Origin of the sequence: Streptococcus troglodytae, from assembly GCF_002355215.1 — a bacterium.
Taxonomy (GTDB): domain Bacteria; phylum Bacillota; class Bacilli; order Lactobacillales; family Streptococcaceae; genus Streptococcus; species Streptococcus troglodytae.
The window spans coordinates 922,741-1,038,083 of the sequence record NZ_AP014612.1 but is presented as its reverse complement, the minus strand read 5'-3'; the positions used below and the strand labels follow the sequence as shown (position 1 = coordinate 1,038,083).

The following is a 115,343-nucleotide window of genomic DNA, read 5'->3' as shown; positions in this document are numbered from 1 at the left end:
TTAAACTTAAAAAGCTGGTCTAACAAATCTGAATATCTTGAATATTATTGATTATGAAGAAAGGACGCAAAAATCCTTGTCTCTTCGTGATATGGCTGTTGTTTCCAAAAATAAAAAGCCTTTAGTTTTTATGGAACATTACAAGAATCTTGATAACAAGGCATTACGCAAAGAATTTAATCGTTTTCCTTCTTTATCCATTTTGGATAAAGACTATCCCTTGGAACTTAAAAATATTTATAATCCGCCTGTTCTTCTATTTTATCAAGGAGACTTAGATTTGCTAGATCGGCCTAAATTAGCAGTAGTAGGCTCTCGCAACGCCAGTCAAATGGGAGTAGCTGCTGTTAAAAAGATCATACAAGACTTAAATAAACAATTTGTTATTATTAGCGGTTTGGCGCGTGGTATTGATACTGCAGCACATTTAGCAAGTCTTAAAAACGGGGGAGCAACAATCGCGGTCATCGGTACTGGACTAGATGTTCATTATCCTAAAGAAAATCGAAGACTGCAGGATTATATTGCAAAGAATCATTTGCTCTTATCAGAATATGAACCACAGAGTCAACCTCTTAAGTATCATTTTCCTGAGCGGAACCGCATTATTGCTGGTTTATCTCAGGGTGTTATGGTAGCAGAAGCAAAAATTCGTTCGGGTAGTCTGATTACTTGTGAACGTGCTATGGAAGAAGGACGCGATGTTTTTGTTGTACCAGGCAATATTTTAGACGGTCAGTCGGAAGGATGCCATCACCTGATTCAAGAAGGAGCGAAATGCATTACATCAGGTTTTGATATTTTAAATGAGTTTAATTTTTAAATAAAGTTTTCCTATAGTAGAAGTTTGTTCTTGACAGTATTCTAAAAATGATATATTATTCTAGAAGTTTATAACTTATAGGAAGTGTAGAATATTGACAAGTAAAACAACGACAACAGTAAAAAAGACTAGTAAAAAACGAGCGACTCCTAAGAAAAATTTAGTCATTGTCGAGTCACCTGCTAAGGCGAAAACCATTGAGAAGTATCTAGGACGTTCATATAAGGTGGTGGCTTCTGTAGGGCATATTCGTGACTTAAAAAAGTCAAGCATGTCCATTGATTTTGATAATAATTATGAGCCGCAGTATATTAATATTCGCGGCAAGGGTCCCTTAATCAATTCTCTAAAAAAAGAAGCTAAGAATGCCAAGCAAATCTTTTTAGCAAGTGACCCGGATCGTGAAGGAGAAGCAATTTCTTGGCATTTAGCTCATATTTTGGATTTAGATCCTAAAGGTAAAAATCGCGTTGTCTTTAATGAAATCACTAAAGATGCTGTCAAAAATGCCTTTGTCGAGCCGCGTCAAATTGACATGGATCTTGTTGATGCCCAACAAGCTCGTCGTGTTTTGGATAGAATTGTCGGTTATTCTATTTCTCCTATTCTTTGGAAAAAAGTTAAAAAAGGTCTTTCAGCTGGTCGCGTGCAGTCTGTTGCTCTTAAGCTTATTATTGATCGCGAAAATGAAATCAAAGCTTTTAAACCAGAGGAGTATTGGAGTATTAATGGTTTCTTTAAAAAAGGAAATAAGAAATTCCAAGCTAATTTTTATGGACTTGATGGCAAAAAAACAAAGTTAAAAATAAATGATGATGTTAAAGAAGTATTGGCTCGTATCAAGAGTGATGACTTTCTTGTTGACAAAGTAGAAAAGAAAGAACGCAAACGCAATGCACCGCTTCCTTATACGACATCTTCCTTACAACAAGACGCGGCCAATAAGATTAATTTCAGAACACGAAAAACCATGATGGTTGCTCAGCAGCTTTATGAAGGAATAAGACTTGGTTCTAGTGGCCAGCAGGGTCTGATTACCTATATGCGTACAGATTCAACTAGAATCAGCCCTGTGGCTCAAAATGACGCTGCTAATTACATCACTGAACATTTTGGTGCTAAATATTCTAAGCATGGAAATCGTGTTCGCAATGCCTCTGGTGCTCAAGATGCCCATGAAGCTATTCGTCCGTCTAATGTTAATCATACGCCTGAATCTATTGCTAAATATCTTGATAAGGATCAATTAAAGCTTTATACTCTCATCTGGAATCGTTTTGTTGCTAGTCAAATGACAGCAGCAGTTTTTGATACTGTTAAGGTTAATTTAACGCAAAACGGTGTCTTATTTATCGCTAACGGCAGTCAGATTAAGTTCAAGGGTTATATGGCTGTTTACAACGATTCTGATAAGACCAAAGTACTTCCTGAAATGGCAGAAGGAGAAACAGTTAAAAAGGTTTCAACCAATCCTGAACAGCATTTCACGCAGCCGCCTGCTCGTTATTCAGAAGCAAGTCTTATTAAGACTTTGGAAGAAAATGGTGTTGGTCGTCCATCAACCTATGCGCCAACTCTTGAAACGATCCAAAAGCGTTACTATGTACGTTTAGTATCTAAGCGTTTTGAGCCTACAGAACTTGGTGAAATTGTTAACTCCTTAATTGTGGAATTTTTCCCTGATATTGTTGATGTGAAATTCACTGCTGAAATGGAAAGCAAGTTGGATGAAGTTGAGGTTGGCAAAGAAGAGTGGCAAAAAGTTATTGATCGTTTCTATAAACCATTTGAAAAAGAGGTTGGTAAAGCAGAGAATCAGATGGAGAAGATCCAAATTAAGGATGAACCTGCTGGTTTTGATTGTGATGTTTGTGGGCATCCTATGGTCATTAAATTAGGTCGTTATGGTAAGTTTTATGCCTGCAGTAATTTTCCAGATTGCCGCAATACCAAGGCTATTACCAAGGAAATCGGAGTGACCTGTCCGATTTGTCACAAAGGTCAAGTCATTGAACGAAAAACGAAGCGTAATCGTATTTTCTATGGCTGTGATCGCTATCCTGATTGTGATTTTACGTCATGGAATAAACCTATAGGTCGCGATTGTCCAAAATCTGGAGATTTTCTTGTTGAGAAAAAAGTTCGTGGCGGCGGCAAACAAGTTGTTTGTAGTAATGAGGAGTGTGACTATAAGGAAAAAGCTGTTAAATAAAGAAAGTGATGAAGTTGATGTATTTGTGCTGCGCTTTTAAGTTGGATTAATAAAATTCTAACTTAAAAAGGAATCAGCTGTATTTCTGTTCACCTTTTTGTTTTAAGCTTATTATATTTGTACATATAAAAAACTCTAAAAAGAAAACTTTAAGAGGCTTTATAAGTCTGTAATGCTTCAGTTTATTCAAGATATTTATGAAAAAGACGATAATAGCTGTAGATAAAATGATTTTTATTTTGCATTAAAAGACAGTGCTAATATTTTAAAGAGCTTAATTGGAGAATTCGATGAATTAAGATATAATAAGCAAGTAATAAAAAGAAAGATTTTAGGGAGCTGTTTCTCCATCCCCAAAAGAGGTATTGGCTTTATGTCTCAATCTTATATTAATGTTGTTGGGGCTGGTCTTGCTGGCTCTGAAGCTGCTTATCAGATCGCTAAACGCGGTATTCCTGTCAAGCTTTATGAAATGCGTGGAGTTAAAAAAACACCTCAGCATAAAACAAGTCATTTTGCGGAATTAGTTTGTTCGAATTCTTTTCGTGGTGACAGTTTAACGAATGCTGTTGGTCTTCTCAAAGAAGAAATGCGCCGTCTGGACTCTATTATCATGCGAATTGGTGAAGCCCATCGTGTTCCTGCAGGTGGTGCTATGGCAGTTGATCGTCACGGCTATGCTCAAGCCGTTACAGCAGAAATTGAAAACAACCCTCTTATTCAGGTTATTCGAAACGAAATAACTGAAATTCCTGATGATGCTGTTACAGTGATTGCGACTGGTCCACTGACAAGTGACAGTCTGGCTGAAAAAATTTACAAACTAAACGGCGGTGAAGGGTTTTATTTTTATGACGCGGCGGCACCAATTGTCGATCAAGCTTCCGTGAATATGGGTAAGGTTTATCTCAAGTCACGTTACGATAAGGGAGAGGCTGCCTATCTCAATTGCCCTATGACTAAGGAGGAGTTTATGCGTTTTTATGAAGCTTTGATCAATGCTGAAGAAGCTCCGTTTAACTCCTTTGAAAAGGAAAAATACTTTGAAGGTTGCATGCCTATTGAGATTATGGCCAAGCGGGGCATAAAAACACTGCTTTACGGCCCCATGAAACCAGTTGGTCTGGAATACCCAAATGACTACAAGGGTCCCCGAGACGGTGATTATAAAGCTCCCTATGCTGTTGTACAGCTTCGACAAGATGATGCAGCTGGCAGTCTTTACAATATTGTTGGTTTTCAGACCCATCTTAAGTGGAGTGAGCAAAAACGTGTCTTTTCCATGATTCCAGGTCTAGAGCAAGCACATTTTGTCCGTTATGGCGTCATGCATCGCAACTCTTACATTGACTCCCCTAATCTTCTCACTCCCACCTTTGCAACGTGTAAAAATCCAAATCTATTTTTTGCTGGACAAATGACAGGTGTAGAAGGTTATGTTGAATCTGCAGCTTCTGGGCTTGTTGCTGGAATCAATGCTGTACGTCGTTTTAAAGATGAAGAAGCAGTAATCTTTCCGCAAACAACAGCGATTGGTGCTTTACCGTATTATATTACACATGCAAAAAGTAAGCATTTTCAACCAATGAATATTAATTTTGGTATCATCAAAGATCTGGGTGGATCACGTATTCGTGATAAGAAGGAACGTTATGAGAAGATTGCTGAGCGATCGCTTAAAGATCTACAAAAATTCTTAACTGTTTAAATAAGTTTTTTACAATATTGATCTTATTAAATATTGACTGAGATAGAAAATAACTATATTAGATTTGTTTGAAAACCTATTCTCATCTATTAATTGGCTTTTTTTGCTCGTTAGTTTTAGGGGGTTCGGCACGTAAGTAACTGATTTTATCGTTTCATTGCTAAAATTGGAGTTTGTAATCTCCAACTTTGCCAGATGCTGTAACCGCAGCAGCAACTGGAGGGTATTCTCTGTGTAAATGATGGACAATGGGCCTAGGGCGATTTTGTCGCCCTAAATAATTGCCTTGCGCTGTATAGTGAAAGTGATAGAACTATTTATAAGTTCTATCACGAGAAGTTAGTGAGACCTAGGATCGCCAAAAAGGGATGGAACGCCCTTGAATTTCTAAAATAGTTTGCTGGACTATTCACTTTTCGCTCTCACTGCTTAAGGAAAGCAATAGATAGAAATAATGAGTCGCCAAACAAGTCTATTTAAAAAGTGTCATTTTATAAAAGCAGCAATCAAAGTCTGGAAATAATGCATTCTTAGTGTTTCAAAAAACAACAAGTTCACATCTGAAGTTTAAATGTAAAAAACGACAGCAATTAGACTGTTGTTTTTTGTGGGATAGTTTTGGTTTTAGGTATTTTTATAATGTTATCATAATAAATAAAAGGAAAAATTTGAATATTCTTTTTTAGTTTTAAAGAAAAAAGAATTTTTGTTGCAAAAACATTGTTTTATTATTAGAAAGGTGTTACAATTATAACGTTTTGAATAAAACAGTTTAAAATTTGGAGGTTCCTAATGGACAAGAAAGTGCGTTATAAACTGCGCAAAGTTAAGAAAAGATGGGTGACAGTATCTGTTGCATCTGCTGTAATGACTTTAACTACACTTTCGGGTGGTTTGGTTAAAGCAGATTCTAATGAAGCAAAATCCCAAGTTTCTAATGATTCTAATACTAGTGTTGTTACTACTAATGAAGAATCTAATGTAACAACCGAGTCGACATCTAAGCAAGAAACTGCTAGTAGTCAAACTGATCATACAGTAACGACAAGCAGTGGCTCTACTTCAGTAGTTAATCCCAAAGAGACTGTAAGTAATCCTTACACGGTTGAAAAAACGGCTTCTGATGATGAAAAGCCCCAAAATCAAACAACTACAGTTGATAAAACTTCTGAAGCTGTTGCTAATAATATTGGCAACCAAACAACAGAAGCAGATACAGATGTTGTTGATGATAGTAATACAGCCAATCTACAAATATTGGAAAAACTCCCCAATGTAAAAGAAATTGATGGTAAGTATTATTATTATGACAACAACGGCAAAGTTCGTACTAATTTTACGTTGATTGCTGACGGCAAAATTTTACATTTTGATGAAACTGGTGCTTATACTGATACATCAATTGACACTGTAAATAAAGATATCGTCACAACAAGAAGTAATCTATACAAAAAATATAATCAAGTTTATGATCGCTCTGCACAGAGCTTCGAACATGTTGATCATTATTTGACAGCTGAGAGTTGGTATCGTCCTAAGTACATCTTGAAAGATGGTAAAACATGGACAAAATCAACAGAAAAAGATTTCCGTCCTTTATTGATGACATGGTGGCCGAGTCAAGAAACACAGCGTCAATATGTCAACTACATGAATGCACAACTTGGCATTAACAAGACTTATGATGATACAAGCAATCAATTGCAATTAAATATTGCAGCTGCAACTATTCAAGCAAAAATTGAGGCCAAAATTACAACTTTAAAGAATACTGATTGGCTGCGTCAGACTATTTCAGCATTTGTTAAGACACAGTCAGCTTGGAACAGTGAGAGCGAAAAACCGTTTGATGATCACTTACAAAATGGAGCAGTACTTTATGATAATGAAGGCAAATTAACGCCGCATGCTAATTCCAACTACCGTATTTTAAATCGCACCCCAACCAATCAAACCGGAAAGAAAGATCCACGGTATACAGCTGATAACACTATCGGCGGTTATGAATTCCTTTTGGCCAACGATGTGGATAATTCCAATCCTGTTGTTCAGGCAGAACAGCTGAACTGGCTGCATTTTCTCATGAACTTTGGTAACATTTATGCCAACGATCCTGATGCTAACTTTGATTCCATTCGTGTTGATGCGGTGGACAATGTGGATGCTGACTTACTTCAAATCGCTGGTGATTACCTCAAAGCTGCTAAAGGGATTCATAAAAATGACAAGGCTGCCAATGATCATTTGTCTATTCTCGAAGCCTGGAGTGACAATGATACCCCTTATCTTCATGATGATGGCGATAACATGATTAACATGGACAACAAATTGCGTCTGTCTCTCTTATTCTCACTAGCTAAACCCTTGAATCAACGTTCAGGCATGAATCCTCTCATCACTAACAGTCTGGTGAATCGAACAGATGATAACGCTGAAACTGCCGCAGTCCCTTCTTATTCCTTCATTCGTGCCCATGACAGTGAAGTGCAGGATTTGATTCGTGATATTATCAAGGCAGAAATCAATCCTAATGTTGTTGGTTATTCTTTCACCATGGAGGAAATCAAGAAAGCTTTCGAGATTTACAACAAAGATTTATTGGCTACAGAGAAGAAATACACACACTATAATACGGCGCTTTCTTATGCCCTGCTCTTGACCAACAAATCCAGTGTGCCGCGTGTCTATTACGGCGATATGTTCACAGATGACGGTCAGTACATGGCTCATAAGACCATTAATTACGAAGCCATCGAAACTCTGCTTAAAGCACGGATTAAGTATGTTTCAGGCGGTCAGGCCATGCGCAATCAGCGGGTTGGCAATTCTGAAATTATTACATCTGTTCGTTATGGTAAGGGAGCTCTGAAGGCAACGGATACAGGGGATCAGACGACACGCACTTCTGGAGTGGCCGTGATTGAAGGCAATAACCCTTCTTTACGTTTGAATGATACTGATCGCGTTGTTATCAATATGGGAGCTGCCCATAAGAATCAAGCTTACCGACCTTTACTCTTGACCACAGATAACGGTATCAAAGCTTATCATTCTGATCAAGAAGCAGCTGGTTTGGTGCGCTACACCAATGACAGAGGGGAATTGATCTTCACAGCGGCTGATATCAAAGGCTATGCCAATCCTCAAGTTTCTGGCTATTTAGGTGTTTGGGTGCCAGTAGGAGCTGCAGCTGATCAAGATGTCCGTGTGGCAGCCAGCACTGCCCCATCGACAGACGGCAAATCAGTGCATCAAAATGCAGCCCTTGATTCCCGTGTCATGTTTGAAGGCTTCTCAAATTTCCAAGCTTTTGCGACTACAAAAGAAGAGTATACGAATGTGGTCATTGCTAAGAATGTGGATAAGTTTGCGGAATGGGGTGTTACAGACTTTGAGATGGCACCGCAATATGTGTCTTCAACAGATGGTTCCTTCTTGGATTCTGTAATTCAAAATGGCTATGCCTTTACGGATCGTTATGATCTGGGAATTTCCAAACCTAATAAATACGGGACAGCCGATGATTTGGTTAAGGCCATCAAGGCATTGCACAGCAAGGGCATTAAGGTTATGGCTGACTGGGTGCCTGATCAAATGTATGCTTTCCCTGAAAAAGAAGTGGTTACAGCAACACGCGTTGATAAGTTTGGAAAACCTGTTGAAGGCTCACAAATTAAGAGTGTTCTTTATGTTGCTGACAGCAAGAGTTCCGGAAAGGACCAGCAGGCTAAGTATGGGGGAGCTTTCTTAGAAGAGCTGCAAGCTAAATATCCAGAGCTCTTTGCCAGAAAGCAAATTTCAACAGGGGTTCCGATGGATCCAACTGTTAAGATTAAGCAATGGTCTGCCAAGTACTTTAATGGAACAAACATTTTAGGACGGGGAGCAGGCTATGTCCTAAAAGATCAGGCAACTAATACTTACTTTAATATTTCAGATAATAAGGAAATAAACTTCCTTCCTAAAACGTTATTAAACCAAGATAGTCAAGTTGGTTTCTCTTATGACGGTAAAGGTTATGTTTATTATTCAACGAGTGGTTACCAAGCCAAAAATACTTTCATCAGCGAAGGTGACAAATGGTATTATTTCGATAATAGCGGCTATATGGTCACTGGTGCTAGAACTATTAACGGTGCTAATTATTACTTCTTATCAAATGGTCTACAGCTCAGAGATGCTATTCTCAAGAATGAAGATGGAACTTACGCTTATTATGGAAATGACGGTCGCCGTTATGAAAATGGTTATTATCAATTCATGAGTGGTGTATGGCGTCACTTCAATAATGGTGAAATGAGTGTTGGCTTAACTGTTGTTGATGGTCAGGTTCAATACTTTGATGAAATGGGTTACCAAGCTAAAGGGAAATTTGTAACAACTGCTAATGGTAAAATAAGATATTTTGATAAGCATTCTGGGAACATGCATCGTAATCGTTTTATTGAAAATGAAGAAGGTAAATGGCTGTATCTTGGTGAAGATGGTGCAGCAGTGATAGGCTCTCAAACGATTAACGGTCAGCACCTATACTTTAGAGCAAACGGTGTTCAGGTCAAGGGTGAATTTGTCACTGACCGCCACGGCCGCATCAGCTATTACGACGGCAATTCAGGGGATCAAATCCGTAACCGCTTTGTCCGCAATGCTCAGGGTCAATGGTTCTACTTTGATAACAATGGCTATGCCGTAACAGGTGCCAGAACTATCAATGGTCAGCACCTATACTTTAGAGCAAACGGTGTTCAGGTCAAGGGTGAATTTGTTACCGACCGCTACGGCCGCATCAGTTATTACGACGGCAATTCAGGGGATCAAATCCGTAACCGCTTTGTCCGCAATGCTCAGGGTCAATGGTTCTACTTTGATAACAATGGCTATGCCGTAACAGGTGCCAGAACTATCAATGGTCAGCACCTATACTTTAGAGCAAACGGTGTTCAAGTCAAGGGTGAATTTGTTACTGATCGCCACGGCCGCATCAGCTATTACGATGCTAACTCTGGAGAACGAGTTTGGATTAACTAGTTGAAAAAACGCTCTCTTAAATAATTTAAGAGAGCGTTTCTAGGGTAATAAGTTTTAAATATTATTTATTATTTTTCTAAAAAAAGAAGAATTTTATTATAAATTAATTACGACACATTGTACTTTTGTTATAAAAGTGTTACAATGATAGTGTTTTATATCAAAACACTATCTCTAACTATTTTTGGAGGAAATATGGAAAAGAAAGTACGTTTTAAATTACGTAAAGTGAAGAAAAGATGGGTGACAGTATCTGTTGCTTCAGCTGTAGTGACTTTGACCTCTCTTTCAGGAAGTCTAGTAAAAGCAGATTCAAGCGACGACAGCCAACAGGCGGTTACAGAATCTCAGGCTAGTCTTGTGACGACAAGTGAAGCAGCAAAAGGAAATTTGACTGCTACTGATACAAGTACAATAACTTCAGCAACAACTCAAACAGCCGCAACTGTTACTGATAATGCTTCTACAACAAACCAGTCCACAAATACTGCTGCTAATACAGCTAATTTTGACGTTAAACCAACAACAACTTCAGAACAGTCTAAAACTGTTAATAGCGATAAAATAATTGCTACATCAAAAGCGGTAAACCGTTTAACTGCGACTGGCAAATTTGTTCCTGCTAACAATAATACTGCACGTCCAAGAACTGTTACTGATAAAATAGTTCCAGTAAAACCAAAGATTGGTAAAGTAGAACAGCAGCCGTCATCACTTAGTCAAGATGATATTGCAGCCTTAGGTAATGTTAAAAATATCAAAAAAGTGAACGGTAAATATTATTATTATAAAGAAGATGGAACTCTTCAAAAGAACTATGCTTTAAACATTAATGGGAAAACTTTCTTCTTTGATGAAACGGGAGCATTATCAAATAATACTTTACCTAGTAAAAAGGGTAATATCACTAATAATGATAACACTAATAGCTTTGCTCAATATAATCAGGTCTATAGTACAGATGCTGCAAACTTCGAACATGTTGATCATTATTTGACAGCTGAGAGTTGGTATCGTCCTAAGTACATCTTGAAAGATGGTAAAACATGGACACAGTCAACAGAAAAAGATTTCCGTCCTTTATTGATGACATGGTGGCCTGACCAAGAAACACAGCGTCAATATGTCAACTATATGAATGCACAGCTTGGGATCAAGCAAACATACAATACAGCAACCAGTCCGCTTCAATTAAATTTAGCGGCTCAGACAATACAAACTAAGATCGAAGAAAAGATCACTGCAGAAAAGAATACCAATTGGCTGCGTCAGACTATTTCAGCATTTGTTAAGACACAGTCAGCTTGGAACAGTGAGAGCGAAAAACCGTTTGATGATCACTTACAAAAAGGGGCATTGCTTTATAGTAACAATAGCAAGCTAACTTCACAGGCTAATTCCAACTACCGTATTTTAAATCGCACCCCGACCAATCAAACCGGAAAGAAAGATCCGCGGTATACAGCCGATCGCACCATCGGTGGTTACGAGTTCTTGCTAGCTAATGATGTGGATAATTCCAATCCTGTTGTTCAGGCAGAACAGCTGAACTGGCTGCATTTTCTCATGAACTTTGGTAACATTTATGCCAACGATCCTGATGCTAACTTTGATTCCATTCGTGTTGATGCGGTGGATAATGTGGATGCTGACTTAATCCAAATCGCTGGTGATTACCTCAAAGCTGCTAAAGGGATTCATAAAAATGATAAGGCTGCCAATGATCATTTGTCTATTTTAGAGGCATGGAGCTATAACGACACTCCTTACCTTCATGATGATGGCGATAACATGATTAACATGGACAATAGATTACGTCTTTCCTTGCTTTATTCATTAGCTAAACCCTTGAATCAACGTTCAGGCATGAATCCTCTCATCACTAACAGTCTGGTGAATCGAACAGATGATAACGCTGAAACTGCCGCAGTCCCTTCTTATTCCTTCATTCGTGCCCATGACAGTGAAGTGCAGGATTTGATTCGCAATATTATTAGAGCAGAAATCAATCCTAATGTTGTTGGTTATTCTTTCACCATGGAGGAAATCAAGAAAGCTTTCGAGATTTACAACAAAGACTTACTGGCTACAGAGAAGAAATACACACACTATAATACGGCGCTTTCTTATGCCCTGCTTTTAACTAACAAATCTAGTGTGCCGCGTGTCTATTACGGCGATATGTTCACAGATGATGGTCAGTACATGGCTCATAAGACCATTAATTACGAAGCCATCGAAACCCTGCTTAAAGCACGGATTAAGTATGTTTCAGGCGGTCAAGCCATGCGAAACCAAAGTGTTGGCAATTCTGAAATCATTACGTCTGTTCGCTATGGTAAGGGAGCCCTGAAGGCAACGGATACAGGGGATCAGACGACACGCACTTCTGGAGTGGCCGTGATTGAAGGCAATAACCCTTCTTTACGTTTGCGTTCTTATGATCGTGTTGTTGTCAATATGGGAGCTGCCCATAAGAATCAAGCTTACCGACCTTTACTCTTGACCACAGATAACGGTATCAAGGCTTATCATTCTGATCAAGAAGCGGCTGGTTTGGTGCGCTACACCAATGACAGAGGGGAATTGATCTTCACAGCGGCTGATATCAAAGGCTATGCCAATCCTCAAGTTTCTGGCTATTTAGGTGTTTGGGTGCCAGTAGGAGCTGCAGCTGATCAAGATGTCCGTGTGGCAGCCAGCACTGCCCCATCGACAGACGGCAAATCAGTGCATCAAAATGCAGCCCTTGATTCTCGTGTCATGTTTGAAGGCTTCTCAAATTTCCAAGCTTTTGCGACTACAAAAGAAGAGTATACGAATGTGGTCATTGCTAAGAATGTGGATAAGTTTGCGGAATGGGGTGTTACAGACTTTGAGATGGCACCGCAGTATGTGTCTTCAACAGATGGTTCTTTCTTGGATTCTGTAATTCAAAATGGCTATGCCTTTACGGATCGTTATGATTTGGGGATTTCCAAACCTAATAAATACGGGACAGCCGATGATTTGGTTAAGGCCATCAAGGCATTGCACAGCAAGGGCATCAAGGTTATGGCTGACTGGGTGCCTGATCAAATGTATGCTTTCCCTGAAAAAGAAGTTGTTGAAGTCACTCGTGTGGACAAGTATGGCCATCCTGTTGCAGGCAGTCAAATCAAAAACACACTTTATGTAGTTGATGGTAAGAGTTCCGGAAAGGACCAGCAGGCTAAGTATGGGGGAGCTTTCTTAGAGGAGCTGCAAGCTAAATATCCAGAGCTTTTTGCCAGAAAGCAAATTTCAACAGGGGTTCCGATGGATCCAACTGTTAAGATTAAGCAATGGTCTGCCAAGTACTTTAATGGAACAAACATTTTAGGACGGGGAGCAGGTTATGTCTTGAAGGATCAGGCAACCAATACTTATTTCAGTCTTGCTGCAGATAATACCTTCCTTCCGAAATCATTAGTTAATCCGGATCATGGAACGAGCAGTTCTGTAATAGGATTAGTGTATGATGGTAAAGGCTATACTTATCATTCAACAAGCGGCAACCAAGCTAAAAATGCTTTCATTAGCTTAGGAAATAATTGGTATTATTTCGATAACAACGGCTATATGGTCACTGGTGCTAGAACTATTAACGGTGCTAATTATTATTTCTTATCAAATGGTATTCAATTGAGAAATGCTATTTATGATAATGGTAATAAAATATTGTCTTATTATGGAAATGACGGTCGCCGTTATGAAAATGGTTATTATCTCTTTGGTCAACAATGGCGTTATTTCCAAAATGGTGTTATGGCTGTCGGCTTAACACGTGTTCATGGTGCTGTTCAATACTTTGATGCTTCTGGGTTCCAAGCTAAAGGACAGTTTATTACAACTGCTGATGGAAAGCTGCATTATTTTGATAGAGACTCAGGAAATCAAATTTCAAATCGCTTTGTTAGAAATTCCAAGGGAGAATGGTTCTTGTTTGATCACAATGGTGTTGCTGTAACTGGTACGATAACGTTCAATGGACAACGTCTTTACTTTAAACCTAATGGTGTTCAAGCTAAAGGAGAATTTATCAGAGATGCAAATGGATATCTAAGATATTATGATCCTAATTCCGGAAATGAAGTTCGTAATCGCTTTGTTAGAAATTCTAAGGGAGAATGGTTCTTATTTGATCACAATGGTATCGCTGCAACTGGTGCCAGAGTTGTTAACGGACAACGCCTCTACTTTAAGTCTAATGGTGTTCAAGCTAAGGGTGAGCTCATTACAGAGCGTAAAGGTCGTATTAAATATTATGATCCTAATTCTGGAAATGAAGTTCGTAATCGTTATGTAAGAACATCATCAGGAAACTGGTACTATTTTGGTAATGATGGTTATGCCTTAATTGGTTGGCATGTTGTTGAAGGAAGACGTGTTTACTTTGATGAAAATGGTATTTATCGTTATGCCAGTCATGATCAAAGAAACCACTGGGATTATGATTACAGAAGAGACTTTGGTCGTGGCAGCAGCAGTGCTGTTCGTTTTAGACACCCTCGTAATGGATTCTTTGACAATTTCTTTAGATTTTAATACTTATCTTAGAAGAACAGTATTTTAATTATTTCATCTTCTAACGTTAAAAAGAAGTCTGAGCTGTAAATTTCTCAGGCTTCTTTTTGGTTGTTATCAAAAAAGGCAGAGTCAAACTAAAATATTGTTTGGTTTCGGTTAAATTAATGTCAATGCTTACAATTTTGTAAGCTACGATTCTTTAAGTGTAAGATATCTTTTCTTTTTTATTTTAAGATAGTAGTATAAATAAATTAAGTTATAATGATAAAAAGGAGAAGTTATGTTTTTAGAAATCAATCACTTAGAAAAAGTTTTTCGAACCCGTTTTTCAAAAGAAGAGACGCATGCCTTACAAGATGTTGACTTTAAAGTGGATAAGGGAGAATTTATCGCTATTATGGGAGAATCAGGTTCTGGTAAGACAACTTTACTTAACATTTTAGCAACCTTAGAAAAACCGACAAATGGGGCAGTTATTCTAAATGGCCAAGACATTACCAAAATCAAAGAAAACAATTTGGCAACATTTCGTCTAAAAAACTTAGGTTTTGTCTTTCAAGAGTTTAATTTGTTGGATACACTTTCTGTTAAGGACAACATCTTTTTACCTTTGGTGCTTGCTCGTAAAGACTATAAGGAGATGGAAAAACACTTATATCGCCTTGCTCCGAAATTACGGATTCAAGAGTTATTAGAAAAGCGTCCTTTTGAACTTTCTGGTGGTCAAAAACAACGTGTTGCTATTGCTCGCAGTCTGATTACCAATCCACAAATCCTTTTAGCAGATGAGCCAACAGCAGCACTGGATTATCGTAATTCAGAAGACTTATTGACTTTATTTGAAGCTATTAACAATGATGACCAAACAATTCTGATGGTCACTCACTCAGCTAATGCTGCTAGTCATGCTAAACGTGTTCTTTTTATCAAAGATGGACGAATATTTCACCAACTCTATAGAGGAAATAAAAACAATCAAGAATTTAGCAAAGAAATTTCTCTAAGTATGGCAGCACTGTTAGGAGGTGAGTAGCATGTTCTATCTTAAACTTGCTTTTAATAATATTAAGCAGTCTTTTAAACATTTTGCCCCCTTTTTTCTAGTCAGTGTGACGACTTTTATTTTTAGTACTATTACGGTACTCCTTATGACTAGTCCATCTGCTAAGTCTATGGGGGCAGGAGTTTATGCTCTAGGTTTGGCTACTATAGTACTTGATATCTTAGCAGCTATTCTTTGTTTGTATAGTTACAACTTCCTTCTTAAACAGCGTAATCACGAGTTTGGGCTGTATAATATTTTAGGAATGAACAAGAAGCATATCATTTGGGTATCAACATTGGAGCTGATAGTCGCTTATTTAGTGACAATTATCCTAGGGACCTTTCTAAGTGCAGTTCTCTCAAATTTTTTCTACTTGATTTTTGTCAATATCATTCAGTATGAAAATCTCAATTTTCAATTAACACTACCAGCTTTTGTGATTAATCTTATTCTTTTTGCTGTCATTTTCTTATTTTTAGAGTTGGTGAATATTATCAGAATCAGCAGAACATCAGCTCTTAATCTCTTTAGCAATCAAAGTCAAGGAGAGCGTGAGCCAAGAGGAAATATTGTTTTAGCTTTTATTGGTATCTTAGCGATTGGTTATGGTTACTATTTATCTGTCACCTCTGGGAATGTCAATGCTATATTTGGTATTACGCGCTTTTTCCAAGCTATTCTAGCAGTTATTTTAGGAACTTATCTCTTTTACATTAGTTTTACTACTTGGTATTTGAAACGCCGTCGTAAGAACAAATCTTATTTTTATCAACCAGAGCATTTTGTAACAACTTCGCAAATGATTTTTCGTATGAAACAAAATGCCGTCGGTTTAGCTAATATTACTTTGCTAGCCATTATGGCTTTTGTAACCATATTTTCAACAGTAGCGCTCTATACAAGTAGTGAAAACATGGTTAAAATGGCCTATCCCAAAAATGCTCAAATTGAGATGAAACATATCAGTAACCGTCAACAGGCTGAAGAAATTTTTCAAAAGCATGTCTTAGCACCGCTCAAAAAAGCCGGCTATAATAGTAAAGCAAAATTTTCATCTTACCTTGATATCAGCTATCCTGTTCTTTTTACACAAAAGCAAAATTTAGTTCTTGATAAGTCTATTGCAACTGATAAAACAGTCTATAAAGACAGTCATGCTGGCACAATGGAAGTCATAACGCAAGATGATTTCCGTTCTATAGGTAATAAAGTTCCTCAATTATCAGCAGGAGAAGTGGCCTTTTACAGTTATAGCCAAAATACCACTGTTAAACCCTTTAAAACCTTAACTTGGTTTGGTCAAACTTATAAGAATGTTTATCATATAAAATCTATTAAAAATATGGTGATTAGTAATTCAGCAACACCTGCCGGTGTTCTCGTTGTTCCTGATGATGCGACTATGGAGGCTATGCGTAAACCTTATGATGATGTCTCAAAATATGATTATACCTATACATTTTTAGCTTTTGCTAATTTAACGAATAAAGAAAAACAGCTTTTAAATAGAATGAGTCAGGCTAAGCATGGGCTTCTCTATGGTGATGATGATACAGCTGTTCTTTACTCAACTGCTGCGAATTATCGTACTGAAGGGTTGAGAATGACTGGCGGTTTCCTCTTTACAGGATTTCTATTGGGAATTGCCTTCTTACTTGGTGCTGCTTTAATTATATATTATAAACAGCTTTCAGAAGGAACACAAGATAAGCGTTCTTATAAAATTTTACAAGAAGTGGGTATGAGCTTAAAACAAATTAAGAAAACGATCAATTCGCAAATTATCCTAGTTTTCTTCTTGCCTTTACTTATGGCTATCGTACATTTTGTTTTTGCTTTGCCTATTCTTAAAAAGCTGCTCTTCCTATTTGGTGTACAAGGTGATAAATTCCTCTATACTGTTAGTGCTCTAACTGTAGTTGGAATCTTGATTATTTATTTCATTATTTACAAGTTAACGAGCAGAACTTACTATAAAATTATCGAAAGATAAAAAGTGACGATTTTTCGTCACTTTTTTGGTAGAATAAAGTTATGCTAAAGCAAGAAAAAATTTACTTGGTTGAAGATGATACAACCATTGTCAATCTTTTAAGAAATCATTTGGGACAACACTATCAAGTTAAAAGCGTTGATAACTTTAGAGCTATCTTGCAAGAAGTTAAAGAATTTAAACCCGATTTGATTCTGATGGATATTACTTTACCTTATTTTAATGGCTTTTATTGGACTACTGAAATCAGAAAGAGCATGACCATGCCCATTATCTTTATTTCCAGTGCGGATGAAGAAATGAATGCAGTAATGGCTATGAATATGGGAGGTGATGATTTTGTGAGCAAGCCTTTCTCGCTGCCTATTTTGGATGCTAAAATCTCTGCTTTCTTGCGTCGTGCTAACGAATTCACTAAGCAAGGCCATCAAATTGAAGAGTTTGAATTAACTTTAGATGGTGTATTCTCAAATTTAGAAAGACAAGAGACCATCCAATTGACCCCAACAGAAACAAAGATTCTTTCCTTGCTTATTGATTATAAAGGAGAAGTTGTCACCAAGGAAGCTCTTCTTAACCGACTGTGGGAGGGAGAGGAATTTATTGATCAAAACACACTTAGTGTTAATATGACACGTCTTCGCAAAAAAGTTCTATCAATAAGTTTTGATAAGATTCATACAGTAAGAGGAGTAGGGTATTTAATTAAATGATAAGATCTTATTTGAGAGAACATAGTATTTGGTATTTAAATTATGCTATCGTTAGTCTTACTTTTTACTGACTTTCTATCTTTATCATCTGCCTCTTGTCTATTTTATCAATAGTTTAATCCTTAGTTTAACCATTTTACTGATAACTAGTCTCATTTTATACTGGCGGTTTCACCAAAAATTAAAAATTTGCATCATTTTATTTATGTCAAAGAACCAAGAAATTTAAATGTGTTAACCGCACCAAGTGATCTTGTTTATAAAGAAATTCTTAAAAAACTGCTGCAGGAACAGTCTGACATTAAATTACAGCATAAAACGCAGGAAGAACAGCTGCAGCAGCTGATTAAATTGTGGTCCCATCAGATGAAAGTTCCTATTTCAGCACTATCGTTAATGGCTCAAACGGGGCACTTAGATAAAGAAGATGTTCAGAGACAATTGTTAAGGCTAGAAAACGATCTTTCTCGTCTTTTGAATTACCTTAAGTTCAATCAAAATCAAAGTGATTTTCGTTTTGAAACGTGTCAGATTCGTGATATTCTGATTGATTTAATCAAGAAAAATCAAGTTTTCTTCTTGCAAAAGGACCTTTCTTTGACAATTGATGGCGATTGGAAATTAAAATCCGATAAAAAATGGTTAAGTTTTGTTTTTTCTCAAATTCTTGATAATGCCATTAAATATAATAAAAAGGGCGGGCAGATCATTATTAAAATTAAGGAAAATCAAATACTTATCAGGGATACTGGCATAGGGATTCTAAAGGAAGATATTCCCAGACTTTTTGAAGAAGGGTTTACAGGATATAATGGTCATGAACACCAAAAAGCCACTGGTCTTGGCCTTTATATGGCTAAAAAGGTTCTTAATAATCTTGAACTAGATGTCAACATTGAAAGTCAGATTGATCAAGGAACACAAGTTTACATTACTAAAAAGTAAGTGGCTGGAACAAAAAGCCATGATTATTATGTAAATCACCCGCAGAAAGAATATAATCTTATAGATTTACACTATTTGTGGATGATTGCACAGTAATCATCTTCTGTTACGTTCACTTACTTTTTGCTGTTGTATTAATGATATTCTCATTAATAATGACTGACATTGTCTGTTTTTCGAATTTTTTTAATAAGCGGCTGTGCTTCAGGGCTTAGAAAATAAGTCAAACTTGTTAATGGAAGCAGATCTTTTAAAATTTGGTTATTTCCTTCTTTAAGCGCCTTGCGGACAGTAGAAGCACTGATGGGACCGTTTTTGTAGGTTTTACGAGGAATAACTATGCAATCAATAGCTTGCTTGGGCAGTTCTTGAAGCATGATTTGGTTATAAATACTAGTCACTAGACTTGTAGGTTCTTCACCGACATAACGCTTATTTATACCAAGATATTTTGCGATCTGAGTAAAAATGGCTAAGTCAATGCGTGCCTGGCTTTCAATGATAGAATCCTGATCTTTTTGAAAATAACTAGGAAAAGTTGATTTGCTGATGATGTAAGGACCTGTTTCATGATAACAAACATTGGATAGATGGGCAGTTCCCTCTAAAACCAATTGCTTTCTAACTGAAAAAGGAATTAAGCTACTGTCTTCACTGACAATAAAAAGATGTAGAAGATCATTTTCAACAGAGGCCTTTTCAATCAAGTATTGATGTCCCAAGGTGAAAGGGTTGGCATTGATAACCAGCGCAGCAGTAGTTTGAGGTTTACTATCAGACTTTTTAAGATTTTTTAAATAGTTACTAAAACCATCCTTCTTGTTTTCCATAAAAACGATTTGTTGATCAGCCCTGACAATTTCATAAAAACCTAAATCTTTAAAGAATTTTGCAGTATCGGGTTTAGTATAAAGAAAAAGATGTGTATTGCCACGCTCAAATTGAATATGAATTAAATGCGTGACAATTTCATTAAGCAAACCATCACCTTGATAATGATGATCGACACTTAAACAGCGAAGGGTATTACCAAAACAACTTCCTGTTGCAATGATATTTAAGTCTTCATCAAACATGGCACAAATATAATCTGAGTTAGTATCACGGCGAATACCTTCTTGCTCTAGTAAAATATCAACTTTTTGAAGGCTTTTTTTATCAGAAAATAAATTTTTGAAATAGGATGATAAGCTGACATGGATTACTCCTTTAAAATAGATTGCAGATATCAGTGCAAGATCCTTTGCTTGAGAGAATTTCACACTGTTTAAATAGGAAGAGGCCAGAATTCTTTGTTAAAATAAACCATAACATCAATTCATTATAGCATTTGCTCAATAAAATGTAATATTCTCATATAGATGAAGCGGCTTAAATCAGCTGTTCTAAAAAGGCAAAATAAAGTGTTAGTGAGAGTAAATCAGCAGCACCGCCGGGACTTAAATGGCGATTGGTTAATATTTGATTGTAAGAACTAAGCTGTTTCTTTAGCTGATAAGGAGGTAAATCTTTTTCTAATAAAGTTTGACTTTCTTGTTGGACTTTCTTCCAAGACTTAATCCCTCCTCGATGAATAATATTGCCATCTTCAATAAACGTCATCAGATAGAGTAAGAGCTTAAGCTGGCTTATTTGGATGTCCTGTTTTTTCAGTAATTCATTTCTAAAAAAAGGAAGGGCTTTTTGAGTAAGACTTGGATAGCCTTGGGATGCCTCACCTCTAGGGCCTTTAAGACCATATTGTAAAAATAATTTCTCACCGTATGTAAGGTTTTTTTTAGTCTCCACATGGCTTAAATCATTTTGAATTAAATGCATACTCATTTCCCCTGCCAAATGACAGATATTCAGACTATCTTGAGGCATAAAGCGTCTTTTTTCTCGAAGCAGTTCAATGTGTTTAGCCAAATAACTGCCGGTTGCTCCTAAAAGCAGAGCAAAAGAGAAATTAGCGCCTTTATGAGTATTAACTTTCTCAGTTGCAGAAAACATAGCAGCCTCAGCTTCTATACCAAGTTTTCTGAGTTGATTAAACAGATATTGTAGACTTTCATTATGATAGAGCCATCCTATTTCAATATATTTTTTAAAAAACGGAGCTAAGGCTAATATACTATCAAGAAAGGTAGAAAAATCCATGTCATTGTGAGCGCCGTTATTATGACAATCTACTAAACCAGGTTTAGGCGTCAACTTCAATTCATAAAGCAGTGATTTGACTGCTAAATAGCTCAAAGAAGCAAGTTTTTCTTTAGTCTGCATCGGTCTTACTTTCCATTTGCTGAAGAACAAAGTCAAGAGAAGCATTCAAGTGCTCATGGGTGATAAGAGTGATTTGCTCGACATCCTTATTGCGCATGCCACGATAGATAATCCAATGTTCCTTCAAAGCCCGTTTACGCCGTTCTACAGAAGCAATTGATATTTCTCGAAAATATCTTAAATAAGTCTGTAATTCGGTAACGATCTCTCGTAGGCGCAGCATTTGACTTTTTCGATAAATCAGGTCGTTAAATTGATTAAAATTATCTAAAATAGTTTTAATATCACCATCTTCAATAAAACCTTCACAGTCAGTTAAAATTTTTTTCATATCTGCAAAATCTTTATCAGTCATTAAATACATTGCTTTGATAGCTGCCAGAGTGTCTAAAGCCTTGCGGATATCAAAAATTTCAATAGCATCTTTTAAAGAAATGCCACGAACAATAATGCCGCGTTTGGGAATATGCTCAACAAGTTTTTCCTCTTCTAAAACCCCTAATGCATAGCGGATAGGTGTCCGACTAATATTAAGAGCAGAAGCAAGTTCTTTTTCGTTAATACGACAGCCTGCTGGAATTTCACTAAGAATGATGGTTTTCCTTAGAGCTTCGTAAAAAGCAACTTTTAAAGGAACATTTCGTGATAAATCTAAATTATTTTTTACAGCAGTTACAACTGAAGCGTTCATGGCTAACTCCTAATTTTTAATAATAACTTCATTATACCTAAATTAATGACGAAAAGACTCGTTTTTTGATAATTTAATTTACAAGATAATAAATAATGAATTGGCTGGGACAAAAGTATTCTGATGGTTAGAGCCAATAGTGTTTGGCTTGGGGAAAACTATTGAAGTCTATGGAACCGTCAGTCCCCGCTCTCTTATTAACATTATAAGTAAAAGAGCTAGGAAATAAACTTGCTCCCTAACCCTCTTTAGGATAAGTGTGATTTTCTTATTGTGGAATATAAAATGGTAGACGTCCCACGATAAGAATTGTCACCACAAAGATGATGAAGACAACCAGTGCATATTTAGCAGATTCTCTTTGCCATTCGCCCATGTCTAAGCCCGTTAAGCGAAGAAGTAGATAAATAAAGGCAACCAATGGACTCAATAAGTGGAAAGCTTGCCCCATCAATGAAGCTAAAGCCATGGCAACATTATCAAATCCGTATTTAGCACCAGCTTCCGCCAAAACTGGCATAATACCATAGTAAAAGCCATCATTTGAAAGGAAAAATGTCCCAGGAGCAGAGATGAAGGCGATAACTAAGCCCCAGAAACCAGCCAGTTGTTTAGGAATGATAGTTGTAAAGCTTTGTGCTAGAGCCCCAGCCATACCAGAACCTTGGAAAAGTCCCATGAAGATACCTGCGGCAAAGACAAGGATGACCACTTGAACAGCATCTCCAGCGTTTTCGCTGATTCGTTTTGATTGTTCTTTTAAATTAGGGTAATTGACCATTAAAGCGATACAAGTTCCTAATGCAAAGAGAAGAAGTGAAGGCATTTCAATAGCTGAAATGAAAGAACCGGCGACTAACCAAGCAATTAAGATAAGTGTCAAGATACCATTAAACCAGAAATTTTGGGGTCGGCGAATTTTAAGTGTATCAGGATCGTTAACAGTGATTAATTCTGTTATTTCTTTGTCAGATAATTCAGTAACACCTAAACGCTTGCGTTCTTTTTTCCCCATACTTCTAGCGACGAAGAAGATGACATAAAGTAGCGATAAAATCATACCGGGTGCTAGATAGCCTAATATTTCAGAACCAACGTTTAAAACAGACATAGCCCGGGCAGTTGGTCCGCCCCAAGGAAGCAGGTTCATAATAGTATTTTGAAGAATAATCAAAACACCAAGATTCATAATTTTCATATTGAGTTTTTTATAGATTGGCAGAAAGGCAGAACAGCAAATAAGAGTAGTTGTGGTCCCGTCGCCATTAAGGGAAACAGCAGCGGAAACGATAGCAGTAGCTATCAAAACTTTCATCGGATCGCCCTTAGCAAAGCGAATCATTTTTTCAGTAATCGGATCGAACAGCCCTGCATCCAGCATTAATGAGAAATATAAGATGGCAAATAAAAGCATGATTCCTGTTTGAGCGGTATTGTTGATTCCATATAATACCATAGGTCCAATAGCTGTTAAATTATGGGCAATTTTATCGTCTCCCAAAAATTCAACGAAACTTTTATCAGCTGTAAAGTTTGCAGAATCTGTTAAGATAACAATAATGACAGCTACTAAAGGAACTATAATCAGTGCCGTAAAAGGCGACATTTTCTTCTTCATGACAACGTACATGAAGACAATAATCATAGTATAAGCTAGAATTGTTAGCAACATAATGTGTCTCTCCTTTTTTTAATTAAAACCCAATGAACATCACAAAATCTAAAAAGAAGGTTACTAAGTTTGTCTAAGACTAGTATAAATGAAAGCGCTTAAAAATTAAATGATCTTTTTTAAGAAGAACACAAAAAAAACATTTTGAAAAGGTCTTCAAAAAGAACACAAAAAATCCCCCAAAAACTTAAAATCCATTATATAATAGACTTAGAAACTTTGATTGGGCAGATGACTTTTTATTTGATATTATTATATTATAAGAAAGGGGAAGAGTATGGGAATTTTTACGCGATTTTTCAATAAATCACAGGAGGTTATTGAAAAAATCAATGAGACTGAAAAGAAAAAGGCTGCAAATTCTTTTCAGTCTGAATGGGAGCCTATTTCGGCTTTTATTCCTGCAGATGAAGTCGATTACCAAACAGTCAGTCTTATTGCAACAGCTATTGCAGCTGAAGATCACCCAAATAGTCAATTTGCTGTCAAAAAAATTTTACAGCGTAATCCTGAAAGCTTAAGGGTTTCATTGATTGCCGCTAGTATTGCGGCTGGCGAATCAACAGATTGTCAGTTAACGGTCAAACGTATTTATCAAAAGAAATAAAGAGGAGGTTATTGATTAATGTTGCGTAAATTTAAAATCTCGATCGATGGTAAAGAATACTTAGTCGAAATGGAGGAGATCAGTGAAAGTTCAGCACCAGAAGCTGTCCCCATCGCTCCTGCTCCTACAGCTCCTATAAAGGAAAACACAGAGACAGCAGATCAAAAACAGCCCCAGACACCATCGTCAGCTGCAGCAGTCCCTGCTGATGGTGATATGATGCCAGCTCCAATGCCTGGAACTATTTTAAAGATTCTTGTTAATGTTGGTGACACTGTTTCTGAAAATCAGCCTTTGATGATTTTAGAAGCGATGAAAATGGAAAATGAAATTGTTGCTGGCAAGGCAGGTACTGTTTCTGCCATCCATGTTAGTTCGGGGCAGACGGTTAATGCTGGTGATGGCTTAATTACAATTGCTTAATTAAGTAGAAGGAAGTGAGTTTGTGGAAACTTTAATTTCAGGAATAACATCTATTACTATCCCTCAAATAATTATGATGGTCATCGGAGCTGTTCTAATGTATCTAGGGATTAGAAAAGAATATGAGCCAACCTTGTTGATACCTATGGGGCTTGGTACACTTTTGGTGAATTTTCCCGGTACAGGTGTCTTAACTCAGGTTATTAACGGCGTTAAACAAGAGGGAATCTTTGATATTCTCTTCAAATTCGGAATCAATACAGAACTTTTTCCGCTTTTAATTTTTATCGGAATCGGTGCCATGATTGACTTTGGTCCTCTGCTTCAAAATCCTTTTATGCTACTTTTTGGTGCAGCAGCTCAATTTGGGATTTTCTTTGTTGTCGTCGTAGCTGTTATGGCTGGCTTTGACATCAAAGAAGCCGCTTCAATTGGTATTATCGGTGCAGCAGATGGCCCAACATCAATCTTTGTTGCTAACCAACTAGCACCAAAACTATTGGGGCCCATAACAGTTGCTGCCTATTCTTACATGGCTTTGGTACCAATTATTCAACCATTTGCCATTAAGTTGGTAACAACTAAAAAGGAACGTAAAATTCGTATGACTTATAAGGCAGAAAATGTTTCTAAAATGACGAAAATTCTGTTTCCTATTGTTATTACTATTGTAGCAGGATTTATTGCTCCAATTTCCTTGCCACTGGTCGGTTTCTTAATGTTTGGTAATCTTTTACGTGAATGTGGTGTTTTGGATCGTCTATCGCAAACAGCACAAAATGAGTTAGTTAATATTGTTAGTATTTTGCTCGGTTTAACTATTTCCGTAAAAATGCAGGCCGACCTTTTTCTTAATGTGCAAACCTTACTTATTATCTTGTTTGGTTTAGTAGCGTTCATTATGGACTCTGTCGGCGGTGTTGTTTTTGCTAAAATTGTAAATCTTTTTCGTAAGGAAAAGATCAACCCAATGATTGGTGCAGCTGGGATTTCAGCTTTTCCGATGTCCAGTCGTGTTATCCAAAAGATGGCAACCGATGAAGATCCTCAAAACTTTGTTTTGATGTACGCAGTAGGTGCTAATGTTTCAGGACAGATTGCTTCTGTTATTGCAGGTGGCTTACTTCTGTCATTCTTTAGCTAAGAATACAACAGAAAAAAAGAGGATAAAAAGAAATGAATATAAATTATCTCCTTCAAGCCTTTGAATTAATGGGCTTGGGTATGGCTGGTGTCTTTATTGTTTTAGGTATTTTATATATTGTTGCTGAACTTTTAATCAAAATTTTCCCAGTCAATAATTAAAACTACATTAATTTTAGAATAACGCGACACCCGTGGGATTCATTCCTGCCAGCGCCGCCTATCCAAAAAATATGAGGTGAAAACATGGATATTAAACAAACAGCTGTTGCTGGTTCCTTAGAATCTAGTGATATCATGGTGACAGTCAATCCTAGTGATGTTCTAGGCATTACAGTTCAATTAGAAAGCAGTGTTGAAAAACAGTTTGGTCAACAAATCCGTAAAGTCATTGAGGAAACATTAAAGCATTTGGGTGTTAAAGCGGCAAGTGTTGAAGCAGTTGACAAAGGCGCTTTAGACTGTACTATTAAAGCACGAACCATTACGGCTGTTCACCGTGCGGCACAAGTAGAAGCCTATGACTGGAAGGAGATTGACTCATGGAACGCTTAAGAAGAACAATGATGTTTGTTCCCGGTGCCAATGCAGCTATGCTACGAGACGCCCCTTTATATGGTGCGGACTCCATTATGTTTGATTTAGAAGATTCTGTTTCTCTTAAAGAAAAGGATGCTTCTAGAACATTAGTTCATTTTGCCTTAAAAACATTTGATTACAGCAAGGTGGAAACAGTTGTTCGTATCAATAGTTTAGATAGTTGCGGCGCTTTAGACATTGAAGCGGTTATTGTAGCTGGTGTTGATGTTATTCGATTGCCAAAAACAGAAACTGCTCAAGATATTAGAGAAGTTGAAGCTGTCATTGAAAGAGTAGAGCGTAACAATAGCATCGAAATTGGACGGACAAAAATGATGGCAGCAATTGAATCTGCCCAAGGAGTCTTGAATGCGCCTGCAATTGCTAAAGCATCAAATCGTTTAATTGGGATTGCTCTTGGAGCTGAAGATTATGTTACCAATATGAAAACGCGCCGTTACCCTGATGGTCAAGAACTTTTCTTTGCTCGCAATATGATTTTACATGCTGCTCGTGCTGCTGGTATCGCAGCAGTTGACACTGTTTATTCTGATGTTAATAATCCAGAAGGATTTCAAAATGAAGTACGTTTAATTAAGCAACTTGGATTTGATGGTAAATCTGTTATCAACCCTCGTCAAATTCCATTGGTTAATGCAATTTACGCTCCAAATGAAAAAGAAATTCAAAAGGCAAAAGAAGTTGTTTGGGCCATTCGTGAAGCTGAAAGCAAGGGAGCTGGTGTTGTTTCGCTTCAAGGTAAAATGGTTGATAAACCGATTGTTGAGCGTGCCGAACGTGTCATTGCTTTAGCTAAGGCTGCTGGATTACTTACTGAGGAGGATATTTGAAATGGCAGAAAATAAATTAGGACGAGATATCCCTCGAAAATATGCTGATCAATATGGTGTATTTGAAGGAGAACTTGCACATATTAAAAGCTATAAGGAATCCAGCCGACAAGTTAAGCCGGTAAAGCCTAGTGATGACAAATTATTGTCTTCTATTCATGAAGCAATTGAAAAAACGGGACTCAAAGATGGTATGACCATTTCTTTCCACCATCATTTTCGTGAAGGTGATTATGTCATGAATATGGTACTTGATGAGATTGCTAAGATGGGGATCAAAGATATTTCTATCGCTCCAAGTTCAATTGCCAATGTTCATGAACCACTGATTGATCATATTAAAAATGGTGTTGTCACTAATATTACTTCAAGTGGTCTGCGTGATAAAGTCGGTGCCGCTATTTCAGAAGGTATTATGGAAAATCCTGTTGTTATTCGTTCTCACGGTGGACGTGCGCGTGCTATTGCAGCAGATGATATCCATATTGATGTTGCCTTTTTGGGAGCTCCAAGCTCGGATGCTTATGGCAATGCTAACGGAACTAGAGGAAAAACAACCTGTGGTTCACTTGGTTATGCTATGATTGATGCCAAATATGCTGATCAGGTCGTCATTGTTACAGATACTTTGGTGCCATATCCTAATACACCTATTAGCATCCCGCAAACAGATGTTGATTATGTAGTCGTAGTAGATGCTATTGGTGATCCAGAAGGTATTGCTAAAGGTGCTACACGTTATACTAAGAATCCTAAAGAATTACTTATTGCAGAGTATGCTGCTAAAGTGATTACAAGCTCTCCTTACTATAAGGAAGGTTTCTCTTTCCAAACAGGTACTGGAGGTGCTTCCCTTGCTGTGACACGTTTTATGCGCGAACAAATGCTTAAGGATAACATAAAAGCTAATTTCGCACTCGGTGGTATTACGAATGCAATGGTTGAACTATTGGAAGAAGGGCTGGTTGATAAGATCCTCGATGTTCAAGATTTCGACCATCCATCTGCTGTATCTTTGGATCGTAATGCTGAAAAACATTATGAAATCGATGCTAATATGTATGCTTCGCCATTAAGTAAGGGTTCTGTTATCAATCAATTAGACACTTGCGTTCTCTCAGCTTTGGAGGTTGATACAAATTTCAATGTTAATGTTATGACAGGTTCAGATGGCGTTATTCGCGGAGCGTCAGGCGGTCACTGTGATACAGCTTTTGCTGCTAAAATGAGTCTGGTTATTTCCCCATTGGTTCGTGGACGTATTCCTACTTTTGTTGATAAGGTTAATACTGTTATCACACCGGGTACAAGTGTTGATGTTGTCGTAACAGAAGTTGGTATTGCTATCAATCCTAATCGTCCAGATTTGATTGAACATTTCAAAGATTTGAAAGTACCTCAATTGACCATTGAAGAATTAAAGGAAAAAGCTTACGCTATTGTTGGTAATCCTCAACCTATTCAATATGGTGATAGAGTTGTAGCGCTTATTGAATACCGCGATGGTAGCTTAATTGATGTTGTTCGTAATGTCTGATATAGATATTTTTAAGGGAGAAGAAGTCACACTTAAGGAGATGATGGCTGCTCGTGAACAACGCAGTTTTCGACAATTGTCTTTACTTCAAAAATTTAAAGAGAAATCCTTACTGTGTGCTACCATGAACATTCCCGGTCCAATTAAAAGCTCAGAAAGCTTAAATAAAGCCTTTCAGTCAATTATTAATCTTGTCAAGGAAGACTTAAAAGACCATATTATTTTTGAAAGGGATATTCATCAAAAGACTGGCTGGGAATATTATTGCCTTTCTGACTTGTCTGTATTAGAGTTGAAAACGAAGATGATTGCTGTTGAGACAAAACATAGCATTGGCCGTCTGATGGATTTGGATGTCTTACATCTAGTTAATGGTATACCGCAGCCAATCAGTCGTCAGAGACTCGGTTTTCCTAGACGTCAATGTTATGTTTGCCAAAACGATGCTAAAATTTGCAGCCGTTCTCGTAAACACAGTGTTATTGAAATGCAAGAAGCTATCGCAAAACTCATCAAAATCAATCACTAAAGGAGGATAAAAATGACAAGAATCCATATTATGGAGACGGTCTTAAGAGACGGACAGCAAAGTCAAATTGCTACACGAATGACAACTAAAGAAATGCTGCCTGTTCTTAAAACTTTGGATGAAGCTGGATATCACGCCTTAGAGATGTGGGGTGGAGCGACCTTTGATTCCTGCCTTCGTTTTTTAAACGAGGATCCATGGGAAAGATTGCGTACTATTCGTAAACATGTAAAAAAGACAAAATTGCAGATGTTGCTGCGTGGTCAAAATTTATTGGGCTACCGCAATTATGCTGATGATGTTATTTGCTCTTTCATTCAAAAATCGGTTGAAAATGGTATTGATATCGTCCGTATTTTTGATGCTTTAAATGATCCGCGTAATCTACAAACAGCAGTTAATGCTACTAAGGAAGCTGGTGGGCATGCTCAAGCAGCTATTTCTTATACAACGAGTCCTGTTCATACAGTTGATTATTTTGTTCATTTATCTAAAGAGTATGCTGAAATTGGAGCAGATTCCATTTGTATTAAGGATATGGCTGGTGTTTTAACACCACAAACAGGTTATGACCTTGTCAAGCGTATCAAGGAAGCGGTTGAGCTGCCACTAGAAGTACATACTCATGCGACAAGTGGTATCTCTGAAATGACCTATCTTAAGGTTGCAGAAGCAGGTGCTGATATTATTGATACGTCTGTATCTTCTTTTGCAGGCGGAACTAGTCAACCAGCGACAGAATCAATGGTTATCGCTTTAGAAGAACTTGGTTTTGAAACAGGTGTTGATCTAAAGAAAGTTGAGGCAGCAGCAGTTCATTTCAATACCGTCCGTGATCACTATCGTAAAGAAGGTCTTTTAAATCCTAAGACTAAGGATATAGAGCCTAAAACTTTGATTTATCAAGTTCCGGGGGGGATGTTGTCTAATTTGCTTAGTCAATTGACAGAACAAGGTTTAGATGACCGCTATGAAGAAGTGTTGGCCGAAGTTCCCCGTGTTAGAGCTGATTTGGGTTACCCGCCATTGGTTACACCTTTATCGCAAATGGTTGGGACACAATCTCTGATGAACATTATCTCTGATGAACGTTATAAGGTCGTTCCTAACGAAATTAAGGATTATGTCCGTGGACTTTATGGACGCCCACCTGCAGCCATTGCTGATGATATTAAAGTAAAAATCATTGGGGATGAAGAAGTGATTACAGTACGCCCTGCAGACTTAATTGGACCTCAATTACCTAAACTTAGACAGGAAATTGCTGAATATGCAAGAAGTGAAGAAGATGTTTTAAGTTATGCCTCTTTCCCAAAACAAGCTAAAGATTTCTTGGGGCGTCGTGAAGATCCCTTCTACGATGTCCCTGTACAAAATGTTTCTGTTACCATTGATTTTGATTAAAGAAAATTTATCCATATAAAAAAGTTCTAGAAGATTAATGTACTGATCCCAAAAAGTTGGACAAGAAATTATTGAAGGGATTTAGTCCTGTATTGCACAGGGCTGAGTCCTTTATTATTGTAGTAAAAAATATAGTTAGTGATGGCTTTAGATCTATTTGCGGAACGAATTTGTAACGTTTAAATCTCAAGCCTATATTTTCCAGTAAATTTTGAGATTTCATAACCTATTTATTGTAAAAGCCTTAAAAATTCATGAATGATCGTTAAAAATTGTAAGCAATCAGTAATATCTGCTAAATGAAGTGCTCTCATATGCTATAAATCTCACTTTCTTAAGAAAAATACCAATGAGTATAAAAAACAACCTAATCCCTTTTGAAGTTAGGAATCAGGTTGTTTTCTTTTATCCTTATTATTCTTACAAAAAGCTATTTTCACCTTTGTATTATGCAAAATACTTTCCTTTTAAGAAAAGTGCAATGACCAAAAGATTTTCTACTAGTAATATTGTATACACAATAATTTTGATATTTTTAATTGGTAATAACAATGAAATGAGTAATAAAATGGGGTAGCTAGCAAGAACAAACCAAGCAAGTTTAGGTGATAGCATATATCCCTCCCCCTTTCTCTGGTAGCAATTAGACCCAAGGTCCCCAGTTATTAACAGCGGCACCGGCTATACCAAGAGTAGCAGCTCCGGTTATAGCTCCACCGATAGCTCCAGCAGTAGCTCCCGGAATTGAACCAACAACTGGCACAGTTACAGATCCAACTGCAGCTCCGGCTACCGCTCCAGTAAGGAAGCCCCCTACTCCGCCAGCTATAGCACCAGCAACACCTAAGATAACACCTCCGGCCTCAACAGATGACAGAGATTCAGTATCCAAAGTTTCAAATTGTTCAAAAGCTAAAGTGTTCATTAAAAATATCTCCTTTTTTATAATTATAATTAATAATAATACTTTTTTAATAAAAATCAAGGCAATGAGTTGATTGTTCTTAAAACGTCATCTTTTCGAAAACTTATCTTTTATTTTCTGAATTTTTTATTTAAAAATAAAAAATGGTATCTTAATGTTAAAATAATTAGAATGTTTTAACATCTAAATGTAAAGATATTCTTATTTATATTAAAGATGGATAAAGTAGTATCTAGCTGCTTTTTTAACATTTTTATATAGATATATATGTTTTCATGAAAAATATTTCTTTTAAATAGGGAATTTCAGTAGAATGTAAGTTTACACTTTTTGAAAAGCAAGATCATAACAATGTGGTACTGATGATACCAGCTTTTCTGGCTCTATCTATCTCCTGCCTCAAAAGTTCCCCAAACCTTTTTATATAGTTATACTAACTATGAGGTATGGGGAATCAAGTCATTTAAACATTTGTTTACATAAATATAGTTATGTTACAATTTGTCTAAGGCATTTTTTTGTTCATCATTAACGATGTGAGTATAAAGGTCTGTTACTTGAGTAGAAGCATGTCCTAATTGATGACTGACCAAAACTTGTGATTTGGTAGCATCATATAACCTGGTTGCAAGTGTATGCCTTAATTTATGAGGAGTGACGCGGATTTTGAAATCTTGCGAATATTTAGCAACCATTTTTTCAATAGAAGAAGCATCCATGCGATTAGGAATACCACGATATTCGGATAAAAAGAAGGCTAGATCAGTCTTTTCAGCCTTATAACGCCCCTGTCTGATAGTAATATAGTTTTCTAAGTAAGGTTTAGCGAAACCAGCGACATTAACCGAATCGTGTTTGCCGCCCTTACGGGTAACTTCAATAATCATCATATTGAGATTAACATCCTTAAGATCAAGGTTAACAGCCTCTGAAAGACGAACTCCAGATGCTAGCAGCAAAGCAATAATGGCTAAATCTCTTTCTTTATTTTTTCGGAAAGAGGAAAGAGCGCGTTTAGAAAGTTTGTGTTCATATTCACAATCTACATATTCTAAAAATTCCATTGTTTCATTGCCTAAAAAGAGTTTTTGTTTAATATTCTCGGCTCGTGCGGCTAACGTTTCCTTTTTCTTTTTAGTTGATACCTTTTTCATGACATTTCGATAAAAATAAGGTTCACCATCAGCATTTTCAACTTCCTCAGTCAAGTATTTATAAAGACTTGATAAGGCTGAAAGTGTGCGGTTTATCGTTGTCTGAGAGACACCTTGACGTTTGTTTTTAGTGTTTAAAAGAGTTCGTTCTCGTAAATAAAGAATAAAGGATTCCATATCTTTTTTACTAAGATGCTCCAAAGTTTCCAGCGGAATATCGGCAAGTTTATTCGCATTAGAGACACCAGAATCAATTAACCATTCAAAGAAACGCCGATATTCTTTTAAATATTCGTATAAGGTCGTAAAACTATAAGGAACTGTCAATTTAGATTGATAATACTCTAGCACATACCAAGGCATAAGTTCCTTAAGTTCGTCAATTTTTTCAAGTAAGAGTTCACGTCTCATTCAAATATAGCTCCATAATTGTGATTATTAAAAGTATAGCACACCTACACACTATTTTCAAGAAAATTACAGTTTTTCGGAAAGATGTCATAACCTTTTGTTTGAGGTGATTTTAGAGATATTTGAGAATTGATTGATATTTATTTGATTTTCAAATTCTATATTTAAAGTGTAAAAAGAAATACAGTTTAAGTATCTTTAAGTATTTTTATTGGTTAATTAAAAAAGGAGGCAAATTATGAAAAAGGTACTTGAAATCAAACACTTGTCTAAACGATATGGACAACAATTAGCGCTTGATAATGTTAATCTTACTATTCAAAAAGGTGAGATCTATGGACTAATTGGTAAAAATGGCGCAGGTAAGACAACTCTCATCAAAGTCATTACAAAACTTATTCAGCCAAGTCAGGGAAGTATTTCAGTCTTTGGTTCTAGCACCCAGAGCGAATGGACACACGCTCTTAAGCGTGTTGGTTCTGTGATTGAGACACCTGTTGCACTTAATCATTTGAGTGCTCGACAAAATCTGCACTACTACTGCAAGGCACGACATGTTCCTAATGCTGACAAAGTAATTGACGAAAGTTTAGCACTGGTTGGCCTTACCAATACAGGTAAGAAAAAATTCCGTGGTTTTTCACTTGGTATGAAACAGCGTCTGGGTATAGCTATAGCCTTGATTGTCAAACCGGATTTTCTCATCTTAGACGAACCAATTAATGGCTTGGATCCTGTGGCGATCAAAGAATTTCGTCACATGATTAAGAAACTTAACGGAGAACACGGCATGACAGTGATTATTTCCAGTCATATCCTATCTGAGCTTTATCAAGTAGCTACTAGGTTCGGTATTATTGAGAATGGTCATATTATCAAGGAAATTAGCAAGGCTGATTTTGATACCCAAAGCGAAGATTATATCGTTTTAAAGACCAGTCATATCAATAAAGCCAGTCAAATTCTTCAGGATCAAATGAATTATCGTATTAAGGTCACTAACGCGGACAATGAAATTCATGTATTCGGACAATCTCATAGCATCAAAGGCATTGCCAAAGAACTGGTTGCAAATGCTGTTGATATTGACGAAATCTACTACAAACGCCAAGATTTAGAAGATTACTTCACAAAAATTGTAGAATAATAAAGAAGGGAGGGTTCATTATGTTACACACGATTCAAGCTGATTTCTATCGTTTATTTCGCTCCAAAGGATTTTGGATTTCAGAATTTCTTTTAATACTAAATATTATTTCTGGTGTTTTTTGGGGAGATACAGGGCACGTTGGTATCCAACCTCCACAAAAAGTAAAAACTACTTGGACTGGCTTTAAAGCCCTTATCAATTGCTCGAATAATATTTCTACTACAGTGCTGTTTATCTTAATTATTATTGCCATCGTTGTTGGTGTGGATCTAAATCAAAAATTATATAAAAATAGTATTACTTGCGGTGTGTCGCGAACCGGTTATTTCTTTGCGAAAGCTTCTGTCATTATTGCTATTTCATTTAGTCAGTTTATCCTCTCATATGCACTAGCCTTCATCTTGGGAACAATCGTTCACGGTCTAGGTACAGCACCTCATAATTTCGCTGCACATTTTACGATAACAGTCCTTATTCAGCTATTATGCAGTATTGCCTGGGCTAGCATTGCTACCTTTGCACTTTATATGACTCACTCAATTGTAGCTATCTTTGTAAGCTTTATTCTTGGGACTGCCATCTTGGGTCTCCCTGCTGTTATCTTTTCTAAAATAGAACTATTTAAGTACTTTGGTTTAAACTTCAACTTTGGCCTTGCAAGTGATGCAACTATTGCACAAAATTCGGCTTTAGTTGCTCTTGGATTTATCGTCATCTTTGCATTATTTGGCTTAATTATTTTTAAAAAACAAGACTTATAAAAAGAATCATTGTGCATAATTATGTTTTATGCACAATGATTCTTTTATAGTATTACAGTTAAAATAAACCAATTCCCTTCAGTTGTTAAAACCAATTCTCCGCCTAAAATTTCCACTAAATGCTGTGTGATATAAAGTCCCAAGCCTGAAGATTCTTCCGTATCTGACATATTTTCTGTATAAAAACGTGTTGTCAGCTGTTCCAAATGTTGGATGGGTTGCTGGACGATATTTTTGGCTTGCAGAATAATTTTTTGATCTGTTTTCTTCAAGGTTAACTGTGCCTGATCTTTGCCGTGTTTAAGAATATTGCTAATAATATTTTGAAAAAAACGTTCAAAAATTTCAGGATCTGTCTCAAATGGAATCTTTTCCTCAATCTGCAAATCTAGCGTTATACCAACCTGTTGAAACATATCGTAATAGGAAAGGATACTCTTGGTAACAAGATGTGACAGCGCAATCTTTTGTATCTGCGGTCGGATAGTTCCTTCTGTAAGGCGACGATATTCCAAAAGAGCCTCAAGACGTTTAGAAACTACAGTCAGATTTTCAGAGATTTTTTCCAAATCGGCTGCATCAATCGTTTCCTTACGCAGACTTTGCTGAGTATAACCGCTAGCAATGGTCAAGGGTGTTCGAATATCATGGGCAATATTACTAATAGCCATGTCTAAGGTTTTCTTTTCCTGAAGAGCTATGAGACTTGTCTTTTCAATCTGCCCAAATAGGCTTTCGATCTTATTTGTTAATTCAATGAGACTCTGAGGTTGATTTTTCAATATAAAGCGTCTCTGACTAGCATTATTTATTTTTCTTCAATCTGTTGGCTCAGAGATTTTACTGCCAAATGGTATCGTATAAGATAGATTATGGCTAGAACAAAGGCCAAACTTAAACCAGAAAATAAGATCACAATCATCAATCTTCTCCTTTTAGCCGAACACCTAATCCCCAGATTGTTTCAATATAGTCTGTGCTATCATCAACCTGTGCGAGTTTTCTGCGAAGATTGCTTAACTGCGCATTTAAAGTATTATCACCGGGTAAGTAAGGCTCTTTCCAAACCGATTCATACAAGTCTTCCTTGGTAAATATTTTCTTAGGGTACTGAAGCAAGGCGTGTAAAATCTGAAATTCTTTCTTTCCTAATCGTACAGATTTTTCTAAATAAGAAATTTCAAAAGTGTCTGGATTGACAGTGATATTTTTAATTGACAAAGCCGTCTGTTTAGTTGCTGGATTGTGGCTTTTTGTTACACTACGTAGTTGAACTGTCACGCGTGCATAAACTTCTTCAAGATCAAAAGGTTTGACGATATAATCATTAGCACCTGCAAGCAAATATTGACTGATCAGCTGCTTATCACTAAGAGCTGTCAGCATGATAATGGGAACAGAACTAACTTTGCGAATTTCTTGAAGGACTTCTTCACCGCTTTTTCCAGGCAGCATAATGTCTAAAAGAACTAAGTCAATATTTTCCGCTTCAAATAACCGCAAGCCCTCGGTTCCTGAGTATGCTTGAATCACCTCGTGTTCTTCTGAAAAAAAGTCTCGTAAAATTTTCTGGATATCATTATTATCTTCAATTTGTAAAATACGTGCCATCAATATCTCCTAATAAGATTCAACTCATCCATAGCTCCCTCATACATACCATAGATTGTGTACAAAATAACCAACAAAGCGGTCCTGATTCTTTTAAAATTAGAGGTCAAAATAAATAATACCCGTGGTGCTAGTTAATCAAAAACCTAAGTTATATATAAATATAGCCACTTTTGAGTTCAGCTTGAATTCTCCGTAGTGACTTTTTATGTTCAATATCAAACTCAGCGCACAAGACAGAAAAAAGTGTTTCAATGGGGCGTCTAATCGCTAAAAGATTGGAATTATTATGCTCCTTCAGCTGACTTCTTTAAAATCGTGGTCTAACATCTTACTTAAGTAAGCTAATCAGCTAAAGTATTTAGTTGAGAATATACCCCGGACTCAGTGTAACAGCCATATGGAATTTGAAGTCATAAATCCACATTTGCTTAGAGTGTAACCAATATTGGCAACGTCATTTAATAATCTTGCCCTAAAGTTTCTTATGGGCTGACAAAGAAGCATTGGAAAACTTCGATAATCACTAATTCCTCAAAGTCTAGTTGGTTTAGATGAGATTTTAATCGTTTTTCATTTTCTTATAGCTAACTCTTTTAATTGTTTTTTGATTGTTGACAAGTCTGTTCCTGCTTGCATAAGGGCGGCTGCTGTGTATGCTCCTTCGACAATAGGAACGGTATTGACGATGATATTTTTATCTGAGAAATCAGCAGCCATTTCTAGATTCATCTTAGCAGAACCTAAATCAAAGAAAGCTAAAAGAGTTTTCTTAGGATTGTCTTCAATAACTCTTTGTACTTGGTCAAAGCTTGTGCCGATATCACCATCTTCGTTGCCACCAACATAAGTAATAGCAACATCTCTAGCAACTTCTTTGATTAAATCGACGACACCTTGTGCGATATTTTTTGAATGTGATACGATAACGATGCCGATTTCTGACATTAAAGCGCACCTGCTTCTAATAAGGATTCAAATAATAAACCAGAAGAATAAGAACCTGGATCAATGTGCCCAATAGAGCGTTCTCCCAAATAGGAAGCACGACCTTTTGTAGCCTTGATATCCTTTGTTTTTTCAACATAGGATTTTATTTTTTCTTCACTTAAATGACCAGATTGAATATCTTCAAGTACAGGAGTCCAGACATCTACCATAGTCTTTTCGTTAATTTCAGCCTTACCACGTTTTTAATCATATCTAAACCAGCTTTTAGAGCCTCGTAAACCGAACCGTTGGCAAGTTCAACTTTAGTAATTCCCATGAAAGCTGAACCATATAGAGGTCCTGAAGCACCACCGACTTTACTAATCAATTGCATGGAAACAACCTTGAAGACATCAGCAGCTGATTCAAAATCTTTACTATTAATATTCTCCATAACTGCTGTCATACCGCGAGCCATATTGCCACCATGATCTCCATCGCCGATTGGGGTATCAAGCTCTGAGAGATAATCTTTATTTTCTTGGATTTTGTCATTAAATAATGCCATCCAACGTTTTGCTACTTCTACTTCCATATAAGTTTCTCCTTACCAAGCGGGCGTTTCGACTGGACTGTTTAAGGCTTCGAGCCAGTTACTATTTTTAAGTTTAATAAGAGTAAGCGAAATACCTGCCATGTCGATTGAAGTCATGTAATTGCCAACTTTTTTATAAACAACTTTGATGCCCTGTTGCTGGAGCAGATCTTTAACGTCATTAGCAAAGATATATTGCTCCATAAGAGGAGTTGCTCCCATACCATTGATTAAGATACCAAAATTATTATCATCAGATTGAATAGTAAAAGACCTAACTAACTTTTCAATCAATTCTTTGGCCAAATCTTTGGAGTTTTGCATTTTTTCACGACGATAGCCCGGTTCACCATGAATGCCAATGCCAAATTCAATTTCATCATCAGCTAAAGTAAATCCTGGTTTACCGACTTCTGGAACAGTTGCACCACTGAGCGCCAAACCAACTGTATGGATATTTTTTACCAGTTCATCTGCCAGTGCTTTAATTTCTTTAAGCGATTTTCCTTTTCTGACAGCATCTCCTAAAATTTTATGGACTAGAATTGTACCAGCAACACCACGACGGCCTTGTGTATATAAGCTATCTTCCACCGCAATATCATCATCTACAACGATGCTAGCTACTTGAATCCCTTCCATTTCTGCCATATCTTGAGCCATTTCAAAATTCATAATGTCTCCAGAATAATTTTTATGATAAGAAAAACTCCCTCTCCTTCATCGGCTGCCTTGATAGCTTCAAAAACGTGATCTGGCGTTGGTGAAGTAAATACCGCACCACAAACAGCAGCTGAGAGCATTCCTTGACCAACAAACCCTGCGTGAGCAGGTTCATGACCGCTTCCGCCACCTGAAACAAGACCAACTTTCCCTGTTTTTTCCGCCTTGCGAATAATAACATCATAGCCGTCCAATCTGCTGACTAGATCATTGTGCATATAAGCAAAGCCATCAATCATTTCGGTCACTACTTGAGTAGGATCATTGATAATTTTTTTCATCTGCCAATACCTCCGACAACTTCTTATTTTATAATCCTATTGTAAACCATTCCCAAATAAACCATAAGGGACAAAAATCCTCTTTTGTCCTTTTTCTATTTTAATAAATTCATTTTAATGTTAGACTAGAGTTATATTCTTGAGATGGAGTTATTTATGACAAGCTCATTAATCACCAAAAAGCGCATAGCAAAATCTCTCAAATACCTCATGAATACTGTTGATTTTGAAAAAATTTCAGTCAGTTTAATTATGGAACATGCAGGGATTCGCAGGCAAACATTCTATAACTACTTTTTGGATAAATATGATTTGCTGGAATGGATTTTCAATACAGAATTAAAAGAACAGGTGACAGACAATCTAGAATACATCTCTGGCTACCAATTGCTAAAGGAATTATTTCGCTTTTTCTATAGCAATCGGAAATTTTATAAGCGCTTATTTCAAATTGTTGATCAAAATGATTTTAATACCTATTTTAATAAATACTGCAGACAAACTGTTGAAAAGTTCCTCAGTGAATATCGGATAAGTCCTTTTTTCTCTCAATATGAAAGAAATTTTTTTATCAGTTACCATAGTGCAGCGCTTATTGACATTACAAAATTAATACTTACATCAACTTACGAGGATTATAAGAAATTATCTCAAAATTATATTAAAATGATAAAAATCGCAATTGAAAATTACTAAGGAAATTAAAATGGCTCAACTTATTAATCGTAAATCAGCTAGTGTTCAGCAAAGTATATCAGCTATTACAACTATCTATCCTCATTTATCACAACTCAAAAAACTACCAATCATTTATAATAATCAATTAGATACTACTGTTCCTATTATTTCAGGTGGTGGAAGCGGTCATGAACCTGCTCACTTTGGCTATGTGGGAAATGGTATGCTAACAGCCGCTATATGTGGCGATATTTTTATCCCTCCACATGCTGAAGAAATTTTGGAAGCTATAAGATTTGTTCATAAAGGTAATGGCGTCTTTATTATCGTTAAAAATTTTGAAGCTGACATTAAAGAATTTGCAAAAGCTTTTAAGGCTGCTCGTAAAGAGGGGATCACCATAAAATATATTGTTTCTCATGATGATATTTCTGTAGAAACATCAAATTTTCAAGTGAGGCATCGTGGAGTTGCTGGTACTTTATTGCTGCATAAAATCTTAGGAGAGGCTGCCAAAAGAGGAGCCAATTTAGATGAATTAGAGCAAATGGCCCTATCTCTATCAACTTCAATAGCAACCCTTGGTGTAGCTACAAAACCTGCAACTATTCCTGGCGAAGATAAAAAACTTTTTCTTTGGAAAATGATGAAATCTCTTTTGGTATTGGTATTCATGGTGAGCCCGGTTATCGGACAACGAAATTTATTTCTTCTGAACACCTCGCTAATGAACTTGTTAACAAGCTTCGGATGCGTTTAAAATGGAAGGATGGAGATGACTACATCCTTCTAATTAACAATTTGGGTGGCACTTCAAAATTGGAAGAACTTGTCTTTACTAACGATGTTTTACAATTATTGGAATTAGAAGGATTACACCTTAAGTTTATAAAAACAGGTCATCTTATTACCAGTCTAGACATGTCTGGTTTATCCATTACCCTTTGTAAAGTTAAGGATGAAAAATGGGTCGATTATTTAGAGAGTCCAACTGATGCATTTGCTTGGTAATAAAAAGGTGCAATAAAAGCAACCAAAAAGACTGTTCCTATTGTGACTATACAAAAACAAAGTCTTTAAAATAAAAACTCTTAAAATTAATATAAGCAGATAAAAAAGAGAGTGAAGCAAAGTTATTTTTTAGATAAAGTCACTTGCTATTTCCACTCTCATTTTTCTTTCTCTAACATGGCGACTTTATGCTGATAATGCTTATACAAAGCTGCATAACGGCCTTTATAATCCTTTTTCCATGGTTTGTCTTTACCGCAGAAATGTAAGAAAACTGTATTTTCAATGACCCAATCAAGATCCCACTCTCCAAAACTACGTGTAAAATAAATCATATTGTATCGAGCATCATAATTATAAATTTCATCAGGGATAAGATGCGTTTTCGTACCATACAATGCATTGAGAACATCTTGATCTGGTAACAATAAAGTATTTCCCTTTCTAGAAATATAATTCATAATATCTTGTGGCTTAATCTTCTGCCGACATTGCTCCAAATTCATCAAAAGAACACCAGAATTGAAGTAACCTTCTGCTTCAAAATTATTCAAGCGTAGTTTGTTGACAATATCAGTAATACTTTTATCTGATACATGACTAGCAGCCGCATATATATAATCTGTCATATCTGTTTGATAAAGAGGAACGATATCATTTAGGCAGAGAATATCAGCATCTAAGTACAAAATTTTATTCAGGTGTTTAGGCAGATACTCTTGAGCCAAGAGACGATAATAGATGGTTGCAGGGTAACGATCGCTAACTGGAGCATTCTTAAAATTTTCTTCCCCAATAACAATCGGTTCATAAGATAGTCCTAATTGACAACAGAAACGCTCAATTGCTTTATGATCGGCTAATAACTCCTTTTGTAACATGTAAATCTTTAAGTTTTTATTGGAAGTATTTTGATACAAAGAGTATAAGGTGACTTTGAACTGTTCAACAAAGCGATTATCAATTGAAAATAAAAGATTAATAGATGATTCTGTCATAAAAATTCTTAAACTTTCTAATAGTCCCTTTCAACTGGTTGAGGACCAAAACTTTGTGAAGTCGGCATGATTTCAATACGATTGATATTGACATGCTTAGGCTGTTGATAAGCCCAAAGAACGGCATTGGCAATATCCTGAGGTTGAATACTGTGAGCACCTTCATAAAGTTGTTCAGCGCGCTTCTTATCTCCTTTGAAACGAATAGTTGAGAATTCTGTGCCACCGCAAAGTCCGGGTTCAATGTTGGTCACACGCACTTTAGTACCAGCCAAATCCGCTCGTAGGTTTAAACTAAATTGCTTAACAAAAGCCTTGCTGGCACCATAAACGTTACCACCCGGATAAGGATAAGTACCTGCAGTTGAGCCGATATTGATAATATGCCCTGATTTTCTTGCGACCATATCAGGTAAAATTTGACGAGTTAAGTAAGTTAAACCAATGATATTAGTAGCAATCATAGTTTCCCAATCTTTAAAATTGGCTTCGTAAGCTTTATCTAGGCCTAATGCAAGTCCCGCATTATTAACAAGAAGTTCAATTTCTGACCATTCTTTAGGTAAATTCGCTAAAGCCTTGTTAATAGAGGCTGTATCAGTCATATCTAATTGTAAAGGATAAAAATTATCTCCCAAAGATGCTTTCAGATTTTCAAGCTTTTCTAAGCGTCTGGCTGCTCCAATAACACGGTAACCAGAATGAATAAAGGTTTCAGCCATAGCCTTGCCAAAACCTGCGGAAACACCTGTAATCAATACTATTTCTGCCATTTTGCTTCTCCTTCGCTTTTTAAATTAATCATAACACATTATTTCTTTTTTCCCAGAAATACTCCTATCATGTCAAAACTTTGTCACAATTTTTTCTTTAAAGAGACTTTTAATTGTATGATTTTAGTAGTATAATAATTTTATATAAAGGAGGAGTTTTTATGATTAGATTTGAGCATATTTCCAAAATTTATGGAACAACTGAGGCGCTTAGTGACCTTAATCTAACTATAGAAAACGGTGAAATTTTTGGACTGATTGGTCATAACGGTGCTGGGAAAACGACGACTATCAGTTTATTGACATCGATTATTGAAGCGAGTTATGGCGATATCTTTATAGACGATTTCAAATTAACAGAACATCGTGATGCGATAAAAAAACGAATCGCTTATGTACCTGATTCTCCCGATATTTTTCTAAATCTAACAGCCTATGAATATTGGCATTTTCTAGCAAAGATTTATGGCGTTGAAGAAGAAATTGCCCAGAAGCGAATGACTAAATTAGCTAACCTTTTTGATATTTCCGATAGACAATTTGAAACCATTGAGAGCTTTTCACATGGAATGCGACAAAAAGTTATTGTTATTGGTGCTCTCATTCCAAACCCAGATATTTGGATTTTAGATGAACCATTGACAGGACTTGACCCGCAAGCCTCTTATGATTTGAAAGAAATGATGAAAAAGCATGCTCAAGATGGCAATACGGTCCTCTTTTCAACTCATGTTTTATCAGTTGCTGAACAATTGTGCGATCGTATTGGTATTCTTAGACATGGTAAACTTATCTTTGTTGGTACTTTAGAAGAATTAAAAGCCAATCATCCGAATCAAGATTTAGAAAGTATCTATCTTGAATTAGCTGGACGAAAGGAAGAATCAAAGGTAGGTGATGAGGAATGAACTATAGATCCATTTGGGAATTGATAAAAATCAATATTCTCTATTCCAATCCTCAAGCTTTAACGACTGTTCAAAAAAAACGAGAGAAAAACCCTGATAAACAGCTTGCAGCCTATAAAACAGTTTTAAGACAGCAACTCTTCTTACTTATACTCTTTTTATTTATTTACTCTACCATGTTTTTGGTAGTTGATTATTCCAAATCAAGTGGTTATTTTTCTTTCCAAGTCGCCCTCTTTAGTACTATTGCTATCATTTCAGGTTTCACAACACTCTTTGCTGTATTTTATGATAGTAATGATATTAAACTCTACCTTCCTTTACCAGTTAAAGAAAAAGAAGTTTATTTAGCTAAATTGATTTCTTCTCAAGGCGGAAGTCTCCCCTTTCTCATGCCTATTATTTCGCTTTTTGGAATTGCTTACTGGCAGATGACGCATTCTATTTTATTGGCTATTATAGCGACTATTATTAATTTCTTGCTGCTATTACTTGCTATCAATTCTATCAGCATTATTCTCATCTATTTGATTGGACAAGTTTTGGTCAAGAGTGCACACAAAAAGCTGATCTCAACAATTCTAATGTTCTTTTCAATAGCTTTGGCTATCGGTGTACTGTTTTATGTTCAGTTTACGAATCAATCAGTAAATGAGAGTGGTCGGGTTAAAATGATGAGTCTACCTTATTTTAGAGGCTTTCATGATATCGTCATTAATCCCTTTTCAACAGCAAGTCTTTTAAATTTTTGGCTAGGAATCGTCGTAACTATCATTTTGTTAGTTTTTATTCAACGTACGATTATTTCTCATTATTTTGAGCAATTTTTAGCCATTCAAGAAGGGCAATCTAATAAGAAAAAGGTTAAATTAAGAAGAAAAGATACTAGTTTAGCACAAACTCTTCGTAAGCATCATTTAGATACTCTCAAAGATGCAACGCTTCTTATCCAAAGTTATCTGATGCCTTTGATTTTTATCATTGCATTTATAGGACCGATTCTTTCATCAGGAAAATCTCTTTTTCAAAATATCTCATCTGACTTTTTCGGAATCGCCTTTATTATTGGCATTATTTTGGGAAGTTTTATTGCAACTCCTACTAGTTTTATGGGGGTCGGAATCTCTCTAGAAAAAGAAAATTATACCTTTTTAAAAACTTTACCAATTTCTTTTAAAACATTTTTGAAACAGAAATTCTATTATCTTTTAGCAGTACAAGCTGGTTTCTTAGTCTTTATTTATTTGATAATAGGCCTGTTTTTGTTAAACATTCCAATTATTCTATTAATCAGTTTTATCATTGGAATGGTTCTTTCAACTTTTATCTTGGGGGAACTAATGTATTGGCGTGATTATCGTCTTTTAACGCTTCATTGGCAAAATGTGGCGCAATTATTTTCAAGAGGTTCAGGCCAGTGGTTTCTTATGGCAGTAATTTTTGGAAATTTACTGATTGGTAGCTTCCTATTAGTATTAGCCATTATTGTTTCTCTTAAAACTTCAGTTTTAGGAGTTGGAATTACTTTGGTTGTTCTGGTGCTGCTTCTCTTTGGAGGATTACATCGCTTTATCCAACAAAGATTTTGGAAAAAGCTGATTTAATCAGATTTGAATATCTCATATGTAAAAAAGAGACTTAGATTTTTATTCTAGTCTCTAGTCTAAGACAAATTCCGTTGCTTTTGGAGTTTGTCTTTTTAGTTTATTTAGTATTATCAAGAGTTTGCGCAGCTGTGATAATAGCAAGTTTATAAATATCTTCAGCACTTGATCCACGTGAGAGATCGTTTACTGGCATATTTAAACCTTGCAAGATTGGTCCGATAGCATCAAACATTCCCAGACGTTGAGCGATTTTGTAACCAATATTTCCTGATTGGAGATCTGGGAAAATAAAGACATTGGCTTGTCCTGCTACATCACTTTGCGGTGCTTTAATTTTAGCTGTTTTTGGTACAAAAGCAGCATCAAATTGAAGCTCTCCATCTAAGGCGATTTCAGGACGAATTTCTTTGGCAATGCGGGTTGCTTCTTGAACTTTTTCAACTTGAGGAGCCTTCGCACTGCCTTTAGTAGAAAAACTCAGCATAGCGATTTTAGGATCAATATCAAAAATTTTTGCTGTATCTGCTGTATTGATAGCAATTTCAGCCAATTCTTGTTCATCTGGATCAATATTAATAGCGCAATCTGCAAAAATCAAACGTTGGTCAGTGGTTTCACGATTCATTAAGAAGACACCTGATGTTCGCGAAATTCCTGGTTTCGTTTTGATAATTTGAAGTGCAGGGCGGACAGTATCTGCCGTTGAATGAATAGCACCAGAAACCATACCATCCGCTAAACCGAGTTTTACTAACATTACACCAAAATAATTGACGTCTTTCAATAGCTGCTCAGCATCTTCAATGGTTGCTTTACCCTTGCGAATTTCTACAAATTCTTGTTTCATATGCTCAAAATCTGTATAGTCTTCGGGATTAATGATCGTGTAGTTCTGATCAGCAAAACCGAGTTTTGTCAACAAATTGCGAACTTCAGTTGCATCTCCCAAAATAATTGGTTCAATCAAACCTTCAAATTTAAGCCGAGCAGCTGCCCGAACAACACGTTCATCATTTCCTTCAGGAAAAACGATTCTCACATTTTTGCTAACAATTTTTTCCCTCAAGCTACCAAATAAAGAACGAATACCCATTTGTAAATACCCCTATCTAATGTTTTTGTAAATCTATGATAACGCTATCAAGGTCTTCTGTCAAGGAACTATTGTATTGCTTATGTTCTTTTGAAAAAGGATCCACAAAAGACAAAAAATGGCAGTGAAGGGCTTGTCTTTTTAAACCATATCCCATTTCTCCTCCATATAAATCATCTCCTAAAAGGGGAAAACCAATATGAGCAAAATGTACGCGAATTTGATGAGTTCGGCCGGTATGAAGTTGAATATCAACCAAGGCGATATCACCGTAACGATCTAACACTTTATAACTTGTATGTGCATATTTACCAGAAGGATGAACACAGCGTGTAATGATACTATCTTCCGGTCTTGCAATAGGAGCAATGATTTCTCCTTGATCAGGCAGTTGCCCTTGTCCAGAAACAAGCGCATAATATCTTTTTTTAATGGTCTTCTTTTGCAGCTGCTTATCCAGCCTGGCATGAGCATAACCATGCTTGGCTAAAAGCATCAGACCACTAGTATCCTTATCAAGCCTTGTTACAATATGGATTTGCTTATTGGGATAATTCTTTTTGAGGTAATAATGTTTGACAAAATTGGCTATGGTATTGGTATGTAGGATGCTGGGAATACTAGCATAACCAGCAGGTTTATCCAAAATTAAAAAATGTTCATCTTCATAAACAATATTCAAATCATGCTCAATGGGCTGTAAAGTTTCGAGTGCTTCTTCATCGGGAATTGTTATAGTTACCCGATCACCTATATCAAGAAGATAAATAGCATTTGCTTCTTGTTCATTTACTAATATTTGACCGCCTTTAAATTTGATTTTAGCTAACAAAGTCTTAGAAATATCATGGCTTTTTAAGAAAGTCTTAACTTTTACTTTTCGATCAGCAATGAATTCAAACCTCATGAATCGAAATCTCCGATAAAAGCATCCTTGACACGTTCCCAAAAACTCGTATGGCTTGGTGTTGATACAAAGCTAATTTTTTTACGATCAATTTCATATTCAATTTTAGCAACGTTTCGATGCGTATAAGTTTTATTATCAATTGATAGAACATAAGACCCTAAGCGTTTAGGGACGATTTCAATTTTATCTTTTTTAGGGACAATAATAGAGCTTCCTAATGTTCTAAAGACACGATTATTAAGACTTGAAATTTCTGTTAACTGTAAAGCTTCAATGGTCGGGTGCAAAACAGCCCCTCCTAATGATTTGTTATAAGCGGTGCTTCCAGTTGGAGTTGAAACAGAAATGCCGTCTCCTCGAAAACGCTCAAAATGAACCTTATTGATAACAACATCTGCTACCATGGTTTTCTCAATTCTTCTGATAGTAGCTTCGTTAAGAGCTCTGGATGTTAACTGACGACCATCAGCTAGCGTAACAGTCACTTTTAAGATAGGATAAGATACTCTTTCGCCTTTATCAGAATGTAAATTCTCTAATAACTTATCGACTTCAAAATCACGATAATCAGTATAAAAACCTAAGTGTCCTGTATGAATACCAACAAATCTAACATGATCCAAGCACTTTTCATACATATGAAAGGCAGATAAGAGCATACCATCGCCACCAATCGTAATGACAATATCAGGATTTTTTTTGGTTAGATAAAAGTCATCATCATTTCTTAATATTGCAAAAAGTTTTGCTGTTAGACGTTTACTTTGAAATTTTCCATTTGCTATAATAGCAATTTTAATTTTATCGGTAAAGTTCATCTGTGTCATCACTATTTCCTACACCATCGTTTAGCTTTCTAGTCTCAGCATCAAATAATAATTGTGCTTCCTTGATATCATCACGAATTTGCCGCATTTCTTCATCTAATTGAAAGGCTATTTTTGAGGTTAATTCTAAGCGCTTTTTAATATCATCAGGAAATTCACCATGATACTTGTAATTGAGAGAATGCTCAATTGTTGCCCAAAAATTCATAGCCAGAGTTCGGATTTGGATTTCAGCCATAATAATTCTTTGTCCACTAATCGTATCAACAGGATATTCAATAATAACATGATAGGAACGATAACCGCTGGGCTTCAAATTATTAATGTAGTCACGTTCTTGTATCACTTTCATGTCTTTTCGCTGATGTAAGAGTTCCAAGACATCGTTGACATCATCAACAAACTGAACCATAATTCTTAAACCCGCAATATCCTGCATATCTTGAGCGAGGTTTTCCTTTTTAATGCCTCGTAAAACCATTTTTTCTTTGATACTTTCAATCGGTTTAACACGTCCTGTCACAAACTCAATTGGTGAGTGGCGTTTTTGTTTACGAAATTGCTTGCGAATTCCTCTGAACTTAATTTTTAATTCACCTACTGCCTGAATATAAGGGTCCAGAAATTCTTCCCAATTCATAACTTTTCAGCCCTCCTTTCTTGTCAAAAATAAGACTTTTGTATAGAATTAAACTAATTAGAATGTAAACAGCCCTATTTTTCAACGTAAAATTTTTTTAGCTCTGCAAATTTCGATTCCGATTTTTCTTATTTGCGAGCAAAGCGAGCTCCAAACGAGGTTTTCGCTGTGATAAAAATAGCAGAGGCATTGATGTTTCTGCTATTTGAAAGATTTGAGATCTTAGATCAGATTTTAAATGAATACAGGCTGCAGACGGCTGCAAAAGGACTTTTTCGTCAATCTAATACTTCATTATATCATAATAAATAAGCTTAACAAAGGAAAAAAGATGAACCATATTGAAATCGAATACAAAACACTTTTGACTAAAGAAGAATTTAATCGTATCAAAGACTATCTGCAGCAGGTTGAACCAATTGTACAAACTAACTATTACTTTGATACAGTTAATTTTGAGTTAAAGGCCCATAAAATGTCTCTACGCATCAGAACTTTTACTCATAGTGCAGAATTAACTTTAAAGGTTCCAAAAAAGGTTGGAAATTTAGAATATAATCATCAGTTAAGTCTGACAGAGGCTCAAGAGATTATAGAAAGCAAACAATTACCCAATATTGAAATAAGACAATTCCTCATCCGAGCAGGAATTGACTTAAGCAACTTAACAGTCTTGGGAAATCTGATAACGACACGCCGTGAAATTAATACCAAAATCGGACTTATGGCTCTTGACTATAATTGCTACGCAGGACGGCAAGATTATGAACTTGAATTAGAGGTTACTGATGCTCAAAAAGGTAAAGCTGATTTTGAAGCTTTTTTAAAGGCGAACCATATTAAATTTAAATATGCTCGAAGTAAGGTGGCACGTTTTTCTGCTACTTTAGCTGAATAAATCCAAGAACAAAGTTTTGTTTTCTTATTTTATTAAAGAGATGAAAAAAAGAGGAATTTTTGATAAAATGATTTCAGAATACAAAAGGAGCCTATTAAAACATGTCTAATGCTTATCCTGACAAACACTTAAAACTTTTTCTTTGACTTCTAATACAGCCATTGCTGAAAAAATTGCAAAAGTCGTTGGTGTACCATTAGGAAAATTGTCTTCTCGTCAATTCTCTGACGGTGAAATTATGATTAACATTGAAGAAAGTGTTCGTGGTAACGATATCTATGTCATTCAATCAACCAGTTATCCGGTAAATAATCACCTTTGGGAACTTTTGATTATGGTTGATGCTTGCAAACGTGCAAGTGCTAACAGTGTTAATGTTGTCATTCCTTATTTTGGCTATTCGCGTCAAGACCGCATCGCTGCTGCCCGTGAACCTATTACAGCAAAATTAGTTGCCGATATGCTGGTTAAAGCAGGCGTTGACCGTGTTCTAACCTTAGATTTACATGCTGTACAGGTGCAAGGTTTCTTTGATATTCCTGTTGATAATTTATTTACTACACCACTATTTGCTGATCACTATACCAATCTTGGCTTGTATGGCGAAGATATTGTAGTGGTCAGCCCTAAAAATTCTGGTATTAAACGTGCTCGCAGTCTAGCACAATACCTTGATGCGCCTATTGCTATTATTGACTATGCTCAGGATGATGATTCTTCACGTGAAGAAGGTTATATCATCGGTGAGGTAACAGGAAAAAAAGCTATTTTAATTGATGATATCCTTAATACAGGAAAAACGTTTGCAGAGTCCGCCAAAATTGTTGAACGCGGGGGCGCCACTGAAATTTATGCTGTTGCTAGTCATGGATTGTTTGCCAGCGGTGCCACTGAAATTTTGCAAGCAGCTCCTATTAAAGATATCTTGATTACAGATTCTGTTTACACGGAACAAGAATTACCTAGCAATTTACATTATTTATCTGCTAGCAAGTTAATTGGAGAGGCCATCATTCGCATTCATGAAAGACGGCCAGTGAGTCCATTGTTTGCTTATAATCGTAAAGGAGATGAAGCTTAAGTTGTGATTTATTTTGATAATGCTGCAACTACTCCTCTCACCTCAACAGTTATAAACGCTATGACAGACACAATGACTTCTGTTTTTGGCAATCCTTCTAGTATTCATACTTATGGTAGAACAGCAAGTAAGGTCTTGAGAGAGTGTCGTCAACAAATTGCTCAGATTTTTGATGTAAAATCGCGAAATATTATGTTTACTTCTGGCGGAACTGAGAGTAATAATACTGCCATTAAAGGTTATGCTCTAGCAAATCAGTTCAAAGGTAAGCACATTATCTCAACTAGCATTGAACATCATTCTGTTTTGCATACTCTTGATTACTTAGAACAACGTTTTGGTTTTGAAGTGACTTACCTTAATCCTATCAAAGGTAAAATTCTTATGCAACAAGTTAAAGACGCTTTACGATCTGATACGATTTTAGTATCTATAATGTTCGCTAATAATGAAACAGGAGATATATTGCCAATTCAAGAAATCGGCAATGTGATTAAAGAACATCAAGCCGTTTTTCACGTTGATGCTGTTCAAACAGTTGGCAAACTGCCTATTCACCCTAAAGAACTAAATATTGATTTTCTTTCTGCTTCTGCTCATAAATTTCATGGTCCAAAAGGGGTGGGGATTCTGTATGTTGCTGATAATCTTCATTTTGATAATCTGCTTCATGGTGGAGAACAAGAGGAAAAACGGCGTGCCAGTACAGAAAATCTCATCGGAATTGTTGGTCTTACCCAAGCTTTAAAGGATAATTATTTTCATCAGGAAAATGTTTTAAACTATATTGACGGACTCAAAAAGTTATTCCTAGATGAATTGGAAGGTTTAGATTACTATCTTAATTCTAATGAAGATGCTCTTCCTCATGTTATTAATATTGGTTTCCCTAATTATAATAATAATATTTTACTGACACAATTAGATCTAGCAGGATTTGCAATTTCAACTGGTTCCGCTTGTACGGCTGGTGCTGTTGAGCCCAGTCATGTCTTGATAGCAAAATATGGATTAGATTCTGTACGGCTTCAAGAATCAATACGTATCAGTTTTTCAGACTTGAATACTCCAGATGAGGTTAAGGCATTAGCAGTAAAAATTAAAGAAATTATAGGAAAATAAAATGGCTTTTGAAAAACAATACAATTACCTGATTGTAAGTACAGTTATACAATCAGCTCTAAAGTAAAAAATTTACCCTACAAGACACGACTTTTATGCAAAACAAACTAGGAAATTACGAATTAAATCGCCTATTAGAAAAGGTTCCTAATAGTGGGGATGGTTTCCCATTAAAAATCACCATTAATAAAGACTTAACGGCCTTTAAACTGACCATTACAGATAAATCTGGACTTAGAGTTGTCAATATTTTTAAATCAGAAGAGAATCACATTATTCAGGATAAATTTTATTTTTTAATGGACAGTTTAGTTGAACGTGATATTTTTGAAAAGAAAGTTAGATAAAAGCTAAAGTAAAGTCTAACAATGTTTAAAATATACTGAAGCCGTTAGTTTAATACAATGATTAGAGAGAAATTTTTAACACTCTTATATTAATAGCTTGAAACAAAAGAGGATTTTTGCTCCATCAAAATTAATAGTATCCCCCTTATAATAAAATCATAACCACCCGTCTAACGGGTGGTTTGGACGAGGGCTATAAGCCCACATCACCAGCCAGCGCCTAAAGACGCTGGCTTTCACTTTGTTCAAGCCTAACTGCTTTTGACTCGTCACTTACCTCTCAAAGGGGCTATGGTATTACTTGCCATTATCCCTAAAGGGATCTTCATATTCTTTCACACTCAATTTATCAAGTGCGATATCATGTTAACTCGCTCTTCAATATTCTTAGCTCGTGAAGAAATTATCCACTGGATGATTTCTTTGTTCTTGTATCTATTTCTTTATTGTGGCTTCGTTAAGTCCAACAGTACTCACATAATAGCCCTCTGCCCAAAAATGGCGGTTCCCAAATTTGTATTTGAGATTGGCGTGTTTATCGAACACCATAAGAGAACTTTTGCCTTTCAAATAGCCCATGAAACTAGATACGCTAATTCGTGGGGGAATACTGACCAACATATGAACATGGTCTGGCATCAGGTGCCCCTCAATGATTTCAACATCTTTGTAACTGCATAATCGTTGGAATATCTCGCCTAGATTGCTTCGATAGTGATTATAGATAATTTTTCGTCTATACTTAGGTGTGAACACAAGGTGATAGAACACATCCACTTTGTGTGATAAACTATGTGCCTTTTGTGCCATACTTTTCTTCTTTCGCTTGCAAATAGGCTTGAACACCTTTATTGTATCGCGTTGGGAGTTTTTTGTATAACATTCAATGCGCACCCGCATAGCGGGTGGTTTATTTGTCTCGCACCTACGGAGCGAGACAGACTAAAGTCACTAAAATCAAAATTTGACCACCCGTCAAACAGGAGGTCAAATTTGTTATAAAAAATAAAGGCTATATAAGAATGCCTATCACAAGACCCTCAAAAGATGTTGCATTTTTCACAAACTTTTTTTACAATAGTATATAGAAAAAGGAGGAAGTACAGTGACTTTCGATAAAACTATCCCTAAAGCGACAGCCAAGCGTTTATCGCTCTATTACCGTATTTTTAAACGCTTCCATTCAGAAAATATAGAAAAGGCAAGTTCTAAGCAAATAGCGGAAGCCATCGGTATTGATTCAGCGACAGTTCGACGTGATTTTTCTTATTTTGGTGAGTTAGGACGTCGTGGTTTTGGTTATGATGTTAAAAAACTCATGAACTTTTTTGCTGATATTCTCAATGATACGTCAACTACTAATGTCCTTCTTGTGGGAGTTGGTAATATTGGTCGTGCTCTCCTAAATTACCGTTTTCACGAACGTAATAAAATGAAAATCGCTATGGCATTTGATACAGATGATAACGAACAGGTCGGTCAAACGACAAGTGACGGTATTCCTATTTACGGTATCTCCAGTATAAAAGAAAAATTGATTGGTACAGATGTTCAAACAGCTATTTTAACAGTTCCTAGCAGTAAAGCTCAAGAAGTCGCTAATATACTGATTGATGCTGGGATCAAAGGAATCTTGTGTTTTTCACCTGTTCATCTTTCCCTGCCAAAGGGAGTCGTTGCTCAATATGTTGATTTAACTAGCGAATTACAAACTCTATTATATTTTATGAATCAAGAACATTCTAAAAAAGATAAATAAGGAGATTCTATGAATAAACCTATTATTGGTATTTCGGGTAATGAGAGGCCGCATGCTAAATTTCCCGATATTACGTGGTCTTATACACCGTCTGGTTATGTCAAAGGGGTTCAAGAAGCTGGCGGTCTGCCGCTAGTTATCCCTCTCAGTGATCCCAGTTTTGCCGAATATTATGTTTCAATGATTGATAAACTTATCTTAACCGGCGGCCAAAATGTTGACCCTGTTTTTTATGGTGAAGAAAAAGATACTAGTGATAATGATTTTTATTTGGCACGTGATTTATTTGAGTTTGCTCTCGTTGAAGAAACGATTAAGCAAGAAAAACCTATTTTTTCTGTTTGCCGCGGAACTCAGTTAATGAATATTGCATTGGGTGGCTCACTTAATCAAGATATTGAACACCATTGGCAAGATGCTCCAACTGACTATCTCAGCCAAAATATGCTAATTAAGCCTGATACCGCTCTAGAAAAAATTTACGGCAGCTCTACTTCAATTAATTCCTTCCATCATCAAAGTATTAAACGTCTTGCAGATGATTTGGAAATTATTGCTTATGATCCTACTGATGATACTATTGAAGCAGTGATATCTCGTAATTCTGATATTACTTTTCTAGGTGTTCAATGGCACCCTGAACTGCTGCTTGAATCACGAAAAGAAGATCAAGAACTTTTCAATTATGTTGTTAGAGAACTTTAAACAAGATCTGTTTCCTCACGAAAACTGTAATATTCTTTTTTCCCGACAATAATATGATCTAAAAAGACGATTCCTAAATCATCGCAGGATCGTTTTATTTTTCTGTAAATCGCAAATCATTCTCGCTTGGATAAGTTGAGCCTGAAGGATGATTATGGACAATAATAAGTGATGTTGCCATACTTTTACAAGCATAATGAAGGATTTCCCGGGGTTCAGCAACAGATCGTCTGACGCTGCCAATAAAAATGACTTGCTTTTTTATCACACGATTTTGAGTGTCAAGATATATAGCAATAAGGTGTTCCTGCCTCTTATCACCTAATTCACTCATCATTATTTTTGCCAAACGTTCACTGCTTAAAATACGTTCTTTAAAATTGTATTCAGCTTGATTGATTCTTTTGGATAATTCCAGCATAGCTTTAATTTCTACCGATCGTACTTGACCGATTCCTTCAATTTCCTGAAGTTCTTCTAAGGATAAACTGCGAAAATCGGCTAAGCTATCTAGACCATTTAAAATTTTTGTTGAGAGATTGAGAACATGTTCCTTTTTAGTACCAGTTCGCAATAATATAGCCAACAATTCTTGATTGCTCAAACTTTCAGAACCATAAGTCATGAGACGTTCTCTAGGCAATAGCGCTTCTTTTGCAGAATGAATTGAATACATAAGATACCTCCACTATATTATTCGTGTTCAATTCATTCATTTCTTTTACAAAAATAAAAAGATTTAGATTTCTCAGGCAAGAGAAGTCTAAATCTTTTTTAGATTAAACAGATAGCATAAATGATTAAAACACAAATAATACTAAATAGAGAACCGATAAGATAGTATTCTGAAAAAGCTTGATTCTTAGCGATTTTATCATAACGAGCAATAGATTTCGCTGTAAACACTAAACCAATGGAAGCGAATTGTCCAAATAAGAGAAAAATTCCCATAATCAGCCGCTCTAATAAGCCAATCGTCGCACCAGCCCCTGTAATGGTTTCATCTTCAATATTATCTTTAACTTGATATTTACTAAAGAAAAGCTTAAAAATAATATTTACTGGTTTAGTGATGAGAATAAGAAACAGCATTAACTTTAAAAAATACTGAAAATCACTAAGCCAGTGTATGTTTATTTTTGTATAAAATTGATAAAAGACAACCATCATAATGATATGCAGACTTTGATCAATGAGAAAAACAGCTTTGGCAAATGCCCTATCCTTGTAGAATGAGTTTAACAGTAATTTACCACTATCAATAAGAACATGACTGAGAAAAATCAAAGATAATACCAAAAAAGAATGAGGAATCACAACACTAAGTAATATTAAAGGTAAAGCAACAATGATAAGATGTCTGATAAGATAAGTCCAGTCGGAAGATTTTAAATCAGCCATTTTCTGACTTTGCCACTGAAAATCAGCCAAAAAATGAGCTATTAAAAGGAGCGTTAAGACAGGATTGCTTGACAAAAACTGTGATATAACATTTAGTTTAGTCATCTCTTCTCCTTCCTAATGGCATTTAACAATAAGGTCGTAGCCACCCTTTTATTTCTGAGGTATATTTTTAATCCGCTGGACTTTAGGCGTTTATTGAAACTGCTGGGACTTAAGTCAAGTTTTTCCGCCATTTTTTTGTGAGAGAATTTTTCCTCATAAATCCCTGCTTGTAATAAGCTGTCAATCACTTCGTATTGAGTAACTGTCCACTTTGATTTTATAAATTCACAGGCAGCTAAAATAGCATTGATTTGTTGGCTCGTTTCTGTGTCTTCTAAATCAACTGCTAAATGGTTACTGCCATAATCATTTTTATCATGAATATAATCAATAGCGGCTCTGGCACGCCAGTAAGCAGGTCCATCTGAACCGATACTCTGTTCGGGGTTAATTTCAGTTAAAATACTGCCGCTTCCCACTCCAAAACGAATTTGGTAAGGTTTGAAACCAAGTGCAATCTCATCAATAATTTGAAAAAGTTGAGGATTAGGAAGCAATAAAGCTTGAAATTCATCACCAGTTGTAATGGTAAAAGCTGATTTTAATAGTTCTTTGTATTTTTTATTAATTTGATTTAAGAGATTTTGCAATTGTTTTTGACTTTTAGGGCGATTGATTATTGTTTTTGAAGAAATGAGATCGCCAATAATAGCGATGTAAATCATAAAACGCCTCCTTTAGTTTCCATTATAACAGAAATTTTTAAAAATTTCTGTTATAATGGAAACTTTTTTTATTTGTCATAAAATATCTCTTTAACTATTAATAATAGATAAATAAACCTTGTCTAATCTTAAAAGCAATCCTATGTTTTTCAATCAAATGATACAAAACAGCATAGATTATAGTTACGATAATGACAATGATAGATGTGACAAATGCCACTCTTGCTACTGCAGTATAATAATAAGTAACCCTAATTCATGGATACCATTAGGTAAATGAATAGCGGTTGAACCTGATTTGCTTAAAGCAGAAGATACCAACCGATTATCTACTGTTACCACTTGTCTTTTATATCTGTAAAAAGGATAAAAATAATTCACTCCCTGCCCAACTTTATAAAAAGTCCTAAAATTAACAGGACTTTTCCATATGCTAGATAAACCCAACATTCTATCAATATGAAAATGCAGGTCATCGCCATTTAAAACTCCATTACTAATAGTCAATAAAGGTAAAATATAAATAAGGCTAACTAATAAAGCAATGATTATAATTTGTATTTTACTAGGAAGATCGTTATATAGATATTTTATACTATTGTAGATTCTATTGAAATGATTCATAATGATATAAAGTGATTTGTTATTTTCTGCGTTTTTTGGCTTTTTTCATTTTTTTAGCCATTTTCTTCATAGATTGTTTCATAGCAAATTCGCCAACTTTTCCTTTGAGTCCCCCACCAAACATTTGACTCATATCCATATTAGCACCGCTCAAAGCTGACATATCTGGCATACTGCCTTGTCCCATCATTCCTTCAAGAGCTGATGAGTCCATGTTTTTAGGCATATTATTAGGATTAATCCCCATTTGTTTCATGACCTTATTCATATCACCAGACATGACACCTTGCATCATCTTCTTAGCCTGATTAAAATCTTTGATGAATTTATTGACATTAACAAAAGTATTACCAGAACCAGAAGCAATACGACGTCTGCGGCTCGGAGTTAAGAGGTCAGGATTCTCACGTTCTTCAGGTGTCATTGATGATACGATGGCACGCTTTCTAGCAATTTCACTTTCATCAACTTTGACATTGGCAAGAGCTGGATTATTAGCCATACCAGGAATCATTTTAAGAATATCTTCCATTGGTCCCATGTTTTGAACTTGATCTAATTGTTCGATGAAATCATTGAAATCAAAGGAATTTTCACGCATTTTTTCAGCTAATTCAGCTGATTTTTGTTCATCATAATCCTGACTAGCCTTCTCAATTAAGGTAAGCAAGTCTCCCATTCCCAAAATCCGAGAGGACATGCGATCTGGATGGAAGGTTTCAATATCGGTAATCTTTTCGCCAGTACCAGTGAATTTAATTGGTTTTCCAGTGATTTGACGAACGGAAAGCGCAGCACCGCCGCGAGTATCCCCATCAATTTTTGTAAGAATAACCCCAGTGACTTCTAATTGTTGGTTGAATTCGCGTGCAACATTTGCGGCTTCTTGACCGATCATACTATCAACAACCAAGAGAATTTCATTAGGATTGGCTAAAGCTTTGATATCACGCAGCTCAGTCATTAATTTCTCATCAATTTGTAAACGACCGGCTGTATCAATTAAAACATAGTCGTTACGATTTTCTTTGGCTTGAGCCAGACCTTGACTTACAATCTCAACGGCTGAATGCTCTGTTCCCATATCAAAAACTGGCACATTAATTTGTTGTCCCAAAGTTTTTAACTGGTCAATGGCAGCTGGCCGATAAATATCAGCAGCGATCATCAGAGGACGCGCATTTTCTTCTTTAACTAGCTTATTAGCAAGTTTGCCAGCGAAAGTGGTTTTACCGGCCCCTTGAAGACCGACCATCATGATAATGGTCGGAATTTTAGACGATTTTTCAATTTCAGCCGTTTCAGAGCCAAGGACCGCTGTCAGCTCTTCGTCAACGATTTTAATGATTTGTTGAGAAGGATCTAAGGTATCAATAACCTCATGTCCAATAGCGCGTTCACGAACACGCTTAATAAATTCTTTAACGACAGGTAAGGCGACATCAGCTTCTAATAAAGCGAGGCGGATTTCTTTGGTGACTTCCTGTACATCTTTTTCAGAGAGTTTGCGTTTGCCGCGTAAATTTTTAAAGACACCTTGTAAACGTTCGGTTAAACTTTCAAAAGCCATAATATTTCTTCTCCTATTAAATCTTAATAAAGGGTTTGCTAACTAAAGACGGGTGATAAATCAGTATGTTCTAACTCCTTCTTACGACGTCAAGAAAACATGTCACTCTTTTAGTCTCTATTATCAATAGTCGTCAATATGGAAATCTTGTCCTGCAGATAAGGATCATTAGGATATTTTTTCACTATAGCATCAAAAATTTCACTGCGGACGACGTAATCAGAATACATATGAAGTTTCATTTCATAGTCTTCTAAAATTTTTTCAGTTCGCTTGATATTATCATAAACAGCTTGGCGACTAACGTCAAATTCTTCAGCAATTTCAGCTAAGCTATAATCATCTGCATAATATAGCTCAATATAATTCATTTGCTTATCTGTCAAAAGCGCCGCATAAAATTCAAAAAGCGCATTCATTCGATTGGTTTTTCGATCTCCATAAGCTCTATTTTACCATATTTAAGCCTTAAAATCACCTTGTAAGGAAAGAAAATAAAAGCACAAAAGCTTTTGATTAAATAAGAGGCAGAACTTGTGTTCTAACCTCTTTATTCTTATTTATTACTTGTCCAAGATGCAACCTTCTTAGGATGTTCTTTAATCCATTTTTTAGCTGCTTTTTCTGGAGACATACCATTATTGATGTCAAGCATAACTGCTTCCATGTCTTTTTGCGTCCAATTGAACTTGTCAATAATTTTATTTGCATTTGGTATATCTTTCTTCAGACCTTTTCGTGTAATAGAATGGATACTTTCAACGCTACCAAAGTCTTTTTTCGGATCTTTTAGATATTTCAGTTTATATTTAGCAAACATCCAGTGTGGAGACCAAGCAGTTACAACAATATCTTTTTTATTCTTATATGCTTGATCTAAAGCTGTTGTCATTGCACCTGTCGAAGCAGAAACCAATTTCCAATCTGATAAATTGCTGTAGGATTTCAATGCTTTGTTAGCAGCTTTCATGATACCTGCACCAGGTTCGATACCAGTAATCTTTTTATCAGCTTGATCAGTCAAATCTTCGATACGATTAACGTTTTTCATATAAGTTGGTACAGCTAGACCTAATTTAACCCCCTTAAGATTAGGTCCTAAATCAACGATATTATTCTTATATTTTTTATACTGATCACCATGAGTGTTTGGTAGCCAAGCACTGACCATTGCATCAGTTTCACCTTTAGACACTGACTGCCACATAACGGCATTATCAAGGGGAGTCATTTCTACTTTGTATCCTTGATCTTTCAAGACCTGAGCTAAAACATTTGTGGAAGCAACCTCAGAATCCCATTCCACATATGACAATTTAATTGTCTGACCACCACCTGCTGATTGCCCTTGAACAAAGAGTCGGGCAATTCCCGCAAAGACAAACAGAACAAGTGCAGCCAAAGCAATAATCGTATTTGTTTTGTTCTTTTTTTGATTAGCATCTTTTGTTCTTTGATTGGCGGTCTGACTAAAACGATCAATAACAATCGCTAAAATCACCAAGGCAAGTCCATTAACAAAACCTGAACCAATATCAGCGTGTTGCAAAGCAGATAAAACACCACGACCTAGCCCCGGAGCTCCGATCATAGATCCTGTCACTACCATTGAGAGCGCCAGCATAATCGTTTGATTGATACCAGCCATAATTGTATTTTTAGCAAGAGGCAGTTCAACTTTAAATAATTTTTGGCGCGAAGTACTACCAAAAGCATCAGCCGCTTCAATCAATTCCGTTGGAATTTCACGAATGGCAAGATTAGTAAAACGAACAGTAGGCGGCAAAGCAAAAATAACAGATGCAAAAACACCGGGTACAATACCAATACCAAAGAAGGCGACGGCAGGAATTAAATAAACAAAAGCCGGCATGGTTTGCATAAAATCCAAAATAGGATTGATAATTTGCTTGACAGTATTGTTTTTTGCCATCCAAATCCCTAAGGGAATACCAATCACAATAGAAATAAAACTAGATACCAATACTAAGGTGAAGGTATTGACTAAATCATCCCAAAGACCTTGATTATAGATAAAAAGTAAGCCCAACAAGGTGAAAGTTGGTAAGGTCCATTTTTTTCTAGCTAAGAAAAAGGCGACAAGCGTCACTAGAATAATTAACAGCAAAGGATTAACAAATAAGAGTGTATTTGTAATCCCATCCATAATAAAGTTTCCGACTGACTGAATAAGATTAAACAAACCAGAAAAGGTATGTGTCAACCAGTTGGTCAAATCCTCAATCCAATCAGCAACAGGTAGTTTTCCTTGTAATATTAAATTCAAAACTATTCTTCCTCTCCTTCTGCTTCTGTATCATCCTTTGTATTAGCGAGAGCTTCAATAACTCGACCTTTAATGATAACACCCAATAGACGATTATTATCATCTGTCACTGCGATCGGTGCAGCAGAATCATAGATTAAGGGCATAATATCTGTAATAACTGTATCTTTAGAAACAGTTCGAACGTTAGGATCAACAGCATCCTTTAAAGAAAGCCCCTTACGTCTAGCCTCAATAGCAGCTTCGGCTGAAAGTGACCCCATCAATTGACGACGACGATTAGTTGCCATTAACATACTGACTTCCTCATTGTGCATTCTTGTGAGAGCAACTTGGGGGCCATCTGTTTCAACAGCTGTTGTTAAAGGCTTAATCATAATATTCTGAGCCGTTAGAACTTTAGAACGATCAACATCTTCAACGAATTCGCGAACGAAATCATTGGCCGGTTCCGTTAGAATCTCTTCTCCGGTACCTATTTGCATGATATGTCCATCTTTCATAAGAGCGATACGATCACCAATTCTAAGCGCTTCGTTTAAATCATGGGTGATGAAAATGATCGTTTTTTGCACTTTTTCTTGTAAGTCTAACAACTCATCTTGCATTTCCTTACGAATCAAAGGGTCAAGTGCGGAAAAAGCTTCATCCATCAATAGAATTTCTGGATCATTAGCAAGAGCGCGCGCCAAGCCAACACGTTGCTGCATTCCTCCGGACAGCTGACTAGGATACTGATCTTTAAAAGCTAAAAGATTAGAATTATCAAGAGCACGTTCAGCTAATTCAACACATTCTTCTTTAGGAACGCCCCTTAATTCTAAACCGAATTCTGTATTTTCCAAGATTGTTTTATGGGGAAAAAGTCCAAAATTTTGAAAAACCATGTTAAGAGTGTGACGTCTCACTTCACGAAGTTCTTCTGTATTCATTTTAGCGATGTCTTTACCATTAATATAAACATCTCCTGAAGAAGGTTCAATCAAGCGATTCAAAAGGCGCACCAGAGTTGATTTCCCAGATCCAGAGAGCCCCATAATAACAAAGACTTCTCCTTCTTTGACATCAAAACTAACATCATAGACTCCAACGGTTGCCCCTGTTTTTTCAAGTATTTCTGTTTTACTTTTTTGTTCTTTAATCATCTCAAGCGCTGCTTTTTGTTTTTTACCAAAAATTTTGGTGAGATGCTTTATTTCAAGTTTATTCAACTTTATTCCTCTTTTCTAATCATAATCAAAAACCAACTGACCATATCATTATATAATAGTGTGGTCAGTTTGTCAAAAAAGAAAGAGAACAAAAGAAAACCTTAAAAAGCAAAAATCAAGGGTTTCTTTTACTCTCAGACAGTTCCATTTAAATACATTATTATCTAAAAAGTAAAGGCCATCAGTCTTCTTAATCATGCATAGTAAGCATAACAAATTGAAACTTTGGACCAGTTCTCCCAAAGTTTTAAATCATATTAAGTTAGTATTTCATAAGATGTCAAAAAGATTTTTCATTCGTGAAAAAGCAAGGTCATCTCCAACAAAGTAAAGGATATCTCCTTTTCTGACAGTCGCGTATGGGCCGGGGGATAAAAGTAATTCTCCCTTACTTTTAAGAGCTACAACCGTTGCTCCTGTCTGATGCCATAAATTTAAATCTGCCAAACTTTTATTAAGATTAGCACTATCATGATCCAATAAAAGTTCAAAAGGTTCAAAAGGAAACTTTTTACGAATGAGGCTAGCTTGCGATAAAAAAGTATCCATCATTTTATTCATAGCATCAAGCTCTTGTTTTTGTTTTAACAGGCTTTTTTGAATATCTTGTTTCATTTCTTTTAAGCCTGCTGTTGCTTCAAATTTTTCTAAATATTCTATTGCTTTATCTCTTGAGACAACAATAACGCCGCTGCCTTGCCTGATTGAAACAATATCTAAATCGGCTAAAACATTAATGGCTTTTCTGGCTGTTTCAGGCGAGACATTAAAATAGCTGGCTAAAGTTGAACGTGATTTTATCTTTTGTCCTAAAGGAAATTTCCCATCAACAATTCGCTGAGCAATCCCAATAGCTACCTTTTGATAACGAGGACTGCTGATCATTCTTTCTTTTGTTTCCATTACTTACTTATTTTCTAAATAAAACTCAAAACGCTCACCGACATATTGGCTGCGGACATATTCAAAAGGCATACCATTTTCAAAATAGGAAACTTGAGCCAAGGTTAGTACTGCATGCCCACGCGAGATCGCTAAATAATCAGCCGTCATTTCATTAGCATTGCTGGCAGAAATTGTTTGCTGACTTTTTCCGATAACAAAACCATGATCGGTCAACGTTTTAAAGAAATGCTTGGTAATAGCTTCCTTTTTGAAACTCTTAATAATCTTTTCCGGAATAGCCGTCACTTCAAAAACAACAGGAATATCATCTGCATAGCGAACTCGCTCCATTCGGATAATATAAGATTTGGGTTTAATCTCTAAAAATTTTATTTCTTGTTCGCTTGGATGAACCCGCCGGTAAGAAATTAATTTGGTCGAAGGTGTTTTGCCTTGTGATTTGACAATTTCTGTAAAACTAGTTGTCCCACGCATTTTTTCTTGAACACGACTGCTAGCGATGTAAGTACCGCTTCCCACTCGACGCTCTAAAATTCCTTCTTCAACAAGGAGTGTTATAGCCTGTCGGAGCGTCATTCGGCTAACTTCAAATCGTTCTGCCAAATCGCGTTCGCTAGGAAGACGATCGCCGATTTTCCAAAGACCTTCATCAATCTCTTTTTTGATCTGATCATGAATGCGAATATAAGCCGGTAACATCGTCTCTCCTTAACCACAAAATACTTTTTCGTACTAATGGTATCAAATTTAAAGGCATTTTGTAAAGTTTATTTTTTCACTATCTTCTAGCCTCTAAGAAGAATTTCACAAAACCTACTGTCAAATCTCGTAAATTATGCTAAAATAAAGTGATTATGTCTTTTACTCGTAAGTCTAGTAAAACTGTAGAAGAAAGGGAGATAATGACTGATATTAAAGATATTCAAAAAATTATCGTACTTGACTATGGCAGTCAGTACAATCAGCTGATCGCACGCCGCATTCGTGAATTTGGTATTTTTTCTGAATTGAGAACCCATAAGATCACAGCCGACGAAGTCCGTGCCATCAATCCAATCGGTATTGTGCTTTCAGGAGGACCAAGTTCGGTTTATGCTGAAGATGCCTTTGACATTGATAAGGAAATTCTGGAACTTGGAATCCCCGTTTTAGGTATTTGTTATGGTATGCAGCTTCTCACAGACAAACTTGGCGGTAAAGTTGTTCCTGCTGGACAAACTGGCAATAGTGAATATGGTCAATCCACCCTTCATTTAACAGAAAACTCTGAACTTTTTAAGGAAACTCCTGCTGAACAAACTGTTTTGATGAGTCATGGAGATGCTGTTACTGAAATTCCCCAAGGTTTCCAATTAGTTGGTGAATCAAGCGACTGTCCTTATGCTGCTATTGAAAATGTTGATAAAAAAATCTTTGGTATTCAATTTCACCCAGAAGTTCGTCATACGGAATATGGTAATGCAATTTTACGCAATTTTGCTTTTAATGTTTGTAAAGCCAAAGGTGACTGGTCAATGGATAGTTTCATTGACATGGAAATTGCAAAAATCCGTGAACAAGTTGGCGACCGCAAGGTTCTTCTGGGGCTTTCGGGCGGTGTGGACTCTTCTGTTGTTGGCGTGCTTTTGCAAAAGGCCATAGGTGACCAATTAACTTGTATCTTCGTTGACCATGGTCTGCTTCGCAAGGGTGAAGGTGATCAGGTTATGGAAATGTTGGGTGGTAAATTTGGACTCAATATTATTCGTGTTGATGCTTCCAAACGATTCTTGCAACTTCTTGCTGGTATTGATGATCCTGAGAAAAAACGTAAAATTATTGGGAATGAATTTGTCTATGTTTTTGATGATGAAGCCAGCAAACTAAAAGGCGTTGATTTCTTGGCACAAGGAACGCTTTATACAGATGTCATCGAATCAGGTACAGAAACAGCCCAAACCATTAAATCACACCACAATGTCGGCGGTCTTCCAGAAGACATGCAGTTTGAATTAATCGAGCCGCTTAACACACTGTTCAAGGATGAAGTTCGTGCTTTGGGGACTGCTTTAGGAATGCCAGATAAAATCGTTTGGCGGCAGCCCTTCCCGGGACCTGGACTTGCTATTCGTGTAATGGGGGAAATTACTGCCGAAAAACTGGAAACGGTTCGTGAATCTGACGCTATTCTACGTGAAGAAATTGCTGCAGCAGGTCTGGATCGTGATATTTGGCAATATTTTACTGTCAATACTGGTGTTCGGTCGGTCGGGGTTATGGGAGATGGTCGTACCTATGACTATACCATTGCTATTCGCGCCATCACTTCTATTGACGGCATGACAGCAGACTTTGCCCGCATTCCTTGGGAGGTTCTCCAAAAAATCTCTGTTCGTATTGTCAACGAAGTGGAACACGTTAACCGCATTGTCTACGACATTACCAGCAAACCACCAGCAACCGTTGAGTGGGAATAGTACTTTAACCATTAAATGTTAAAAGCCAACAACCTTTTTCTGTTGGCTTTTTATACGCACATTAAAACCCTAGTTTTTATTGAAAGCTAAGTCATAAGGCATAACTATTTCATTATTGGCAACACTATTACTTAACTACTAATATCACGCGATTGATTGATTAAAAGTGAGATAATAAAAAAGCATATAATAACAAGACAAGCGATTATTATATGGATAGCTGCCAGCTTAGTCTTAACAAAAATATCACTGGCATTGCTGTAATAAAAGGGCGTAACGTATTTGATAAACTTTATCTTAGGAATAATGCGGCACATCACATCCAATAAGTAAGCCATAATGGCGATTCCTAACGCTAAGCCGATTGGTTTTTGTTTGCTTATTGCAGAAATCATAAAGCAAATACTAGCTATCTCAAGTTGCATTTAAAAAGCAAGCCTTGGCTTACTTTTTAAATTTTATTTTAATTTTGAAAAGTTACTGATATGTTTCTATTTCCCCCATAAGAAATTAATGAGGAGCTTATCAACTTGAGGATTCTCATGTAATTTGCTATGACCAGCAAGCTTACCAGTAAAGCGATGCTCTTGGTAAGATTTGGCTCTTTCACCAATAAGATATTTCAAAGTTCGTGAAGAATCATTGGTCACAATACCATCCGAACCATCTCCTTTGTCGCCATATAAATTTAGAACATCAACTTGATCTTTAGGATAGCGTTCTTGCAATTTTAAGAGTCGCTCATAGGCTGCTGTCATCGCATTAGGCTGTCCTGTTTTTGTATTTATAGTTAAATCTTGTGGTAAGTCATAATTCTTAATTCCATCAAAATGTCCAGCAATATCAACTTGCTTTTGCAGCTGCGGCAAAGTCTTGTCTTCAGCATTGGTCAACATGTAAAAATTGATTGCCATATTTCCCATAGAATGCCCCACCATATTCATTTTCTTGAAATGATAGGTCTTTTGTAATTCGGTTACTACAGCTTTAGCGTACTTGGCATCGGTATCATAATCAGCATTGCGATTGTCAGCAAAATTCACTTTAACAATAGGATTAATCGCATTTTTAGGAATCTTTCCTACCAAAGTAACATGACCATTTTGATCAACATCCGCAAGAATAGCTGTTTTAGTCACACCAGCTTTTTTAGCTGCATTGGTCATATGCGTCTCTGCATTAGCGCTGCTGCCATAACCATGAAAGAAAATGGTCGGTGTCCTTGATTGTATGTATTTTACTTTATTGAGCTGTCCAGCAGAGCTTCTATAATAAAACAGTCCTAGGCAGATAATAAAAAGACTCAGAAAGATAATAAGGAATTTTCTCTTTTTCATTTGCTTTACTTTCTATAATAGCTTGAAAGATTATTCTAACATAATTTCTTAATCAAGCAAACGTTTTTGCATCCAAACAATATCATGCCATTTATCAAATTTGTAACCGACTTTTTTGAAATGGGCAACTTGTTCATAGCCGTGTTTTTTATGAAAAGTTAGGCTGGCGTTGTTGGGTAAGGCAATGCAAACCAACAGATTAACAAAACCAGCTTCTTGCAAATTCCTTTCTAAACTAGCATAAAGTTGACTGCCGATATGCTTACCCCGTGCTTCTTCTTTGATATAGATCGATAATTCAACTGTCCAATCATAAGCTGCACGATTATAATAAACTGAAGCATAGGCATAGCCCTGAATAATGCCGTTTTCTTCTGCGACAAGATAAGGAAATTTTTGCTTTGTTTTTTCAATACGTTCTTCAAATTCTTCCAGACTAGGAACTTGGTATTCAAAGGTAATAGCTGTTTTTTCAACATAAGGAGCGTAGATAGCAAGCAATTGTTTGGCATCCTCTTTACAAGCATTTCTTATTTTCATTTATACATTCACCTTAAACTAATGAAAAAGCAGGATAGTAAACTATCCCACTTAATTTTAGAACAAGCCTAGAGCTGTTCCATCTGCAGCAACATCCATATTAAGAGCTGCTGGTGTTTTTGGTAATCCAGGCATAGTCATGACATTTCCTGTAAGCGCAACGATAAATCCTGCACCTAACTTGGGAACCAATTCACGAATAGTAATATCAAAGCCAGTTGGGGCACCCAGTAATTTCGGATCGTCTGAAAAGCTGTACTGTGTCTTAGCCATACAAATTGGTAAGTTATCCCAATCATTTTTAACCATTTGGGCAATTTGTGTCTTAGCTTTCTTCTCAAAAATAACCTTGTCAGCACGGTAGATTTCACGCGCAATCTTGGTAATTTTTTCTTCGATAGTCAAATTATTGTCATAAAGTCGTTTATAATTTGCTGGTGTTGAATCAATTGTTTTCACAAGGGTTTCAGCCAAGTCAAGACCGCCATCAGCCCCGTTAGCCCAGACACTGGCTAGTGCAACAGGCACATCAATAGCCGCACACAAGTCACGAAGAATAGCAATTTCGTTTTCTGTATCTGTGATAAATTCGTTGATAGCTACTACTACAGGAACGCCATATTTACGCATATTTTCAACATGACGTGCTAGATTAGCAAAACCAGCCTTGACCGCTTCAACATTTTCTTGATTAAGAGCATCTTTTGCTACACCACCATTCATCTTCAAGGCACGAATAGTTGCAACAATAACCACTGCATCAGGGCTTGTCGGCAAGTTTGGTGTTTTGATATCAAGGAATTTTTCAGCGCCAAGATCAGCTCCAAAACCAGCTTCTGTTATGGTATAATCCGCTAAACGAAGAGCTGTTGAGGTTGCAAGAACAGAATTGCAGCCATGAGCGATATTAGCAAAAGGACCGCCATGAACAAAAGCAGGTGTTCCATAAATCGTTTGTACTAAGTTAGGCTTGATAGCCTCTTTTAGGATAAGAGCCAGTGCTCCTTGCACTTCTAAATCACGAACGTAAACCGGACTACGATCAAAACGATAACCAATGACGATGTTGGCCAAGCGTTCTTTTAGATCTTCCATATCTGTTGCCAAACAAAGAATAGCCATTATTTCAGATGCTACAGTGATATCAAAACCATCCTCGCGTGGAATGCCATTTACAGGGCTGCCTAGACCAACTGTAACATGGCGAAGAGCACGGTCATTTAAATCGACAACACGCTTCCAAATAATCCGGCGTTGATCTATGCCCAATTCGTTTCCTTGATGTAGATGGTTGTCAATAAGAGCTGAAAGAGCATTATTAGCTGTCGTAATAGCATGCATATCACCTGTAAAATGCAAATTGATATCTTCCATTGGTAAAACTTGAGCATAACCGCCACCAGCAGCGCCGCCTTTAATGCCCATAACCGGACCAAGAGAAGGCTCACGAATAGCAATCATTGTTTTCTTACCGATTTTATTAAGGGCATCTGCAAGCCCGATGGTAATTGTTGATTTCCCTTCACCAGCCGGCGTTGGATTAATAGCTGTTACTAAGACAAGTTTTCCGGGTGCATTTTCTTCAACTGCTTTAATCTTATCAAAAGTCAATTTAGCCTTGTATTTACCATAAAGTTCAAGATCATCAAAGTCAATTCCCAACTTTTCAACAACATTTGTAATGGGTTGTAAATGAACACTTTGTGCAATTTCAATATCTGTTTTCATAACAGCTCCTCTTATATTTTTATTTCATTATAACAAAGTTTCATAAAAAACGCACCTTAATCGTATTATTAATTAAAAACGTTCGGTTTTTACTTTTACCTCTTTCTTCTGCAATATTCTTATATTTTTTAATTTACTAAAGATCAAATTTACAGTAAAATAACACTATGAAAATTTTAATTACATCGGGCGGGACGACTGAAAAGATCGATCAAGTAAGAGGAATCACTAATCATTCGTCAGGTCGCTTAGGAAAAAAATAGCAGAGAAGTTTTTAGCTGCCAGTCATCAGGTGACTCTAGTTACCACCGCTTCTGCCATTAAACCAAAAAACACGCCAATCTTTCAATTATAGAAATTACTGATGTTAACAACCTTATTGAGACTTTAGAGCCGCTGGTTAAATCTCATCATGTGCTGATTCATAGTATGGCAGTGTCCGATTATACACCACTTTATATGACTGATTTGACAGAAATCGAAGAAACAAACGACCTTTCTCAGCTTCTAACTAAGACTAATAAAGAAAGAAAAATTTCATCACAGGCGGATTACCAAGTACTCTTTCTCAAAAAAACACCAAAGGTTATCAGTTTAGTCAAGCAATGGAATCCCAGCATACAATTAATCGCTTTTAAACTTCTGGTTAATGTCAGTAAAGAGGAGCTTTTTCAAGTCGCACGTAGCAGTTTAAAAAAGAATCAGGCAGATTACATTCTAGCTAATGATTTAACAAGGATTTCAGCAGATAAACATCTGGCTTATCTTTTAGATAATACTAACTCCTATAAAGCAGAAACAAAAGCTGAAATCGCCGATTTAATTTTTGAAAAGGTAAGAAAAAATGACTAAAAAAATTCTACTTGCTGTCTCTGGTAGTATTGCCGCTTACAAAGCTGCGGATCTAAGCCATCAATTAACTAAATTAGGCTATCATGTTAATGTCTTAATGACGGATGCTGCTAAACAGTTTATTACCCCTTTAACTTTGCAAGTTCTTTCTAAAAATCCTGTCTATTCGGATGTTATGAAAGAAGATAATCCTCAAATAATTAACCATATTGAATTGGCCAAGCAGGCTGATTTATTTTTGCTCGCTCCTGCTTCTGCTAATACGCTTGCCCACCTTGCTCATGGTTTTGCAGATAATATAGTAACCAGTGTAGCTCTGGCTTTACCTTTAGAAGTTCCTAAATTTTTTGCTCCTGCTATGAATACTAAAATGTATGAGAATCCTATCACACAAAGCAACATTGCCTTGTTAAAAAAAATCGGATATAAGGAAATCCAGCCTAAGTCAAGTGTACTAGCCTGCGGCGATGTTGGACGCGGTGCTCTGGCAGACTTAGATACCATTATCCAAAAAATCAAAGAACAATTATAGTGTTTGCTAAAATGACTTGTCAGGTTAATAGTAAACTTGTATAATAAATTTACTTTACTATTGAGGAGGCTTCATGAAAAATCAAAAAAAGTCATCTAATGTTGCAGTCGTTGCTATCTTTTTCGCAACAATGCTAGTCATCCATCTGCTTTCGAGTTTGATTTTTAATCTTTGGCCAGTTCCTATCAAACCAACAATTGTCCACATCCCTGTTATTATTGCCTCTATTGTCTATGGTCCTCGTATTGGAGCTGCCTTAGGAGGATTAATGGGAATCATCAGCCTTATCAACAATACTATTATTTTATTGCCGACAAGCTATCTGTTTTCTCCCTTTGTGGCGCATGGTAATTTTAACTCCTTACTCATAGCTCTTGTTCCCCGAATTTTAATTGGTATTTTCCCTTATTATATTTATAAATCGATGAAAAATCGCTTTGGACTTCTTTTAGCAGGTGCTATCGGTTCAGCGACTAATACTGTTTTTGTCCTCACAGGTATCTTTATTTTCTTTTCATCTGTTTACGGCGGCAATATCCAGACTATGTTGGCAACCATCATTTCTGCTAATTCTATCATTGAATTAATCATTTCAGCACTGCTAACTTTTCTTATCGTTCCAAAATTGTTAAAACTAAAAAATAATCATGTGAAAGCGTGATTTTTTTTATGAAAGTGATATAATGAAAGCGGTTAAATATTTTAACAGAAATTTTCAAAAAGGAGCTTCGCATTTATTATGGTATATCAAGAAAATTATCAAAAATGGTTAGCTTATGCTAAACTTCCTGACTATCTTCATCAAGAATTATTAGCAATGGATGAAAAGACTAAGGAAGATGCTTTCTATACTAATCTTGAGTTTGGTACAGCGGGCATGCGTGGTTATATTGGCGCTGGAACTAATCGGATCAACATTTACGTCGTTCGTCAGGCAACTGAAGGACTTGCCCAATTGATTGAGACCAAGGGAGATGACGTCAAAAAACGCGGTGTTGCTATTGCTTACGATTCCCGCCATTTCTCTCAAGAATTCGCCTTTGAATCTGCTCAGGTTTTAGCAAAGCATGGTATTAAAGCTTATGTCTTTGAATCTCTTCGTCCAACTCCAGAGCTATCATTTACTGTACGCCATTTAGGAACTTTTGCGGGTATTATGGTAACAGCCAGTCATAATCCTGCACCATTTAATGGTTATAAAGTTTATGGTGAAGATGGGGGACAAATGCCTCCTGCGGATGCAGATGCTCTAACAGATTTTATTCGTGCCATTAATGATCCGTTTTCAATTGAATTAGCTAATTTAGAAGAAAGCAAAGCTTCTGGATTAATTGAAGTTATCGGTGAAACTGTTGATACTGAGTACCTCAAAGAAGTTAAAGATGTCAATATCAACCAAAAATTGATTAACGAGTATGGTAAAGACATGAAAATTGTCTACACCCCACTTCATGGTACTGGTGAAATGTTGGCTCGTCGTGCTTTGGCACAAGCTGGTTTCGATTCCGTTCAAGTGGTTGAAGCTCAAGCAGTGCCAGACCCAGACTTCTCAACTGTCAAATCACCAAATCCAGAAAATCAAGAGGCTTTTCGTTTGGCTGAAGAGTTGGGACGTCAGGTTGATGCTGATGTTCTCGTTGCAACCGATCCAGATGCGGATCGTCTTGGCGTTGAAATTCGTCAAGCCGATGGTTCTTATAAGAATCTTTCTGGCAATCAAATTGGTGCTATCATCGCTAAATACATTCTTGAAGCGCACAAAACGGCTGGAAGTTTACCTACTAATGCTGCTCTTTGTAAATCAATCGTATCAACTGAATTAGTTACCAAGATTGCAGAAAGCTATGGAGCAACTATGTTTAATGTCTTGACTGGTTTCAAATTCATTGCTGAAAAAATTCAAGAATTCGAAGAAAAACACAACCACACTTACATGTTCGGTTTTGAAGAAAGCTTTGGTTACCTTATTAAACCTTTTGTTCGTGATAAAGATGCTATTCAGGCTGTATTAATTGTTGCTGAAATCGCAGCCTACTATCGCTCACGCGGTTTAACACTTGCTGATGGTATTGATGAAATTTACAAAGAATACGGCTACTTCGCTGAAAAAACCATTTCAGTTACTCTATCGGGTGTTGATGGCGCTACAGAGATTAAGAAAATCATGGATAAATTCCGTGGCGATGCTCCGAAACAATTTAACGCAACAGATGTCGTTAAAATAGAAGACTTCCAAGCTCAAACTGCTACAACTGCTGATGGGGTTGAAAAATTAACAACTCCTCCAAGCAATGTCTTAAAATACATACTTGCTGATGATTCTTGGATTGCCGTTCGTCCTTCAGGTACCGAGCCGAAAATCAAATTCTACATCGCAACTGTTGGTAATAACTCAGAAGATGCGCAAGTTAAAATTGCTAATATCGAAAAAGAAATTAATGATTTCGTCGGATAGTGCTTCCTTCGTTTCTTGAAAATTAAGTTAAAATTAAAATGCTTGAATAACGCGTTTAAAACGTATTTCAAGCATTTTTGCTTTCTACTCAAAGAATATTTACTATCAAAAACTAATCTGATGATAATATTAGCTTTCAAGGCTATCCTGTGCTGTCTGCATTTGATAATAGACACCTTTTTTCTGCATCAAATCTTTATGATTTCCTTGTTCAACAATATTGCCATCTACCATAACTAAGATAAGGTCTGCGCTTTGAATAGTTGACAATCTATGTGCAATAATAAAGCTGGTCCGTCCCTTCATAAGCTTTTCAAAAGCTTCTTGAACCAAGATTTCTGTTCGTGTATCAATGGAGGAAGTTGCTTCATCCAAGATTAATATTTTAGGAATATGGACAAAAATTCGTGCTATCGTTAACAATTGCCTTTGCCCCTGTGATAGGGATTCTCCTGCATCGACCAAAAAAGTATCGTAACCTTGAGGAAGTTGTTTTATAAAGAAATCGGCATTAGCTGCTTTTGCTGCTGCAATCACTTGTTCACGGCTAGCTTCAGGATAACCAAAGGCGATATTTTCCAGAACAGTAGCCGTTTTCAGCCAAGTTTCTTGTAAGACCATACCAATCTGCTGACGATAAGAAGCTTTACTATAATCAGTGATTGCTTGCCCATCTAGCAGTATTTGCCCTTCTCGCAAATCATAAAATCGCATTAGCAAATTAATGAGAGTTGATTTTCCAGCCCCCGTAGGACCAACGATAGCCACTTTGGAACCTTGTGGAATATTGACAGATAAATCCTTAATCAGAGTCTGTTTCTCATCATAACCAAAACTAATCTTATCAAAAGTAATAGCACCTCTAACAGATTCACTGACTAATTCTTTCTTGCCACCATCCTTAGCATCCCTTTCATCGAGAATCATATAAAGACGTTCTGCACATGCTAAAGCACTTTGTAATTCAGATAGAACGGCTGAAATGTCATTGAAGGGTTTGGTATATTGAGTGACATAATTCAAGAAAGTGGTCAATTGACCCACAGTAAAATTCCCATTCATAATGCGTAATGCTCCGATACCAGCTAAGAGCGCATAAATTAAGGCATTGATAAAACGTGTCGCGGGATTGACTGTAGATGAATAGAAAATAGCACCTTGTGAATACTTCGCATATTCGCTATTGAGATGATCAAAAGTGTGAATAAATTGTTCTTGAGCATTGAAGCTTTGAATCAAACTTTCCTGACGAAGACTCTCCTCAATATGTTGAGTAAATGCTCCTCTGGCTCTGGTTTGTCTTTGATAAAGATGATAACTCCTTTGAGCAATAAAACGAGCGACAAATAAGGAAAGTGGTGTTAAGGCCAGTACCAAAACCATCATTAAAAAGTCTAGCTTCGCCATTGTTATGATGGTTAACAAAATAGTCAAAATACCTACGAAAAACTGATTAAAAACCATCAAAAGTCCGTTGGATAATTGTTCAACATCCGTTGTCATACGACTGACTAAATCACCTGACGAATGCTTATCCAAATAAGATAAAGGGAGACGATAAAGTTTTTCAATGATATTCTGCCGAAGTTTCTGACTATAAGTGAAAATCAAACGATTGTAAATTAAGGGATTGATCCATTGGATAATGGTATTAAAAGCGACAACAAGAATCATACTAACTAGGATTGTCGGTAAGATTTTCTGGACATTTTTAGCAAGAACAGCATCAACTGCTCGCCCAATTAGAACTGGGAGATAAACCGTTAGGCTGACCTGAATCAAGGTACCCAATAAGGCAAGAAAAACCAAAATTCTTTGCTTAAGAAGGTCAGCAGTCAAGCGCTTTAAAGTATTTTTATTATTTTTAGCCTTCATTTGACAACCTCCTCTTGCGGATGTTGCGAGTAATGAATTTCCTTATAAAGCGGACAATTTTGTAAAAGGCTAGCATGATCGGCTAGTGCCACTTGCTTTCCTTGATCCAAAACCAAAATATTATCTGCCTTAGAAAGACTGTTAGTTCTTTGAGATACCATAATGAGTGTCGTCTTCTTAAAATTATCTTTGATAGCCTGTAAGAGTTTTGCTTCTGTTAAATAATCAAGAGCTGAAGTGGCGTCATCTAGTATCAGCAAAGGGGCTTCTTTTAATAAAGCTCTAGCAATAGTCAAACGTTGTCTCTGTCCGCCTGAAAAATTCCTTCCAAAAGCTTCTACTTGGGCATCAAGTTTTCCTGACTTCTGATTAACAAAATCGCTAGCCTGAGCTATATCAAGTGCCTGCCAAAGCTGCTCATCGCTGACTTCTTTTTCTGTACTAAGCAATAAATTAGAACGAATCGTTCCTGTGAAAAGTTCTGCCTTTTGAGGAACCAGACTAACCCAACTTCGCCATTCCTTGATGGTTTTTGCACTCCTTTTGTCCTTAAAAATAGCGACATTGCCCTTTTGAGGAAGATAAAGACGCAACAGAACTTGAATTAAACTAGACTTTCCAGAACCAGTTCCGCCAATAATACCAAAGAATTCTCCTTGTCCAACAGCAAAAGAAATTCTTTCAAGAGCTGATTTAGCAGCCTGAGGATAAGAAAAAGTCATATCTGTCACTTTAATAAGGACATCATCCGAAACGAATTGAGACTGCAAAGACGCTAAAATATCTTCTTCCTCTTGGTCAAAAACCTGAGTAATCCTTCTAGCGCTGATAAAACTCTGATTTAAAGAAGAGACCAACATCGTTAATTTTAAAAGCTCTACCAGGATTTGCAGCAAATAATTGACTAGCGCAATTAGCATTCCCTGACTCAAATAATGATGTGAAATAGCAATTTGTCCCTGCCAAATGACAACAATCAAGGTGACATTGACAGCTAAATAAGTCAAAGGTGTTATTAAGGTGGAAATATAACCCGTTTTAATTTGCCAATCCGTGTAATCTTGGTTCGTTTTTTGAAAATTATCCTCTTCTGCTTTTATTTGACCAAAAGCACGAATGACACGACTTCCTTCTAATTGTTCGCGAGTTAAACCAACAATTTTATCAGTTAGACGGCGAATCTTATCATAGAGAGGATTGACCACAACAGACATGAGATAAACTAAAGCAAAAAGGACAAAAACCATCAAGAAAAACCAAATGGTAATTCTGGAACTAATTAGAAAAGCCATCAAGACTGAACCAAAAACAATAATCGGTGCTCTGAGAAAAAGACGCAAAAATTGATTGATTCCAGTTTGAATTTGAAAGGTATCACTAACTAAACGTGTCACTAAACTTGATGTTGTCAATTCATCGCGTTTTTCCTTGGGTAAGCGCATGATTTTTTGAAAAAGACTTTGACTAAGCTGTTTAGTATAGCCCACTGCTGCTTTAGCAGAACAATATTGGGCAATAATTGCCACAACAATATTGGAACAAGCTAGTACAAACAGAAAGAAAATCATCAAATAAAGATGATTTTTATCATTATGAGGAATATAACGATCAACCATTTTGGCAATAACCAAAGGAACTAGCAATTCAAAAGAGGCTTCTAAGAGCTTAAATACAGGACCAAGAATAGCATCTTTAATATATCCCTTGAAGTAAATAAACAATTGTTTCATCAGTAAAGCTCACTTCCCTTGAAAGCTGCTGACAAACTTAATCAAAGAAAGATTAAGCTTGACTTGTTTAGCATAATAAATATTACCGCCATCCTTGTAGAGTTTCCCTCCACCATAATAAAAGGCGACCAAATTATAATAACGGTAAGTTTCTCCCTGTTTATTACCAAGGCTAGGTGCTACAACTTCTTTGGAATAACGCTTAGCTAATTCAATCGTGTTTTTTCCACCATGTTTAGCAATGTAGTTAATATAATTTTTACCGAAATTATAGGCTTGTACTGCTGTCCAAACATCCGTTTTCTTATTCTGAGCTTCTTCTATATTTTCAGATAAAACGGTTATGCCTTGTTTGACACTTTCGCGACTATCGGTAATGGTATTAGCAATACCACTTGAACTTTCACTGGATTGCATCAAATCATCTTCTCTTCCTTTAGTCTCGGTATAAATCATGGCCAAAACTAGATTTTCATTGGTTTTAGTATCGTTTTCATCTAAAACTTCTTGCACCATAGGACGGTAAGCAAGTACTTTTTTGACATTCTGATAGGTGTTAAAAGATTGATATCCGATAAAAATCAGAAGACCCAAAAGAATGATTCTTATTAGCTTTTTTTTCATATTATTTACTTTGTATGTCTTCGATATTTTTAATCAAAATAGAATAGGTTCCATTTTGATTTTGAATAAATTCAACAGATTCGGCATCCTGATAGACATGATTGGGTACCAAAAGTTCAATCCCATTTGAAAGAGACAACTTTTGATTTTCTAATTTTTTAGTTTGACGAGAATGATCAATATCAGAAACCTTGATTGGCTCTGGAATCGTTTCTTTCAACTCATCAACAAAGGTTAAACGTGCTGTTAGATTAGAATCAAAGAGTTGATCGGCTAGTTTTTCTGGCGATAATTCTTGATCTTCTTCCAAATTTTTATAAATAGCAGATTTCATTTTAGATTGAAAAGCAAAATCATCTTGATTGAAATCATCAGCAACTTTTTGTGCTGTTTGTTCCATCATCTTAATGGACTTTTTAACCGATTGTTCAGGCTTAACTTGAAGAAGGTTCTCTGAAAAATAATTAGCAAAGGAGCCATTATTCTTAATGCGCTTTTCAATAAGATAATACTGCTGATTTTGACGATTGATAATTAAAGCTTCATCCGGTGTTTGTGAAGCAGATGGCAAATTATTTTGTGTCAGGCGCAGAGGGCTATCGCCATCATCAATGATATGCGCTAAACTCTCTTTTAACGCTAGTCTTAAGAAAGCAAAATGCTCAACGCCCTCTTTGTCAAACTGAAGAAAACTAAATCATTCTTTTTTGATTGTCACTGATGACGAATTCTTCCTTCCAAAGCTGAGCAATTTTCTTGGAGGACTCTAAAAAATCATCTTCCAAATAAGCAAGAAAGGCATTACCACTATCAAACTGACCGCGTTTAGCTTCATCAGAAAAACTTTACAAATTTTCTTCCGGAAATAATCATCTAAGTTGGGTGTGATAGTTAAGCATTTATCCGAAAAATGAGCTCAGTATCGTCTGGAGTAAATTGATGAATGACAGTCTTTTTTAGATACAAATCCATCATACGAGATTCTCATAAAGTGGGAAGGCATCTGTCAAAAGCTTAACTTCTTGACGTACTTCTTCTAACACTGCTTCGTTTTCAGTATTTTCAAGGGTTTTAACAATCAATTCAGCAACCTTACGACATTCTTCAGGACCAAAACCACGCGCTGTTACTGCTGCAGTTCCAATGCGAATACCTGAAGTTTTAAACGGCGACAGCTTTTCAAAAGGAATCGAATTTTATTCAATGTGATATGGACATCATCTAAAATATTCTGAGCGATTTTCCCGTTTTCGACAACTTGTGTGACGTCAACAAGGAAAAGATGATTTTCACTAGTACCTGAAACAACACGGAATTTTCGTGAGCATTGAAAACTTCTACCATTGCTTGGCAATTCTCAATAATTTTTTGCGCATAAACTTTAAAGGCAGGATCTAAATTTTCCTTGAAAGTGATAGCTTTAGCCGCAACAATATGTTCCAAAGGACCACCTTGTAAACCAGGGAAGATAGCAGAATTGATTTTTTTAGCTAAATCTTCATCATTGGTCAAGACAAGTCCACCGCGAGGACCACGAAGAGTTTTATGAGTCGTTGTTGTTGTAATATGAGCATAAGGTACGGGATTTGGGTGTAAGCCAGCAGCTACTAAACCGGCAATATGAGCCATGTCAACCATAAGTTTTGCACCAACTTGGTCTGCAATGTCACGGAATTTTTTAAAATCAATGATGTGAGAATAAGCAGATGCCCCAGCAACAATTAACTTAGGCTGCACTTCTTTAGCCTGTTTTAAAATTTGTTCATAATCCAAAACTTCTGTCTCAGGATCAACATTGTAAGCTATGAAGTTATAGGTTTTCCCAGAAAAACTAACTGGGGAACCATGAGTCAAATGACCGCCCGCTGCCAAATCCAAGCCCATAACAGTATCACCGGGCTTGATAAGTGCCATGTAAGCCGCCGCATTAGCCTGACTGCCAGAATGAGGCTGGACATTAGCATATTTAGCACCAAAAAGCTTTTTGGCGCGTTCAATTGCCAAACTTTCAACCACATCAACATATTCTGTACCGCCATAGTAACGACGACCAGGATATCCTTCAGCATATTTATTAGTCAAAATAGACCCCTGCGCCTTCATGACTGCCTTAGAAACCACATTTTCAGAAGCAATTAATTCAATATTATTTTGCTGTCGTTTTCTTCCGCATGAATAGCTTTCCAGACTTCTCTATCGTACTCTTCATAATTGTCTTTATCAAAAATCATTTTTTCTCCTTAAAATATTATCTCTTTCACGCGCACTTGAATAGCGTCCTGTGTAAGCGCTCCTTGTCTCAGAATCTTTGCTCGTGAACCTGAAATATCTAAAATAGTCGAGTCTCTTCCTTTTATCGCCTTATCATCCTGAATGCCTAATAAACAATTAGCAAAAGCTGATTGAATTTCCTGATAAACCAAACCGCTTGCCTGACCAGATAAATTAGCGGAAGGACCAATTAAAGGACCAGTTTGTTTGATATAGGCTAGAGTTTGAGGGTGGGCAGGGACTCTGAAACCAACAGTTGGTAAACCGCCATTAATCCAAGCTGGTACTTTTTCATTAGCTTTCAAGATAATGGTTAAGGGCCCCGGTAAAAAAGCTTTGTAGAGTTCTGCCAAATAAGCTGGAACCTCTTTGGAAAAAGCCAAAATATCCTCTAAAGAAGCAACGTTTAAGTTCATTGCTTTTTCACGTGGCCGTTTTTTCAAAGCATAAACATTATCAACAGCTCTTTTACTCAAGGCTTGAGCAAAGAGACCATAGACGGTTTCTGTCGGCAAAACAACTGCCTGTCCTTCTCTAAGTGCTTCTTCAATTTTATCCATCGTCAACCACAACCATTCTATCCTTGCCAAAACTATCCTGCAAAAGGCGAACACGCTTATTTGGGAACTGTCTTTCAAAAAGCTGAGAAACTGCTTTCCCTTGTTTGTAACCAATTTCTAAGTAAATTTTACCTGTAAGCTTTAAATAACGCTCAGCTTCTAAAGCTAATTTCTGATAGAAAGCTAAACCATCATTATCAGCAAAAAGAGCTAAATGGGGTTCGTGTGCCAAGACATTCTGTTCAACTTCATCTTGATCCCTTAAAGAAATATAAGGTGGGTTAGAAACAATAATATCGTATTTATCTGAAATTTGACTAAAAATATCTGAGTGCAAAAAAGTCACAGCTGCTTGATTAACAGTAGCGTTTTCCTGTGCTAAATTGAGAGCATCTTCTGAAATATCGCTAGCCCATACTCGCCAATCTGGCTGAGCTTTTGCAAGAGCTAAAGCAATAGCACCGCTGCCTGTACCAATGTCTAAAAGTTTAGCAGAGCTTCTATGCTGATTTTCTTTTAAGATAAGCTTGACTAATTCTTCTGTTTCTGGCCTGGGAATCAAAACACGTTCATCAACCGATAGGATTAAATCAGCAAAGTAAGCTTTTCCTGTGATATATTGAGCAGGGATATGCTGTCTTAATTGTTGCATGATTTCTTCAAGTTTAGTCAGATCCGCTTCAGCAATTTCTTGTGGCTGTTGAAGGATAAAATCTGTCTGATTCCAGCCCTTACAATCTTTAAAAACATAGGCCAAACTTTCCTTTTCTTCTCCCAAAGCTTCAAGTTCTGATTCATATTGGGCGAAAACTTGTCCATAATTCATCATTTATTAAGCTCTTCTAATTTTTGTGTTTGATCATAAAGAATAAGAGCGTCAATGACTTCATCTAACTTGCCTGACAAAATACTGTCTAATTTTTGAAGTGTCAGCCCAATACGGTGATCTGTGACACGGTTTTGCGGAAAATTATAGGTACGAATACGCTCTGAACGGTCTCCCGTACCAACTGTTGATTTTCGTTCAGCATCCTGTTCATCCTGAGCAATTTGCGCAAAGTGGTCTGCTACACGCGCACGGATAATTTTCATAGCCTTATCACGATTTTTCTGCTGGGTGCGCTCTTCTTGCATTTCAACTTTAATGTTGGTTGGCAAATGGATAATACGAACCGCAGTTGCTACTTTATTGACATTTTGCCCACCAGCACCTGAAGCATGATAGATATCCACACGCAAGTCTTTTGGATCTATTTCATATTCGACTTCTTCAACTTCAGGCATGACAAGAACTGTTGCTGTTGAAGTATGGACACGACCTTGACTTTCTGTTACAGGAACACGTTGAACTCGATGAGCACCCGATTCATATTTGAGTTTAGAATAAACAGACTGTCCTGAAACCATAGCAACAACTTCCTTGAGTCCGCCGACACCATTGGCAGAAGCCTCCATAACCTCAAACTTCCAGCCTTGATTTTCAGCATATTTTTGGTACATATTTAGAAGATCACCAGCAAAAAGAGCGGCTTCATCACCGCCTGCAGCACCACGAATTTCCAAGATGATGTTTTTGTCATCATTAGGATCTTTAGGCAAAAGAAGGATTTTCAATTTTTCTTCATAATCTTCCTTAGCTGCTTTCGAGTCTTTTAATTCTTCTTTAGCCATTTCTTCAAGCTCAGAATCGCCACCAGCATCCTTAATCATTTCTTCAGCGTCGGCAATATTTTGAAGGACTTGCTTATATTCGCGATAGACAGTGACTGTTTCGCGAATATTAGCTTCTTCTCGTGATAATTCCATGAAACGTTTGGTATCAGAAACCACATCTGGATCTGACAAAAGCTCTCCTAATTCTTCATAGCGGTCTTCAACCGTTTGAAGCTGATCATAAATATTCATTTTACCTTTTAACCTTTCTTCGAACTTATACATTAGCAAAGCATTCTTAATCAAAAATGTTAGTCTTTGATTAAGGGATGAAAGTAATGTTTGCGGCAGACAGGAATATAAGTTTCATTACCGCCGATTTGAATTTGATTCCCTTCGTAAATAGGCTTGCCATTTTCTGTCCTTAAAACCATGGTTGCTTTTTTGGAGCAAAATTGACAGATCGTTTTGATTTCCTCAATCTTATCAGCCAAAAGCAAGAGTTCACGTGACCCTTCAAAAAGATGATTTTGGAAATCATTTTTCAATCCAAAGGCCATAACAGGTACATCCAATTCATCAACAATCTTTGCTAAATCATAAACATTTTTCTTACTTAAAAACTGACACTCATCAATCAGCACACAATAGGGTTTTTCAGGCATGTTTTCAATATAAGCAAAAACATCCATGTCATCTGTAATAGTAACTGCTTCACGTCGCATGCCAATTCTACTAGCTACCACACCAAATCCATCTCGCGTGTCCAGACTGCTCGTCATAATGACGACAGGCTTTCCTTGCTCTTCATAATTATGAGCAACCTTTAAAATTTCGATTGTCTTACCTGAATTCATAGTCCCATATTTATAATATAACTGTGCCAAGACTATCATCCCCATCTCAAACTGATATCTTATCCATTTTACCATAAAAGCTTCAAAGGCGCACTGAGTTTTTTTGTTAAATAAAAGACATATTGTCATCTTCTTTCTAACAAAATATGCTAAAATAAAGATAGCAATTGTAAATTGAACATGGGCTAAAAGCGTCAAGAAAAAGATAGACTGTCTTGTGTGCGAGCGCACAGTGCTAGTTTCCTATTTTCTTCTCGCTTTCTTCACGCCCTTTGTGTCTTATGAAAGGAGTTTAATAACTTATGCCATTTGTTAAAATTGACCTTTTTGAGGGTCGTAGCCAAGAACAAAAAATCCAGCTTGCTCGCGAAGTAACTGAGGTAGTATCTCGTGTTGCAAAAGCACCTAAAGAAGCAATTCACGTTTTTATTAATGATATGCCTGAAGGAACCTATTATCCTCATGGAGAAATGAAGAAAAAAGGTTAGTTAGGTTTTGGGTTATTTAAAACTTGATTTATTTTCAGAAAGCGCTATCATATAATTAGAAGACTCTAAGGAAGGCAGGAAAACTTTGCAAGCACAACAAACTTTATATCTGATGGGGACAACGATTAATCTCATGGTTGAAGCCGACAATGCTAAAGAACTTGTTGAGACTGCTTGCCAGCTTTTAAAGACTTACGAACATCGTTTCAGTGCCAATAGTGATGACTCAGAACTAATGGCTGTCAATCATTTGGCGGGTGTCAGTCCTCTACAAGTTCAAGAGGATTTGTTCCAATTAATTAAAATCGGGAAAAAACACAGCATTGAGCAACCAAGCAATCTCAATATTGCCATTGGACCTTTGGTGCAATCCTGGCGGATCGGTTTTGATGATGCCCGTCTTCCAGATCAGGCAGAGATAGATAAACAATTAAAGCTCATTGATCCGCACAAGATCATTTTGGATGCTCAAGAGCAGACGGTCTTCTTATCCCAAAAAGGCATGAAGATAGATCTCGGTGCTCTGGCCAAGGGCTATATTGCCGATAAGATTATCACCTATTTAAAAATTCAAGGCGCTGCTTCTGCTATGATTAATTTGGGTGGCAATCTTTTGGTTTATGGTCCTAATAAAAAACGTCCAAATGGTTTATGGTATATTGGAATTCAAGACCCCAAAAAACCACGAAATCAAAATATCGGTATTGTGAAAATTCATGACCAATCTGTTGTTACTTCTGGTATTTATGAACGTCATCTACAGGTTGATGGGGGAGATTATCACCATATTTTTGATAAGAATACAGGCTATCCCATCGAAACTCAAATGGCTAGTCTCAGCATTATCTCAGATTTATCGCTTGATGGCGAGATTTGGACAACACGTTTATTTGGTTTACCAATACCGTTTGTTATGGAAACCATTAATCAAATCAGCCATATTGAAGGAATTATTATCACTAGGGATAATCGACTTGCAGTTTCAGATGGTCTTAAAAACACTTTTTCCGCCTTCCATTAAATTCAAAGAAGAGAGGTCATACATATGAAACTCATTGGATTAGTTGGTACAAACTCAAAAAAATCCACCAACCGCCAATTACTGCAATACATGCAAAAACACTTTGCTGATAAGGCTGATATTGAATTGGTTGAAATTAAAGATATTCCTATTTTTAATAAACCAGTAGACAAAAAAGTTCCAGAACAAATCCTTAAAATAGCTGAGAAAATTGAAACTGCAGATGGTGTGATTATTGGCACGCCTGAATACGATCATTCTATTCCAGCTGTATTAATGAGTGCTCTGGCTTGGCTGTCATACGGTATTTACCCGCTCCTTAATAAACCTGTCATGATTACTGGGGCTTCTTACGGAACTTTAGGTTCATCTCGGGCTCAGCTACAACTTCGTCAAATTCTTAATGCGCCAGAAATTAAAGCTAATGTTCTTCCTGATGAATTTTTACTCTCTCACTCTCTGCAAGCATTTGACAAAGAAGGTAATCTTAATGATTTAGATACTTTCCAAAAACTTGATGCTATCTTTGATGATTTCCGTCTTTTCGTTAAAATCACTGAGAAACTATCAAGTGCCCAAGAACTTTTACATAAAGAAGCTGAAAATTTCAATTGGGAAAGTCTGTAAACAAAAAGGAGAAGATAAGATGAAATTTGTAGGACTTGTAGGCTCAAATGCAGAACAATCATACAACCGCAAATTGTTAGAATACATCAGAAAACAATTTAAATTAAAATTTGAACTAGAACTGTTGGAAATTGATGAAGTCCCAATGTTCAATCAAGATCAGAGCTGGAAAGACAGTTTCCAATTGCGTCTCCTGTACAATAAAATTACACGTGCTGACGGGGTCATTATCGCTACACCTGAGCATAACCACACCATTACTGCCGCCTTAAAGAGTGTTTTGGAATGGCTATCCTGTGAAGTCCATCCCTTTGAAAACAAACCTGTTATGATTGTTGGTGCTTCTTATTACGATCAAGGAACATCTCGCGCTCAGGTTCATTTAAGAAAAATTTTAGACGCACCTGGCATTAATGCCTATACGCTTCCCGGTAATGAATTTTTACTTGGAAAAGCTAAGGAAGCCTTTGATGACAATGGTAATATTATCAATCAAGGAACGATTGATTTCCTTGAAACTTGCTTAGATAATTTTATTAGCTATGTCGGAGTGGTCGCAAAACTGCAAAAACCAAAACCAATTGAACCAGAAGATTTGGATTGCCATCATCCTATCGCTACAACCATTACCGAAGTTGATCCCGACGATCCTGAATGGGTTGAAAAAGTCGCTGAAATCACTGGGGCAGTTTCAGGCGATGCGTATGTTAAACTTGATCATGGCATTTTGACAGTTGATCAAATTAATATGTTCTTAAAAGCTATGCCTTTTGAGTTAACTTATGCAGATGATAATAATCAATTCTTGTATTATAATAATGCCCACCAAGATCCTGATACCATGTATGCTAAGCGCATCCCAGAACAGTCTGGAAATCGTTTGTCTACTGTTCATAATTCGCTTCCTGCAGGGCGTATGAAAAATGTGGAATGGGTTATTGGAACATTGCGCAATGGCAATCAGGAATATGTCCGTACCCTTATTCCGAACCCAAATCCCGCTGTTTTGAATACGCACAATTATCAAGCCATGTATTATGATGATGGTTCTTTTGCGGGAATCAATGAAATTGTCTTCAATTTCAAACCTTGGCTAGATTGGTATCTGCAAACAACAGGACAAAAACTTGTTGGTGGTGCTCAGAACAGTACCGATGCCACTTCTGGGGCTTCTAACAGCAGTCCTAGCAGCGAAGCAGTAGCTGATACTACTTCTGGGGCTTCCGAACATTGACTTTATTAATATTTTGACAATAAAAGGTTAGGACAAATGTCCTGCCTTTTTTAAATATATTAGGCATAGCAACTTGAAGTCAAACTGCTTAGCTTTCCATTTTCTCATTTTTTGTCGGTATGTTCTTGAGTGTATTTATTTTTTACAAAAATGTAAAAAAAATGTGCTCATAATAAAATTAAATCATGGTAGACTATATTATTATTTTAATGTCATTAAAATAATAATATTTTATTTATGAGAGGAAAAATGGAACAGAAAATTTTTAGCAAACGAAAAAGTAAGATTGCTGGGCTTTGTGGAGCTGTTTTAACGACTACAGTTGTTGCCTTTGCGTCGGGTACTGTAATCAAGGCTGATGAGACAATAGAGCAGCCTGCTGCAGCCGAGACTGCCTCGCAAGCTGATAAAGATAATCGCGAACAAACAACAAGCGTTCAACAAGAGACTACTCCTCAACAAACAGAAACGTCTCAAAGCTCAGAAGCCACCGTAGATCGAGAAGAACCAGCAACTTCCCTATCTGATGAACAGATCGTAAGTCAAAATGACGCAAACTCATCATCTCAAATTGATCAAACAATGGCTGATACGAATCCCTCTGACTCTGATCACGTTTCAAAAACATCAGCCGCTACAACCGAAGATCAAGAAAAAGAAGTTAATCCTGTAAAGGCACAAACTGCCGCCGCTACCAACAATCAAAACACTCGTTATAGCGCAAAAGATGCTTATGGCCATACTAATTTTAATAAGACATTAACTGAATTTGGAAAAAAAGCTAATGTTGCTGATGTAACCTATGATGGTGTGAGAGATGAATTTATTGTGGTTGATGACCCTAGTGCTCCTTACGTTCCTAATACAAACGAAATTGCAAAATACTTAAAGGAATATTTAACAGAACTTCGCAATATCAATAATATTGCTATTCCTGTGCCTTCTGTTGATCAGGTTATGCAAAAATACGCACAAGATCGGGCTAACGAAGAGGCCGATGAAAAAAACGGCTTGGATCATACTACTAGTTTATCTATGCCTGCCAATTTATCTTGGGTTGCCGAAGATGGGCATTTGGATATGGATAGCAGCATCCAATCCAAAAGTCAAGAAGGCTATACACTTGCTTCTGATAAAGCGACTGCCTACTATCTAACACTCAACTGGTTTTCTGACTATTTTAATATCTATGATGACCCCAACGATGGCCTCAAATCATTTGGACATGCTGTCAGTATTTTGTCAGACGGAGGGATTGGAATGGGACTTGGTCTTTCTTCAGGCCAAGATAATGAAAAGGGAATGTGGTATGCACAATTGGAATTTGGTGGTAACAATTATGAAGATAATACCAAAGAATTTTCATCTTTAAAAAACGGCAAGGGAGAATGGGTATTATATTATAAAGGAAGTCCCGTTAAGTTTCTTCCTAACACCACCTTTTGGTATGTAAAAAAAAGCACTCTCCCTGATGCAGCTTCTACTCCTAACAGCAGTGATAAACCTTCATCCCAGTCATCTAAAGATCTTGATCCTAATTTCAAGGCAGGGAACAGATTTCAAGAAGGAAAGGAAGTCTCTGTTCATCAGGCTGTTCCTGTAACATTTAAATCTCATCGCGATGAAGTTGGTAATAAAGACCAAGATTCTCTTGCTACTCAACTACCCAATACAGGAGTTCAAAAAAATAATCAATTAGCCTTGATAGCTTTAGGAACAGGATTGGCTTTACTTTCTGGACTTCTTCTTGCAAAAGGAAAATCCTTAAAATAATTGTCCTATTTTTATAGGAAGGGGATAGTTCCCCATGATTGCTAGGCAATCACCTTCAAAAAACTACCCTCATTAGGTGCATAATCCTAGTGAGGGTTTTATCATTGATCATTTACTGAGTTCCTACTTCTAAGTTAAAGATGAAACAGAACTCTTAGAAATTGCTTGTAGAATAAAAAACAACAGTTTAAGAGAGTGACACAAAAATCGGTAAATCGTCATGAATGACGATGTTGCTGCCCTACCTTTAGCAATTGAATGAAGTATTGACATGCTGAACTGACCTTCATGGAATTAGATAAACTCCAACAACTTCTCAAACTGTTAAAGTTTTAAGCCTAAAAATCACTGTACAATAAAAAGGCGGGACATTCTTGTCGTCCCAACCTCTTAAAATTTTAAATCTATTATCATTGCTTTTAAGGCTCTTTTAGTTTTCTTTCAGTCTGCTTTAAGCCAACCATCATAAACTGACTTCATCATTAGCTTGGAGGAATCGTTATGAATTTTATAAAACGTGCTTGGCTAGCAACCAAGTCTAAAAAAGGCCGAACGGCTCTCTTGACTCTAGTTACCAGCAGTATTCTTATCTTTGTACTAGCTGGGCTTACCATTAAATCAGCAGCAGATAAGGCCGTTGATAATGCTAAAAAAGAGGCTGGGGCAACTGTTAATCTTCAGGTCAGTCGTGATTATATGATGAAAAAAGCTCAACAATCATCATCCAGTAGTTCTAATACTAATCAGCCTCCAAAATTTGAAATGACCCCTATTTCTCTGTCAACTGCTCAGACTATTGCTAAAATGGCTGGCGTTAAATCCTATCTCTATACGTCAACAACAACTGCCAGTGCTGGCAACATCACTCCTATATCTACTAGTTCCAGTTCATCAAATTCTTCTGATTCTGATAGCAAAATGAATAACTCAGAAGGACCTAGCGGTCAAAATAGTAAAATGGCTTCTGGTGACTTTACGATTACTGGTGTCAATACAACTGCAAATGTTTCAGATTTTTCAAGTGGTACCAACAAAATAACTAAAGGAAAAGGTATCACAAGTCAAACTGCTGATAATGACGTTGTTATTGAATCTGATTTAGCTAAAGCAAACAATCTCGCTGTTGGTGACCGTTTTACAGTAAAAGTAACTACTGATAGCAGCAATACAGCGAAAACTTACACTCTTAAGGTTATTGGTATTTATAAATCTAGTTCCAGTGTAACCTCTTCTCAATTACAAAACAATGCATCTAACCCATCCAACAATCTTTATACCAATCTAAAGACAGCAAATACAATGAAAGGTCAAACCAATACTGTTGATGCTGCTACTTATACTTTATCAAACCCTGCTAGTATGAAATCATTTGTTAAAAAAGCCAAAAGTAAGATTGATACGGAAAAATTTACCGTTGAAAGTAATGATCAAGTTTACCAACAAATGTTAACACCTTTAAACAATGTTGCTAGTTTTTCAAAAAATATTGTTCTTTTAGTTGCTCTAGCTGGTGCAGTAATATTAACATTGATTATTATTCTTAGCATCCGCGAACGACGTTATGAAATTGGCGTGCTTATGAGTCTCGGTGAAAATCGTTTAAAGATTATCGGTCAATTTTTCGCAGAGCTTTTCATGGTTACTTTGATTTCCTTAGTCATCGCTACCGTAGCTGGTAACTTTGTTGGTAATGCAGTTGGAAATCAACTTCTTTCTCAACAGACAACTGCAAGTCAACAAAGTAGACAAATGGCTGCTGGTCCGGAACAAAATGGTTCGAAAACTAATAGTCAGAAATCAAATCAACCTCCTTCTGGTGGTGCTCTTGGTGCTATGATAGGCACATCACAGTCAAATGTTACTCAAATTAATAAACTAAATGTTAAACAGACACCTGAAAGCATCGCTAAACTTGGTGCCATAGCTCTTCTGATCACCTTCTTATCAACTATTCTGGCAAGCATTGGTATTATTCGTATGAAGCCAAAAGACATTTTATCTTCAAATTAGAAAGTAGGTTTTTCTATGACATTGAAAACAAATAACCTCAGTTACTGGTATAATAACAATCCTGATGATTATCTTTTCAAAGAAGTCAATCTTAAATTTGAAAAGGGGAAAGTCTATGCTATCCTCGGGCAATCCGGTAGCGGAAAAACTACTTTTCTGTCTCTTCTAGCAGGACTTGACAGTCCCAAAAAAGGAGAAATCCTTCTTGATAATCAAAATATTAGTGAAAAAGGCTTAACTGATTACCGTAAAAATGCTGTCTCAACCATTTTCCAATCCTATAATCTTTTACCTTATATGACAGCCAGACAAAATGTTGAAACCGCACTTGATATTTCATCTGTCAATATAACAAATGAAAAAATTGTAACATTATTTGATAATGTTGGCATTTCTGAAGATTTGATAGATAAACCTGTCTTACATCTCTCCGGAGGGCAGCAGCAAAGGGTTGCTATCGTGAGGGCGCTCGCTAGCGGACACAATATCATTATTGCTGATGAACCAACTGGTAATCTAGACGAAACAACAACCAAAGATATTGTTGCTATTTTTAAAAAGATTGCCCATGAGCAAAATAAAACGGTTATTATTGTTACGCATGAACGAGAAGTTGCCAATAGTTCTGACATTATTTTCGAATTACGCAAAAAAGAATTTACATTAATTTAAAAGCAAGCGGTGATTTTCTTTTCGTCGCTTGCTTTTTGCTAAGTCAGATTGTTTCTTATATGCTTGCATTCTTTTAGCATAAATATTAGTTTCAATTTTTTGAGCGCTTTTCAGGTTTTTATTTCAGCAAACCTGTTTTTTTGAGATAATGATGAGCTACTGTTTTAGCAGATTTTCCTTTGACTTTAACCTGATAATTCATGTCGCTCATTTGACTTTCTGTAATTTTTCCAGCTAAGCGATTCAGAATCTTTTTTAGTTCAGGATGTTTTTGCAATAATTGCTTTTTGAGCAGAGGTGCCCCTTGATAGGGCGGAAAAAGATTTTTATTATCCTTGAGAGAAACCAAGTCATATTCCTTGATTTCTGAATCTGTGGAATAAGCATCAGTAATGTCAATATCACCACTTTTAATAGCCTGATAACGCAAAGCAGGTTCCATTGTATTCACCTGTAAATTAAGATTATAAAAACTTTTCAAGCCTTTGTTTCCATCATCTCGGTCATTGAATTCGAGAGTAAATCCTGCTTTTGCTGTATTTTCAACTTTTTTCAAATCAGAAATAGTCTTTAATCCTTTTTCTTTAGCAAATGATTTTTTAACAGCTACAGCATAGGTGTTTTGATATTTCATGGGTTTTAGATAGACAAGATTATCCTGTTTTAAAATACCATCACGCGCTTCTTCGTAAACTACTTGAGGATTATTGGATGTTTTAGGTGGATTTTTTAGAAGACTACTTGTAATTGTTCCAGTAAACTCTGGGTAAATATCAATATCACCTTTTTTTAGGGCTTCATAAAGAAAGGTTGTTTTTCCAAAATTAGGTTTGACTTTTACTGATAGATGGCTGTCTTGCTCAATTAATTCTTTATACATATTAATCAGGATTTCTGGTTCAGGTCCCATTTTACCAGCAATGACAATTTCTTCCTGGCTCTGACTAACTTTAATCATACTGGGAAGGTAAGAAGTGCCCAAACCAATCAACATGATAAAAAAGGCAAGCATAATCTTTTTCAGCGAAGCTTTTTCTAAAAACTTAATAGCAAGATTAAAGAGAATGGCCAAAAGAGCAGAAGAGATGGCTCCAATTAAAATCAGAGAACTGTTGTTACGATCAATTCCAAGAAGAATGAAGGAACCCAACCCTCCAGCTCCAATCAAGGCTGCCAAGGTCGCTGTCCCAATAATCATAACAGCCGCTGTCCTCACTCCAGAAATGATAACTGGCATAGCCAGCGCTAATTCAAATTTTTTCAGTCGCTCCCACTTGGTCATACCGAAAGCCTGACCAGCTTCTACCAAACTTGGATCAATAGTTGTTAAACCAGTGATGGTATTTTGCAGAATCGGAAAAAAAGCGTAGATAACCAAAGCCGCCACTGCTGGCACTATCCCAATCCCCATAAAGGGAATAAATAGGCCTAAAAGGGCCAGAGAGGGAATGGTTTGGAAAATTCCTGAAATTTGTAAAATAGTTTCTGCCATTCTCTTTCGATGACTGATAAAGATAGCCAGAGGAACTGCAAGGGTAATAGCCATTAAAAGCGACAGTAAAGATATTTGTAAATGCTCCAAGAGAGACTGTATCCAGTCAGCAAAACGATCTTGGAAGGTACTCATTAAATCAGTCATTGGTTATCACCTCCAAACAAATCTGCCACAAAATCATTGATAGGATTTTTAGCAACGATGTCAGGATTATCTAATTGAACAATCTGTCCTTCTTGAAAGACAGCAATTCGATCTGCTAACTTTTTGGCTTCTTCAATATCATGCGTTACAAAAACAACTGTCATTCCTAATTCTTTTTGTAAAGAGAGTGTCAAATCTTGTAATTGTTTTCTCGAAATGGGATCTAAGGCTGAAAAAGGTTCATCCATTAAAAGAATAGACGGGTTAGCAATAATAGCCCGCAAAATGCCTACACGTTGTTGCTCACCACCTGATAAGTCACGCGGGTAGCGTTCCAAATATTTATCTGCTGGCAGCCCAACTTTAGCAAGCAATTCCCTTACTTTATCAAGCCGTTGTGCTTTTGACCAACCTTTCATTTCGGGAATTAATTCAATATTTCCTCTGACGGTTAAATTGGGAAAAAGTGCAATCTGCTGAAGAACGTAACCCATATCTAAACGTAATTCTCTCAAGGAAAACTCAGTAATATTTTTGTTATTTAGATAAATATCTCCTTGACTGGGATTGATTAAACGGTTAATCATTTTAAGCGTAGTCGTTTTACCACTGCCACTAGGACCAATCAAAACAAAGAACTCTCCTTTGGCGATTTCAAAGTTAAGATTGGTGATTACCCGGTTATCCCCATAAGATTTAGTAATATTTTCAAATCGAATCATAACTTCTCCTTTGTAGCTTTTTCTCCTTTTCCTTGAACAAAATAAAGCTGCATTTGTGATAATAACGCTTGATAATAATGCCCCGTCAATTGAATCATTGTTTGTTGCTCTTGAATAGACAAACTATTAAAGGCTGCTTCTTCCATTTTCTCTAAAGGAGCAATAATGGATGCAGCATATTCTTGACCTTGAGGAGATAAAATTATTTTCTTTTCACGACGATCTGTTTGTGACTTGAGAAAAACGATATAATTTTTTTCATTCCATCTTTTTAAGGTGGCATTAACCACTTGTTTAGTTGAATAAGTTTTTTCAACAATTTCCTTTTGTGTGATTCCTTGTGGCTTATAATAAAGCCAAAGAAGGATAAAAAGAGATTTGCTTTGCAGACTGTTCCTTCGAGCATAATGCTCATAAAGAGACATCTGCTGATCAAAGATACGTAAATATTGCTTTGTCTGCTTTTGTGATTTCGTCATTAGACATCTCCATTCAATACAATAACTTTGCCAAAAGCTTGTGGACTTTCTAAGTAGTCATGTGCTTCTTTAATGTGATCAATTGTAAAAATCTTTTCCGCCTTAATAGGAACATCGTATTTAGCAATAAAATCAAAGAGCTCTTGCAATTTGTTTAAATTGATATTGCCAGAATAGAAAGTTGTCAGATAAATGTTATTTTGCAAAGCCATGATGGGATCAAAATTGTCCAAAGTCCATTGACCACCTAATAAACCAACCAGACAGACAATACCACCATCAGCAACATGTTTCAGGGTATCATCAATACAAGCAGGACCTACCAAATCCAAGACCTTATCAAATTTTTGCTTCGTTTGTAAACAGCCATCTTGGTCAATAATAACCTCATCATAGCCACTATCTAAAAGTTCTTTCTCTTTTTCAAGAGAACGCACACTGGCAGTCACCTTGATCTCAGGTAAGGAAGCTTTTAATAAATTGAGAAAGGCTAAAGCAACACCACTTGCTCCTGCTCGAACAAGAACAAGATCTTGCTTTTTCAATTTCAAATTTTTATAGGAACCATAAGCCGTATAATAGCTCTCAGGAGCTGCTGCCAACCTATCCCAAGCTAGATTTGTTTTAATAGGGTAGATTTGCTCATTTGGCAAAAGAACATATTCAGCATAACCACCATCAAATGCTCTTCCCATCTCTCCCATAATGGAGATAACTTTCTGTCCATGAAAAAAACGGTTTTTATCCGATGTTTCTTCAATAATGCCGACACATTCAATGCCTAAAACCCTTGGAAAAACAACAGACGGCGAGTAACCTTTACGCGTAAAAATTTCAGAACGATTGATACCGAATCCCTTAATTTTTACCAGAGACCAACCTTCCTTAATTTTAGGAATCTCTCTTTCCACAACTTTTAATTGTTCAGATGACCCCGGTTGTTCAACGAGTACTGCTTTCATTGTAAACAAGCCTCCTATATAATAATTAGGTTTAGTGTAACATGGCAAAATCAAATAGTCAAATATTTTTACTATTTGAGAGCTGTTTTAAAAAATGAGATCATCCAATCTTTTATCTCATTATCCACCAAAAATATAACTCAAAGATTTTAAAAAGGTATCATTATCCTTACAACTGATGTCAGTTAAACTGAAAAGGCCTAATTTCCAAAAAAACATTAGAATGCCCATCTTTTTCTAAAGTGTATCATACTTAAAAACCCAAGAGGTAAATTATTTCTCTTGGGAAGCTTTTTGTGTTTGCTTTTGATAAACATGATCTTTAATAATTTGATAAAGGCTGGCTAAAGTAGGGACAGCCATCAGCATACCAACTAAACCTGCTAAAGCACCGCCAATAGTAATGGCCAGCAGAACCCACATAGATGGTAAACCAATAGAGCCGCCAACTACTCTTGGATAAATCACATTGCCTTCAAACTGTTGCAGCAAAATAACAAAGACAAGAAAGACAACTGCCTGTGAGAAGGACTGTGTCAAAATTAAAATAGTTCCAATAGTAACACCAATATATGCACCAACAACCGGTATCAGAGCAGTAAAAGCAATCAAGATCCCAATTGTCGCTGCATAAGGTAAGCCAAGTAGCATCATACCCATAGCTGTCAATGTTCCTAAGATCATAGCCTCTAAAGTCTGACCAACAAAAAACCATGAAAGCGACTGTGCAAAATATCAACAAGATAATGAACTGTCCCAGCATATTTACCAAGGTAAGTATCAATTAGAAGATTAAACTGATGCCCTAATTTCTCTTTATTAGCTAGAACATACATGGAAAAGATAATACTAACAAAAATCGAAATTAAAGCTGACGCTATTGAAGTAACCGAAGTCAATACATTTGTTAAAACACTCAAAAATTGACTCAAAATTTGTCGGCTGTAATTAGAAATTAGGCTGCTAATTTGTGTATCTCCTCCAAAAGATGCTAACATTTTGGAAACCCATTTATTATGTTGGACTTCATTGATGATATTTTGAATATCCTTAGGGTTAATAGACAGCAAAGATTTAAGGCTAGCAATCAAATCTGGTAAAACAATGGTAAAAATAAGAGTGACAATAAGCACAAAAGTTGCATAAGCTAAAACCATAGCTAAAGGCCGTTTAGCCTTCAAAAGGCTTTGTGACTTAATTAGTTTATCATAAAGTCTTTCATAGGCACTCATAACAATATTAACAATATAACCAATGGCAGCCCCTGTTAAAAAGGGAGATAGAGCAGCAAAAAAAGTATTCAATATTTTAGCTCCTGCTGACCAGTTTGCCAAAATGGCATAACAAATGACAAAGACCAAAACAGGATAAGCAACATAAGATTTTTTGATTTTCATAACTGTTATTATACACTAAATTATCCTTAAAAAGATAGGAAATAAGATAAAAAAATAGATTTTGAGATAGATTAACTTGATTGTGACCTCACAAAGAAAGAAAAATAACTTCTTTTATCTTTTGTAAGATTGAAAAGTTAAAAAAACGAATACTTCTAACTTCTGTAAAGTTACAAAAGTAAAAAAGTTGCTCAATCTAACTTTTTAAGGGTTTAAAAGTTTGAAAAAGTAAGTCAATCTAACTTTTATAGAATTAAATGAACGAAAAACAAACATTTTTAACTTTTGTAGGACTGCAAAAAGTGAAAAAACTTTTTTGCCCTTTTATGGGGTTACAAAGGTGATAAATAAAAAAAGCCACTGAAAAATTCTCTTTCACAGTAGCTTTTTAGAAGATTTATAAGTTTATGTCTGTCCTAAACTCTTAAAAATAGGTTTTACAAGTCTGTTCCATTAGAAGCAATGACTTGCTTATACCAGTCAAATGATTTTTCTTAGAACGTTTAAGAGTGCCATTACCAGCATTATCACGGTCAACATAAATGAAACCATAGCGTTTTTTCATTTCACCAGTACCTGCAGAAACAAGATCAATACAGCCCCAAGTGGTATAACCTAGGAGTTGAACACCATCTTCATTAATCGCAGCATTCATAGCTTTAATATGTTCACGCAAGTAATCAATTCGATAATCATCTTCAACATAGCCATTTTCATCTGGCTTATCAATTGCTCCAAGACCATTTTCAACAATGAACATTGGCTTTTGATAACGGTCCCAAATGGTATTAAGAGTAATCCGAAGACCGAGCGGATCAATTTGCCAACCCCATTCAGATGATGATAAGTAAGGATTTTTAATAGAGGCAAAGATATTCCCTTGCGTTTCGTCGTTAATTTTTGGATCAGCAGAAGCCACTCGGCTTGAATAATAAGAGAAAGAAACAAAGTCAACTGTATTTTCTTTTAAGAGCTGCAAATCTTCTTGCGTCATGACAATATTCAGACCATCACGTTCAAATTGCTTTTTAGCATAATTAGGATACTCTCCACGCGCTTGGACATCAATAAAGAAATAATTAGAACGATCTTCCTGCATAGCTTTCCAATAATCATTAGGATTGCAAGTATTTGGATAATACTGTCCAGCTGCCAACATACAGCCAACTTGATTTTCTGGATCAATTTCATGTGCTAGCTTAGTAGCAATGGCTGACGCGACCAATTCATGATGAGCAGATTGATATTTCACCTCTTCTTCGTTTTCACCTTCTTCAAAATACAAGCCTGCTCCCATAAATGGTGCATGAAGAATCATATTGATTTCATTAAAAGTCAACCAATATTTAACAAGACCCTTAAATCGTGTAAAAAGTGTACGGCAAAGACGCTCATAAAATTCTAACATCTTACGATTACGCCAACCACCATACTCTTCAATCAAGTGCATAGGGCAATCAAAATGTGTTATGGTCACCAATGGTTCAATGCCGTATTTATGACATTCCTTAAACAAATCCTCATAGAATTGCAAACCAGCTTCATTAGGTTCTAATTCATCTCCCTGTGGAAAAATACGCGTCCATGCAATCGAAAGACGATAAGTTTTGAAGCCCATTTGGCCAAAAAGAGCAATATCTTCTTTGAAATGATGATACATATCAATGGAATCCTTAGCTGGATAAAAATAACCTTCTTCAAAGTCAAACATCTTCTTTTTACCAGCAATAATCGGAAAGCGATCTTCACCGATTGGTACAACATCAACATTGGCTAAACCACGGCCATCAACATTATAGGCGCCTTCGCATTGATTAGCAGCTGTCGCACCACCCCATAAAAATCCTTGCGGAAACGGTTTTAATTCTGTCATTCTAAACTCCTTTTATAAATTGATTATTTTTTCTTCTAAAGTATCAATAAAGCGTACAAGATCAAATTGGTCAGCCTCGTAATGAAATTCTAAAACGCAGCAATTACTTGGAAAGAAAGTCATTTTCTTTTCTAAGCCAAGAGCCAGCAGGAATTGTGATAAAGCACCTGCATGACTGACTGCTAAAACAGTTTTGCCAGCTTCTGCTTGAGCAATTGCTGTCATTGTTTTCAATAAACGTTCTTGAACAGATCTGTTCTGTTTCACTGCCAAATTTTTCATAATAATTACCTGTTTCCCGACGAACTGTACGCGGTGGATGTAGGTATTCTTGTTGACCTTCATAAGCTCCAAAGTTCATCTCTTTCAAGCCCAATGCAATTCATTTGTTATCTTAATACTTGTATTATACCTTAGGATAAATAGTTTTTCTTGTAAAATAATCAGATATACTGATACTATCCTATGATGGCATTAAATAGCTACTAGATTGGATGTTCGATTTTCTTTGGTTTCTATCTTTTCTTATAAGTCTATTTTTATGGTTTGAGCAATTTTAGCATAGGCTGTTTGAGTCAAATGCAGTCCGTCCGTCGTATAATCCTCAGCTAAGTCTCCTTTTTCATCTAGCAATAATGGATATAAATCAATATAGTTAACCCCAGATAAAACCTGTAAATGCTGATTTAACACCTGAATAAGTGCATTATTTCTGATTTTTACCTTGCCAGCATACTGTTCAGATTCATTGACTGGTAATACAGACAATACATAAATTTTTGTCAAAATATGACTAGCTCTAATTTGAGCAATGATATTCGAGATCCTTGCGACAATGTCTAACAGAGGATAACCTCTACCGATATCATTAATGCCAATCATCAAGAACACTTTAGCAGGATTCAAAGTCAACACTTGATCTTCTATATGTTCCAAAAGCCAAATAGAATCTGTCCCAGCTATTCCTCTATTGACTAAAGGTAAATTATGACCTAGATATTTTTTCAAAGGAAAAAATTCAGTGATGGAATCTCCTGCAAATACGATACTATCCGCTTTAACCTTACTATTGGCTTTCTGAAAAGTTTGCAGCCGTTTCATTTGATAGGTAGTCAATTCGGCACTCCCTCTTTCTTTTTGACGTTTTTCAGCAGTTCTATTTTCCAATATTTTATCTCTCAAATCCATTATGATAGCAAAAAAGCTGTTTAAAACAGTTTTTTTGCATTCACTAATCAATAGAAGCTAGATAATTATCAATAACGTCTAAGACCCCAGATTCATCATTTGACTTAGCTTGATAATTAGCAGCTGCCTTAACATTTTTAGGTGCATTAGCCATAGCATAAGAATACTTAGCTAGTTTTAACATTTCAATATCATTTCCGCCATCACCAAAAGCCATTAAATGATCACCAGTAAAATGCCAGCGCTTCAATAACTGTTGTAAAGCCCAGCCCTTGTGCAGTCCTCTTGTAATAATATCAATATAACCAAAACCGCTGGCCGTTCCTACCAAACGCTGACTTGTTTTATAATCAGAAATAGCCTTCATGATTTGAGCTGACTCCTCTTCTTTAACCTGCAAGGTCAACTTAAAAAGCGTTCATCAGGAAGGGGGAAAACGAGTTCACAAGTTCTAAAACAGGAAAGAAAGGTGAAAGCATTTTGACAATATCCTCAGAAACATCCTTTTTTAGATAGCCCTTTTTTTCTCCCGATAAGGCAATAACAGCTTGAGGATACCTCTCTTCAATAAAGTGAATGATACTAGTAACATCCTCTCTTTGCTGGAAAACTTCAACTAAGGATTGATTTTTAGAAATAATATTAGCGCCATTTTCACCGACAAACGTTAACTGTTCATGACAATCAGGAAAGTGTCCGCGCAGTTGACGGTATGGATTGCTGCTTGCGACAACAAAGCGAATATCTCTTTCTTGCAATTGTTTTAAAATCCTTCGAAATCGGTTATGATCGTAACTCCCTTTAGAATTCAAGAAAGTCCCATCCAGATCGGTTGCAATAACTTTCACACTCATTTCTTCTCCTCTAACTAGCTAGTTTAACTAATCTTAGATAAACAATAACAATATTATTTTAAATCAAATAATATTTTCATTTCGTTCGACTGTATTTGAAGGCCAAATCGGATCCCTTTTAAAGTTCTGGCATAAAATCACTTAATTCCTGTCATTATTATAACACACAAAAAATTAGAAAATTAAAAGACACCTTAAAGTGCCTCTTATTATTAGCTGAGTAGACCAGTTATATAAACTAGGAAGAAAATAGCAAAACCAGCCAGATAAATCAAACCAAAAATGGATAACCAATTCAGCCAAGCAGACAGCTTGTGTTCCTTGTTATTAACCAATGAATAATTCAAATAAGCATAAACTGGTGTAGTCAGGAAGGATGCAATCATGGCAAAACGCATCAGTGTTGCAACGTCACCTGCAAATAAAAGAACAATAATAATTCCAATAATAGATGTAAAAATCATCCAGATATTAAGTGCCTTTTGTGAAGCTTCCTTTCGTCCAAATAGCAAGCGCATAGTTTCATTATTGGCGCGTGAATAGCCATCAATAACCGTAATGGTTGTCCCGAAAATACAAAGAAAAGCAATGAAGGCAATCAAAAGACGAGACCAAGAGCCAAAGGATGATTCATACATGTTGATAAACTGGGCAATGTAAGCTGCACTAGCACTCTTAACTTGTTGGCCTGAACCAAATTGAATCAAAGCACCCAGTGCTAAGAAGATAAAGGCAAGAATAGCTGTTCCGATATAACCAACGTTAAAGTCAAAAATACCATCAGTCAAGGAGACTTTTGCTGTCTTGCGCTTTTCCACCGTCCACATAGAATTGATAGCCGAAATTTCAATCGGAGCTGGCATCCAGCCCATCAAAGAAACGATAAAGGGCAGAGCTGTTAGTTGCCATGGTGATGGTGCTGTAAAATCTGGAGCATATTCTCTATGTTTAAAGAGAGCAATAACAACAGCCAAAGTTGTCGCCAAAGTCAAGGCCGTCATCACCCACTTAGATAAACCATCAAGAAAACGATAACCTCCAATTAAAAGCATTGCCAAGGTTACCACGATAAGAGCTGTTGTTAATTGCGAAATAGATAGGCCAAATCCATTTGGAAAGATATTATAAAGAATTGCCGCAGCTAAAATTCCAACAGCTGCTGTATTGACAACGGCTGAGAATATATTCATGATAAAAAACACCCACAAATAAAGTTTCCCTTTTTCTCCGTAGCCTTCAATTAGACTTTTATTATTTTGCAATGTGTATTGCGAACCAAAACGAAAAAATGGATATTTAAACAAGTTAACCAATAAAACAATAATGGCCAACTGCCAGCCATAAATAGCACCTGCCTGTGTTGATGAGACAATATGGGAACCACCAACAGCTGCTGATGCCATAAGGATCCCCGGCCCCATAGCTTTCAATTTACTTCGCCAGGTTGAGCGTTCCTCACCATTTTCTACCATAAACTTTTCTCCTTTTTATAACTAAAATTATCAGAGTTTTCTGAATCTGATGTACAATTATTATAACATTGATGGCAAGGCTGTCAAGAGTATTTTCAGAAAATTTCAATAAATTAGTTAACTCAAATTAAAAAGGAGTATCTTATTGGGACAGATTAGATGATTGATATGCAATTATTCACAAAATAAAGTTAGATTCTTAGCCTTAACCTACTCAAAACAAGGCTAAATAACTTAAGTAAGTTATTATGATTTTAGGAAAATAATCCTGTAAAAAAATTAACAAACCATTGCCAGATTTTAGCAAAAAAACCCTTGCCGGACTCAATAGCTTTGTTAGCATTAAACTTTAAGTTGAGTCCCTTAAAAGTTGATTTAGCATTAGCAACAATACTGTCTTTTAGAGAATTCAGAGTTGATTTAAACCCTTTATTGTGAATAACCTCACTCTTTGAGAGTTTAAATGCAAAATTAACGATTAATGTTATTTGTTTGTCAGTCATTGAAGAATTCAAATCGTAATTTTTCAACGTATTCTCAACAATCTTTCGAACTTGATCTTTTGTTAATTTATCACCTGAATCAGCTACTGCAGATTTAATATCTGTTAGAGCAACATTAAGCTTATCAGCATCATAACTTTCTTTTCCTTTATTTTCCTCATTAATTCCAGAGAGAGTATTGAGTTCTTCTTGAGCCAAATTTTTACCTTCTTCAGAAACGGTTGCACCATTTTCTTCAAGTGAATAATAAATACCTGCTAAAGCTGATTCTCCCGTTACAGCAATTGGTGCTGCAACTGTAATTTTAGCATGTTCAATTCCAAGCGTTACAGCGGCATTTCGATACATGTCTTGTGTCACCTTGGTAATGTTTTCAGGAGTAACAATCTGCACATCAAGTGTTTCCTTATTACCTAATTTTTGAATCTTAACAGATGAGTACAACTGCAAACTCGAATCGTCAGCAACATTTATAATTTTAGCATAGCTGCTTGTATTGAGTGTTTTAACATTGGTATCCTTATCAGCATTATAACCCAACAAATTTAACGTTTGACTGCGCTGCTCTTCACTTAAAGAATACCCCATAACATAGTCTGGTTGAACATAAGATTCATCAATAACCTTCTGAACAGAATCGTTGCTGCTAGCAGCAACGAAACTTAGAGGCACTATAGAAGTCAGAAAAAGTATTCCGCCTATTAATAATTTTCGTAAAATCATCATTCTTCCTTTCTTATTGTCTTTCTCTTATTCTTAATCCTGAGAGTTTGCTTTTCAAACTGAAAAAACTATCAATTTTTCATGACTATTCATGTAATTCCAAAGGCAGACCATCTGGATCAAAAAAGAAAGCCATTTTTTTACCTGTATAATCATCATAACGAACCTCTTCAACTCTTATACCTAAAGCTATCAACTCCTGCCTAGATGCCTCAACATCTTCTACATAAAAAGCTAGATGTCTCAAGCCACAAGCTTCTCGCGGCCAACTGATACGCTTTGGTGGAGCGCAGTAATTAGAGTCCGTTAACTTATTTCCAAAAATTTCTAACTCAATATCACCACATTTCAAATCAAGTTTGTAATCATGACGTTTCGGCCTGTGATTTTCTCGAATGACCTCAAAACCCAATTGATTAACATAAAACTCATAAGATTTATCATAATCCGAAACTATCAAAGCGACATGATGAACTGCTTTTAATTTCAATTTTATTTTCCTTTCAAATATTATCATTAGTGACAGTCAAGTAGAGGCTAACCTCTAACTCCTCTCACACCGGCGTAGGTACTATTATTAGACATATGGCGGTTAACTAATTTCTCATGATTCCTTGTTATTACGTTTGCAACGCTCATGAGAGCTCACAGAATAAGTCGTATCTAAAAGAAACTCGTTAGAGCGAGTTTCTTGTTTTAAAATGATATTTGATTATAGGATTGCCTAAAAGCTTTCTTTATCTTTTTGGAAGTCTTATTAAAATCAGTTTCACCTTTATATGTACCATGAACAATGGTTCTGGCAGTTGCCCCTGCATCTGTACAAGTGACCAAAGTAACTTCATTTTGTCCCGGCCGATTGTCAATAACTTCTACATGTTCAGGCGTGACAGTCTTCACTTCACTAATAACATAAGTATAAACCTTATTTTTATCAGTCAGATAAATTTCCATGCCTTCTTTTGCACGTTCTAAAGGTGAAAAGAGCATCTGTGAAGATCCGGTCATACCAAAAACATGATGGCTAGCAAGGGCATAATTATTTTCGCCCATGACTTGGTCATTTTTCATCGTCCCAGCACCATATGTTAAGCCAACATTATCTAATCCTTTGAAGATTGGTAAGTTAATTTTTAAGTCTGGAATGGCAATTCCGCCAATTACAGGAAGCTTCTGAGCAGCCATTTGTGCTGCCAGTACCGATTGAGTACTGATGGATTCCACCTTTTTAAAATCAAAGGAAGAATGAGCAGCCTTGTTGCATTCAATATCCTTCTTGCTAACATTAGAAACCTGATATCTATTGGTATTCCAAGCAATCAGAGCATTTCTAATTGGGGTATTGAAGATTAGTGCTAAACCAATCACCAATAAAAGGATAGGCAGAAAGGTCCTTAAAAAACTTCGTTTTTCCTAGATTGACGTTCTTTTTTCATTGCTACCTACTCATTTTCATTATTATTTAGTGGAGTGCCTTCTATTACTTCAGACTTGACCAAAGCAAAGGTTACAATCTTAGCATTTTCATCTAGGCGCATCACTTTGACACCCATAGCTGAACGCCCAGTCTGAGAGATATCGGCAACACTTGTACGAATGATAACACCAGTATCCGTAATAATCATGATATCTTCATCATCATTGACAGTGACAAGTCCAGCAAGAGGACCATTCTTAGCAGTGATATTGGCAGTTTTAATTCCTTTACCACCACGTCCTTTAGTCGGGTATTCACTGGCAGGTGTTTGCTTACCATACCCTTTTTCTGTAATGGTTAGAACATTGCGATTATCTGCTATGTGATCTGCACCGATGACATAATCATTTTTTCTGAGATTAACACCTTTCACACCAGTTGCCAAACGTCCCATATTGCGGACAGCAGATTCTTGGAAACGAACAGAATAACCTAAGTGTGTTCCAATAATGATATCCTCTTGACCATTGGTCAAAAGAACGTTGATCAATTCATCATTATCGCGCAGACTCAGCGCTTTAAGACCATTTTGACGAATATTGCCAAAGGCAGACACACTAGTCCGTTTGACAACTCCTTGTCTAGTCGTAAAGAATAAATACTTATCATGAAAATCATCCGATTTTACATTGATTATGGTTTGAATCGTTTCTCCATCATCTAATTTCAGTAAATTGACGATAGGTAAGCCTTTAGCAGTTCGGCCGTATTCAGGAATTTCATAACCTTTAAGACGATAAACTCTCCCTTGGTTGGTAAAGAAGAGCATGGCATCATGCGTACTTGTTGATACCAGTTCACGAACAAAGTCATCATCATTGACACCTGTTCCTTGGACACCACGACCGCCTCGTTTTTGTGCACGAAACTCATCTTGACCAAGACGTTTAATATAACCCTTATTAGATAAGGTAATCAGAACATCTTCTTCTTCAATCAGGTCTTCATCTTCAAGTGATAAAACTTCTCCAATCATAAGCTCTGTGCGGCGCTTATCAGCAAACTTGCGTTTGATGTCTTCAAGTTCATCTTTGATGATTGTGATAACACGTTCTGGTTTAGCCAAGATATCAGCTAAATCAGCGATCAAAGCTAAAAGATCATTATATTCTGACTGAATTTTATCACGTTCCAAGCCGGTCAAGCGACGCAGGCGCATATCAAGAATGGCTTGACTTTGTCTTTCGGATAAATCAAAACGACTCATTAATTCAGCTTGAGCAATGGTATCTGTCTCACTATTGCGGATAATGGTGATAACTTCATCCAGATGATCAAGAGCAATCAGCAAACCTTCTAAGATATGGGCTCGACTTTCAGCTTTAGCCTTATCAAACTTAGTACGTCTAACAATGACTTCTTTTTGATGGTCAATATAATTATCTAAAATTTGTCTCAAGGACAAAATTTTAGGGACACCCTTCTCAATAGCTAACATGTTAAAACTAAAATTAGTTTGTAGACTTGTTAACTTGAAAAGATTATTTAAAATAACATTAGCACTAGCATCACGGCGGACTTCAATAATAAAACGAACACCTTCACGGCTGGATTCATCTCGAACAGCAGTGATCCCTTCAACGCGTTTTTCCTGTGCTAAACGAACAATATGCTCATGTACTTTAGTTTTATTGACCATATAAGGAAATTCGGTAACAACAATGCGTTCACGGCCTGATTTCGTTTGCTCAATCTCAGTGCGAGCACGCAAAACAATAGAACCTTTTCCTGTATCATAGGCACGATGTATGCCTGATTTCCCCATAACAAGAGCTCCTGTTGGGAAATCGGGACCGGGTAGTACTTCCATTAGATCACGCGTTGTCACATCAGGATTATCCATAATTAATTTGACAGCATCAATCGTTTCCCCTAAATTATGAGGTGGAATATTAGTAGCCATTCCAACAGCAATACCTGTCGCTCCATTAACCAGAAGATTTGGAAAACGTGACGGTAAAACTAAAGGCTCACGTTCAGAACCATCATAGTTATCTGCAAAATCAACCGTATTTTTATTAATATCACGAAGCATTTCCAGAGCAATTTTGCTCATCCGTGCTTCTGTGTAACGCTGCGCTGCAGCGCCATCTCCGTCCATAGAACCAAAATTTCCATGACCATCAACCAACATGTGACGGTAAGACCACCATTGTGCCATACGAACCATGGCTTCGTAAATAGATGAATCTCCATGCGGATGGTATTTACCCATGACATCACCTGTAATACGCGCTGATTTTTTATGCGGCTTATCAGGAGTAACCCCCAATTCATTCATGCCATATAAAATACGGCGATGAACAGGTTTTAGTCCATCGCGAACATCTGGAAGAGCCCGAGCAACAATAACACTCATAGCATAGTCAATAAAACTCGTCTTCATTTCACTTGTTAAATTGACATCTACTAAATTTCTATCTTGCATTAAAAAATGCCTCATTTCTAGTCTAAAACTCTTTTATATTATATCACAAATAAGGCTTTTTTTCAGCTATTCTACTATAGTTTTCCGCTGAGAAAGGTAAATATTAGTGACTTTCTTAACAAAAAGTGTTAGAATGAAAATGTATAGAATATATACTTAATAAATTATAAGGAGATGTTTAGAACATGACTGCAACTAAACAACATAAAAAAGTCATCCTTGTTGGTGATGGTGCTGTAGGTTCATCTTACGCTTTCGCTCTCGTTAATCAGGGAATTGCTCAAGAACTTGGTATTATTGAAATTCCTCAATTATTTGAAAAAGCCGTTGGCGACGCTCTTGATCTTAGTCATGCACTTGCTTTTACTTCACCAAAAAAAATCTATGCAGCTAAATATGAAGACTGTGCAGATGCTGACCTTGTTGTTATCACTGCTGGTGCACCCCAAAAACCAGGCGAAACTCGCCTTGATCTCGTTGGTAAAAATCTTGCCATCAATAAATCAATTGTTACTCAAGTTATAGAATCAGGCTTTAATGGTATCTTCCTCGTCGCTGCTAACCCAGTTGATATCTTAACTTATGCTACATGGAAATTCTCAGGTTTCCCTGCCGAAAAAGTTATTGGTTCTGGTACTTCACTTGATACCGCTCGTTTCCGTCAAGCACTTGCTGAAAAACTTGATGTTGATGCGCGCTCAGTCCATGCTTACATTATGGGTGAACATGGTGACTCAGAATTTGCAGTATGGTCTCATGCCAATGTAGCTGGTGTTAACCTTGAAAACTATCTTCAAGATGTTCAAAATTTCAATGGCGAAGAATTGATTGACTTATTTGAAGGTGTTCGCGATGCTGCCTATACAATCATCAATAAAAAAGGTGCAACTTTCTATGGTATTGCTGTTGCCCTCGCTCGCATCACTAAGGCTATTCTTGATGATGAAAATGCAGTACTGCCGCTTTCAGTATTTCAAGATGGTCAATATGGTTTTAACGAAGTCTTTATCGGTCAGCCTGCTATCGTAGGTGCACACGGTATCGTTCGCCCAGTAAATATTCCTTTGAACGATGCGGAAAAACAAAAGATGCAAGCTTCTGCAAAAGAATTAAAAGCTATTATTGATAAAGCTTGGGAAAATCCAGATTTCCAAACTGCTTCTAAAAATTAAGATACGAAAAAAGCCTTTCCGAATGGATTGGCTTTTTATCGTTTCTAACGCATTTTTTAGTCACTATAGTAAGTCTTACTAACAACAGCCCAATTGTTGAGACCATCTGATGACTTTTCCAACTCTCCATTAGCATTAATACGATAATGGGCAACTGTTGGGTTGGTATTAGGCTCTGCCCCTGCTTGTCTCATCGCATCAGACTGATGATTTTCCTTAATAGTAGCATAAACTAAACCATCTGTATTAGCTTTCCAACTTTCAATAGTGAAATCTTTTTAGTAAAACGATTATCCTTACGATTTTCCAGATAATTTGCAATAACCCAATCCTCAACCTGTTGGGTAGTAAGATTTCTTGTATCTACTTGACTGTCACTACTCTTTCTATGAGGAGACTTCTGTGATGAAGGACTTCCCTTTTGCAATTGGTAATCCAACCCAATATTAGTTAAAGGTTGAGAATAATCAAAATCGCTGTCAACACCTGCTTGCCAAACTAAGGGTTTTATATAGCCATCTCCAATATAAACACCATAAGCATATCTAACATAAACTCCCCCTAGTTGTGCTCCTGCCACCAAACCATTTGGCTGCGTCCCCTTAACAAAATGATAACAGTAAGTATTAACGCCCACTCTCTCTATATTTTTAATTCTACTTGTGTAATTTTCTGAACCGATAACCGTTTTTATCACACCATTTTTAGAAAAAGTCATTTGAATATCTTTTTGAAGATTATCAACATAACCATACCACGTTCCTCTTAACTTTACTGGGAAAACAGCTGCAGTTTTCTGGCCTTGACTACGATCAGACTTTGTCTTGTTAGTTTTATCTTTCTTTTGGAGAGATGAAGTTGCTGTGGTTCTCTTAGAAGTTGAAATATTAGAGATAGGTCGAGAGCTGTCTTTTAAAAACATAAGAAAGAGAACAACTATGATTACTCCTATAATACATACTGACGCTATTAAATAAGTGCGAAAACGTTTTTTCTGCAATAAATTTTTATACTCTGTTTCGTACTGTTGCAGCAAAAGAGAAATTTCTTGTCTCAATTTAGGATCTTTTCTTTTTTCAAAGCTAACTGAAGACGAGAAATTCTTTTCCCTAATTCTTCTTCAGCCAATCTCTTTTGCTTATCATGTGCCGTCGGTTTTGTATTTTTCCTAGTGAAATCTTGATTCGACATATCTTTCTATCGCCTCCTTTTCACTTTTATTATATAATAATCACTTTCAGACAGCAATACACCTAATGATAAAAGTATGAGAGTTTGATAGATAAAGATAATTCAAGAGTTTTCTTGAAAAACGATTAAACTGACAAAAAATTACTTTTCACTGTTTCATTCATGATCATTTAGCTTTTAATGCTGCTTTAGTTATATAATTATAGGGTTGATTGAAATGAGGAAGAAAGAAATAATCCAGCAGAGCTAAACGTTCAATGGTAACTTTTTCCTGAATAGCCAATGAAAACATATGAATCCCCATTGACATATCTTCTTTAGACGCCATTTGCGCACCAAGAACCAGTCGGCTGTCTTTATCATAGACAATTTTAAGTGTAACAGGGTAATTATCATGTTCAATAAAACTAGCCTTCTGTAAATCTGTAAATGTAGTGACTTCTGGATTATAGCCAAAACGCTTTGCTTTTTCTTGAGTTAACCCAGTTGAAACCATATTGAGACCAAAAATTGAAATACCATTTGAACCTTGGACACCAAGAGATTCTAATTCATGACCTGCTGCATTATGACCAGCTACAATACCTGAGCGAAGAGCATTTGAAGCCAAAGCAATATAATTGGTATCTTTAATGGCATTGTCATAAACAGTCGCGCAATCGCCGATAGCATAAACATCAGGAACGCTTGTTTTCTGATGTTTATCAACAAGGAAGGCACCATTACGAAAGGTTTTGAGTTTAGCATTGCCAAGCGCAGTATTGGGATGGAAACCGACAGCTAAAATAACCATATCCACATCACGGCTCGCTTCATCAGTTACAATACGTTCGACTTTACCATCACCTTCAATGGCTTTGACAGTTTCTCCGAAGGCTAATTCAATACCATGATCTTCCAAATTTTGGCGCATCATTTCTGAAAGATCCTGATCATAATAACCAGCTAAGCAAGTATCAACAACATCAATAAGAATCACTTCTTTTCCAAGTCGTTTAAAGGCTTCAGCAAGTTCTACACCAATATAACCAGCACCAACAACAGCAATACGATTCAGATTTTGACTCTTATCCTGCAATTTATTAATAACATCTTCTGCATTTTGATACAATTTAACAAATTGAAGGTTTTTCAAAGTTGCTTCAAAATCACGACTACCTTCTTTGATAGCTGCACCTTTGATAGGCGGTAAGATTGGTGTTGATCCTGTTGCCAAAATAAGCTTCTCATAGCTTTCAACATGTTCTTGACCATTAACTAAGGCAGTAACCGTCTTAGTATCATAGTCAATGGCTGTCACTGGCGATTCCATATAAATTTTAGCACCTTTTGCTTCTAACGATTCCTTATCGGCATAAAAAAGACCTTGAGGACCTGATATTTGTTTCCCAATCCAAAGTGCCATTCCACAACCCAAGAATGAAATATTAGAATTTTGGTCGAAAACGACAACTTCGTTTTCATTACCGTAATTATCTAGAATAGTATTAATGGCAGCTGTACCTGCATGATTAGCTCCAACAACAACGATTTTACTCATAAGCAAATCCTCTTTTCAATATAATCTAATTGTTACTTCATTAGTATAGCATGAGGTTGAAACGCTTACAAAGAATATGCTCAGCTTTCATAAAAAGTAACTCTATAATCTCCAGAATAGGCTTCTCTACTATAATTTACAATTGATAAGGAAGCAAAAAATCACTCAATCTATTTTCCTGTTTGTTAGCTTTTAAGAGGCTTATTAAACAAGATTAGACATGAGTGATTTTAAATTTTATTTTGATTTAATATAATTGATACCATCTGCTTTTGGAGCAACTGCTTGTCCAAAGAAGACTGCTAATACAAGAATCGTTAAAACATAAGGGGCAATTTGCAGATAAACTGTTGGAATTTTTGATAAAAAAGGTAATTGACCGCCAATAACTGCCAAACTCTGTGAAAGACCAAAGAAGAGACTTGATAACATAGCACCGATTGGATTCCATTTTCCAAAAATCATGGCTGCCAAGGCAATGAAACCTGGTCCCAAAATGGTTGTTCCAGCAAAGTTCACAGAGATAGACTGTGCATAAATCGCTCCGCCTATTCCACCCAGAAGACCTGAAATCATAACACCAAGATAACGCATCAAATAAACATTGATTCCTAAAGTGTCTGCGGCTTGTGGATGTTCACCAACTGAACGCAATCGCAAACCGAATTTCGTTTTGGTAAGTATGAACCAAGCAAAAACCGAAAAGAGAATAGCTAGATAGGCTACTAAACTAGTCCCTTGAAAGAAGATGGAACCCAAAAAAGGAATATGTGACAAAATTGGAAAATCAAATTTACCAAAAGATTGACTGATATTATCTGTCTGTCCCTTGTTATACAGTGCTTTAACAAAGAAAACAGCTAAAGAAGGAGCTAACAGATTAAGCACAGTACCAGAAACAATATGATCTGCTCGAAAATTAATTGTTGCTAGAGCATGAAGTAAGGAAAAAAGTAAGCCAACTAAGCCCCCTACAAGAGCAGCAATCCAGGGAGTAGCCTTGCCAAAAGAGTGAGCAAATTCGATATTGAAAACAACACCAGCAAAAGCTCCCATAACCATAATACCTTCAAGACCTACATTAACAACACCTGATCTTTCAGAAAAGACGCCACCTATACTTGTAAAAATAAGAGGGGTCGCATAAACCAGCATTGACGATATCAAAAGAGCCAACATATTTTCTAAACTCATTTTACTGACCACCCTCCACTTTTTTTCTAGGTTTAATGTAATGTTCAATAATATAGTGAGCTCCGACGAAGAAAATTATCAAAGCAGTCACTACTTTTATCAATTCAGGCGGTGTGCCAACATGAGTGGCGTCACTAATACTCATACCCGGTGCACCAACACTGAGTGCCCCAAATAAAAAGGCTGAAAGGAAGATACCAATTGGAGAATTAGACGCCAAAAGACTGACCGCCATTCCGTCAAAACCAATAGCCAAGGAACTTGTTTGTACATAAACATTGCCAAAGGTTCCCAATCCTTCAACAACTCCACCCAATCCAGCAAGAGCACCTGAAATAATCATTGAAAGAACGATGGTTCTTTTAGCTGACATACCAGCATATTCACTAGCATGCGGATTGAGCCCTACTGAACGGACTTCAAATCCCAGAGTCGTCTTATTGAGTAAATACCAGACAACTGCAATAGCAATGATTGCCAAGAAAAAGCCGATATTCATTCGTGAATTATTTGTCAAGGCGCGCAGCCATTCTGTCTGATAGCTGGCATTATGACCAACATAGATACTAGAGTCTGCATTTCTCATGATATTCTTAGCAAAGCCGTCTTGAATAATAGCGTTACCAATATAAAGAACAATGTAATTCACCATAATCGTTACAATGACTTCACTGGTTCCTAAATAAGCTCGTAAGAAGCCAGGAATAGCACCAACAACACCTCCTGCTACTGCTCCAATAAGCACTGTCATTAGAATCATCAGGGGACGAGGCAGGCTAGGATTAGCTAGAGCAAACCATCCAGCAGCAATCCAACCAGCATAGGCTTGACCAGATAAACCAATATTGAAAAAACCTGCACGGCTTGCAACAGCAAAACCAAGAGCAATTAAAATCAAAGGGCTCATAGCGCGAAAAATTTCGCCAATATCCTTGAGACTGCCAAAGGCTTTTTGAAATAACCCTTCATAAGCCCAAATAGGATCATAACCAAAAATCACCATGATAATGGCACCTAGTATAATCCCCAAGACAACTGAAATCAGAGGAACTACCAGCTTTTGTGTTTTCTTAGACATTTACTTCCTCCTTTTCAATATTGCCACCAGCCATTAAAATTCCTAGTTCTTGTTTATTAGTTGTTTCTGGTGTGACAATACCTTGGATTTGACCATCATGAATAACAGCAATACGATCTGACAGGTTGAGAATTTCATCAAGTTCAAAACTGACTAATAGAACAGCCTTGCCTTCATCACGCTCTGCAATTAAACGTTTATGAATATATTCAATAGCTCCAACATCAAGACCTCGTGTCGGCTGACTCACAATTAATAAGTCTGGATCACGGTCAACCTCACGAGCAATGATAGCTTTTTGCTGATTGCCTCCTGAAAATCCTTTGGCTGGAATAAGTTCATTAGCTCCGCGAACATCAAATTCCTGCATTAAGCGACGACCATGTTCATTGATTTTACGATAATTCAAAACACCATTATGACTTAAGGGGTCCTTATAATACGTTTGAAGAGCGAGGTTTTCTGCCATAGTTAACTCAAGAATCAGACCATCACGATGACGGTCTTCAGGAACATGACCAACACTGAGTTCTGTAATTTGACGTGTTGATAGTCTGCTGACATCTTGACCTTTGATCGTTAAACGACCAGACTTTATCTTCCGTAACCCTGTGATAGCTTGAACTAATTCACTTTGCCCATTGCCATCAATACCAGCAATACCGATAATTTCACCAGCCTTAACCTCCAAAGACAAGCCCTTAACAGCAGGGATTCCTCTGTTTTCATTGACTATCAGATCTTTGATAGACAAAATGGTTTCTTTAGATTTTGTTGGTGTTTTTTCTATTGTAAATGAAACAGAACGACCAACCATCATTTCAGCTAAATCCTGTGAAGTGGTGCCAGAGACCTCAACTGTCTCAATACTCTTACCACGACGAATTACAGTAACACGATCAGCTACTGACCTAATTTCATCCAACTTATGAGTAATCAAAATAATAGATTTGCCTTCTTTGACAAGACTCTTCATAATAGTCATCAATTCCTGAATTTCAGAAGGTGTCAAAACAGCGGTTGGTTCATCAAAAATCAAAATATCAGCACCACGATAAAGTGTCTTAAGAATTTCAACACGTTGCTGAGCACCGACAGAAATATCGGCAATCTTAGCATTGGGATCTACAGCTAAACCATACTTTTCAGAAAGTGCTTTAATTTCTTGACTAGCTTTTTTAAGATCTAATATGCCATTTTTGACAACTTCATTTCCCAAAATGATATTTTCAGTGACCGTAAATGCTTCAACTAACATAAAATGTTGGTGAACCATCCCGATACCTAATTGAGCTGATTTAGAGGGCGAATCAATCGTAACAGCCGAACCATTAATCTTAATGCTACCACTAGTAGGTTCAAGCAAACCTGCAAGCATATTCATCAAAGTTGATTTCCCTGCTCCATTTTCACCAAGCAAAGCATGAATCTCACCTTTTCTGAGATCAAGATTGATATGATCATTAGCCACAAAATCATCAAATTTTTTAGTAATCTCTCTCATTTCAATGACATGTTGCGCCATAATCTTTTCCTTTCAGAAATTTTATACTTCAGTAAAATCTACTAAAATTAGTAGATTTTACTGAGATACAAATATCTCAGCTTGAAAAAAGCGACCGACACGATCGCCTTTAAAAGTTTATTTCTCTGGAACTTTAACATCACCAGATACAATTTTCTTCTTAGCATCATCAACAGCCTTTTTACCCTCTTTAGACAAATGTGTTGGTACTAAATCAACCCCTTTATCTTTAAGACCATAAGTTGTCACTTTACCGCCCGGGAATTTTTTCTTAGAAGTGTTTGTTGAAATCAACTGAACAGCCTTACCAACTTCTTTTAAGGAAGAAGCAAGAACAAAGTTAGACTTCTTACCATCCTTAGAAGTATATTTACCTTCAGCAGCTTGATCTCGGTCAACTCCAATGACCCAAACTTTTTTGTTTCTTTTTCTTTTCATTAACAGCTTTGGCTTCACTAAATACCCCTGCACCAGTACCGCCAGCAGCTTGGTAAATAACATCTGCACCGCTAGCATATTGTGCAGCAGCGATTGTCTTACCTTTGGCTGCATCTCCAAACGAACCAGCGTAATCAACTTGAATTTGAATAGAACTATCAACTGATTTCACACCAGCTTCAAAACCTTTTTCAAAACGAGTAATCACTTCAGATTTCACACCGCCTACAAAGCCGACCTTCTTTGATTTAGTTGTTTTTGCTGCAGCGATTCCTGCAAGGTAAGCAGCTTCATTATCAGCAAAGGTAACACTAGCGACATTGTTTTTCTCTTGGATAACATCATCAATAATAACGTAATGGATATTCTTATTATCTGCTGCTGTTTTTTCGATAGCATCATGCAAAGCATAGCCAATACCAAATATTAATTTATAACCGCTTGATGAAGCTGTATCAAGATTAGTAGCATAATCAGATTCACTAGCTGATTGGAAGTAATCAAAACCATTTCCTTTGCTAAGACCGTTATCTTTGCCCCAAGCCTGTAAACCTTCCCAAGCTGATTGATTAAATGATTTGTCATCAACACCGCCAGTATCAGTGACAATAGCGACTTTTAAGTCTGTCTTTGCCTTACCTTTTTCCCTAGCTGCACGGTTTCCACAAGCAGCAAGTCCCAATACTGCTACTGCAGTTAACCCTAAACCAATAATTTTCTTGTTCATGAAGATGAACCCTCCTAAATTTTATAAACAACAACTGTTGTAACATTTTATATTAAACCTAAAGGTTTAACAGACAAATTAAAATA

The 115,343-nt window shown here is 36.5% G+C and carries 83 protein-coding genes and 24 pseudogenes (1 of these 107 running past the window's edge); 43 read left to right on the top strand and 64 right to left on the bottom strand.

Features of this window, described 5'->3' with window-relative positions; genetic code table 11:
• From dprA to SRT_RS05205, 9 genes and pseudogenes are all read left to right on the top strand, one after another.
• Positions 1-823: pseudogene (gene dprA, locus SRT_RS05245) on the top strand (DNA-processing protein DprA); it begins 19 nt to the left of the window's first position.
• 94 nt (positions 824-917) lie between these two features.
• Complete coding sequence (gene topA, locus SRT_RS05240; RefSeq protein WP_128833306.1) at positions 918-3,035, top strand: type I DNA topoisomerase; 2,118 nt, start codon at positions 918-920, stop codon at positions 3,033-3,035.
• Between the two features lie 373 nt (positions 3,036-3,408).
• Positions 3,409-4,743 (top strand): methylenetetrahydrofolate--tRNA-(uracil(54)-C(5))-methyltransferase (FADH(2)-oxidizing) TrmFO, encoded by a 1,335-nt coding sequence (trmFO, locus tag SRT_RS05235; RefSeq protein WP_128833305.1) that lies wholly within the window; start codon positions 3,409-3,411, stop codon positions 4,741-4,743.
• Positions 4,744-5,535: 792 nt separating this feature from the next.
• On the top strand, positions 5,536-9,771 hold the full coding sequence (gtfB, locus tag SRT_RS05230) for a glucosyltransferase GtfB (RefSeq protein ID WP_128833304.1): 4,236 nt from the start codon (positions 5,536-5,538) through the stop codon (positions 9,769-9,771).
• 195 nt (positions 9,772-9,966) lie between these two features.
• Positions 9,967-14,337, top strand: coding sequence for a glucosyltransferase GtfC (gene gtfC, locus SRT_RS05225; RefSeq protein WP_128833303.1), 4,371 nt, complete (start codon positions 9,967-9,969; stop codon positions 14,335-14,337).
• 262 nt (positions 14,338-14,599) lie between these two features.
• A complete protein-coding gene (locus tag SRT_RS05220) occupies positions 14,600-15,352 on the top strand; it encodes an ABC transporter ATP-binding protein (protein WP_128833302.1) in 753 nt (250 codons plus the stop codon).
• A 1-nt stretch (position 15,353) separates the two neighbouring features.
• Positions 15,354-17,357: an ABC transporter permease gene (locus SRT_RS05215; protein ID WP_128833301.1), complete on the top strand. Its 2,004-nt coding sequence runs from the start codon at positions 15,354-15,356 to the stop codon at positions 17,355-17,357.
• Positions 17,358-17,398: 41 nt separating this feature from the next.
• Positions 17,399-18,070: a DNA-binding response regulator gene (locus SRT_RS05210; RefSeq protein ID WP_128833300.1), complete on the top strand. Its 672-nt coding sequence runs from the start codon at positions 17,399-17,401 to the stop codon at positions 18,068-18,070.
• A pseudogene (locus tag SRT_RS05205) lies at positions 18,067-19,015 on the top strand (sensor histidine kinase). The gene SRT_RS05210 and the pseudogene SRT_RS05205 overlap by 4 nt, the downstream one beginning before the upstream one ends.
• Before the next feature lie 149 nt (positions 19,016-19,164).
• Here the strand turns inward: SRT_RS05205 and citC are convergent.
• From citC to SRT_RS05185, 4 genes and pseudogenes are all read right to left on the bottom strand, one after another.
• Positions 19,165-20,213: pseudogene (gene citC, locus SRT_RS05200) on the bottom strand ([citrate (pro-3S)-lyase] ligase).
• A 173-nt stretch (positions 20,214-20,386) separates the two neighbouring features.
• Positions 20,387-21,277, bottom strand: coding sequence for a triphosphoribosyl-dephospho-CoA synthase CitG (gene citG, locus SRT_RS05195; protein ID WP_128833299.1), 891 nt, complete (start codon positions 21,275-21,277; stop codon positions 20,387-20,389).
• A complete protein-coding gene (locus SRT_RS05190; RefSeq protein ID WP_128833298.1) occupies positions 21,267-21,968 on the bottom strand; it encodes a GntR family transcriptional regulator in 702 nt (233 codons plus the stop codon). The genes citG and SRT_RS05190 overlap by 11 nt, the downstream gene beginning before the upstream one ends.
• Before the next feature lie 268 nt (positions 21,969-22,236).
• Positions 22,237-23,640, bottom strand: a complete 1,404-nt coding sequence (locus tag SRT_RS05185; RefSeq protein ID WP_128833297.1) for a CitMHS family transporter — start codon at positions 23,638-23,640, stop codon at positions 22,237-22,239.
• A gap of 277 nt (positions 23,641-23,917) precedes the next feature.
• Here SRT_RS05185 and SRT_RS05180 point away from each other — a divergent pair, with 277 nt between their 5' ends.
• The 9 genes from SRT_RS05180 to SRT_RS05140 all read left to right on the top strand — a co-directional run bounded on the left by SRT_RS05180 (position 23,918) and on the right by SRT_RS05140 (position 30,713).
• Positions 23,918-24,247: a hypothetical protein gene (locus tag SRT_RS05180; protein WP_128833296.1), complete on the top strand. Its 330-nt coding sequence runs from the start codon at positions 23,918-23,920 to the stop codon at positions 24,245-24,247.
• Positions 24,248-24,265: 18 nt separating this feature from the next.
• Positions 24,266-24,670, top strand: a complete 405-nt coding sequence (locus SRT_RS05175) for an acetyl-CoA carboxylase biotin carboxyl carrier protein subunit (protein WP_128833295.1) — start codon at positions 24,266-24,268, stop codon at positions 24,668-24,670.
• Positions 24,671-24,692: 22 nt separating this feature from the next.
• Complete coding sequence (locus SRT_RS05170; protein ID WP_128833294.1) at positions 24,693-25,814, top strand: sodium ion-translocating decarboxylase subunit beta; 1,122 nt, start codon at positions 24,693-24,695, stop codon at positions 25,812-25,814.
• Between the two features lie 32 nt (positions 25,815-25,846).
• Positions 25,847-25,975: an OadG-related small transporter subunit gene (locus SRT_RS11095; protein WP_128833293.1), complete on the top strand. Its 129-nt coding sequence runs from the start codon at positions 25,847-25,849 to the stop codon at positions 25,973-25,975.
• 84 nt (positions 25,976-26,059) lie between these two features.
• On the top strand, positions 26,060-26,368 hold the full coding sequence (gene citD, locus SRT_RS05160; RefSeq protein WP_128833292.1) for a citrate lyase acyl carrier protein: 309 nt from the start codon (positions 26,060-26,062) through the stop codon (positions 26,366-26,368).
• Positions 26,356-27,243, top strand: coding sequence for a citrate (pro-3S)-lyase subunit beta (gene citE / locus SRT_RS05155; RefSeq protein ID WP_128833291.1), 888 nt, complete (start codon positions 26,356-26,358; stop codon positions 27,241-27,243). The genes citD and citE overlap by 13 nt, the downstream gene beginning before the upstream one ends.
• A gap of 1 nt (position 27,244) precedes the next feature.
• Positions 27,245-28,780: a citrate lyase subunit alpha gene (gene citF, locus SRT_RS05150; protein WP_128833290.1), complete on the top strand. Its 1,536-nt coding sequence runs from the start codon at positions 27,245-27,247 to the stop codon at positions 28,778-28,780.
• Positions 28,773-29,309: a citrate lyase holo-[acyl-carrier protein] synthase gene (citX, locus tag SRT_RS05145; protein WP_128833289.1), complete on the top strand. Its 537-nt coding sequence runs from the start codon at positions 28,773-28,775 to the stop codon at positions 29,307-29,309. The genes citF and citX overlap by 8 nt, the downstream gene beginning before the upstream one ends.
• A 12-nt stretch (positions 29,310-29,321) precedes the next feature.
• Positions 29,322-30,713, top strand: a complete 1,392-nt coding sequence (locus SRT_RS05140; RefSeq protein ID WP_128833288.1) for an oxaloacetate decarboxylase subunit alpha — start codon at positions 29,322-29,324, stop codon at positions 30,711-30,713.
• A 68-nt stretch (positions 30,714-30,781) separates the two neighbouring features.
• Here SRT_RS05140 and SRT_RS11330 read toward each other — a convergent pair.
• From SRT_RS11330 to xerS, 4 genes and pseudogenes are all read right to left on the bottom strand, one after another.
• Positions 30,782-30,862 (bottom strand): annotated as a pseudogene (locus tag SRT_RS11330) (IS3 family transposase); the annotation flags it as partial.
• Positions 30,863-31,160: 298 nt separating this feature from the next.
• Positions 31,161-31,328 (bottom strand): hypothetical protein, encoded by a 168-nt coding sequence (locus SRT_RS10415; protein WP_167373728.1) that lies wholly within the window; start codon positions 31,326-31,328, stop codon positions 31,161-31,163.
• A 28-nt stretch (positions 31,329-31,356) separates the two neighbouring features.
• Complete coding sequence (locus SRT_RS05130) at positions 31,357-31,638, bottom strand: Blp family class II bacteriocin (protein ID WP_002281440.1); 282 nt, start codon at positions 31,636-31,638, stop codon at positions 31,357-31,359.
• Between the two features lie 494 nt (positions 31,639-32,132).
• Positions 32,133-33,203, bottom strand: a complete 1,071-nt coding sequence (xerS, locus tag SRT_RS05125) for a tyrosine recombinase XerS (protein ID WP_128833287.1) — start codon at positions 33,201-33,203, stop codon at positions 32,133-32,135.
• A 238-nt stretch (positions 33,204-33,441) separates the two neighbouring features.
• On the opposite strand from xerS, the gene SRT_RS05120 reads away from it, so the two are divergent.
• Positions 33,442-34,350, top strand: a complete 909-nt coding sequence (locus SRT_RS05120) for an ABC transporter ATP-binding protein (protein ID WP_161940028.1) — start codon at positions 33,442-33,444, stop codon at positions 34,348-34,350.
• Between the two features lie 20 nt (positions 34,351-34,370).
• Entirely contained in the window at positions 34,371-35,114 is a 744-nt protein-coding gene (locus SRT_RS05115) for an ABC transporter permease (protein WP_128833286.1), read from the top strand.
• 44 nt (positions 35,115-35,158) lie between these two features.
• Here SRT_RS05115 and SRT_RS05110 read toward each other — a convergent pair.
• The 6 genes and pseudogenes from SRT_RS05110 to dhaK all read right to left on the bottom strand — a co-directional run bounded on the left by SRT_RS05110 (position 35,159) and on the right by dhaK (position 39,191).
• Positions 35,159-36,036 (bottom strand): annotated as a pseudogene (locus tag SRT_RS05110) (sensor histidine kinase).
• Positions 36,036-36,725 (bottom strand): response regulator transcription factor, encoded by a 690-nt coding sequence (locus SRT_RS05105; RefSeq protein WP_128833285.1) that lies wholly within the window; start codon positions 36,723-36,725, stop codon positions 36,036-36,038. The pseudogene SRT_RS05110 and the gene SRT_RS05105 overlap by 1 nt, the downstream one beginning before the upstream one ends.
• Before the next feature lie 364 nt (positions 36,726-37,089).
• Positions 37,090-37,241: pseudogene (locus tag SRT_RS11375) on the bottom strand (IS982 family transposase); the annotation flags it as partial.
• A 57-nt stretch (positions 37,242-37,298) separates the two neighbouring features.
• On the bottom strand, positions 37,299-37,673 hold the full coding sequence (gene dhaM, locus SRT_RS05095) for a dihydroxyacetone kinase phosphoryl donor subunit DhaM (protein ID WP_128833284.1): 375 nt from the start codon (positions 37,671-37,673) through the stop codon (positions 37,299-37,301).
• Positions 37,673-38,250 (bottom strand): annotated as a pseudogene (gene dhaL, locus SRT_RS05090) (dihydroxyacetone kinase subunit DhaL). The gene dhaM and the pseudogene dhaL overlap by 1 nt, the downstream one beginning before the upstream one ends.
• 12 nt (positions 38,251-38,262) lie before the next feature.
• Positions 38,263-39,191: pseudogene (gene dhaK / locus SRT_RS05085) on the bottom strand (dihydroxyacetone kinase subunit DhaK).
• A gap of 219 nt (positions 39,192-39,410) precedes the next feature.
• Between dhaK and dhaS the strand changes: the two are divergent.
• A complete protein-coding gene (dhaS, locus tag SRT_RS05080; protein WP_128833283.1) occupies positions 39,411-39,950 on the top strand; it encodes a dihydroxyacetone kinase transcriptional activator DhaS in 540 nt (179 codons plus the stop codon).
• A gap of 10 nt (positions 39,951-39,960) precedes the next feature.
• A pseudogene (gene dhaQ, locus SRT_RS05075) lies at positions 39,961-40,943 on the top strand (DhaKLM operon coactivator DhaQ).
• A 158-nt stretch (positions 40,944-41,101) separates the two neighbouring features.
• On the opposite strand, the gene SRT_RS05070 reads toward dhaQ, so the two are convergent.
• Positions 41,102-41,941: a glycosyltransferase family 8 protein gene (locus tag SRT_RS05070; RefSeq protein ID WP_128833282.1), complete on the bottom strand. Its 840-nt coding sequence runs from the start codon at positions 41,939-41,941 to the stop codon at positions 41,102-41,104.
• A 17-nt stretch (positions 41,942-41,958) separates the two neighbouring features.
• Positions 41,959-42,714, bottom strand: coding sequence for an SDR family oxidoreductase (locus tag SRT_RS05065; protein ID WP_128833281.1), 756 nt, complete (start codon positions 42,712-42,714; stop codon positions 41,959-41,961).
• A 161-nt stretch (positions 42,715-42,875) separates the two neighbouring features.
• Between SRT_RS05065 and SRT_RS05060 the strand changes: the two genes are divergently transcribed.
• Positions 42,876-43,622 (top strand): ABC transporter ATP-binding protein, encoded by a 747-nt coding sequence (locus tag SRT_RS05060; protein WP_128833280.1) that lies wholly within the window; start codon positions 42,876-42,878, stop codon positions 43,620-43,622.
• Complete coding sequence (locus tag SRT_RS05055) at positions 43,619-45,226, top strand: permease-like membrane multi-spanning protein (protein WP_128833279.1); 1,608 nt, start codon at positions 43,619-43,621, stop codon at positions 45,224-45,226. Before SRT_RS05060 ends, SRT_RS05055 begins: the two co-directional genes overlap by 4 nt.
• A 100-nt stretch (positions 45,227-45,326) precedes the next feature.
• On the opposite strand, the gene pta is transcribed toward SRT_RS05055, so the two are convergent.
• The 4 genes from pta to yjbM are packed head-to-tail and all read right to left on the bottom strand — an operon-like array spanning position 45,327 to position 48,699.
• The gene (pta, locus tag SRT_RS05050; RefSeq protein ID WP_128833278.1) at positions 45,327-46,322 is read right to left on the bottom strand and encodes a phosphate acetyltransferase; all 996 of its coding nucleotides are present in this window, start codon (positions 46,320-46,322) and stop codon (positions 45,327-45,329) included.
• Between the two features lie 16 nt (positions 46,323-46,338).
• Entirely contained in the window at positions 46,339-47,229 is an 891-nt protein-coding gene (locus SRT_RS05045) for an RluA family pseudouridine synthase (protein WP_128833277.1), read from the bottom strand.
• On the bottom strand, positions 47,226-48,059 hold the full coding sequence (locus SRT_RS05040; RefSeq protein WP_128833276.1) for an NAD kinase: 834 nt from the start codon (positions 48,057-48,059) through the stop codon (positions 47,226-47,228). Before SRT_RS05040 ends, SRT_RS05045 begins: the two co-directional genes overlap by 4 nt.
• Positions 48,034-48,699, bottom strand: coding sequence for a GTP diphosphokinase (gene yjbM / locus SRT_RS05035; RefSeq protein ID WP_128833275.1), 666 nt, complete (start codon positions 48,697-48,699; stop codon positions 48,034-48,036). The genes SRT_RS05040 and yjbM overlap by 26 nt, the downstream gene beginning before the upstream one ends.
• Positions 48,700-49,030: 331 nt before the next feature.
• On the opposite strand from yjbM, the gene SRT_RS05025 reads away from it, so the two are divergent.
• The 4 genes and pseudogenes from SRT_RS05025 (at position 49,031) to SRT_RS05010 (ending at position 52,147) form a co-directional block, all read left to right on the top strand.
• Positions 49,031-49,597, top strand: coding sequence for a CYTH domain-containing protein (locus tag SRT_RS05025; RefSeq protein WP_128833274.1), 567 nt, complete (start codon positions 49,031-49,033; stop codon positions 49,595-49,597).
• Positions 49,598-49,698: 101 nt separating this feature from the next.
• A pseudogene (locus SRT_RS05020) lies at positions 49,699-50,678 on the top strand (ribose-phosphate diphosphokinase).
• Positions 50,679-50,681: 3 nt separating this feature from the next.
• Positions 50,682-51,800: a cysteine desulfurase family protein gene (locus SRT_RS05015; protein WP_128833272.1), complete on the top strand. Its 1,119-nt coding sequence runs from the start codon at positions 50,682-50,684 to the stop codon at positions 51,798-51,800.
• Between the two features lie 18 nt (positions 51,801-51,818).
• Positions 51,819-52,147: pseudogene (locus SRT_RS05010) on the top strand (DUF1831 domain-containing protein).
• A 297-nt stretch (positions 52,148-52,444) separates the two neighbouring features.
• Here the strand turns inward: SRT_RS05010 and tnpA are convergent.
• Positions 52,445-52,957, bottom strand: a pseudogene (tnpA, locus tag SRT_RS05000) (IS200/IS605 family transposase).
• Between the two features lie 295 nt (positions 52,958-53,252).
• On the opposite strand from tnpA, the gene SRT_RS04995 reads away from it, so the two are divergent.
• The gene (locus SRT_RS04995) at positions 53,253-53,906 is read left to right on the top strand and encodes a redox-sensing transcriptional repressor Rex (RefSeq protein ID WP_128833271.1); all 654 of its coding nucleotides are present in this window, start codon (positions 53,253-53,255) and stop codon (positions 53,904-53,906) included.
• 9 nt (positions 53,907-53,915) lie between these two features.
• Complete coding sequence (locus SRT_RS04990; RefSeq protein ID WP_128833270.1) at positions 53,916-54,611, top strand: gamma-glutamyl-gamma-aminobutyrate hydrolase family protein; 696 nt, start codon at positions 53,916-53,918, stop codon at positions 54,609-54,611.
• Here SRT_RS04990 and radC read toward each other — a convergent pair.
• The 10 genes and pseudogenes from radC to SRT_RS04935 all read right to left on the bottom strand — a co-directional run bounded on the left by radC (position 54,608) and on the right by SRT_RS04935 (position 64,079).
• A pseudogene (radC, locus tag SRT_RS04985) lies at positions 54,608-55,287 on the bottom strand (RadC family protein). The gene SRT_RS04990 and the pseudogene radC sit on opposite strands and share 4 nt — an antisense overlap.
• A 98-nt stretch (positions 55,288-55,385) precedes the next feature.
• Positions 55,386-56,117: a DUF3307 domain-containing protein gene (locus SRT_RS04975; RefSeq protein ID WP_128833269.1), complete on the bottom strand. Its 732-nt coding sequence runs from the start codon at positions 56,115-56,117 to the stop codon at positions 55,386-55,388.
• On the bottom strand, positions 56,114-56,782 hold the full coding sequence (locus SRT_RS04970; protein ID WP_128833268.1) for a SatD family protein: 669 nt from the start codon (positions 56,780-56,782) through the stop codon (positions 56,114-56,116). Before SRT_RS04970 ends, SRT_RS04975 begins: the two co-directional genes overlap by 4 nt.
• Positions 56,783-56,879: 97 nt before the next feature.
• Positions 56,880-57,103, bottom strand: a pseudogene (locus SRT_RS11240) (hypothetical protein).
• A 322-nt stretch (positions 57,104-57,425) separates the two neighbouring features.
• The gene (ffh, locus tag SRT_RS04960; protein ID WP_128833267.1) at positions 57,426-58,976 is read right to left on the bottom strand and encodes a signal recognition particle protein; all 1,551 of its coding nucleotides are present in this window, start codon (positions 58,974-58,976) and stop codon (positions 57,426-57,428) included.
• A 110-nt stretch (positions 58,977-59,086) separates the two neighbouring features.
• On the bottom strand, positions 59,087-59,395 hold the full coding sequence (locus SRT_RS04955) for a putative DNA-binding protein (RefSeq protein ID WP_128833266.1): 309 nt from the start codon (positions 59,393-59,395) through the stop codon (positions 59,087-59,089).
• 137 nt (positions 59,396-59,532) lie between these two features.
• Positions 59,533-61,263: an ABC transporter permease/substrate binding protein gene (locus tag SRT_RS04950; RefSeq protein WP_128833265.1), complete on the bottom strand. Its 1,731-nt coding sequence runs from the start codon at positions 61,261-61,263 to the stop codon at positions 59,533-59,535.
• A gap of 2 nt (positions 61,264-61,265) precedes the next feature.
• A complete protein-coding gene (locus SRT_RS04945; protein WP_128833264.1) occupies positions 61,266-62,474 on the bottom strand; it encodes a quaternary amine ABC transporter ATP-binding protein in 1,209 nt (402 codons plus the stop codon).
• A 270-nt stretch (positions 62,475-62,744) separates the two neighbouring features.
• Positions 62,745-63,377: a GntR family transcriptional regulator gene (locus tag SRT_RS04940; RefSeq protein WP_128833263.1), complete on the bottom strand. Its 633-nt coding sequence runs from the start codon at positions 63,375-63,377 to the stop codon at positions 62,745-62,747.
• Positions 63,378-63,380: 3 nt separating this feature from the next.
• Entirely contained in the window at positions 63,381-64,079 is a 699-nt protein-coding gene (locus tag SRT_RS04935; RefSeq protein WP_128833262.1) for a GntR family transcriptional regulator, read from the bottom strand.
• Positions 64,080-64,282: 203 nt separating this feature from the next.
• On the opposite strand from SRT_RS04935, the gene guaA reads away from it, so the two are divergent.
• On the top strand, positions 64,283-65,836 hold the full coding sequence (gene guaA, locus SRT_RS04930; protein ID WP_128833261.1) for a glutamine-hydrolyzing GMP synthase: 1,554 nt from the start codon (positions 64,283-64,285) through the stop codon (positions 65,834-65,836).
• 131 nt (positions 65,837-65,967) lie between these two features.
• Here the strand turns inward: guaA and SRT_RS04925 are convergent.
• The 4 genes and pseudogenes from SRT_RS04925 to SRT_RS04910 all read right to left on the bottom strand — a co-directional run.
• Positions 65,968-66,261 (bottom strand): annotated as a pseudogene (locus SRT_RS04925) (ABC transporter permease); the annotation flags it as partial.
• 66 nt (positions 66,262-66,327) lie between these two features.
• Positions 66,328-67,173, bottom strand: coding sequence for an alpha/beta hydrolase (locus SRT_RS04920; protein WP_128833260.1), 846 nt, complete (start codon positions 67,171-67,173; stop codon positions 66,328-66,330).
• Between the two features lie 48 nt (positions 67,174-67,221).
• Positions 67,222-67,713, bottom strand: a complete 492-nt coding sequence (locus SRT_RS04915; RefSeq protein ID WP_128833259.1) for a GNAT family N-acetyltransferase — start codon at positions 67,711-67,713, stop codon at positions 67,222-67,224.
• A 57-nt stretch (positions 67,714-67,770) separates the two neighbouring features.
• Positions 67,771-69,441 carry a formate--tetrahydrofolate ligase gene (locus SRT_RS04910; RefSeq protein ID WP_128833258.1) on the bottom strand — a complete coding sequence of 557 codons (1,671 nt, stop codon included), beginning with the start codon at positions 69,439-69,441 and terminating at the stop codon, positions 67,771-67,773.
• A gap of 167 nt (positions 69,442-69,608) precedes the next feature.
• Between SRT_RS04910 and SRT_RS04905 the strand changes: the two are divergent.
• The 4 genes and pseudogenes from SRT_RS04905 (at position 69,609) to SRT_RS04890 (ending at position 73,280) form a co-directional block, all read left to right on the top strand.
• A pseudogene (locus tag SRT_RS04905) lies at positions 69,609-70,293 on the top strand (phosphopantothenate--cysteine ligase).
• Positions 70,286-70,825, top strand: a complete 540-nt coding sequence (gene coaC / locus SRT_RS04900) for a phosphopantothenoylcysteine decarboxylase (protein WP_128833257.1) — start codon at positions 70,286-70,288, stop codon at positions 70,823-70,825. Before SRT_RS04905 ends, coaC begins: the two are co-directional and overlap by 8 nt.
• A gap of 73 nt (positions 70,826-70,898) precedes the next feature.
• Entirely contained in the window at positions 70,899-71,486 is a 588-nt protein-coding gene (locus SRT_RS04895; protein ID WP_128833256.1) for an ECF transporter S component, read from the top strand.
• Between the two features lie 78 nt (positions 71,487-71,564).
• The gene (locus SRT_RS04890; protein WP_128833255.1) at positions 71,565-73,280 is read left to right on the top strand and encodes a phospho-sugar mutase; all 1,716 of its coding nucleotides are present in this window, start codon (positions 71,565-71,567) and stop codon (positions 73,278-73,280) included.
• 129 nt (positions 73,281-73,409) lie between these two features.
• On the opposite strand, the gene SRT_RS04885 is transcribed toward SRT_RS04890, so the two are convergent.
• The 9 genes and pseudogenes from SRT_RS04885 to SRT_RS04845 all read right to left on the bottom strand — a co-directional run bounded on the left by SRT_RS04885 (position 73,410) and on the right by SRT_RS04845 (position 82,880).
• Positions 73,410-75,155, bottom strand: coding sequence for an ABC transporter ATP-binding protein (locus tag SRT_RS04885; RefSeq protein ID WP_128833254.1), 1,746 nt, complete (start codon positions 75,153-75,155; stop codon positions 73,410-73,412).
• A complete protein-coding gene (locus SRT_RS04880; RefSeq protein ID WP_128833253.1) occupies positions 75,152-76,885 on the bottom strand; it encodes an ABC transporter ATP-binding protein in 1,734 nt (577 codons plus the stop codon). The genes SRT_RS04885 and SRT_RS04880 overlap by 4 nt, the downstream gene beginning before the upstream one ends.
• Before the next feature lie 9 nt (positions 76,886-76,894).
• Complete coding sequence (locus SRT_RS04875) at positions 76,895-77,509, bottom strand: lysozyme family protein (protein ID WP_128833252.1); 615 nt, start codon at positions 77,507-77,509, stop codon at positions 76,895-76,897.
• A gap of 1 nt (position 77,510) precedes the next feature.
• Positions 77,511-78,484: pseudogene (locus SRT_RS04870) on the bottom strand (nucleoid-associated protein).
• Positions 78,481-79,740 (bottom strand): annotated as a pseudogene (gene glyA / locus SRT_RS04865) (serine hydroxymethyltransferase). Before glyA ends, SRT_RS04870 begins: the two co-directional pseudogenes overlap by 4 nt.
• A gap of 9 nt (positions 79,741-79,749) precedes the next feature.
• Positions 79,750-80,340, bottom strand: a complete 591-nt coding sequence (locus tag SRT_RS04860; protein ID WP_128833251.1) for an L-threonylcarbamoyladenylate synthase — start codon at positions 80,338-80,340, stop codon at positions 79,750-79,752.
• Complete coding sequence (gene prmC, locus SRT_RS04855) at positions 80,333-81,166, bottom strand: peptide chain release factor N(5)-glutamine methyltransferase (protein ID WP_281429736.1); 834 nt, start codon at positions 81,164-81,166, stop codon at positions 80,333-80,335. Before prmC ends, SRT_RS04860 begins: the two co-directional genes overlap by 8 nt.
• On the bottom strand, positions 81,166-82,245 hold the full coding sequence (prfA, locus tag SRT_RS04850; protein ID WP_128833249.1) for a peptide chain release factor 1: 1,080 nt from the start codon (positions 82,243-82,245) through the stop codon (positions 81,166-81,168). The genes prmC and prfA overlap by 1 nt, the downstream gene beginning before the upstream one ends.
• Before the next feature lie 59 nt (positions 82,246-82,304).
• Entirely contained in the window at positions 82,305-82,880 is a 576-nt protein-coding gene (locus tag SRT_RS04845; RefSeq protein WP_161940067.1) for a thymidine kinase, read from the bottom strand.
• Between the two features lie 272 nt (positions 82,881-83,152).
• On the opposite strand from SRT_RS04845, the gene SRT_RS04840 reads away from it, so the two are divergent.
• The 7 genes from SRT_RS04840 (at position 83,153) to SRT_RS04810 (ending at position 90,675) form a co-directional block, all read left to right on the top strand.
• Positions 83,153-83,338, top strand: coding sequence for a 4-oxalocrotonate tautomerase (locus SRT_RS04840; protein WP_002262253.1), 186 nt, complete (start codon positions 83,153-83,155; stop codon positions 83,336-83,338).
• An 85-nt stretch (positions 83,339-83,423) separates the two neighbouring features.
• Complete coding sequence (locus SRT_RS04835) at positions 83,424-84,359, top strand: FAD:protein FMN transferase (RefSeq protein WP_128833248.1); 936 nt, start codon at positions 83,424-83,426, stop codon at positions 84,357-84,359.
• A 24-nt stretch (positions 84,360-84,383) separates the two neighbouring features.
• Positions 84,384-84,986: an NADPH-dependent FMN reductase gene (locus SRT_RS04830; protein WP_128833247.1), complete on the top strand. Its 603-nt coding sequence runs from the start codon at positions 84,384-84,386 to the stop codon at positions 84,984-84,986.
• Positions 84,987-85,005: 19 nt separating this feature from the next.
• On the top strand, positions 85,006-86,220 hold the full coding sequence (locus SRT_RS04825; RefSeq protein ID WP_128833246.1) for an NAD(P)H-dependent oxidoreductase: 1,215 nt from the start codon (positions 85,006-85,008) through the stop codon (positions 86,218-86,220).
• Between the two features lie 249 nt (positions 86,221-86,469).
• A complete protein-coding gene (locus SRT_RS04820) occupies positions 86,470-87,993 on the top strand; it encodes a putative cross-wall-targeting lipoprotein signal domain-containing protein (protein WP_128833245.1) in 1,524 nt (507 codons plus the stop codon).
• A gap of 501 nt (positions 87,994-88,494) precedes the next feature.
• Positions 88,495-90,003 (top strand): ABC transporter permease, encoded by a 1,509-nt coding sequence (locus SRT_RS04815; protein ID WP_128833244.1) that lies wholly within the window; start codon positions 88,495-88,497, stop codon positions 90,001-90,003.
• Between the two features lie 15 nt (positions 90,004-90,018).
• Positions 90,019-90,675: an ABC transporter ATP-binding protein gene (locus SRT_RS04810; RefSeq protein ID WP_128833243.1), complete on the top strand. Its 657-nt coding sequence runs from the start codon at positions 90,019-90,021 to the stop codon at positions 90,673-90,675.
• 118 nt (positions 90,676-90,793) lie between these two features.
• Here the strand turns inward: SRT_RS04810 and SRT_RS04805 are convergent, their stop codons facing one another.
• The 14 genes and pseudogenes from SRT_RS04805 to gyrA form a co-directional block, all read right to left on the bottom strand.
• The gene (locus tag SRT_RS04805) at positions 90,794-92,314 is read right to left on the bottom strand and encodes an ABC transporter permease/substrate-binding protein (protein WP_128833242.1); all 1,521 of its coding nucleotides are present in this window, start codon (positions 92,312-92,314) and stop codon (positions 90,794-90,796) included.
• Complete coding sequence (locus tag SRT_RS04800; RefSeq protein WP_128833241.1) at positions 92,311-93,036, bottom strand: ABC transporter ATP-binding protein; 726 nt, start codon at positions 93,034-93,036, stop codon at positions 92,311-92,313. The genes SRT_RS04805 and SRT_RS04800 overlap by 4 nt, the downstream gene beginning before the upstream one ends.
• Positions 93,033-93,515, bottom strand: a complete 483-nt coding sequence (locus SRT_RS04795) for a MarR family winged helix-turn-helix transcriptional regulator (RefSeq protein WP_128833240.1) — start codon at positions 93,513-93,515, stop codon at positions 93,033-93,035. The genes SRT_RS04800 and SRT_RS04795 overlap by 4 nt, the downstream gene beginning before the upstream one ends.
• The gene (locus SRT_RS04790; RefSeq protein ID WP_128833239.1) at positions 93,515-94,477 is read right to left on the bottom strand and encodes a zinc-binding alcohol dehydrogenase family protein; all 963 of its coding nucleotides are present in this window, start codon (positions 94,475-94,477) and stop codon (positions 93,515-93,517) included. The genes SRT_RS04795 and SRT_RS04790 overlap by 1 nt, the downstream gene beginning before the upstream one ends.
• Positions 94,478-94,750: 273 nt before the next feature.
• Positions 94,751-95,874 (bottom strand): annotated as a pseudogene (locus tag SRT_RS04785) (AI-2E family transporter).
• Between the two features lie 437 nt (positions 95,875-96,311).
• Positions 96,312-97,747: pseudogene (locus tag SRT_RS04780) on the bottom strand (6-phospho-beta-glucosidase).
• A 12-nt stretch (positions 97,748-97,759) separates the two neighbouring features.
• Positions 97,760-98,120 (bottom strand): annotated as a pseudogene (locus tag SRT_RS04775) (histidine phosphatase family protein); the annotation flags it as partial.
• A gap of 152 nt (positions 98,121-98,272) precedes the next feature.
• On the bottom strand, positions 98,273-98,914 hold the full coding sequence (locus SRT_RS04770; protein WP_128833238.1) for an SGNH/GDSL hydrolase family protein: 642 nt from the start codon (positions 98,912-98,914) through the stop codon (positions 98,273-98,275).
• Between the two features lie 64 nt (positions 98,915-98,978).
• A pseudogene (locus tag SRT_RS04765) lies at positions 98,979-99,789 on the bottom strand (Cof-type HAD-IIB family hydrolase).
• Between the two features lie 212 nt (positions 99,790-100,001).
• Positions 100,002-101,261, bottom strand: a complete 1,260-nt coding sequence (locus SRT_RS04760) for an NRAMP family divalent metal transporter (protein WP_128833237.1) — start codon at positions 101,259-101,261, stop codon at positions 100,002-100,004.
• Positions 101,262-101,515: 254 nt separating this feature from the next.
• Positions 101,516-102,487 carry a DUF1002 domain-containing protein gene (locus SRT_RS04755; protein WP_161940027.1) on the bottom strand — a complete coding sequence of 324 codons (972 nt, stop codon included), beginning with the start codon at positions 102,485-102,487 and terminating at the stop codon, positions 101,516-101,518.
• 85 nt (positions 102,488-102,572) lie between these two features.
• Positions 102,573-102,977, bottom strand: coding sequence for an SMU1112c/YaeR family gloxylase I-like metalloprotein (gene gloA2 / locus SRT_RS04750; RefSeq protein ID WP_128833236.1), 405 nt, complete (start codon positions 102,975-102,977; stop codon positions 102,573-102,575).
• A 206-nt stretch (positions 102,978-103,183) separates the two neighbouring features.
• Positions 103,184-103,855, bottom strand: a complete 672-nt coding sequence (locus tag SRT_RS04745) for a class A sortase (protein WP_373276256.1) — start codon at positions 103,853-103,855, stop codon at positions 103,184-103,186.
• A gap of 74 nt (positions 103,856-103,929) precedes the next feature.
• A complete protein-coding gene (gene gyrA / locus SRT_RS04740; RefSeq protein ID WP_193432424.1) occupies positions 103,930-106,392 on the bottom strand; it encodes a DNA gyrase subunit A in 2,463 nt (820 codons plus the stop codon).
• 185 nt (positions 106,393-106,577) lie between these two features.
• Here gyrA and SRT_RS04735 point away from each other — a divergent pair, with 185 nt between their 5' ends.
• The gene (locus tag SRT_RS04735; protein WP_128833233.1) at positions 106,578-107,564 is read left to right on the top strand and encodes an L-lactate dehydrogenase; all 987 of its coding nucleotides are present in this window, start codon (positions 106,578-106,580) and stop codon (positions 107,562-107,564) included.
• Between the two features lie 56 nt (positions 107,565-107,620).
• Here SRT_RS04735 and SRT_RS04730 read toward each other — a convergent pair.
• The 6 genes and pseudogenes from SRT_RS04730 to SRT_RS04705 all read right to left on the bottom strand — a co-directional run bounded on the left by SRT_RS04730 (position 107,621) and on the right by SRT_RS04705 (position 115,257).
• Positions 107,621-108,755, bottom strand: a pseudogene (locus SRT_RS04730) (hypothetical protein).
• A gap of 166 nt (positions 108,756-108,921) precedes the next feature.
• On the bottom strand, positions 108,922-110,295 hold the full coding sequence (nox, locus tag SRT_RS04725; protein WP_128833232.1) for a H2O-forming NADH oxidase: 1,374 nt from the start codon (positions 110,293-110,295) through the stop codon (positions 108,922-108,924).
• Positions 110,296-110,532: 237 nt separating this feature from the next.
• On the bottom strand, positions 110,533-111,489 hold the full coding sequence (locus SRT_RS04720; protein ID WP_128833231.1) for an ABC transporter permease: 957 nt from the start codon (positions 111,487-111,489) through the stop codon (positions 110,533-110,535).
• A gap of 1 nt (position 111,490) precedes the next feature.
• On the bottom strand, positions 111,491-112,567 hold the full coding sequence (locus SRT_RS04715; protein WP_128833230.1) for an ABC transporter permease: 1,077 nt from the start codon (positions 112,565-112,567) through the stop codon (positions 111,491-111,493).
• On the bottom strand, positions 112,560-114,092 hold the full coding sequence (locus SRT_RS04710; RefSeq protein ID WP_128833229.1) for an ABC transporter ATP-binding protein: 1,533 nt from the start codon (positions 114,090-114,092) through the stop codon (positions 112,560-112,562). Before SRT_RS04710 ends, SRT_RS04715 begins: the two co-directional genes overlap by 8 nt.
• Before the next feature lie 117 nt (positions 114,093-114,209).
• Positions 114,210-115,257: pseudogene (locus tag SRT_RS04705) on the bottom strand (BMP family lipoprotein).
• Positions 115,258-115,343: the final 86 nt, after the last annotated feature.

What these genes read in the sequence shown, in the direction of transcription:
- trmFO (WP_128833305.1), top strand. Translation starts at nt 3,409, where the DNA reads ATGTCTCAATCTTATATTAATGTTGTTGGGGCTGGTCTTGCTGGCTCT.
- gtfB (WP_128833304.1), top strand. Translation starts at nt 5,536, where the DNA reads ATGGACAAGAAAGTGCGTTATAAACTGCGCAAAGTTAAGAAAAGATGG.
- gtfC (WP_128833303.1), top strand. Translation starts at nt 9,967, where the DNA reads ATGGAAAAGAAAGTACGTTTTAAATTACGTAAAGTGAAGAAAAGATGG.
- SRT_RS05220 (WP_128833302.1), top strand. Translation starts at nt 14,600, where the DNA reads ATGTTTTTAGAAATCAATCACTTAGAAAAAGTTTTTCGAACCCGTTTT.
- SRT_RS05215 (WP_128833301.1), top strand. Translation starts at nt 15,354, where the DNA reads ATGTTCTATCTTAAACTTGCTTTTAATAATATTAAGCAGTCTTTTAAA.
- SRT_RS05210 (WP_128833300.1), top strand. Translation starts at nt 17,399, where the DNA reads ATGCTAAAGCAAGAAAAAATTTACTTGGTTGAAGATGATACAACCATT.
- citG (WP_128833299.1), bottom strand. Translation starts at nt 21,277, where the DNA reads ATGCAGACTAAAGAAAAACTTGCTTCTTTGAGCTATTTAGCAGTCAAA.
- SRT_RS05190 (WP_128833298.1), bottom strand. Translation starts at nt 21,968, where the DNA reads ATGAACGCTTCAGTTGTAACTGCTGTAAAAAATAATTTAGATTTATCA.
- SRT_RS05185 (WP_128833297.1), bottom strand. Translation starts at nt 23,640, where the DNA reads ATGTTGCTAACAATTCTAGCTTATACTATGATTATTGTCTTCATGTAC.
- SRT_RS05180 (WP_128833296.1), top strand. Translation starts at nt 23,918, where the DNA reads ATGGGAATTTTTACGCGATTTTTCAATAAATCACAGGAGGTTATTGAA.
- SRT_RS05175 (WP_128833295.1), top strand. Translation starts at nt 24,266, where the DNA reads ATGTTGCGTAAATTTAAAATCTCGATCGATGGTAAAGAATACTTAGTC.
- SRT_RS11095 (WP_128833293.1), top strand. Translation starts at nt 25,847, where the DNA reads ATGAATATAAATTATCTCCTTCAAGCCTTTGAATTAATGGGCTTGGGT.
- citD (WP_128833292.1), top strand. Translation starts at nt 26,060, where the DNA reads ATGGATATTAAACAAACAGCTGTTGCTGGTTCCTTAGAATCTAGTGAT.
- citE (WP_128833291.1), top strand. Translation starts at nt 26,356, where the DNA reads ATGGAACGCTTAAGAAGAACAATGATGTTTGTTCCCGGTGCCAATGCA.
- citF (WP_128833290.1), top strand. Translation starts at nt 27,245, where the DNA reads ATGGCAGAAAATAAATTAGGACGAGATATCCCTCGAAAATATGCTGAT.
- citX (WP_128833289.1), top strand. Translation starts at nt 28,773, where the DNA reads ATGTCTGATATAGATATTTTTAAGGGAGAAGAAGTCACACTTAAGGAG.
- SRT_RS05140 (WP_128833288.1), top strand. Translation starts at nt 29,322, where the DNA reads ATGACAAGAATCCATATTATGGAGACGGTCTTAAGAGACGGACAGCAA.
- SRT_RS10415 (WP_167373728.1), bottom strand. Translation starts at nt 31,328, where the DNA reads ATGCTATCACCTAAACTTGCTTGGTTTGTTCTTGCTAGCTACCCCATT.
- SRT_RS05130 (WP_002281440.1), bottom strand. Translation starts at nt 31,638, where the DNA reads ATGAACACTTTAGCTTTTGAACAATTTGAAACTTTGGATACTGAATCT.
- xerS (WP_128833287.1), bottom strand. Translation starts at nt 33,203, where the DNA reads ATGAGACGTGAACTCTTACTTGAAAAAATTGACGAACTTAAGGAACTT.
- SRT_RS05120 (WP_161940028.1), top strand. Translation starts at nt 33,442, where the DNA reads ATGAAAAAGGTACTTGAAATCAAACACTTGTCTAAACGATATGGACAA.
- SRT_RS05115 (WP_128833286.1), top strand. Translation starts at nt 34,371, where the DNA reads ATGTTACACACGATTCAAGCTGATTTCTATCGTTTATTTCGCTCCAAA.
- SRT_RS05105 (WP_128833285.1), bottom strand. Translation starts at nt 36,725, where the DNA reads ATGGCACGTATTTTACAAATTGAAGATAATAATGATATCCAGAAAATT.
- dhaM (WP_128833284.1), bottom strand. Translation starts at nt 37,673, where the DNA reads ATGTCAGAAATCGGCATCGTTATCGTATCACATTCAAAAAATATCGCA.
- dhaS (WP_128833283.1), top strand. Translation starts at nt 39,411, where the DNA reads ATGACAAGCTCATTAATCACCAAAAAGCGCATAGCAAAATCTCTCAAA.
- SRT_RS05070 (WP_128833282.1), bottom strand. Translation starts at nt 41,941, where the DNA reads ATGACAGAATCATCTATTAATCTTTTATTTTCAATTGATAATCGCTTT.
- SRT_RS05065 (WP_128833281.1), bottom strand. Translation starts at nt 42,714, where the DNA reads ATGGCAGAAATAGTATTGATTACAGGTGTTTCCGCAGGTTTTGGCAAG.
- SRT_RS05060 (WP_128833280.1), top strand. Translation starts at nt 42,876, where the DNA reads ATGATTAGATTTGAGCATATTTCCAAAATTTATGGAACAACTGAGGCG.
- SRT_RS05055 (WP_128833279.1), top strand. Translation starts at nt 43,619, where the DNA reads ATGAACTATAGATCCATTTGGGAATTGATAAAAATCAATATTCTCTAT.
- pta (WP_128833278.1), bottom strand. Translation starts at nt 46,322, where the DNA reads ATGGGTATTCGTTCTTTATTTGGTAGCTTGAGGGAAAAAATTGTTAGC.
- SRT_RS05045 (WP_128833277.1), bottom strand. Translation starts at nt 47,229, where the DNA reads ATGAGGTTTGAATTCATTGCTGATCGAAAAGTAAAAGTTAAGACTTTC.
- SRT_RS05040 (WP_128833276.1), bottom strand. Translation starts at nt 48,059, where the DNA reads ATGACACAGATGAACTTTACCGATAAAATTAAAATTGCTATTATAGCA.
- yjbM (WP_128833275.1), bottom strand. Translation starts at nt 48,699, where the DNA reads ATGAATTGGGAAGAATTTCTGGACCCTTATATTCAGGCAGTAGGTGAA.
- SRT_RS05025 (WP_128833274.1), top strand. Translation starts at nt 49,031, where the DNA reads ATGAACCATATTGAAATCGAATACAAAACACTTTTGACTAAAGAAGAA.
- SRT_RS04990 (WP_128833270.1), top strand. Translation starts at nt 53,916, where the DNA reads ATGAATAAACCTATTATTGGTATTTCGGGTAATGAGAGGCCGCATGCT.
- SRT_RS04975 (WP_128833269.1), bottom strand. Translation starts at nt 56,117, where the DNA reads ATGACTAAACTAAATGTTATATCACAGTTTTTGTCAAGCAATCCTGTC.
- SRT_RS04970 (WP_128833268.1), bottom strand. Translation starts at nt 56,782, where the DNA reads ATGATTTACATCGCTATTATTGGCGATCTCATTTCTTCAAAAACAATA.
- ffh (WP_128833267.1), bottom strand. Translation starts at nt 58,976, where the DNA reads ATGGCTTTTGAAAGTTTAACCGAACGTTTACAAGGTGTCTTTAAAAAT.
- SRT_RS04955 (WP_128833266.1), bottom strand. Translation starts at nt 59,395, where the DNA reads ATGAATGCGCTTTTTGAATTTTATGCGGCGCTTTTGACAGATAAGCAA.
- SRT_RS04940 (WP_128833263.1), bottom strand. Translation starts at nt 63,377, where the DNA reads ATGGAAACAAAAGAAAGAATGATCAGCAGTCCTCGTTATCAAAAGGTA.
- SRT_RS04935 (WP_128833262.1), bottom strand. Translation starts at nt 64,079, where the DNA reads ATGTTACCGGCTTATATTCGCATTCATGATCAGATCAAAAAAGAGATT.
- guaA (WP_128833261.1), top strand. Translation starts at nt 64,283, where the DNA reads ATGACTGATATTAAAGATATTCAAAAAATTATCGTACTTGACTATGGC.
- SRT_RS04920 (WP_128833260.1), bottom strand. Translation starts at nt 67,173, where the DNA reads ATGAAAAAGAGAAAATTCCTTATTATCTTTCTGAGTCTTTTTATTATC.
- SRT_RS04915 (WP_128833259.1), bottom strand. Translation starts at nt 67,713, where the DNA reads ATGAAAATAAGAAATGCTTGTAAAGAGGATGCCAAACAATTGCTTGCT.
- SRT_RS04910 (WP_128833258.1), bottom strand. Translation starts at nt 69,441, where the DNA reads ATGAAAACAGATATTGAAATTGCACAAAGTGTTCATTTACAACCCATT.
- coaC (WP_128833257.1), top strand. Translation starts at nt 70,286, where the DNA reads ATGACTAAAAAAATTCTACTTGCTGTCTCTGGTAGTATTGCCGCTTAC.
- SRT_RS04895 (WP_128833256.1), top strand. Translation starts at nt 70,899, where the DNA reads ATGAAAAATCAAAAAAAGTCATCTAATGTTGCAGTCGTTGCTATCTTT.
- SRT_RS04890 (WP_128833255.1), top strand. Translation starts at nt 71,565, where the DNA reads ATGGTATATCAAGAAAATTATCAAAAATGGTTAGCTTATGCTAAACTT.
- SRT_RS04885 (WP_128833254.1), bottom strand. Translation starts at nt 75,155, where the DNA reads ATGAAGGCTAAAAATAATAAAAATACTTTAAAGCGCTTGACTGCTGAC.
- SRT_RS04880 (WP_128833253.1), bottom strand. Translation starts at nt 76,885, where the DNA reads ATGAAACAATTGTTTATTTACTTCAAGGGATATATTAAAGATGCTATT.
- SRT_RS04875 (WP_128833252.1), bottom strand. Translation starts at nt 77,509, where the DNA reads ATGAAAAAAAAGCTAATAAGAATCATTCTTTTGGGTCTTCTGATTTTT.
- SRT_RS04860 (WP_128833251.1), bottom strand. Translation starts at nt 80,340, where the DNA reads ATGGATAAAATTGAAGAAGCACTTAGAGAAGGACAGGCAGTTGTTTTG.
- prmC (WP_281429736.1), bottom strand. Translation starts at nt 81,166, where the DNA reads ATGAATTATGGACAAGTTTTCGCCCAATATGAATCAGAACTTGAAGCT.
- prfA (WP_128833249.1), bottom strand. Translation starts at nt 82,245, where the DNA reads ATGAATATTTATGATCAGCTTCAAACGGTTGAAGACCGCTATGAAGAA.
- SRT_RS04840 (WP_002262253.1), top strand. Translation starts at nt 83,153, where the DNA reads ATGCCATTTGTTAAAATTGACCTTTTTGAGGGTCGTAGCCAAGAACAA.
- SRT_RS04830 (WP_128833247.1), top strand. Translation starts at nt 84,384, where the DNA reads ATGAAACTCATTGGATTAGTTGGTACAAACTCAAAAAAATCCACCAAC.
- SRT_RS04825 (WP_128833246.1), top strand. Translation starts at nt 85,006, where the DNA reads ATGAAATTTGTAGGACTTGTAGGCTCAAATGCAGAACAATCATACAAC.
- SRT_RS04820 (WP_128833245.1), top strand. Translation starts at nt 86,470, where the DNA reads ATGGAACAGAAAATTTTTAGCAAACGAAAAAGTAAGATTGCTGGGCTT.
- SRT_RS04815 (WP_128833244.1), top strand. Translation starts at nt 88,495, where the DNA reads ATGAATTTTATAAAACGTGCTTGGCTAGCAACCAAGTCTAAAAAAGGC.
- SRT_RS04810 (WP_128833243.1), top strand. Translation starts at nt 90,019, where the DNA reads ATGACATTGAAAACAAATAACCTCAGTTACTGGTATAATAACAATCCT.
- SRT_RS04805 (WP_128833242.1), bottom strand. Translation starts at nt 92,314, where the DNA reads ATGACTGATTTAATGAGTACCTTCCAAGATCGTTTTGCTGACTGGATA.
- SRT_RS04800 (WP_128833241.1), bottom strand. Translation starts at nt 93,036, where the DNA reads ATGATTCGATTTGAAAATATTACTAAATCTTATGGGGATAACCGGGTA.
- SRT_RS04795 (WP_128833240.1), bottom strand. Translation starts at nt 93,515, where the DNA reads ATGACGAAATCACAAAAGCAGACAAAGCAATATTTACGTATCTTTGAT.
- SRT_RS04790 (WP_128833239.1), bottom strand. Translation starts at nt 94,477, where the DNA reads ATGAAAGCAGTACTCGTTGAACAACCGGGGTCATCTGAACAATTAAAA.
- SRT_RS04760 (WP_128833237.1), bottom strand. Translation starts at nt 101,261, where the DNA reads ATGGTAGAAAATGGTGAGGAACGCTCAACCTGGCGAAGTAAATTGAAA.
- SRT_RS04755 (WP_161940027.1), bottom strand. Translation starts at nt 102,487, where the DNA reads ATGATTTTACGAAAATTATTAATAGGCGGAATACTTTTTCTGACTTCT.
- gyrA (WP_193432424.1), bottom strand. Translation starts at nt 106,392, where the DNA reads ATGCAAGATAGAAATTTAGTAGATGTCAATTTAACAAGTGAAATGAAG.
- SRT_RS04735 (WP_128833233.1), top strand. Translation starts at nt 106,578, where the DNA reads ATGACTGCAACTAAACAACATAAAAAAGTCATCCTTGTTGGTGATGGT.
- nox (WP_128833232.1), bottom strand. Translation starts at nt 110,295, where the DNA reads ATGAGTAAAATCGTTGTTGTTGGAGCTAATCATGCAGGTACAGCTGCC.
- SRT_RS04720 (WP_128833231.1), bottom strand. Translation starts at nt 111,489, where the DNA reads ATGAGTTTAGAAAATATGTTGGCTCTTTTGATATCGTCAATGCTGGTT.
- SRT_RS04715 (WP_128833230.1), bottom strand. Translation starts at nt 112,567, where the DNA reads ATGTCTAAGAAAACACAAAAGCTGGTAGTTCCTCTGATTTCAGTTGTC.
- SRT_RS04710 (WP_128833229.1), bottom strand. Translation starts at nt 114,092, where the DNA reads ATGGCGCAACATGTCATTGAAATGAGAGAGATTACTAAAAAATTTGAT.